This window comes from Paenibacillus sp. J31P13 (genome assembly GCF_056269295.1).
The window spans coordinates 173,015-288,357 of sequence record NZ_JBWDNR010000003.1 but is presented as its reverse complement, the minus strand read 5'-3'; the positions used below and the strand labels follow the sequence as shown (position 1 = coordinate 288,357).

Genomic DNA, 115,343 nt, shown 5'->3' with positions numbered 1-115,343 from the left:
GGCTTGCCTGCCACTGTAGAGACGACACCTTTATAAAGGTATCGAATCAAATGATTGCCGCTATCGGCAATATATAAGCCGCCTTTTTCATCAAAAATAATGCCCATCGGTTCGTTAAAAACAGCTTCTGCGGCACCGCCGTCCTTGTAGCCGCCCAAGTCACTTGTGATGCCCGCGACAGTGGACGTTACACCATCCGGTGTTATTTTACGAATGACATGATTAAGAGAGTCTGCGACATATATGTTGTCATCAGCATCTACCGCCAAGCCCGCTGGAGAGTTGAACTGCGCTTCTCCAAACTTGCCATCTTTAAAACCTGCCACTCCGTTACCCGCTGCTGTGTATACTTTATCATTCACAATTTTGCGGACGACATGATTTTCACTATCACTAACATAAATAATTCCCTTGCTGTTCACAGCTGTATAGGTAGGTTGATAAAAGGTAGACGTCGTCGTTGTCGCATCTAAATATCCATCATTCGTTTGAGTGGTTATGGGGGAGAGGATTCCATTTTTCCAGCTGCTGATCTGATTGTCACCTGAACTGACGACTACAATGCTGCCATTTGGTGCAGCAGCCAGTCCCCATGGCTGATTTATATTTTCAATGAAATAAGCGGCGTTAGAAGCAGCAGTATCAGCTGCAACTGCGATATTTTCGGTTGCAGCGAGCACACTCATATTCGATGCAGTAAGTGCCGTGATAAGCGCTGCTCCTACTGTAAATATTTTAAGATTATTGTTCATGATCGTTAACTCCTTTCGTTCTATGATAGATTAAACACGCGGGGGAAGAATTCTAATCGTAATATAAAGACTGTCAATTCCTTCGTCATTCTTCGTGATGGGAATACTAAGTGTATAATTGCCAGGCTTTATTCTAGCAGGATCAAGAAAAAAGGAATGGAGAAGCCTTAAGTTTCTATAATAATTTTCCTCGTTTACAGGCTCAGATAGTATATACACACCTTCACCGAGATAGGGAAGTTCAATATTCGTGCATTCTTGCTCTTCCTCATCATTACAGAAAAAAGTTATATACCCGATATCGTAGCCAGCTGTATATAATCCTAAATCAATCCCTGTTCCCTCAACCTCAACTGGCTGCTCACTTTGTGCAAACACAACTTCATAATCAGACGGAGGAATTAGACCGGCTTTAAATCTATAGATCAACTTCAGTTCGGCTGAAATCATTTCATTTGTTGACGTGTTTTTCAGTACATTTGATCTTACTGTGACAGATAGGGTTGAACCATAATCAATTGGATCTGTTAACGTAACAATTAGTCGATTTCCTTCAATTTCCGCACTCTCGATGTCAGGAATAACACAGTCATAGCAAGCTTCTGACCAATACTCAACATTAATGAATTCTTTCAACTCTAACTCAGATATTTCAGAAGAGACGACTAGAGAAGAATCAAATGACATAATAATGGTTTTATCATTTTGCATATATATCTCATCGACCGGATACTTTACCGATACATCAATGTTCATAACTACCGGAATCTCTTCACCACGATCATTCGTAAGTGTAAAAGACAATTGATATAGAGCTGGATCAATACTAGGATCACTAAAGAAATTTCCTAGCAGCGTTATCTTCAACTCATGTTTCGAATTGAAGGTGTACATGTAATAGAATAGATCATCCCATTCCACATCGTTTTCAGGATTACAGTTTTCAACATCTATATTTTGAGGACATATCTTTTTAATTTGTACATTCGGAACAATAATCCCATTATCATCTAGATGAGTATATTGATAGCCTAATGTTTTAAATGCAAATGCCATATCCCCCGACCTATCCCCTCCATAGGCATAACTCAAAGAATAGGATTGCTCAGGAAGTTTAAATATAAACCCTCCCTCGAATTCCATGTTGGCTGTGACTTGATCTTCATATTGAATATCGCCAGTATCCCCGTTTTTCAGTCCGCCGCCAAGTACTGTAATACGATTTTTCGACTGGTATTCTACGCCATCCGATAAAGTAATGTATAGCCGCTTCTCATTCGTTGGATCAATGGAAACACTTTTCACTTCTTTTTCTTCATATCCATCAGAACCCACAGCACTTTCAAACTTAATGATCAACTTTTCTGTATCTAAAGGAGCCAACTTAGTCGTAAAAGGCAAAATAAATGTTTTATCGCTGGTCATGTGCGTATAGAGGTCTCTAAAAAACTCATTTGTATTTAAAACAGGCGGTACTGGTATTGGCGCTTCCGTCGGCGCTATTGTTGGTGTCGGTGTCGGCGCTTCTGTCGGCGCTATTGTTGGCGTCGGCGTTGGCGCTTCCGTTGGTGCTATTGTCGGCGTCGGTGTCGGCGCTTCTGTCGGCGCTATTGTTGACGTCGGCGTTGGCGCTTCCGTTGGTGCTATTGTCGGCGTCGGTGTAGGCGCTTCTGTCGGCGCTATTGTTGATGTTGGTGTTGGTGTTGGCGCTTCCGTCGGCGTTATTGTCGGCGTCGGTGTAATCACCGGTCCCGTTCCATTTCCGCTCCCTGTATCTTCATAGACAATAGTAGGCGTTGCTTTTGGCTTATTATTGAGAATAGCCGCCGCTAATTCCTCTCGCTTCTTCTTTTCAATTAATTGTTTGATCTCATCCATTTTGGCTTGATCAGGCTTCGGTAATTTACTGATTAGGTCTAAATTATGCTCCAAGCCAATAAGAGGTAAATCAGATAGTTTAAGTTCATCTACTGCCGCTGATCCCAACTGATTAATTAAAAGCTGCTGTGATGGATAAACGACCACATCTCGTGAGGAAGGTTGTCCTTCTTGATGAGCATGGACAGCTCCTTCAAATACAGCTAAATAGGAGCTGGAATCATTAGGATTGTATTGCACTACAAATTGCGTACCCATAACACCCATAATCGCGGTTGGTGTTTCAATTTCAAACCGGGAATCGCCATCCAACTTCTTCTTTATTTTGACGACAACCTTGCCCTTCAAAAGACTTAAGCTTGTTTTGCCACCTAAAGCTTTAGCGCTCTTTACGAGTTCACTTATAACAAGCGTCGTATCCGAGCCAATCGTAACCTCTTTATCACTATCCAAATCCAGCGCTATTTTACCATCTGAGCCCGTAATAATCGTATCGCCTTGCGTAATCGCCATCCCTTTAAACGCATTGAATTTTTTGGAGCCTCCGCTTTTTTTCACTTCAGCCTTTCCAGAGACACTCGTTATCTTACCGGCCTTGACCGTGTCTTTCGCAAATACAGAAGTAGGCATTGTGATCGCTAAAACTAATAAACAAATAAATAATAGCTTTACGGTCTTCACTTTAATCCCTCCAATTCATATATCGTAATTCCTTGCTCCTTGCCTTTTACTTTGATTTCACCTAAGTCTTTGGCATGTATGCGGTCCTTCACGTATGTATAAACAGCATCGCTAATGATAATTTGTCCCGGCTTCGCATTGCTCTCCAGGCGAGCTGCTGTGTTAACGGTGTCGCCGATTGCGGTGTAGTCCATTCTGCTCTTGGAGCCGATATTGCCGAAAACCGCCGGACCCGTATGTATGCCTAGACCGAATTTAACGCCAAAGCCAAATCTTTCGATCAGCTTTCTTTCCAAATCCGCCGAGCCCTCCTTCATAGCCCAAGCTGCTTCCACAGCCCGCATAGGATGATCCTCTAGGAGCAGCGGTGCGTTAAAAATAGCCATAGCCGCATCCCCAATAAATTTGTCTAGTGTTCCGTCAAATTTAAAGATGCAATTAGCAGCTAAATCCAAATATTCATTTAATATTTCAACGATTTCCTCCGGCTCAGCCCGCTCAGACAGCGGTGTAAAGCCACGAATATCGACAAACAGCACCGTTAGCTCTCGGCGTGTTCCGCCAAGCTTCAAGCCTTCCTCGCCATTTTTCAAAATTTGATTAACCACCTCTGGCGCTACATACCTGCCGAATATATCCGTCACCCTGCGCCTCTCAAACAGCTCCTCTACATAATGAAAGCCAACGACAACAATACAACTAACTACTAGCAGAGGAACGACATAGCCAATCGACATAATCATGCCTTGAGCATATAAATAGCCGCTGCCAAAGACAAAAATCACGACCATTACAGCTACGGATAAGAACGAAATCACCATATTCCATTTTCGAAATAGGAAGTAAGAAATTGCAGCTGCGAGTAATAATATAAGTGCATCCCATTTCCAATCCAGCGTTTGCTTCATATCCTTATCTAATAAAGCTTGTATAATATTCGCGTGGATTTCCACACCATACATAACGCTTTTCACTTGCAGCGGAGTCAAATAATCATCTTTGAAGCCGGTTGCATAAGGACCTATCAACACAATTCGATCTTTAAAATAATCAGCCGGCACATCTCCGTTCAATACAGCGGCATACGGAATGGCCTCATATTGACCTGGTTTTTCTGTGTAGGAGATATGGAAGCGACCAAAGTCATCAAGTGGAAGCATAGCTGCATCTACACTCTCGCCTAACCGCTCCATGAACATTTTATAAACGACCCATGAGAAGCTCTCTACCTGCTGCCCCTCATCTGTAAAGCTATACAAGGCGTTGCGCACGACTCGATCTCGATCCGGTATCGTATTAATATGACCGACAGCTGCTGCTGCTTCCTTCAATGCCGGAAATGGCTCCGACATCTCGAGTGCCTCTATAGATCCCTTCTTCGCAGAAGAAGCGAATGTCCCGTAGACCGGCATAACCACATTGCCCGCGTTAGCTACTGCTTCGACAAGAGCTTGATCAGCCTCTGTGTCATCCGCCGAGGGAGCAGGAAAGGTAACGTCAAATGCGATAACAGCCGGGTTGCCGGCAGCTAGTGTATCGACTAATTGCGCATGCACATTGCGATTCCACGGCCAGCTTCCAAAATCATTCAAGCTCTCATCATCGATGGCGATAATGGCAATCCGGGTGTCAGCAGCGGACTCCTTCTGCATAAACCGATCCTGAAAAAAATAATCGATCTTATCCAACGTCCCTCTATACATAAGGAAAATAGATAGAGCAGTCAAAAGCATCATGATATGCCAAAGCTTTATTTTCAAAATAACTGCCTCCGCTTTCTTACTGCAGAACCTCGAAGTCTGCCGTTAGTCGTAATTAAACGCTGCCACAGCAGCAACAGGGCGCTTCTCCATCATGCCGAGCAGCTTCATAAGCTTCTTGTTGGAGTGCCCTTTAAACGTATCTATTTCTGTCAGATTCATCTCTAAATCTACCTTTTATTTCAATGGTTACATTTACCTATTTATGAATCTATTATATATGAAAATCGGAAAAAATAGTAAGCTGTCGGAAATTATCTATTCAGCTCATATTTTCTAATAACACATTAAAATCAGCATTCAACTCCACTGCATTTCATTTCTTATCCATCGTCATGTTACCCATTGCTAAATACCTAATTATCCACTAGTATTAAATAATACAAATCCAATAGTGAAAGTTGGTTTTATTGATGAAGGAAATTCCGATTCCATACGTCCGCAGCAATCAGGTCGGTATCGTGATCGTACTAATAACAGCTATCTCTCTGCAAATACCTTGGCTGATCGCAGCACTTTGGGCCGTTCAAGTCATTGGACTCTTATTTGGTCCAAAAGCCAATCTGTTTATTATAATCGCTCGCCCTTTTCTTACACGCTTTATCCCTTCCAAGCATACTGAAGCAGCGGAGCTGCAGCGCTTTAACAATTCACTCGGCATAGGCTTTCTAACCTTTTCTATTATCAGCCTTGCGCTCGGCTGGACAGTTGCTGGCTACATCTTCGCAGGCATGATGGGCTGTGCTGCACTAGCTGCTATACTCGGCTACTGCATCGGCTGCACTATGTACTTTCAGTTCAAGCAATTTCGTGCGAGAAGACTCAGCAAAGGATCATAAACCAGCGCATATAATCATCCAAAATAAAGAGACACCTGGGGGCATATAGCCCCAGGTGTCCACTCGAATTCTATCCATACATTACTGTATTCTGAAGCGCCTCCCTCTCCCTGCGACGGCTTATTTCCTCCGCTTCAATTCGTGCAGACAGCAACCTCAGATGCTCGAAATCCGGAAATACAACCAAATCCTGCAGATAAGCAGATATCGTGCTGCCTTCTTTTCTCATTCGGTTAAGCGCTGCAATAATATCCTCCCCGGATTCAATGCCGATACCATGTCCGAAATATAAATCCTTATCCAGCATGATAACATTCTCGCCTTGCCACTCCGGCGTATCCGGATCATGCTCAGGATTTTTGAAATAAAGAACATCACCGGGATAAGCTTCGTTTTTATTAAACGTAGTGATGAGACTCAGGTCTCGATCATATTGCCAGTCACGCAAGAAGAGATCTTGGAAATAGGTATTGAAAACAGCATCGCCGACTGTATCCAACACCGCCTTATAAAGCATGATAATAATAGCCCCCGCGCATTCAAAGGCGTATAAATGACCATTTTCGAAAATATCATTAATCCCAACAGAAGGAAGCACGCCGCTCCTCAGCTGGAAACCACCATTATCCGCGCGTATCCAATACTCCTCATTGCATCTGGATTTCGCAAAGGTGGCAAAGCTTACTCCGCTCGCATAAAGCGCTTTAGCTGCCTCTACAATGTGTAGTCGCGTTTTGAGTTCAAATTCAAGGGCTTCCACCGATGGGTAGCGATAGGTAACCGTACTTTTTTGCTTATCCTGCACGATTCGCCTCTCCAGTTCTGTCAACGTTAACGGATTCAACTCAAACGTATTGCTGCCTTCAACAAGGATCACCGTGATTCCCTCCACATGAACATATTCTTATGGGTTATTGTACGTGTGAAACTTTTTTTGGTGAGCAGTGATTGAACGGAAACCAGCATTCGCTAGCTAAACTTTATACATATTTCTCCTTCAGCCATAGGCGATAGACCATATAGGTCAAAGTTAGAAAAAATACGTAGATCCCAATAACAAGCAGTGTATTTCTCCAGTCAGTAAACAGAGAATTGCCCAAGAAGGAGAAAACAAGCATGGCTGGGATTTTTCCAATCGCTGACGCAACGGCATACGTAATTAACGGAACAGATAGAAAAGCAGGATAAATATTGATGACTGCCTGCGGAAAAATAGGAATCATGCGGACGAGAACAAGCGTCATAAATGGTTTTTTCTCCAGCATGATACTTAGCTTCTCGACTTGCGGGAACCGCGCCAGCATGGCTCGACCCTGTTTTTGAAAAGATTTTCGCACAAGCAGAAACAAGATGACAGAAGCCAGTGATGCTGCAAGCCAACTGATTAATGCGCCTAGTAAAGGACCGTATATGAAACCCATCATTCCGATTATCAGCTTGAAAGGCACAACAGGAAAACAAATGAAGCATACGGCCAACAGAAACATAATCCATACCGCTGGCCGCTCATTTAGCATCCAATCCGAAAGCTCATTCCGGTATATAAAAAAAACAATGCCAGCCAATACATAAAAGATAAGCAAATATTTAATTTTCAATCGTGATTCCTCCACACCATCGTTAACAATCATTAGGCATGTTTATCATAACTTAAATTAGGTTAGGCGACTAATAGGAGTGTTTTGAAGAAGAAGAATAGGGAGGAAAGCATAAAAAAAGAGCTCCAGAGAGCTCTTACGCTTGTGCTATGATGTTATGTAGCGGCCTTCACTATCTTTGAACTTGCCTACAATAATCATTATGAAATCAATTAATGTCCATATTCCAAAACAGCCTAATGTAATTAACATTAGAATACCTGTTCCGATTTTTCCAGCATAAAAGCGATGAACGCCAAGTGATCCCAAGAAAAATGAAAGCAAAATGGCTACTACATAAGATCTAGAACTCTTTTCCATTACGATTCCCCCACAGTCAATTGTATAATATGCACTTCATAGTATATTAGCAGATCAACTGGAGGTCAATTCATTTTAATCCATAATTCGACAATATTTTATAAATATTTTTCTCTCGTATTTATTAGATCCAAAAAAAGAAAGAATCGCTAAACCGTTGGTTTGCGATTCTTTCTTTTTTCGATGAAAGCTTATGGCATTTTATTTCTTGATGCCGCGGTGCTGCTCGAGCTGTAAGGATCGGAATATTCATCCGTCGTTTTCTCCCAAACATCCGCAAACTCCGGATTTCGCTTAAATTGCGCGAGCGCGTAGGAGCAGGAGGGAATAATCTTTCTCCCATTCTCTCTGGCCTCTTCAACAACAAAATCCAACAATTGACGAGCTAAGTTGCCTCCACGATAGGGAGGGGCTACAAAGGTATGATCGATAGCCCACGTATCTACATCAACCATTGAATAGGTGATTTCACCAATCGTACCTTGCGAGGTCGTGAGAATAAAGCCGTTTCCTTGCTTTTGCGCTAAAATCTCTTCCTCAACTTTTTCGTACTGATCATTTTCTGTACTCATAGCGCCTTACACCTCCTAGAAAGTAATCATTGGCTTCCTTCTATTGGTCAAGCTATCATATATTACCCCAAAGGAGGCATCATGAAGCGCTATAAGCATAAAAAGTCTAACTCCAGCTATTATGGTTACAGAAGCTCTGCTTTCACTAAGCCGTTCCGTATACCTTGCTCATCCACATGAGACGTTACATAATCAGCGAAAGGAATAAGCTCGGGATGAGAGTTGCCCATTGCAACCCCGAAACCAACTAACTCAAGCATCTCTTTATCATTTAAGCCATCGCCAAAAGCAACCGCGTCCGCAGTCGATAAGCCCAGCTTATCCAGCATAGCCCCAATGCCTTGAGCTTTTGAACCACCTGCGGGCAGCACATCAATCGCTTGCGGATGCCAACGAATAAGCTTCAAGTCCGTATGAAGCGCATCATATAAATGCTCATCATGGCTCTCACAGTGAAGAAACACCTGATAGATGCCATCTGTTTTCCAGAAGTCTGGATTGTAGCCCGGCAGATCAACCTTAAGAGAATTGACCGATTCAATGACGAACGGATGATTTTCTTTATCGGAGAAGAAGGCATGCTCCCCTTCAAAAACAAGACCATGATCATGCTCAGCAGCAACCTTTACGAGTGCTTCCAGCCTGCTCTTCTCGATCTCGCGCTTATACAGCACTTCTCCCTTATAGACAGCGTACGCACCGTTCAAGCAAACAAAGGATTCGATGCCTAGTGTTTCTGCAAGCGGCTTAATGAAATAAGGTGCTCGGCCGGTTGCTATAACAGGCTCAACACCACGTTCCTTCAGCTCGGCAATCGCTTTAATCGTATCCGCTGGTATTTCCTTATGCTCATTGATTAACGTTCCGTCTATGTCAAAAAAAACAATTTTGTAGCTCATGTTGTTCTCGCTCCTATTCATAGTCGCAGACGTATACCGTCTGTCCTTTTCTATTCAGTATAAAGAAACATGCTTCGAAAAGAAATGCTTAATAGTCCTCCTTATGCGCGCGAAAAAGCATCAGCAACAGCTGATGCTTTTTCTCCTGTTCTATTCTTCCCCTGCTTACCAACCAAATTCCAGTCCTTTTCCCGTTTCGATATAAGTCTTCAGGTTGCTAAGGATCATCCACCACTGACTATCAACCGTTTCAAGCGATGGGTGATTTTCTGTGAATTGGTCATTGATTAGCGTGAATTTCGTCGTCTCACCGATCTTTTCTAATTCCAATGTAATTCTTGATTCCAGTTCCGCATGGTTCTCTCGGTATGCTGGTCCAGGATGCTCCAAAAAGCTAATTTTTTTATTCGGTTCAAATGCTAACACCGTACCATAAATATGAACGGTCTCATCACCATCGGCACCAGGACCAACGTACGCGTAGGGTGCCCCCACCTCAAAGGTAGAGTTAATCACGCAGCCAAAAAAGGTTTGGCGTGTTCCCTCCGGCGATACAAATGCATCCCATACCTCCTCAAGAGAGGCACCGATATAAAACTCATATCTAAACATGAAGTCATTCACTCCTTCTCCGAATAAAGAACTTGTTTCAAACCATTTCATTTTGTAGTATAACGATAAATGAATGGTTAGTATTGTAAAAACACGACAAATTCAATAACGGGAGAGGTTTGTTATATGCAGTCCGCTAACCCAAAGCCTAGTATGGGCATTTTACAACTGAATGAGAGTATGAAAAAGTTTCAACTGACACGCTATGCACCCTCAGAGCCGTTGCGTCATTTCGTTAAACATTATTGGCATATCACCTGGAATTTAGAAGGACAAGACCCTTACTTGCAAGATGTCGTCCCGAACCCATGTGTCAATATGGTCATAGAAGCGCATCAAAGCGGCATATACGGAGTTGCCAGCCGCAAATATACGAAACAAATAGAGGGGAATGGGCAAGTATTTGGAGTCAAATTTCAACCCGGCGGTTTTTATCCCTTTATCGGAACACCGGTTTCAGAGCTGACAGATAAAGCGATGTCCATAGTGACTGTCTTTGGTGAAGAAGCACCAGCTTATGCACAACAAATAGCGCTTGAAGAAAACCCTGCTCAAATGATCACGTTGATGGAAGAACTCCTGCTAAAGCATCTCCCCAAAGAAGATTCATCCCTTGCACTTATCCAAGAAATGATTGCAAGGATCACCAATGATCCCGAGCTCACAAAGGTAGAGCAGCTAAGCGAATATTTCTCGATTAATAAAAGAACGCTGCAGCGCCTATTCAGCCAATACGTCGGCGTAGCGCCTAAATGGGTTATACAGCTCTATCGGCTGCAAAATGCGGCTGAGGCACTCGATAAAGGCGGCCATCACGATTTATTAAAGCTATCTGCAGAGCTCGGCTACTATGACCAGTCTCATTTCATCAAGGATTTCAAGTCCATTATTGGTAAAACGCCTGAACAATATGTCAAAGCTTGACTCCAGCCTCATGCATCCTGTATATTGGTAGAAATTAGTTAAATATGTACGGCTTACGATGGAAGCACCCGTAAGAGATGGCGCGAAAGCGCCTCCCTTGCTGGTGCTTTTTTTGCGTTGTTTGCCGAAAAAAAAGGAGGTTATTTACCGCATGCGTACCATTACTAAGCTAACCGTATCCCTATCCCTGTTTATCCTTCTACTCGTCATCATGAGCCCGCTCACCGTATCAGCCGCCTCATTTGAATTCACAGTCACTGCCAAGACAGCCTTTGACAAAATGAAAGCTGCTGCTGACAAAACGACGGCCGCAAAACTAACGACGCAGTATACGGAGCTGCAAACGGTACAGAAGCAAGACATTGAATGGGATACCAAAATTAATGCCTTGCATTATCGAAACGAAGAATCCCTTCTAAACACCCGCAAAAAGATAAAAGAAATCGATGCCGAGGTTCTGCTTAAGCTTGAAACGGCCGTTACAAAAACCAAGAAAGACTACCAGCCCTTGTTCGCCGTCTATGATTCCCTCAATCAACAGTTGAAGATTGCCAAATCAGGCAAAAATAAAATAATGATTAAAGCGGTTAGTACGCAGCTTGAAACGACAAAGGTCGCCGTCCAGCTTGCCAAGCTTGATATTAAGACTAGAGAGGCCGCACTTAAGACGGCTAAAACAGCCGCTGCCAGTAAAACAAAGAAGCTTCGCGCCATTTTGTCCGACATTGATGCACTCAAAGTAAAAACAAAAGCAGCCAAAAGCACCGTGAGCAGCACGAAGAAATCATTCACGACTGAAACAGCTATCTTAAACCAAGTCGTCAGGAAAGGAGAAACAACTGCAACGCAGAGCTCCCTAACAAGATTAAATGCCTTCATGAAGGCGATTATTGAACAGAAGCAGAGAATGTATGCCTTCGAGCAGGGAGTAACGGCAATAATAGTGAAAGCCGATGCACAGCTCGCTATGAAATAATAGGTCTGCACCAAAAAAAGACGATCACTTGCCAGCATGACGCTAGCAGTGATCGTCCTTCTAATTGTTCGAGATAGGGAGATAGATATCCACTGTCGTACCTGTCCCTACCTTGCTCTTTACCGTCATTCGCCCCCTATGCGATGAAATTATTTTATCGACAAGCATCATGCCAAGCCCATTTGCGTCTGGTCTTGTGGAGTGAAAAGGCTCCCCAATTCGCCGCAATACGTCATCTGTCATCCCTGAACCGTTATCGGTGACGCGAATGTGTTGAAAGCCATCTGCGACATCCGTATATATGCCAATCTCGCCGCCGTAGGGCAAAGCTTCCAATGCATTTTTCAAAATATTTAAAAATACTTGCTTAATATGATTGCGATCACAATAAAGAGTCGTATCCTCACCCAAGCTTGTCTGGACTGCGATTCCGTTCATTACCGATTGCACTTCAAAAATAGCCAATACCTCTTGCAGAATAATCTGAAACGATTCTTCTTTAAATTGCACAGCCTGAGGCCTTCCTAATATCAAATATTCGCTTACAATCGCATTCATTCGATCCAGCTCAGACATGATGAGATTATAGTATGACGGCTGTATCGATTTGCTTGAGAATTGAAGCAAGCCTTTGACTGTCGTCATCGGGTTTCGCACGTCCTGAGCAATACTGACAGCTAATTGACCCGTACAAAGAAGCTTTTCAGAGTTTCGTATAAGCTCCTCCGTTTTTTTCATATCCGTAATATCTCGCAAGCTGCCTACAACACGAATAAGCTGTTGCTCATTATCATAAATACGCACAACATCCAGCATATAAAAATGTTCAGAATCTCCTAACTGTATGGATACTTCCACACCGACGTTTGACTCTCCAGAAGCGATAGCCTTTTGAAAATAACTTCCAATCGCGTTTATTTCAAATACACTTTTCCCTAGACAGCTTAATCTATCTTGTTTATGCTCACATAAGATAGCTGTGCAGTTTTCATTAATATCCACAATCATGCCAACAGCATCCGTAATAATTACGCCATAGTAGTTCGTTTCAAGAAGCATTTGATTGAGTATTTGAAGCTGTGTATTATGCTTACGAAGCAACAGCTCTCTATTTATAGAGTCTACGATGGTACTCAATAGAGCAAGCAAATGCGGATGGGCAAACTCTACATTCGTCATTAATGAGAGGGTGCCTATTATTTCTTCGTTGTTGTTCTTATATATAGGAACCGTGTAACAGGCCATACTATGTAGAACCGTATGATAATGATCATCGCCGATCAGATGCATAGGTTTTTCTGAACGTAAGCAAAAGTCTATAGCATTGGGTCCCAAATCCTCCGTGAAGCGAATCCCTTCGACAATTCCAAGCTCTCCTACGGATTCAATAATACTAGGGTCGCCGTCAAACCCTAAAATATATCCATCATTATCCGAAATCACAATGAAATTCGGTACGCCAGATAAAGAAGACAGAAACTTATTCGTAAAGAAATGAATGACTTCTATAATCTCCTTATATTTGTTCTTTTGAACATCCAGCTCCTGAGGAGAATATTTTTCTGAAAATATAGGAAGTACATGAGGATCAAGTCCCCTATGCTGGCATTTTTCTTTCCATGCTGAAATGATCCTTTTATCCATCATATATATACCGATTAGCCTTTCTGAAGCTAGCTTCCATTTTGTTGAATAATCTCCTATATTCTACTTGATGACCCCAAATCCCTGCCTTATAATATTAGAATCCCTTTATTATCTAAGTTTTTTGTCAAAAAAAGTTCGATAAGTTGTTACATTTCGACAAAATTGGACAGAAGAAGCACCTTTGAAGGTGCTTCTTCTGTCGCTTAATGCGATTATTTAAAGCCTTGCTCTAAATCCTCTAGAAGATCCTCGCTATCTTCAATGCCTACCGAGATGCGAATCAGCCCCTCCGTAATCCCCAACTCTCTTCGCCGATCCTCGGGGATTGATGCATGTGTCATTCTCGCAGGTACAGATATGAGGCTCTCTACCGCCCCCAAACTTTCCGCCAGCGTAAAATATTTCAGCTTGCGTATCAGCTGGGCCGCTTTCTCACCGCTGCCTACGTCAAAAGATATAATACCGCCAAAGCCGCGCGCCTGTTCCTTCGCGAGCGCATGCTGAGGATGACTAAGCAGACCCGGATAATGAATGGTCCCGACAGCAGGATGATCAGATAAATAAGCTACAAGCTCCCGAGCGTTCTCCTCATGGGCTTCCATTCGCAGACCTAGTGTTTTTAAACCGCGCATAAGCAGCCATGAATCCTGTGGAGCAAGTACACCGCCGGTTGCATTTTGTACAAAATGCAGCTCTTCCCCCAGCTTATCGTTGTTTACAACCGCAAGACCGGCGACCACATCGCTATGCCCCCCAATATATTTCGTCGCAGAATGCAGCACAATGTCCGCTCCAAGCGCGATCGGCGTCTGCCAATAGGGGGTGCTGAATGTATTATCGACGATAAACAGCAAGCCCTCCGACTTCGCCAAAGCTGATACTCTCGCAATATCCGTCACCTTCAACAACGGGTTGGTTGGTGTTTCCACAAATATGGCTTTCGTATGTGGGGTGATTGCGTTATTAATCATATCTAGGTCAGTCGTATCTACAAAAGTAGCGGAAATGCCTTGATGATTGAGAACCTTAGTGACAATGCGATACGTTCCTCCGTACACATCATCTGTCAAAATAATATGATCCCCTGCATGGAGCAGCGCCAGAACAGCATGAATAGCAGCCATACCTGAGCTAAAAGCAAAACCTCTCGTCCCTTCCTCCAAGTCCGCAATATATTGCTCCAATGCGTGACGGGTTGGATTGCCGGTTCGCGAATACTCGTAGCCTCTATGAACACCAATGTCATCCTGTTTATAGGTGCTTACTTGATAGATCGGAACACTGACTGCTCCGGTATGCGGATCAAAAGGATTCCCGCCATGAATAAGCTTCGTTTTCCTCTTCATGTTAGAGCCCACCTTCATAAATCCGTTTACTTAAATAACGCTCGCTGCTATCAGGAAAAATGGTGACAATTTGGCTTCCTTTTGGCGCAATTTGCGCCTCTAACAATGCGGCATGCAGCGCTGCGCCCGATGAGCTTCCTGCGAGCATTCCCTCAAGCAGCGCCAACTCCTTCACTCGTTCGAAAGCATGTTCATCCTTAATCGTATGAATGACGTCAAAATAGGAGCTATCCATGAACGGGGCCAGCATCTCCATACCAATTCCTTCCGTTCGATGCGGACCTGCCGGTCCCCCGCTAAGAATAGACCCTTCCGGCTCTACAATGACTGTCTTCACTCGCGGGTTCTTTTCCTTCAAATACTGAGCCGTTCCCATAAACGTACCACCCGAGCCCGCTCCCGCTACAAATACGTCAACGTTTCCATTTAAATCCGACCAAATCTCAGGCCCTAGCGTATGATAATACGTTTCGGGATTTGCCCAATTGGAAAACTGACTTGGTGAATAAGCACCTGGAATCGCCTTAACTAGCTTCTCCGCCTTCTCGATGGCTCCAACTATTCCATCCTCTGTAGGCGTATGAACGATCTGTGCGCCCAGCGCCCGCATCAGCTGCTGCTTTTCTATACTGAATCGCTCTGGAACGACAAAGATTGTCGAGATATTCCGCCCGATTGCGGCTAATGCCAGTCCAATTCCGGTATTGCCCGCCGTAGCTTCAATAATCGTACCGCCTGGTTGCAGTTGTCCGCTCGCTAACGCATCATTTAATAGCTCCACGCCCAGCCGATCCTTGACGCTGCCTCCTGGATTAAGATATTCCAGCTTGGCATACAACCGAACCCCTTCCGGCAACGAGAATCTCGTAATCTCCACTAAAGGCGTATTCCCAATAAGCTCATGTATATTTCGGTATACAGCCATCCGCAGTCCTCCCGAAATTAATATATATCCCACAACCGCGATAAGCTTAATCAAATATATTGACAGCATATGACGATTGGAGGAAATAGTTCTGCGGCTACCTACAACATTTCATGATATTAGCGGGAATCGGATGGCGGACTTCCTGTGCTCCTTTTAAAAATGCGATAAAAGTAAGAAACATCGTTATAGCCTAGATAATCTGCAATTTCACTAATGGTCAGCTGAGACTCCGTCAACATATAAAGGGCTGTTTTCATTCGCAGGTTATGGACGTATTCGCTGATCGTCTGACTGGTGACTGCCTTAAATAAGGTAGCTGCATAATTAGGCGTCGTCTTGATGACATCGCCAAGTTCCTCCTTTGTCACTCTTCCGCGATAATGGGTTCCTATATACTGCTTCATGCTCTCTACCCTGCGATGCTTCTCAGAAGGAATGGCGCCGCGATCAAGCTCCTGATTCAAATAAATCAATGCCTCTGTCAGCAGCGCCTCTGCCATCATTTCAAAATAGCTGGGGCGATCCTTGTGTTGATTCCATATCGCTCTGCATCTTTCCTGAATCATTTCATAACAGCCCAGTTTCTGATGAAGCGGCTCTTGAAGCCGCAGAATCGGAAGGCTGCTTTCCTCGGTATATTTGCGAAAATTGATAACATACTTGGTATGCAATACAGTTGGAATACTCTTTCCATAATACGGAATATGGCCCGGAATAAGCAGTAGATCGCCTTTTTCCAAAATAACTTTCTCCTGATTGAGCCAATACACACATTTGCCATACGTCACCAGCACAAGGTGAAAACTCAGCTTATTGCCTAGCCCTTCCTCGTACCAATCCGCGCTGTTATCCTGATGAATATCCGAAATGGTTAGCAGAATATCGGCCCCTTCCTGCAGTACTATAATTCACCTATTGTACTATAGTTCTTAGTCTCTTTCGACCATACACGCTACAATGGAAAAAAAGAGGAGGCCTATCACATGTTGAAAACGAAAATCATTTGTACAATGGGACCCGCTTGTGAGTCTGTGGAAACAATCAAAGAAATGATTCAAGCAGGTATGACTGTTGGCAGACTGAATATGGCTCACGGCGAATTAGAAGATCATGTCATGAGAATGACTAATATACGGCAAGCAGCGCGAGAGCTGAATACTTTCGTGCCTATTTTGATGGATATTAAAGGACCTGAGGTTCGTATCGGTAAATTAAAGGAAGCTTCCTGCGAGCTAGTAATCGGTGAGGAGCTGATCCTGACAACGGATGATGTGCTTGGAGATGCAAAACGTCTTCCAGTTAATTATGCTGAGCTTCCATCCGTCATCAAGCCAAATGATCGCATCCTAATCGATGATGGTCTCGTAGATCTAACGGTACTTTCAGTAGAAGGCAATGACATTCGTTGCAAGATCATTAGCGGTGGAATATTGAAGCCAAGAAAAGGCGTTAATCTACCGGGTATCAAAACGACCCTCCCGGGCGTTACAGAACGTGATGTTCTGCACATTGCTTTCGGACTTAAGCATGGCGTTGAGATTATCGCAGCCTCATTCGTACGTAAAGCAGAAGACATTTTGGAAATCCGCAACATCTTGGAGGAATCTAATGCCTCCCATGTTCAAATCATTTCTAAAATTGAAAACGAAGAGGGCATGAGCAATCTTGATGCCATTATCGAAGCTTCTGACGGCATTATGGTTGCCCGTGGTGACCTTGGTGTTGAGGTGCCAATTGAGGACGTTCCAATGATGCAGCGCGAGATGATCAACAAATGTAACTTGGTCGGCAAGCCCGTTATTGTCGCTACTCATATGCTGGAATCCATGCAGGTCAATCCTCGCCCGACAAGAGCTGAGGTAAGCGATGTAGCGAATGCTGTTATTCAAGGCGCAGACGTTATTATGCTCTCTGGTGAAACAGCTGCCGGAAAATATCCGATCCAATCGGTGCAAACGATGGCTGCCATTGCCAACAAAGCAGAGGCTATGATCGATTACAGAGAACAGTTCGACAAAAAAAGAACGCTTCATAGCACAAATATTACTGAGGTTATTAGCCAAGGCGTCGTTAGCTCCTCCCTTGAGCTAAAAGCAAAAGCAATCATCACCTCTACAGAAAGTGGATTTACCGCTCGTATGGTGTCCAAATATCGCCCAGAGGCTCCGATTATTGCAGTAACACAGCATGATCATGTTTTGCCGAAAATCTGTTTGCTCTCCGGTGTATTCCCCGTTAAAGGCGACGCCGTAACGACGACAGATGAAATGTTCCAATCCGCTACTCGCAATGCTAAGCGTACTGGACTAATTGTGGAAGGCGACACAATCGTTCTCTCCGCTGGCGTACCAATTGGACAGGCTGGAGCAACGAACTTGATCAAGGTTACACAGGTTTAATCGACCAAAAAGTGAAAAGGAGCTTGTCGATCCCTTATGGGATGGATAAACTCCTTTTTTGTATATGGCAATATGTTGAACAAAGGTTCACAATTTATTTGCTTCTGCAAGGATTGAAAAACATAGTATAATAATGAAAATATGACTTCTGTCTCAGCTAGGAGGAACAGGAATGGCAAAAGAACATACCGTCTATTTCAAGGTTATTCGCGGCAAGGAAACAAAACTGCTAACTGGACTTATCTTTTTGGAAGAAAACACCGAGCCTACGCTGCAGGACTTTGAGGAATGCTTGAAGCAATGCGGGCATGATATGCACGTCATAGACAAAGAAAATTTTATTTTCCAATCCAATAATCCAAATGAAAACTACACCATAGATGTGTTAGAGCATTATAAACCAAATAATAAGGATTATATGGCCGATAATTTAGCTCAAAGCTTTATGAAAAAAAATCCGATCCTATAGACCTATTTATTCCCTTCGCATCCATCCGATCATACCGTATTTCCTTCGTTCGTAGCAGTCGGTTGGCTCGTTAGACTCAACCGACTCCGTTAGATCAGCAATGTCCTACTTAACAATAAGTCTTTGGAAATATTTTCAAATGAAGCGCGATATGTTAGGCTCTTCTTATGGATAAAAAGACACTAACAACTCAGCTAGGTGTCTTCCGAAGAAAGTTGGTGACTTATGCAATCTAACGATCTCATCCTCATCGCTGTCGTCATTCTAATTGCTTTGCCGCTCTGCCTTATTGGCTTCTTCGTCATCAGGCAATCTTTCCAACCTAACCGTGAAATCAAATATATTTTGAAAAATGGCGTTCCAGCCGAAGCTATCGTAAGCTCTATTAGACAAACGAATATGGAAGTTAACGGGCATCCCGAAGTTTTCATCGGCTTAACCATCCCAAGGGAACATGCCGAGCCTTATCGGACCATTATCAAAGCGGTTATCTACATGGTGAATATTCATCAATATCAGCCAGGACGCAGAGTAAATGTAAAAGTTCTCAATACGAATGGCCGTATCAAAGTAGCCATTGAAGGTATGCAAGTATTTTAATATTCAAAAAAAGAGCGCCGCGATGGGCGCTCTTTCTTATGCTGTAAGTGCTGCCTTCCGCTTCCTAAGCAATAGGGTAAGCGGTAAAGATACGATAATAATAGCTGTTCCCAGCATGAAAATATCTTGTATGCTTAGGGATAGCGCAACGGTTTCCGTTACATCCCCTTCTCCTAAATGAGCAATCGTCTGCGAGGACAATAGGGAACTGAACAAGCTTACGGATAAAGCCGCAGAGCCTTGTCTGATCCAGTTCATCACAGCTGATGCATGACCTGAGTTTTCGCTAGGAATAGCAGACATTGCAGCATTGGTGACGGGCATGTTGCAGAAGCCTATTCCAATGTAACGGATAGCAAGCCATACGGTTACGAAAGCAACGGTAGTCGTTAAATGGGCTTGGCTAAGCTCCCAGCTTGCGATCCCCATAATAAGAAGTCCTACAAAAATTAACCGTGAAGGACCAACCCTGCTATAGATCCTTCCGACAAGAAGGGCTATAAGCACCATTGCAAGCGTTCCGGGAAGCATGACCATGCCGGTCGTAAAGCTGGATACGCCTTTCACATCCTGCATATAGATCGGCACCAAAAGTGTACCTGCATACATGGAAATCGTAACGGCACAGTTTAAAATAAGCCCATACGTAAATCGAGGAACTTTCAGAACGCGCAAATTCAATAATGGATTACTGACTCGCAGTGTACGGATAACGAAAAATGCAAGTACAAGCAAGCCAAACGCTATAAGGCCAAGTGTCTTCCAGCCTCCCCAGCCCCAGCTATGCGCCTCACTAAAGGCAAGCAGCAGAGAACTCGTTCCGACAAGAACCGCTCCAAAGCCGATCCAGTCCAGTGTTATGCCGCGGCTTAGACGATAGTTCGGAATAAAGCGAGCAGCTGCGATGACTGCGATAATTCCAATCGGAATATTCATAAGAAACAGAGACTTCCAACCATACAGATCAGTCAGCCAGCCCCCAACTGTAGGACCAAGAGCTGGTGCCAGCATGGCAGAAACGCTCCAAAGACTGACTGCCACTGCCTGCTTTTCCTTGGCAATCGTTTGATAGATAATGGTCATCGTAGTGGGCATAATAATACCGCTGAATAAGCCCTGTAAAATACGGAAAGCGATCAGCGATTCAATGCTCCATGCAAATGTACATAATAGCGATGCAACTGTAAAACCTGCCAAAGCTATGACGTACAACCGTTTATTACTCCACTTATCACCCAAAAACCCAATAATAGGCGCAATCACACCGGTAGCCATCATAAAGCCGGATAACATCCATTGGACTGTACTTAGCTTTGCGTCAAAATCGTCCATAAATACAGGAAGAGCTACATTAATCGTTGTTGTACTGAGGGAAGCCATGAAATTACCAAAAAAAATGGCAATCATAATGGTCACAAATGATGTCGAAACTTTCTTAGAGGTATCCATTACGACGCTCCTATTCTTCTAATTGCTCTAGAGCGTTCAACACACGCTTCTCCAAAGCATTTAATTCTTCTCTAAACTGGTTCATTCGCTCGATTTTTGTATCAAGCAACAGTTGTTCTTTTTGTACGCCTTCTTTCATAAAAATAAGCTTCTCTCTTCGAGCTTCACGATCCTCTGAGGTCTTACCTTTGCTTCGCTGCTGCTCCAAAAAATCATGAAAGGCGATATGCTGCTGAAGCTCGGCTAGAGAGAATCCAAGCACTTCCTTCGCGAGCAGAATCTTATTTATCTTCTCTATATCTGCCTCCGAATATAACCGAATGCCGCCCTGCGTTCTTTCCGGCGGCGTTATTAGACCAAAATCCTCATAATAGCGAATGGCCCGCTTTGTTAGTCCCGTTCTTTTTGCGACTTCTTCGATTTTAATCCCATCCATTTTAATCCCCTCCATATGATTCCCGCACCTCCATAAGCTATGTAAGTAGCTTACACCTTTGTTGCAGTTAACGTCAACGTTAACTTTTGCAGAAAGTAAATGCATGGGAAAAGCAACTTGGCAATCATTGATAAAATGAATGATGCCGAAGTTGCTTATGGGATTTGGGATTTGGGATTGAATCTGTGGAATTGGATTGGGTTTTGATTGGGTTTTGAAGCATTGAATTGTTTGTGCACTAAAATGCATTCAAATTTGAAGTGCACTCGAATATGAAGTGCATTCAATAATGATTACTTAACGATTTCAAAAGAAGTTTTCAAAAATCCAAAGAAGAATTCAATAAAGACTTAAATAAAAACTCAATAAAGAATTTTATAAAGAATAAAGAATTTAATTAAGAATTTAATAAAAGGTTTTTAAAGATTTAAAAAAGCATCCAAAAAAAATTAAAATACGGATTCTAATATGATGTTGTCTTTTGAAGCTGAAAAAGCTTACGAAATTTAATATAGGATACAATTCGCCATGGCAGGATGTACGAAAACGCCACCAGCATAAATAGAGCCGCAAGCGTTTGAGGTTCAATGATGTTTAAATAATTTCGCAGCACAAATCGGATAGCGACCACAGCCAAAAATGCAGCAATAAAGCCTAAATTTTTCTTAGCATAGATCTGATTATCCTCACGAATTTCATAGCTTGTTGTCCAGATTAATGGAATGGATAGTACGAGTCCCAAACAAGCAGCCACAACCCATTCATATCCTGGAGCATGCACTTCAGGGTTCAGTATCAAAAACAAACCCGGCAGCATAAATAACATGGGCATTAATAATCTTCTGCCATCTCCACGGATCGGCTTATAAAAGCTTCTTGTACGCCGCCATAGCACTAGAGCCGCAACCAAAAGAATAATGGTGTAATACGAACCGTTCATTTCCGCACCGCTTTCTGTCTGAAATCATTCAAACTCAATAAATTTAATTCCCTTTTTTTAGTATACAATGAAGTTTATCCCTCGTGAATACTTATAATTGTGAATATTCCGCTGGCTTACCGTTTAACGGACCTTGCTTCCGCTATTCTCTTTAAAACATACTAATTTCGATATTTACGGACCTCAGTTCCGTTATTGGTGGGAAAAACGCTTAATTAGATCACTAAATGACAAATAGCGGAATGTATGTCCGTTTGGTGGATGAAATGCCTCCTACCATCAAAATAACGGAACCATTGTCCGCAAGAGTATGACCAGTCCTCATTCTAACTGAACAATCAACTGAACGATCAATTGATCAACAATTGAAATAACAATTAAGCTTACATTTGAAAAAAAACTGAACAATCAACTGATCAAACCTGAGTAATCTCAAATTCATAGTAATCTCAATTTCATAGTACTCTCAAATTCACACTCATTACAGCTGGGGTAACGTTTAACGGACACTGGTTCCGCTATTCTCTTTAAAACATACTAATTTCGATATTTACGGACATCAGTTCCGCTATTGGTGGGAAAAACGCTTAATTGGGGTCATTAGAAGCCAAATAGCGGAATGTATGTCCGTTTGGTGGATGAAATGCCTCCTGCCATCAAAATAACGGAACTATTGTCCGCAAGAGTATGACCAGTCCTCCTTCTAACTGAACAATCAACTGTACAATCAACTGATCAACTATTGAAATAACAATTAAGCTTACATTTGAAAAAAACTGAACAATCAACTGATCAAACCTGAGTAATCTCAATTTCATAGTACTCTCAAATTCACACTCATTACGGCTGGGGTAACGTTTAACGGACACTGGTTCCGCTATTCTCTTTAAAACATACTAATTTCGATATTTACGGACCTCAGTTCCGTTATTGGTGGGAAAAACGCTTAATTAGATCACTAAATGACAAATAGCGGAATGTATGTCCGTTTGGTGGATGAAATGCCTCCTACCATCAAAATAACGGAACCATTGTCCGCAAGAGTATGACCAGTCCTCATTCTAACTGAACAATCAACTGAACGATCAATTGATCAACAATTGAAATAACAATTAAGCTTACATTTAAAAAAAAACTGAACAATCAACTGATCAAACCTGAGTAATCTCAAATTCATAGTAATCTCAATTTCATAGTACTCTCAAATTCACACTCATTACGGCTGGGGTAACGTTTAACGGACATTGGTTCCGCTATTCTCTTTAAAACATACTAATTTCGATATTTACGGACCTCAGTTCCCCTATTGGTGGGAAAAACGCTTAATTAGATCACTAAATGACAAATAGCGGAATGTATGTCCGTTTGGTGGATGAAAAGCCTCCTATCATTAAAATAACGTAACCAATGTCCGTTAGATGGGGATATTCTAAGCCGCTGAACTTTAGAATAGCGAATCTAGGGCCCATTAGAAGATTCATTCATTCTTTAATCCAACTAAGCAGCACGCATTGGATCAGTAAGCGAGCGAATATGATTTGTATCCGTATTCGTATTCTTTTTTGTTGGTATTGAAACTAAAAAAAAAGAGCGCCGAATCTGCTCGGCGCTCTTATTGGGTAGAACGTTAACCAGCACTAGCATCCTGTGCTTCGGTTACTTTGTAGGTTATTCCATTTACCTCGATGATGCTGTTAATCGGTATGTTGACCTGCTTGCCTAGTTGAATAACAACTTGATTCACATAGAGCTCAGCCTCAGTTGGAGGCGAACTAGTGAGCTCCGAGTTTGGTGTACCGGTTGCTGTTGCTGACGCTGATGGGCTATCCGAATTAGTTGGTGTAGGGGTTGGAGTAATCACTTCTTTGTTAGCCGTCTCGTTCCCCGAACCTAAGCCTGATCCTGATCCTGATTCCGACCCCGTGTTGGGATCAGATGTAGTCACAGGCGGCGTACTGGACGCCTCCCCTTTATTGGCAGCATTATCGGTAGGAGTAGTCTGCACATTGTCAGTTGCTGCTCCCCCTGGACTCTCAGTAGAAGCCTTCTGACAATCGGATTCATAGCTCATTTCTGAATATTCTGTTGATACCTTATCCGGCGTCAAAATAGTCATGCTCCCCGGTATGAAAGCTCTGCAAGCGGCTGCGTCACGAAACAAAAAGACCAGTGAAGTCGTTGCTTTCTTGCCATCGGCAGCCGCCGTTTGCACGACATGAACCAGAGTTTCAGGATTTTGCGTGATGGCGTTGTTCGTAGGAGTCACTTCCGGCAATTCAGCTCCCGCCTTCGGCTCCTCTTTCGTTAATGTCAATATTAGTCCAACGCCCACGAGAATAACGCCCAGCGTTGTAATCGTAGTCAATAAGGTCGCTTTCCGATTCCGGCGAAAAAATTTAGCCATGGGCGATGACAGCTCCAGCTGAGCCGCCTTGTATACGGCCTGCAGATTGCTGCCTGCTCCATCGAAATACGTCTTCCAAGTTGCTCGTTTCTTAAAGGCATCTCGATCATACTTCTTGAAATAAGCTAAAATGGCAGCAGTATACGCAGGTACGAAGCCTCTCGACTTCATGAACTCCGGATGCGTCTCTGTCCATTGGAAAAACCGATATACGGTCTCTTTGTTCCCCACATTTTTGGACAAGAATTCGAGCAGCCCTGCATAGTCAATAATGGTTACATCCGAGCTATGCCGGAATGCCTGTACAAGACGCTCAAATTGAACCGGCTCCAATTGTGCTGCTAGCAGCCTTCTACCTGCTCCCTGCACGCGATCAATTTCTGCTGGAGATAGCTTTTCAAATACCGTCTCATTTGGCTTAGGCAGCGCAAACCAATCATAAAGCGAGCTAAGGACGAGCGCAGATGAACGCTGTCTTGGATCATGTAGCTCGTTATTCCAGCGTTTTAGCTGATCCTTCGCGCTCAGAAAAATAGCCCCCGCAAGCTGGTCTTTCGTCAACCCATCCACATCAAGCTCTGTGAGCAGTGAACGATAGACCGTAAGCGATAGCTCTTCATAAAAGTTGGCTGCTCCATAAGAAGCCCCTTTACTCAGATTCAGACCCGCTTCGCCTTCCAGCTTGCTTAGTCCTTCCAAAGCTTTGCTGACAGCAGACATTGAGCGATGCTCACGTTCTAGCTTGTCCTTTAACTGCTGGCTTGCCAGCTCTTGAAACTGCCGATTAGCAAATAAGGCAGGGTGATCATTGCACCATTTCTCGATTAATTGAAGGAAACTTTTTACGCCCGCCGCTTTCCCTAGCTTCTCCTGCATATAAGGCATAAATAAACGCTCTGCCCTCTTCGTATCCGTTAGCAGCAGTGCAAAAAAAGCAAAGCTTAAAGCCGGGTTGCTCTCAACCGTCGCATAGAAGGAATCCGCAGCATCTCCCTTGTTTTGAGATATTGCGTTATTAATCGCCAAGATAAAGAAATTAAGAATTTTACGTTCATTATGTTTGCCGTCGATACGATAATAATCTTTGAAGCAATCTGCTATATAAGCCTCCGGCACATTGCCTTGCAGCACATGGTCAAATTCTCGGTCAAACCGCGACAAGAACAAATCATTCAGACGAATCTTGGAATCCAAAGAGCCTGCCGGTCCCAGATAATCGAGCAAGCCTCGCAATACAGCACTTTTATGCGTATCATACAGCTCTTCATTATGATCCTCGATTTGAAACATGAAGCACAGCTCATGGTAGCTTGATGCCGCCATTTGACGTTCTGGCTCCATACCAGCCAGCATCTGTTCAGCAAATTGATAAAAACGCTCAATCTGATCCGTATTTTCCAAATGGGTCCAAGCAAAATCCAAATACGGATGCTCAGAGCCCTCTAGATCGACATTGGTTACCCGATTATTAGCAAAATCAAACGTAAAATCCTTCTCTATGTTTCGGTCACCGACGCGAAGGCTTCCTTTCTCTACAAAGGTAAGATGAACCGATTTTCGGCTTTGCGGCTCTTTTGCATAAGTAATAAAGCCAAGTGCTTTACGGAAAGCATAGGGCAGGCTGCCATAAAGCACCGACAATAGCTGCTTCGCTTTAATTGGCATCTCCGCAATCGGCACATTGAGCGCAACATATATTTTCTTTTTGCCGCCGCCAACTGCCGTCATTACCGCATATAAGAGCTGCTTAAATCGTTTTTCATCGATTTGAAGCTCAGCCAAAATGGAGTGAGGACCGCCATTGGAAGGAACAATAGCTGGAACAGGCAAAGTGGTCAGCTCCGGAAGCTCCATACCCTCTTCAATATTGTAGCTCTCTGCGAATGACGTTCGCAGCCATGCCTTATAATCATTTTCCGATTGATGAGGATCATCGCCTGGAATAATATAGTTATGTGTGAAAAACGCACTGCGAAGCCCAGTGAAATCTGCTCCTTGGTACACGCTGCGTCCTAGCAGCATATCACCATTTTCAAGACGGAGAAGGTGCATGGCCTCAGGATAGGCGTTATCATCCTTCACGCTGCGGGCTGCCAGCTCAGCTGGCGAATCATAAACACAAAACGGGTGAAGCTGTTTTTTGATAAAATTCGGGTCCAGCCCGTTCGATTTGGCAATCGTGTCATAGCCTTCCGTGGAGCGGAAAATACCGCGTCTCTCCCGTGCGTACATCTGCTGCTGAATCAATCTGCCCGGTTTAGAATCACGCACTATTCTCTTCTCCCCTCAATATACTTCAGCTTGTAAAGCAGCCATATAAAGGGTTCATCTACCCTGATCGGACTAACAACAGTCTGCAGCTTCTGATCGATCGGGTTGCTTCCAAGTGCCGATACCGCATAATAAGCCGTATCTTTAAAATAAACATCCATCGTCCCTTTGAACGGCCGATCGACCTTCTCGATGAAGCGTCTGACTTCACCGTCGATATTTTCAAACTCAGTCAGGTTAAAGAAATCACGATGCACCATATTATTAAATATATTGCTATTGGATTTAATGTACTCTCCGTCCTCATCCTTAAGAGAATGGAGCATGTCACTTTTGGTCAGCACGACAGCGGTCGGTATATCCGTTTTGCTATTGTCCTGATAAGCGATAAAGTCGCCGAACATCGTCAATACCACATCACGCGGCTCGTCATACTGGGATACCCACTCACCAGGCTTGTCCCCTAGCTGAATCCGTATTTTCTCGCGAATAGAGCGAATTTGCAGCGGATCAACCATCAGCAGAATGCCGGCTGAATTTTTAATATGCTGACCGTGCAAGCCAAGATAATCCTGCTCCACCATTCCTTCGCCCGCAACATCGAAGAAAACGAGCGTAAGCGGCGGCTTCGATTCATCTTTAAATACGAATTGGAAAATAAACGGCTCCTGCATTTTCTCCTTCTGAGTAGAAGCAAGCAGATCGCCTCGTTCAAATAAAGGCTCCTCGTAATAGGTGCGGAATTTGCGGCTGATCTCCGCGTTGAGCGGCATGCAAGCCGCGTTGAAATGATCAGCAGTCGTGTTCTGCAAAGTATGGATAAGCGCAGTCATATAAACGGATTTCCCGACCTGCGATGCACCGATAATAGAAATAATATTGCTTGGCACCTTGCCTGCTGTTACCGGAAGCTCATTATGGCATTTTGGACAAAGCCGTCTGCGCGTTAATTCACCGTAACGGTCATTCAAGCCGATCAATACATGATCGGAGTAAACACGGTGCTCTTCCGGCACATCATGCGGACGAAGCACAGCTTCCATATCATGTACGGAATCAAGGCCAAAGCGCTCACGATATTTGTTAAGCTCCTCGTCTTCTCCCAGCGCATAGTCCTCATCATCCTCGCGTGAATGCGTTACGCGAAACACAACTTCTTCCGGAGAAAACTTGCTGAAGCAGTAGGGACAAACGATATCGTAGAACAACGGCCTCGGCTCTGCCTCAGGCTTTTTTTTGAAAATATCGAAAATGCCCATGCGATCTTCCTCCTTTATACTGATATTAATTCGTACATTTGCCCGTGTAAGCGACCATCGGTAAAAAATATTCGAATGTAATCCTGCTTTCCAACTTCAATAGCAGGCAACGTATTTTTTCCTGAACTGAAGGGGGAGACAAACGGATATAACGTACCATCCTCTTTGTTGGCAGGATAGCCGCCTTGCTTCTTAACGTAGCAAAGCACGTCTTTCCCAATAGGGACCTCCGTTGTCACTGTAATTTGAATCGTTTTGTACTTTTGAAAGAGCCCCGTTTTGTATTTTATCGAACAATGAATTTTGGCTTTGCCGGCGCTAATCTCAATCGTATTGCCTCCGTTTGGCTGCAAGATGAGCTCAGGACCGCCTTCACCCTCCTGACAGGCGTATACAGTGAAAATATACCGTCCGATTCCGTCCATTCGGGTATGATAGCCGTTATTCGATTTATACTCTGCTTTTGTATAGAGCTTCAGGCCTTCATGATTAGGGACAACGGTATCGGATCCTTCAATCTGCTCCTGATCTGCTGCCGTCTTTCTAATATAGACCGCCTGCACGCTTGCCGGCCAGTGCCAGCGCAGCGTGCAAAGGTCCCCTTCCATTGTGCGGGTTAATTCGCTAATAAGCGGCGAATCTTGATCCGCATGAATAAATCGCATCTATATACGCCTCCGCATTCTTTAAAATCCATGGCTGCGGTTATTTTTAGGCCTGCCGCTGAGACCTGTGGATGCTCCACCGTTTACGTCTCTGTTCCGTCCGCCTCGATATGGTCTTGAACTGTTATTTTCCCTAATCGGCACAATAAGCGGGAACAGCCCAATAATCAATGCCAGCACAAGTGCAGCGGCAAGACGGCTTAAGCCATCACCAAATGAATTTCCGCTTAGTCCTGATTCTAAAATGAACCCAGCGAGCAATCCGCCAATAAAACCGCCTATACCGAAGCTTAGGGCTAAGTAACGGTTATCGAATACGATGCCTAGCGATACTCCGATGAGGACACCGAGAATAGCGAGCGACAGAATACGCAGCATTTTGTAGAACACATTGTCTGCGACCGCACCAGTCCGCTCCGTTAAGAGTGTACGATTGTCGATGGTATCATAAATGTTCTTAAATGCGAGCGCTAGTCCGTTCGACTTCGTTACATCTTGATAGCTTCCTCCCGTTGCACTCGCGATTTCCTTCAGCAGCTCCGAGCCTTTTGACATGACTAAGCTAAGTCCCACAGTATTTATTGCAATTTTCTTCTCTTTGTAAGTAGCAAGCAAGCTTTCAATACTGGATTCACTAAAGCCGTCAGACAATAAAATAACCATCGTGCCGCGTTCGCTATCTGCCGAACCCTGTATGGTCGTTAACGCTTCATCAAGCGCTATAGCAAAGTCCGTACCTCCGATTGCAGGTACGATCCCGTCGATTACCGTATGAACAGAATCCTTAACGCCTTGATCGCTTACGCTTACAAACGGCTGTGCCAGCTCTGCTGAATCGTTAAATACAACGATGGCAGCTCTTTTATCGCTGTCCATTTTGTTAATAAGCTGCTTCGCAGCGTCAAAACGATCATTATTCGGGTCCGTCTCCAGCATGCTCTCAGAGTTATCAATCACAAGCACAATATCCTTTACTTGCTTGAATCCGTTAAATTGCAGTCCATATACAAGCTGCAGCAGACTTCCTGCAGCGAAGAGCATAACAAGAGTTGCTGGAACCAGCAGCTTCCAAGACAAGCCTGTATATCGCTGACGCCAAGATGAGCCGCTCAGCTTTGGAGATATCATCTCGGCAATTAGGCAAGCCAGCCCGATGCATAGAGCAAGGATACCAAAGTACAGACCGATAACGACCATACGAGGCCATTCTGGAGAGAGCGTACTCAGCAGAGCTTCACCTATCGCGAAACCGATTGCTCCGCCTATTAAAGCAAATAAAAGGAGGAGCACATTTATTTTTCGTTGCATGACCGCAACATCCTTTCCAACCATCTAATGAGGAATAGCATTTGTAGATGCTTCCCAGCTACCTAAGGTTCGGCAACTCCGCAGAATCCAGCGCATGAAACTCATAACCGTTCTGCAGATAGGTTTCGTAATAAACCTTCCCATTCCGGTAGTACATCAAATCTTCTAAATGGAAGCCGCCCATCAAATTCAATTTCTCGACTCCACTGCTGCGCTTCTCGTGTACGCAGCCAAGCTTATAGATGCGTGATGTTTCATCGACGCCAAGCGCATAGCGAATAAATTCACTCTGACCGTCGCCGAACATGTATTTTTCCTCATAACGATGCTCATGCGTATAATCCAAAAGCCTAATATTTATCGAAGCATTATCCTCCAGCGTGCGATATAGCCGATTAAATAGCTCATCTCTCGATAAAGCTTTTCGATTGCTGTACGCAATGGAAACGTTGGCGCGATGAAGCAGCTCTTCCTCAAAGGTCTGTGCAAACGGCTCTGCGGTCAGCAGATGCTTGCAGCAAACCTCGATTAACCGCTCCGCAAGCTTGTCATTGCCATGGTCCAACAGCTCCGATACATTGCCTAAATAACGTTCTTCAAAGAAAATCTTAGCGCCGCGCTTATCTTCTAATTCCTTCATCAACTCATCCGTTACCCGCTCGTAATAATCAAAGATGTTCTGTCCGATATAATCATCAGCCATACGAATGCTCTCAAGCGCAGTTGACTTCAGTTCCGCTTCCAAAGCGTTCATACGCTGCACGCGAAGCCTATAAGGCTCATGCAGCTTATCCAGCTCATTCGCGAATCGCCGATAGAGCGTAAGCTCGGTCTCTAGCTGTAAAATATGCCAATGCATACGATAGACTGTATCGAAAAACGCGCGTAAAAAAGCTCTTAGGTTTTGCTTATCAAGCAATGGCAGCCGTTGAAATTTCAATTCCTCAACGCGCAAATCACGGCTGCGTTCCAGTTCATCCCGTGCAAGATCAATCTCCATAACCAAATCCCGCATACGGAGACGAACGGCTTCCTGAACGCTGCCGCTCTCATTCTTCTCGTCCGTCCACTCCGCCAGCCCATAAAAGCCGATTTCTGGACGGCCTTCACTATTTCGAGAGATGGCATGACGCAGTTCATCTGATGAGCGTATAAGACTAAGACGCTCTTCCGCTGGATGCATGAAATGGCTTCTGAAGAAGGTGGAACAGCCATCGCCGAACAACGCTGACTCTGCCTCTCGCAACGACATGCGTTTCAGCTGATCATAACGGATACCGCTTGTTAACAAGCCCATCATATCGCCGATTTTATCCTCACCAGGAACAATATCGGACACTCGCGCTTCCATGGAGGCGGAATCTAGCCCAAAGAAAGCAAGCTTTTCCTTTTCACTTAGCTCTGGCGTGTTCTTCAACCGCAGCACAATACCTCTGCAGAAATGATAGAGCACAGTCAAAGCAATGGAGTAATTGGGACGCTTTACTTTCGAGAGTCCGGCAGAAACATAGCCAAGTCTTCCGGATTCGGTCATCAGGCTGTTCTTGAAGGATGAGTTATTATAGCTTCCGTCATTGGACTGAACCCCTGTATCTTTACGTTTCCTATTCTTGAGCAGCAAAATGTGACAGATAATCTCATAGTTATCTTGCATGCCGTTAAGGGTCGTAATGCCCTTCTCATTGCGGTCAGAGAGCACATAGACGAGGTCGAAGAGCGGAGAAGACTTATGAACGACCGGAATCGACAATCCATCTCCTGTCACCTGCAGTCTAGCGGAATACGAATAATCAGGACGTTGCATGCCCTCTAGCTCCCGCAGGAAACTGATCCCTGCTGCGCCTGCATACCCGAATGTTTCCGATTGCTCCCGTTCATTGATTAGCACGTACAAATCCATTTGCACAGATTTGAACAGCTGCATGAAAATAGACTGTGCCAGCAGCGAAATATCTGGAACGAGAATGTTCATGACATCATCAACTCTTGTAATGACAGCAAGATGCAGACGATCGAAGGAAGCGTACAAGCGGCCGTAATCTGCGATTTTGTCACTGACACCGCGCAGTGCGCGGTTTAAGTCCGCCAAATGACCACCTTCGCCGTGGAAAGCCTGACCCAAATCCCTCCGTCCAGTACGGTTGTCACCCCGGGACTTTGTCAGATCGTCCAGCGCAATCCGCACGACCTGCGGAGAGACGACTCCATCATTGTTCGCACGGGATGCTACATGAACGTACATAACGCCTGCGTTATTATCCCATTTCAGCTCATTGGATCGAATCATAGGTTCAATCGCCTGTCCCGCCTCATCTCCAATAAAAAGAAATACAGTTGGATAGTGAATGCTGCTCTGATCGTCCTCAAGTCCGCTTAATTTTTGTTCAGCGGCCGAATAATCGACCGCGAATCTATTCAATAACTCTCTCATAGCTATTTCAACTTTCTGCGAATTTCATTGAGCTTGGAGGTCATTTCTTTATAGAATCGATACATTTCCTCTCCGCTTGCAAGCTCAACCTTCTCATATTCGAGACGCTCGCGCGCATCGAGATACAAACCGAACATATCATCCAATTTCGTGATGAGCAGAGATGTATCCTCAGTTGCCGTCAATTCCGTTACTCTGCGCGATGCTTTGCGCATAAGCAAGCTACGACTCTTGTCATCCAGTTGGCGGAAGCTCTCGAATACCTCAAACTCCACATAACTGCTGCTCTTCATTAGATTGGCAAAAGGAGGCCATGTTTCTTCTTCCGGATCACGGTCATAGACGTAGAGCGCACCTTTTTTCGTGATGGTATCGGTGTAAAGTGCTTCGATAAATTGATCCAGCCATTTATCTTCATCCTCATATTGACTCAGCAGCTGCTGAAGCTCAGACGCCTTAGCGCTGATGGACTCATACTTCGCCAATTCCTCGCGAACATTTGCCAGCAGCTCCGGAGAGCGGATAAGATTTTCCTGCGCAAGCTCTGCTGAGAAGCTGCCGAAGATATCCTTTGTCGCTTGAATCTCAAGTCCATTCGACAATATTCTATTCAGCTCATTCAAAGCTCGTTTGATTTCGCCTAGGTTAGGCTTGGCTGCGTGGAGCCCCATATTGTAACCCTTGAGCTCATTCATTACATCGAATGGCTTCGTAAATTGCACGGAATAACGGCTGCTTGTGTTGTTGTCGATCCCTTTCTCCACAATGATCCGATAGGATTCCGCTTTGGCGAACTCCCCGCGAACCCTTGCATTATAGCTCTGTACGCGTGGGTTGACGTAAGTATCCCCCCATGATTTCTCAGGAATCGGCGAAGGCAGATACGTCCAGTTCACGCGGTCCGTCTGAACCAAATGACGGCCAATGCCTTCTTTGTCAAGAATGGTTCGTTCATAGCTTTCTTCATATACCTTCAGCGGTGTATAAACAAACAACGGCACACCATTTCTCGTATTCAACCAGAAGATCCGGTTTTTCACTTCGCTCTCCTTAATTGTGAAGTGCGATTTGCCAATGGCATTATTCTGATAATTCCGGATTCCTTTCAAGATGCTAGGCGCATGAACAGGAACGGAAACAAAACCCCATGACGGCACATGCAGATTACCAGAGCTGTTGCTCAAGTGGAATACCGGTACTGCTTCTTCATCCAGCTTGCTGGCAATATTGCGCTCTACAAATTTCTCGATTGACTCCTCGTCTCCGTATTTCATCACGAGGAAATCTTCCATCGACTTCGTAATCAAATCACCGAATTTATCCGTTAGGAATTCAGAAATCGAGCTGACGATATCAATTTCTTGTTCCTTCACCCATTGATTGGAATGATCCAGCAGCTCCTGCGTAAAGTCGCGGATCAGATCGTCTCCATCCTTCTTATCCATCATGCGGCTAATGACATCCGAAATGTCCGGAACGCTAACAATATTCCAATAATAAGTTTTATTTCCTTTGTGGTCGGCATGCTCTTCACCATTCGTAAGAAGCTCACCATTTTTGGCAAAAATAGCGTTCAACACATTCAATATTTCAGTAAATACATTATAAATACGATTATTTTCGATATTGAGCAGCTGGTGCAGATCCTCATAGAACTCGATCATTTGCTCCATGCGCTCGACATCAGCATGCAGCCAGTACTCATTGATTTTTGCTTCGATATAATTGTTTTTCTTCTTATCCTTAGATACAAAAGCGCTTTTGGCATCGCCCATACGCTCATCAGCTTGATCCTTTGCTGCTTCTATTTCACGCGGCAGTCTTTGTAAACTCTCGCGGAGCGTTTCAATATACGAGAGAAGCATTTTCAGCAAGCAAAAGCCTTTCTCTGTATAAAGGAGACGGGATACGTAGAACGGCCCCTGCTCTGGATGCAGAAAAGTACGGCGAATTTGATCCGTAAATTGCGCAACAATCTCACCAGGAAGCTGCTTCTTCGCCTTAATGTATTCTTCACGCGCACGTGCCAGGAAGCTTTGCTCCAGCTCCGTATCCATGTTCACGACTTGCATTTTGATCACATTATTATAGTTAAGGCGTTCGCTATTCTCGTAACCTGGCAATGGCTCAGGAATGCGTGAATCGAAGGTTTTGCCCATTGTCTCCAGATCGATACCCAGCTTGCGCGCAAATTTCTCTACATCATCTTGGGTTGGCGCCTTCTCGAACATTTTGTCCATCTTATTAAACAAGCGATAGGCCAAGTAAGTCGTCATTTCCTCGATCGGCAAAACGGCCGAAGAAGCTCCGATAATGTTGTAGTCGTAGTTGGCTGGATAAAGCTTGTTCATCTGTGCGATGTTCGTGCGAATATTGCTTATATAGTCATGAATCGCGAATTCTTCACCCGACCCTTTATCCTCACTGGCCATAAAGTTCGTGATGTTCTCCGCGGTTACGTTCATACAATAATCATAAGCATTCTCAAGCAGCTTGCCCTCTGCGTTTGTCGCAGAGATGAGATGGCATAGGTTAAATGGCGGAAGCGGTGAATTAACGGACAAAATGCTGCCGTACTGCTGCTTGAATCGCTCGCCGCGGCTGTCCACATTCATCCAATAATCCAATTCTTTCAATGCTGCATAGCCATTTTTCTTGATATATTCCCGCGTGTGCTCACTAATGCTTTTGTTGGCTAGGTTAATATCCGGCGTAAACAAATAGCCAAGCGTATTCACCCGATCCACGCCTGCAGAGCCGTGATCACGCTCAATAATTCCTCTTACAATATAAGAGATATCAAGGAAACAGCCGCTGCCTGTACCGCCGGACAAGCCGGTTAGCAAAAATACCATCAGCTTCTTGTTCGTGCCAACTGAAAGCGTCTTGATCTTCTTATCAATGCTTTGCACAACTTGATTGATCTTCGTAAACAACAGCAAGCGTCCAGCTTGACGAACACCCGCCGCACCGTTCATTCCATCCGTAATGCTAAGCTCAGGTGAGAGCCAATCCGTAATATACGGCTCCAAAATACTGCGGTTTTGCAGCAAGCCCCCAACCTCGGCGTTGGAGAGCAGCACAAATTCATTGATGGGATCGAGACCGATCCCTTTATACTTTTTGTTGCGATCCTGTTCATTCGTTTCAAAGGCAAGAAACTCAACGTTATCGGGCTTCTCCCGCTTTCTCTTGGAGACTGGATCCTCAGGCAGCTTGAATCTGCGGTTAATTTGATATTTCAAGCGCAGCAGCGCATCAATACCTGTACCTCCAAGCCCAATAATCAACATAGGGTTGTCAATCGTATCAACCCTTATCTTCTCACTGACAATGCCTCCGCCTAGCGATACATCCAACTGCTGAATATGCTCTCTTACGATCGGTTTCATCCTTTTCTACCCCCTGAACTTTAATTAAACGAGATACTCAATCAAAATGGTTTTGTCTATTTGCTGCAATGAAACCGTGATGCGGTCTCCACTTTTCATTTCAAATTCACGATCCGCATTAATCGCGCGACCTGATTTTTCAATCGTGCATGCTGAACCGTTTTTCATTAAAATACGATCATTGCTTCCCGGTCTGAAAATAATAGCGTCCGCTTCCTTCAATTCCGGTGCCAGCTGGAGCAGCTGATGCAGATTGAATTTGCCCTTAAAGGTCGTCAGCTTCTTATACTGCGGAGATGTTTTGTCTCCCGTATTCTCATCTCTTATTTCAATGACCATTTGCCCGACAAAGCCGCGTTTCGCTTGCTTCAATAACCGCTGCACGTAATAGGCCGCCGCTAGTAAAGCGATAAGACCAACCACGCCGGCAATGACTGGAACGAGAGGGAACGGCTTCTTGTCTTTGGCTGGCTCGGGCGGAGTTGTCTGGCTTGTACCGCCTCCTGCCTTAGCGCTGATCGTGACGGCTTCCGTCTCGCGGAAGAAGCTTTTCTCCTCCGCTTTTACTTTAATTTCATAGTCATGCTTATCTGCAATCTTGTAGGTTCCTTCGAAATGATCACCCGCGTTGGTCATCGGCACTTCCTCGGTATTACCCGTATCTAAATCCTTAACGAGTATAACCGCGTTCATGTTGCTATACTGCGCACTATCTTTTAATTGTTGTCCGCCGCTCATCAAATGAGAGCTTATATTTACCTTATCTCCCTTGGCGAACGTAGTAGAAGAAAGGGGAGCCATCGCCAAGGTCAAATCATAGTTGAATATCAAGTTGATATCGATTTTATCCCGGTTAACACCCTTGACCTTCAACGTCCAATCGCCCTCGGTTGGCTTGAGCAGCTTAATTAGCGAATAACTCTTAGATTTAGATAAGAGTACGTCGTCAGACGGAATCGCTACTTCTTTCCCAGAAGGATCAACCAGCTTAGCCTCCACTGGATTGTTAGACATAATTGAAATATTCGCTTCAAGCACATTTGCGTTTGGAACGGATATTTTCACATTCTGATAGCTGCCATCTGCGGTAAATGAATCCACAGGTACGATATTCAGATCCAAATGACTCGCAAAAATCTCACTTAATATTTGAGGAAGATCATCCGCTGAATCCGTCGAGAACGACTTGCCGCCGGTCTGATCCGATAGCTTAGCGAGTGCTTCCTTGTTTAATTTGCCATTCGCGTTGAGTCCGATTGTATAAATTGGCAAGCCGCTGTCATTCGCTGCCTTTAGCGCCTTCTCCATATCCTTATCGGATTCAGCCTGCGTTCTGCCTGATTTCTTATCAAAATCGTTGTTTCCGTCAGCGAGCAGAATAATCATTGGTTCATGGGCCGGATCGGCGCCATCCTCCAAGATTTTCACAGCTTCCTTCACACCGACAGATACATCGGTATAGGCACCGCGGTCTAATTGCTCAATAAATTGCTTCAGGTCCTCTTTGTCACCAGCCGATTTGATTTCAAGCAGTGCTTTCTCCCGCTGTATTTTATCGGTATAGGCAACAATGCCAACCTGATCCCCCTGCGTTGAAAGCATATCGATGAACATCTTCATCGCTTCATTGCCTATTTTGCCAGGATCGCTTGTACTCATAGAATTACTCACATCCAGCACTAGCACGGCATCGATCCCCGAAGCGGTTTGTGCGGCATGCACCGTCGTTAATTGACTGAACGGCAGCAACAGAACGACTGCCGCCATTAGAAGATAGCTTGTGACACTTTTTATTCGAATCATGTTTATACTCCTTTACAAAAATACTGACGGATAATCCGTAATAGTCCAATAGTCCCTGTTAGTAACCGCTCCTGCTAAGGTGCTATACTATACAATAAGTATACTCGATAGACACCCATAAATCACTTTTACTGTAAGAGAGGAACCTAACATGGTTACATACGTCTCTATAGGACTATTGTTTCTTTTCGTCGCTATTACAGCAGTTAATTACTACTCAAGGCGCAAGCGAGCTCCCTCACAAGAGGTGCTGGATCGTCAAGTGAGGTCCATTCTGAAAAAAGGCGAGCGTGAACGCCTATGAATAAGAAACTGCCGATCAAGCTTAACCCCTTCATTAAAACACGCTATGCTTATGAGAAGCTTAAAATATGCGGAAACTGCAAGCACTTCACCGTTCTTGGCGATCTGCAATGTTCCGTTTGCGGTAAAAAATCACTCGTAAGCGTTCAGAAAAAGGCTTCATCCATGGTACAGCGCTCCATGTGGAAGACAAGAATCATCGCCCTGCTTATCCTGCTCGTTAGTCTTGTTGCGAGCGAGTCCTCTATGCAGTTTGGCATATGCGCTGCAGCCGGCATTCTGTTGATCGCCGGTCTATGGATGGTTCAAAGAAAAACAGAAGTCTTTGAGCAACGACTGCAGCTAGAGAAGCTGTTCAAGAGGGAGTCCAAGCATCTCGTTGCAGGCTTGACGGCTGACCATGATGAAGCCATCGCTGTGTTTCAGACTGGCAATAAGCCGCTAACTTATGAGATGCTGCGCGAGATAGGCGTGCTTCTTCAAACTGACCAGCTTCGGCTAGAGCAAATTTTGCTGCTGCAATCATTCATTTTGCGCAGGGATATGGATTTGATGCTGGAACCGCTTCTGATGGATCACTTCAATCCCGATCTTGCCGCCTATATTGGAGAAATCGCCAAAATTAGACGTGATCTAATCAAAGAGAATGCATTCCGCTATGTGCTGATGTATGAGTCTCAAATTCTAAACATGGAGCAGGGCGAGAACATTCTAGTCAGCGTAGCCGGAGCCGCTGTCAGAATGAAGCGGTATGTCTCTCTTTATCCTTATCTAGTCATGCGATATGCGCGTTATCTGCCCAAGGATCGTTTTCTTCGCCTCTACCGAATTGTTCTGCTGAATCCTCAGCCTAACTGGGGAGCACTAACGGAAGAGGTTCAAAATGTCTATAACGAAAAATACAAGTGGGATGAGGATTTCCAAAATCCGCAAAGGCAAAATAACTAACTAGTTAGCCCGCTAAGCCTCTGCAGACGAAACGTCCATCCTTTCCTTCTCTACAAAAAAACAGCTGTCTCAGAATGGATTCTGCGACAGCTGTTTTTCATATTCATGCGGATATAGATCGCGTCACACTACAAACTCCTTACGTTACTATAAACGAAAATGAGTCTCTTCAACATCGACTAAAGTCTAGTTTCATCCAAGCCTTAAAGCTGATTTAAATGTATGAAATAGGCTATTCCCACGGGAATTTAGTTAATAGGAAATCAGCAAACAGCTTGCTCTCTTCTCTTCGCTGCTTCCTCATTTGTGTTCGATAAGCAGCCGTTTCGAATAATTTCAGCTCTTCTTCTGTCTCCGGAATAATTTGCGGAGCAGGTATCTTCTGATTGTTTTCATCCATGCCTACGAACGTCAGAAATGAAGTTGCCGCTATCTTTCTTTCACCGCTCTTCAAGTCCTCCCGAATGACCTTCACAAAAACCTCCATCGAACTTCTGCCCGTCCAGGTTACAAAGGACTCCAAAGACACGGAATCGGTTGGCCTGATCGGATATAGAAAATCTACAGAATCCGTAGACGCGGTGACAGCTGTCACTCGACATAATTTCGAGGCAGAAATCGATGCAATATCATCAATATAGGACATTAGCCTGCCGCCAAACAACGTGTTGTGATTATTAACATCGGTTGGAAAAACTCGAGAAACCTTAAAGCACCGTGTTTCCTTCACGAATTTACTATCCATAATCGTATACATCTCCCTCTTCCTATGTACGCTCTTTGCGTACATATTTCCCCTTTCCTCTATTCCTTATGCTTCCACTGTCTCTCTCGCATTCAGTAAACCTTCAGTCAAGCTTCATATCCTTTTAACGTTGTAATAACAAAATAGATCCAACAAGCTTATTTCTCATTCCTGTCAGGAGTTGAATGCCATCGCAAAGCTCACTAAAAAGAAAAAATTGCTTCTCATCACTCTTTTATTACTTGCAGTAATTGGAACAGTCATCTACCTTCTTGCGGATCGCTATCTAATCGAGCATGTAGAGATTACTTTAACGGATCAAAAAACGGATAGTACCGCTTCATCGGAGCAAGAGGCAACAGCAGTGAAATATGACGACTGGAGCTATTCAAGCAGTAAGACAAACATATCGATCAAAAAGGTTGAAACCGGCTCCGGTGCTGATCAGATTACTTATTTTGTCGCAGATGTACAGCTTTCTGATGCTGCAAGCCTGCAATCTGCCTTTGCCGATGATTCCTTTGGACGAAACATTATAGCGTACACCTCGACAATCGCAGAAAAAAAAGATGCGATCTTCGCTATTAACGGCGACTATTATGGATTTCGAAATGATGGCGTCATTATTCGCAACGGCACTTTGTTTCGTGATGAACCTACGCGTGCTGCCATGGCGCTGTTTAGTGACGGGACGATGCAATCCTATGATGAAGAGGAGCTCTCCTCATCCGATTTGCTTGCAGAAGGTGTGCTGAATACGTACTCCTTCGGCCCTGTACTGGTGAAGGATGGTGAAGCGGTAGATGATTTCACCAAAATCAGTATTGATTCCAACTTTGGCAACCGTTCCATTCAAAATTCAAACCCCCGTACTGGCATTGGCATGATTGCGCCGAATCACTACCTGTTTATCGTAGTCGATGGGCGAAAAAGCAACTACAGCAAAGGGATGACACTCACGGAATTCGCGAAGTTATTTGCTGACTTAGGCGCAACGGAGGCCTATAACTTGGATGGAGGCGGCTCCTCCACCATGTATTTTATGGGCAGAGTCGTTAACAATCCGCTTGGTAAATCAAAAGAACGAGGCGTAAGCGATATCCTCTATATTGCAGAATAGAAATCGCAATTAGATTCAATAAAGGAGGCTGACTGACATGAATGTACTAATTCCCTCCTACGAACCCGATGAACGGCTGCTTCGACTTATTGAGCAACTGAGAGAACTGGGACGCTTTCCAATTGTCGTAGTGGATGATGGAAGCGGTGAAGCTTACAGCAAGCTCTTTCAAGCCGTTCAAGAGTTAGGCTGTACAGTCATTACTCATAGCAGAAATAAAGGGAAGGGCTATGCGCTGAAGACGGGTTTTCGATATTTTGAGCAAAAGGGTACAGAAGGCGGCATCGTTTGTGCCGACAGCGATGGTCAGCATCTGCCCATCGATATCATGCGAATGGCTCGCCAGATCGAGGAGCATCGGGGACATGTCATTCTGGGCAGTCGGAAGTTTACCGGACAGGTGCCACTGCGAAGCCGTTTTGGCAATGCGATGACCAGATTCGTATTTTCTTTTACAACGGGCAAGCGTATTTATGATACACAGACCGGACTGCGCGGCTACTCCGCCGATATGCTGAGCTGGCTGTGCAGTATTCCGGGTAATCGCTTTGAGTATGAAATGAATCTGCTGCTGGAAGCGCCTGATGCAGGCTTTCCTTTTATCGAGGTGCCCATTCATACGGTATATCTCAACCAAAATGAATCATCCCATTTCAGACCGATTGCCGATTCCACCCGAGTATACATGCCCTTTCTAAAATTCAGTGCGACTTCGGTCTTGTCTGCCATTATCGATTATCTACTTCTTCTGCTTATTCATTTATTCAGTTCAAGTCTTCTGCTTGCTGTAATAGGCTCCCGATTATCGAGCTCCATATTCAATTACACGATGAACAGAAATTATGTATTCTCAAATCGAAAAAAATCCACCATGCAAGCCTCGATGACCAAATATTTCTCACTTGTGTTAGTCATATTGGTGCTTAACTACGGACTTATGTATTTATGCTATGAGAAGCTCGGCATACCGCTGTTAGCAGCAAAGCTGCTTACCGAAGCCTCGTTATTCCTGTTCAGCTTCTGGTCGCAGCGTAAATTTGTTTATTGATTGAGTGAAAAGCAAAAAAAGGGACCGTCCAAAGGCCGCGTTAGCGGTCCAATGACAGTCCCTTTTCTTTCATACATCAATCCCTAGACGAAGCTCGGACTCTTTGCACTCGGCAGCTTATAGTCTAAGCCTTGTTCAATCGTCCTTTCAATGAGGGCTTTAAACGGCTCTAAGGAAATCCAGTCATGAATCCGAATGACCTCTGTGGTGTTAGCCGTAATAAACTCTCCGCCCATCGCTTCTTTATTAGCCAAATCAAAGGTGTCGCAGGTACATCCTACATGATGTGAGGCATCCAAGCCTTGTTCTGTATACGAACGACTTTCAAATGATGGCTGCGTGTAGCCTAACTGACTAAGCAGCATCTCGATTGCCGTACTATGATCCTTGCTCATCTCATCCTGCAAATAAGGGAGTCTAAACATTTTCAACGGCATAGAAACCCCCGCTTTGGTGTAGATCTCCTCTACCTGCTTATCCGCTCGCTCCAGCTGTACCCGTCCATCCTCCACGCTCATTTTAGAAAAATCAGCATGATTATAGCCTCGATGACCAATCATATGACCATGTTTAATGGCATAGACAGCTTCATCTGAAAATTGTTCTAGTCCCTCGCCCAAGCAAAACCAAATGGCCTGAATCCCTTTTTCGTTTAAATGATCGACTTTTTGTATAAAATCCCCGGCTGGACCGTCGTCAATGGTGAGATACGCCGTTTTTTCAACCGCTAACATAACAAGAAACCTCCGTTTATCTATAGATGCCATAGTTAATTAATCTTAAGTATACCTATAATTCGCTCTAAACCCAAAGTAAAATAGTGTTTCTTGACAGATAGGTTTACAATAGATGGACTATGGAAGCAATAGGAAGTGATACTCTACGATGTATTCATGGAAAAGAAATTTGTTTGTTTTGTGGGCAGGCGTCCTCTTTTGCAGTGCGGCGTATACCATATCGATTCCGTTCATTCCCCTCTTCTTAAATACAGAACTTGGAATCACTAACCATTTGGAGACTTGGTCAGGTATCAGCTTTGGCATTACATTTCTAGCAAGCGCATTGATCGCTCCGTTTTGGGGGTCCTTATCTGACAAATACGGCCGAAAGCCGATGCTCATACGATCAGGCTTCAGTCTTGCTGTCATGTATTTTTTAACTTATTTTATTCATGATCCCTATTTATTTCTGGTGCTGCGCATCTTTCAAGGGCTGCTGGCCGGTTATGTCCCAGCCGCAATCGCACTTGTTGCAACCAATACACCGGAGGATAAGTCCGGGTACGCGCTTGGCATTATGGCAACGGCCAGTGCAACCGGCGGCATTATCGGTCCCGTTATCGGCGGGGTTGTCAGTCATTTTATTGGAAATCGCGAGGCTTTCGTTTTCTCCGGCTGCGTGGTGCTGGTTGCTGCGCTCATTGCCACTTTATTCGTGAAAGAGAATAAGTTTAATCGAAGGGCCGTAAGGTCCTCCATTAAAGAGGATATTAAGCATGCACTAGCTAATCGAACCTTTACAACACTGCTTCTAATCGCAGCCTTAGCAACGTTCTCCGTTATGATTCTTGAACCGTTGTTGACTGTATATGTGCTGCAGCTTGGTGTAGATAAGAGTGAAGCTTCATTAAAATCAGGCATTGTCTTCTCAGCAGTTGGCATTGCCACCTTGATCGCTGCGCCGCAATGGGGCAAAATCGGTCAGCGTATCGGTTTCTCCAAAGTTCTCTTTATAGGTCTGCTTGGCGGGGGTATCGGCAATCTCCTACAGTTTTTTGTGAGCGGTTATGCACAATTCGGCATCCTGCGGTTTATGTACGGATTGTTCTTTGCTGGTGTCTACCCGTCCGTTAATGCTATTATCGTAAAGGTAACCGAGACAGAATTCCGTGGGCGCGCCTTCAGTCTCAACCAATCGGCCACACAATTTGCAACGATGCTTGCTCCTGTCATTGGCGGTGTGCTGGGCGGCATTATCCCTATTCGTTGGGTTTTCGTCTTAAATGGCGCCTTGTTAATCGCTGCAGCTATTTTACTTCGCAGAGAGCGTTTAGAGGATAAGCAACGTCAACCCAGCCCTTCATAAATAAAAAAAAGAGACCTTTCGAGGTCTCTCCATACATATGAATGAGTAAGTATTTGATTTAGGATTGCTTTTTAGCAGCATGGATTTCGTTTTCGTTTTGATGCATCTCTTTAATCATACTTTGATAAAAATGACTCTCCTGCGTATTCAGTCCTCGTCTGTTGTCTTTCATCACCATATTACTAATATTTCGCTTTAAAATAAGATTCCGACGGTCTAGCAACTCCACATACGTCAAGTCAAATCACCCTCCAGTAATCATTTAATCTATTAAGTATAGCGAATGTGTAATAAGATGGGAAACGGCCTACACTGGCTTATCCTTTAATAAATACCGTTAATATTGTATGACATTTATTCAGCACAATGTATTCGAATATATCCGTCCATATCCTCCGTATAACGGATAGATCGAGTTTTCATCATAAAATGCGACATGCAGAAAAGAGGACTGAAAATGAATGCTTTTATCAGGAAGTGGATACATCTAATTGGTATTGCAACGATTCCCTTGCAGGGATTCATCTATGTTTGGATCAGCAAAAATATCGGACCGAACATCCACCACAACTATTATTGGCTAGACACGCAAATTCCTTTTCTTCGCTGGTTTGTTCTGGCTTATGTTAGCTGGATGCCGGTGATGTATATTAGCTTTCTATATCTTGGGATTGTGAATCGCTCCGTTTATATACGTACCGTCATCATTTATAACCTTGCCCTTATCGTTTGCAATCTTTGTTTTTGGTATTTTGCTACCTATGTTCCGAGACCTGCCGTTGAGTATACGGATTTGGCCGGTGTTCTAGTCAATTTCATTTACCGAGCCGATAATCCATACAACTGCTTTCCCAGCGTACACTGTCTCACCAGCTACCTCTTATTCATTACTTTAAACCGTGACATTATCATCGCTCGTTATTTGCGTATCTTCTTCAATATTCTGCTATGGCTCATTATTGCATCCACGGTGTTCATTAAGCAGCATTCTATATTGGATGTGTTCGGCGGCATTTTACTAGCTGAGATCGCTTATTGGGTCGTTCATTATGCGAATTCACGCTTTATGAATCGAGAAAAGCAGTTCACGAGCAGCATGTAGTTTAATAAGTTTCGGAAAACACAAAGGAGCCGCTTCATCACGAAATGAAGTCCGGCTCCTCTGTTAATCCATGCTCTTCAATAAATTGTACAAGTAATCAACCGATCTCATCGCATACTCAAACCGTATAGGCACACCATTATCGAGCAATACCAAGCAGGGAACGCTGGAGATTTTCCAAGCATCCCTCAGCTTAGCCGAGTAATTGATATTTAATTTATAGATCGTTACGGGGACTTGCGCAGCTTCGACCACTTCAAGCATTCGCTCAGCTACTTTGCAGGTGCCGCAGAACGGTGATGAAAATAGCAGCGCATCCTTGCCATTTCCGATTCGATTCAACTGCAGCCAATCCTCTTCTAATATCTCATGAATAGCCATCGTATGATGCCTGCCTTTCTCTGCGTCGAAATTGATTAACGCATGATGATATAATCATTATATTCAATAATAGACTTTTATCGCTCGGGAGACTAATAATTAATGATACCAACCCATCATTTAACGGAAGCAGAATGGCAAGTGCTTGCCCAGAATATGAAAGACCCTGAAGCATTCATAGTGTCATTCCAGCAGTTGGCACATAGGATGTCCGTTTCGGAGTGGCATGAGCAATTTGAGCTTTTAACGGAGGCTATAGAAAGCCAAACTCGAAATATACACTATGTACAGTTAACATTGTCAGCTATTAATCATATTAAACCGTCGCTTTCACCTGAATTGAACAACTTGTATGAGGTGCATGCGCATCTCTTTATTTTGGAAAAGCTGGTCAACCCCTCCTCGCTTTCTGTCGGAGCCTTTATCGGTTACCATACGCATGCCGCCATTTCTGACGTACAGGAAGCCATTATGGTTCTTTTGGAAAAAGGAGCTCAAGGAGCAGCCAGCCCTGCGTTTTGGAATCGAATCGTTGAAACGCTGTCCTACCTGAGAGAGCTTATTTTAAGCAGTTCAGCTGATCACCCTTATTTTGCAAAGCCGTATTTATTACTCTGGAGACTTTGGATTCATCCTAATGTGAAAGATACTAGCTTCTATAAGGAAGAGCTGAGCCTCTTGCAAGAAAAGGAAGGAGCGGCCCTTCCCTCACGTTATGCTTTGCTGATCGCCCAAAGTAAGATGTTCTTCTATTTAGGACAAGACCAGCAAGCTCGAGATGGGTTGAAACAATTAAGCAGACGCAAAGACTTCAATTCAGAGAGTATCCTTTATGTTCTAAATGATCTATCTATAGAGGGAGAATGGCAACGGCTGCTAGGCTGGCTGGTTGAAATGGCACCTCTACTGGAGAGGCATCATTCTAATCATACAGAGAGCTATTTCCGCTACTGGGATACGTTAATTGAGCATTTGCCTCAAGCGGAGGATCAAATGTGGGAGCAGATCTATGCGATGCTGCCCTATGCAAGATCTATTTATGAGGAAAAGCTGCTTAAGCACGGAAAATGGAAGCAATGGATTGATTATCAACTAAGTACTGGAGGGGAGCCTCTGCAGTATCGTGCTACTATTTATGCCCCTATGGAAAAAGAGGCGCCCGAGGTGCTGCTTCCCTTCTACCATCAGTCTGTAGAGAAAAATGTGCTTTTAAAAAATAGAGACGGCTATAAAGCAGCGGTAAAGCTGTTGAAGCGATTAGCCAAGCTATATAAGAAAATGAAAATTGAGGCACAGTGGGAGGACTTCATTGCTGCCTTTGCCTCGCGCCATAGCCGGTTGCGCGCATTGCAGGAAGAATTGCGGAAGGGAAAACTAATACCATGAGCAAGCTTACAAAATCCATTACTGTTGAAGTTAACCTCACGGCATATGGCGATGCGCTTATATACGGATATAAGGGCAGCGGCGATTATTTATCAGGACTCAGTCTGAAACATAGCTTATTCGCATGGCACGAAGCTTCCATCTACGGAACCGAGCTCGACATTCAGCAGACACAGGATGTCGAGCTGGTTCTTCTTCCTGCTGAGCAGGTTCTCTCCTTTTTTGCAGAAAATAGACTTTTGGAGCATGTGGACTGGTCATGGGGAGAACAAGCAGAGCAGCTTCAGCGCATGGCTCCTTTGCTTGCCGCTGCTATAGAAGAAAAAAAATATATGCCGAGCTTCTCTGCTTTCAAGGCTGGAGCAGACAAGCTGCAATGGACCTGGGATGAGGCGGCGAATAGAGCTCAAATACAAGGCATACTTGGACATTCAGAAGAAGAAGCAAGCTTTATTGCTGGATTACGCGCAGCGTTCTCGGCTGCAGTATTTCAACGCTATTATGGTACGGAAGAGACATCTGCGGATTTAAGAAGAGAATACCCGCTATTATTCGCCAAGGACCATACGGTATTCACAGGCTCTAATGCACAGGATTGGCTGGTTGCGATTGGATGGAAAACAGATCAAGCCCCCTTCCGCCCCGCTCTCCAATTAATTGAACCCCCAGATGCCCAGCATCCATGGGAGCTCAAGCTTGTGCTGCAGGACAAGCTTGAGCCTGCCATTCTAATACCTGTGCGTCTATCGGACAATGGCGAGGCTTTCGGCGCTTGGCCTGCCACATGGACAAGAGCCGTACACGAGCGTTCTCTTAGCTGGCTTGACCGCTTGCGCTACTGTCTGCCTAAAGCTCAGCTAGCCGGAGAGCAGAACGATCTACTGAACACACCATTGTCAAACGATATCGCCCTGCAATTCTTAACGGTAGACAGTCCTCGTTTGTTAGAGGCTGGCTGGCTAGTCCTTCTCCCCGCTTGGTGGGAGACTGCCAGCAGGAAGAAGCCGCGCCTTCGAGCTAAAGTCAGCTCTGAAGCAGGCAGCAGCAAAGGTGAATCCCTCTTTGGCCTTGATTCGCTTATCGACTTTGATTGGCGCGTCGCTATCGGCGATACTGATCTCACTGAGGCTGAGTTTAATGAACTCGTTGATCGAAATGAGCGTCTGGTTCGCTTTCGAGGGAAATGGATTTTGCTAGATCCCGCTTTGTTAAAGCAAATCCGAAACGTCATGCAAGGCATGGACAAGTCACAAGGCTTATCCTTTCAAGACGTGCTTCAGCTGCATTTGCTTGGGAACAATGACGAGCCCGGCAGCGAGGCTTCGGAACAAGCGGAAGAGGATGAGGGACGCATTAAGCTTGAAGTAGAGTTGAACGAGCATCTCAAGGGTCTCATGAGTCAGCTCGGCCAGCAGAACCAGCTCCCATCATTACCCATACCTAAGGGGCTGAAGGCTGAACTGCGTGATTATCAACAAAAAGGTTATGCTTGGCTTGTTTTCTTGCGGCGGTTAGGACTAGGCGCTTGTCTGGCAGATGATATGGGTCTTGGAAAAACGGTGCAGCTAATTGCCTATCTCCTGCATCTTAGGGAATCCGCAGACAAAGAGGCGAATAGAACACCTGCCCTCATCATTTGCCCAACCTCTGTTCTCGGCAACTGGCAGAAGGAAGTGGGACGGTTTGCCCCGTCGCTTAAGGTTATGCTGCATTATGGCGGGAATCGGCTGCAAGAGAAAGCCTTCTGTACCGAAGTCGGGAAAGTCGATGTTGTGGTCACTTCTTTTGCTACCGCAACACTGGATCAGGAGCTGTTGAAGTCATTTACATGGGCATCTGTATGTCTGGATGAGGCGCAAAATATTAAAAATGCCGGCACCAAGCAATCGACAGCCGTTCGCAGCTTTCCTGCCAAACACCGAATTGCCCTTACCGGAACGCCTATTGAAAATAGACTTTCTGAGCTATGGTCCATTTATGATTTCATTAATCCTGGATTTCTCGGGAGCTCTCACGGCTTTCAGAAGCGATTTGCTCAGCCGATTGAAAGAGACCATGACGCGGAGCGCACAGCAGATTTACAAAAACTAGTTAAGCCATTTATGCTTCGTCGGAAGAAAAAGGACCCTGCCATACAACTTGATTTGCCTGAAAAAAACGAGATCAAAACCTATCTTCATCTCACGGCAGAGCAAGGTGCTCTGTATAACCAAACCGTTAATCAGCTCATGGATCGCATGGGGAAGCTGGAGGGCATCGAACGTAAGGGAGCTATTTTGTCCGCTATTATGCAGCTCAAACAGATTTGCGACCATCCGCTGCTGTTGACGAAGGAGCCTCTTCCTGAAATTTCTGACTCTGCTGACGGCGCTGGAGTTTCCGAAGCACTCATTGAACGTTCTTCAAAGCTCGAGCGTCTCCTTGCTATGGTAAGGGAGCTGCGGGACGAGAATGAACGTTGCCTTATATTTACACAGTATATTGGCATGGGACAAATGCTGCAGACGGTACTTAATCATGAGCTTCAAGAGCCCGTTCTCTATTTAAACGGAAGCACCTCCAAGCTCGCGCGTGATCGCATGATCGAGCAATTCCAATCTCGTGAGCTACCGCCTGCTGAACAGCCTAATGTCTTTATTTTATCAATCAAGGCTGGCGGTGTTGGTCTTAATTTAACAGCTGCCAACCACGTCTTTCACTTTGATCGCTGGTGGAATCCTGCCGTCGAGAATCAGGCAACGGATCGCGCTTACCGTATGGGTCAAACGCGTGATGTGCAGGTCCATAAATTTATTGCGCTTGGTACGTTGGAAGAACGCATCGATGAGATGCTGGATAGTAAGCATCAACTCAGTGAGAATGTCATATCAGGCTCCGAGGGCTGGATTACGGAGCTCTCAACAGAAGCGCTTAGAGAACTGTTTACATTAAGGCAGGAATGGAGCGGATCATAAGGATCCGCTCCATTTTCAATTATTATTTTGTTACAAATTGAGACAGTATGCCCTTCAATCCCACTGAAAGCTCGTTCAGCTTTCTCGCTGTTTGGACCAAGTCCGTGCTGACAACGAGCTGTTCATTCGTCGAGGACGCTACCTCTTCAGAGATCGCAGTCGACTCCTCTGCTGTAGCACTCACTTGCATTATCATATCTGACAACGTCACCTGTGAAGTCTGCAAATTAGTGATAGATGAAGACGTATGAACGATTTTCTCTACGAAAGCATTCATTCTGTCATCGACTTCCTTAAATATTTTGTCTACTTTCTTTGCTACATTGACCTGCTCCTGATGAATCGGATAGTTCTCATTCAGCGCTTTGACGGTCAAGTCTACCTCTTCTACGATAGAACCAATAATTTTGGTTACGATTCCGATTGAGCCGCGAGATTGATCCGCCAGCTTGCGCACCTCGCTCGCAACAACCGTGAAGCCTTTGCCATGCTCACCCGCTCGCGCTGCCTCGATAGCCGCATTAAGCGAAAGTAAGTTGGTCTGCTTAGCGACATCATCTAATAGTCTCAGTATTTTGCTGATTTCCTTCGTGCTCTCCATTAGCTTTTCGGACCGGATTAACGTTTCCTTCGTTAGGGCTTCACTTTCATTCGTTTTGTCTAGCAAAGCATCCATTTGGGCAATGCCTTCGAGGCTTTCCTTCTTAACGACGGCGGCATACTGCTCCATTTCCCTATTATTTTGAACGAATAAATTCATTTCCTCCTGCATGGCTAGTGAATGTGCGCTTCCATCCTCTGATTGCTGGGAGAGATCTGAAGCCCCCTTCGATATTTCTTCCGTCGCATAGGCAACCTCCTTCGCCGAAATCCCCATTCTCTCCGATACCTCTTGAAGCTGGTTTGCGGTAGCAAGAACGTAATTCAACGCATCGTTTGTCCCGTCTATTAATTTGCCAATATTATCAGCCATTTGGTTAAAGCTTTGGCCAAGCTGTCCAATTTCATCCTTGCGCTTCACATTCATGCGAACCGTTAGATTGCCCTTCTCTACTTCCTCCATTAAATTACGGATGCCATTAATCGGCTTTCCTACCGTGCGAACAATAATATAACCGAGTGATATAGAAAGGAGTGCCGCTGCTGCGATCAGCAAGAGCGTAATCCAGAAAATACGATCGATATCCTTTGTCAGTTCCTTGAGCGGAACCTCGCCGATGAGATTCCAGCCTGTCAGCTCAGATGTACTGTATACGATCAGCTCGTCCTTATCTACAAATGAACCATTCGTATCTCCCTCGGGTATATCGTATTCCTTTGATGCAAGCTCCTGCTTAGGATCGAAGGCAAATATGACCTTCCCATGCTTATCCTTAATGACCGGTTGATGACTGGTTCCAAGTGCTGCTTTCTCCAGCGCCTGCGCAACCACTTCTTCCTTAAGCTCAATAAATAATAAGTAGTTCCCGCTGTTCACCTTGAGCATTTTACCCATCGCGATATAGCTCGTCTTCACCTTATCCGCATCTTCCTTTTCAATCGAGCCGAGCCATAGTGCTCGGCCATTCGCTTGAATAACAGGATCAAAGTACGGCTTGTAGAACGAAATGAGTGAGGTTCCGTTGCCGGATGTATACAGAGCAGAATCAAAATCCCGACCGGTGTCGACCTTTTTGTATATTTTCTCATCAAATAATTGAATGAATACGTCATTCATGGATGCAGAAGCAGACATTTTCCCAGTGATTTTGCTTTCTGTGGAAATGCGATCCGTCGCATCATCCTCAGCTATTAAGTTAAGACGATATTCAAGATCGCTCATCAGCTCCTGATCCATTACGAACTGGAGAGAGATGTTCTCGTAAAAGTTAAAGAGATAATCCAACTTCTCCGAGGTCTGCTGCACGGTTTGCTCCGAAACCTCGGCAACCTTCCGCTCCATTGCACCTTTGGAAACGAGATAAGAGAAAGTACCAACCAAGGCGACTGCAAGAACAATGCTTGCAAAAAAATACAAAAACAACTTCGTGCTGATAGAATGCCATTTTAGGCTTTTCAATTGGAGTGCTAGCTGTTTAATATTTGATTTGAAAACGCTTACGTTTTTCTTCATAACGATGCCCCTTATTCAGTAGATTATCCATTTCCATATGTTAATATAAATATTATGTAATTATTAAATACATTACATTATTTTATCTAAACTATCAACAAAAAGTTAAAGGAGTCATTTCATTCCCAAACTGTTACTGTTTTTATCACTTTAAAGTCTTTCATATGACATTTTTCAATATAATTCTTCCTCATTCATTTGGTTTATATTAGTTATTAATACATAGACAATCTAATTCGCCTTTTGTATGGATAAGGGCAAGGATGAGATCAAATGATCAGCCCGTCTAGAAAAAAACAACCTTCGCTCTCCAGCTACAAACCGTTCCCTCTGCTTGATCCAAAATTAAACATTTAAAAAGCCACATTCCTTTGCGATGTGGTTTTTTGCGTTCATGATTGAAACAAAACAGCCTAGAAAGCGTCTTAATAAGTAACTCGCATTTATCGGATGTATCGTTCCGAACAACAACTAGGAGGTTCATAACAATGAAATCAAAAATAGCGATTGGCGCTCTTGGCTTACTTCTTGCCCTGCCCGTCACTCATGCCGCCGCACAGGAAAAGGGAGACATTTCCCTCTATGTAGACCGCAAACCTATCTCATTCACCTACGCTCCTTTTATAGATAAAGGGCGAACCATTGTTGAGGTACGCTCCCTATTCGAAGCGCTCGGCATCACCCTGAACTGGGATCAGCGCTCCCAGACCATTTCGGGCACAAAACCGGGAATGACTCTCCAAATGAAGGTTAATCAAAATTACGCTCTAGTTAACGGCAAGAAAATAGCTCTGGATGCAGCTCCACGTGTGCTTCGGGGTCGCACATTAATTCCTTTGCGCTTCGTGAGCTCTGTTTCCGGTGCAACAGTAGACTGGAACCAAGCGACTAAGACGATTAATGTCACGAACAGTTTGCTATTCCCGGATGAGCAGCTGGAAATGATGGTTAGAGAAGCAATTGGCAAGATTAATCGAAATACACCTATACTTAAAAGCGACATCGAGCGCATAACCCATCTGGAAAGTCCGCTGAACGATTTTGATCCCGCAAGAGCACGTTATGAGCCAAGTGACTTAAGCGGTATTGAGCAGCTGACATCATTAAAAACGCTCCTGATTAGCGGGGATATTCGGTCTTATGAACCATTAAGCAAATTGACAAAGCTTGAGAGTATTTCCCTTCGCGGTTACGCGAAAAGTCTTGCGCCCTTGGGGAAGCTAACGACGTTGAAGCAGCTGAATGTATCATTTATCGGGAGCGATCTTAGCCCATTGAAGACGTTGAAGCATTTAACCTCTCTGAGAGTTAGCACCAGCCAATTACTAGATTTAAGTCCTCTTAGCGGGTTAAGCCAGCTGGAGGAGCTTGCGATCACAGATAGCGGGACCATAAATGTGAAACCTATAAGCCAGTTAACCCAGCTGCGGAAGTTAGATCTAAGCCGAAATGCTATTGTGGATATTTCTCCACTGCGTTCATTAAAAAGTATCGAAGAGCTCAGCCTTGGCAAGAATCGCATCGTATCGCTAGATGGACTTCAAGAAATGACACAATTAAAAAGAGTAGACCTAGAAGGAAATCAATTAACCGGTGTTACTGGCCTGCCGAAGGACCAAAACCTGGACTATCTGAACCTCAGATCGAACAGGATTACCAGTCTCAACGGCATGCCCGATATGCCGAGCGCTTATATTATAGTTACTAATAATGCGCTTCAGTCCCTAGCAGGGTTAGAAAATCATCAGTATGGAGAGCTGGATCTGAGCTTTAACGAAATTTCTTCTCTAAATGGCTTACAAGGCATTCAAGTGAAAGACCTGCTTCTAGATGGCAACCATATTACTGATTTGAAGCCACTAGCGGATCGAACGCAGATTAGTCGTTCTCTCTCGTTGAACAATAATGGGATTCGCGATTTGTCTCCTATCAGTGGATTGAAAGATCTGCAGCGCTTGGATATCAACCGTAATCAGATTGTTTCGATAGAATCTTTGACAGGTCTTTCTAAGCTGAAATCACTAGACGCGACGGATAACGAAATTCCTTCGCTAGAGTCCTTGCTGCGTTTTCCAGCCATTGAAGAGGCTAAATTCTCTTCCAGTTTTTCTCCTGACATCAAATCGATCGAAGCACTGCTGGCTCATCCGACTTTGCTTAACTTATCCACTTCGAACGGCGGAGCCTTTAGTAAGGAATTAGAAGAGTTGAAGAGCAAGTATCTCGAAAAGGGAAAATGGTTGTCTTATTAAAAACGGCAAGATACCACAATTTATTCAAACTAATTCAGCAAGTATCGGAGTGAGCAGTGTACATGAATATTACATCTGGACGATTAACAGGCCGGATCGCAATTGTAACAGGGGCAAGTCGTAGCGCAGGAATCGGTGCAGCGGTGTGCAAAGAATTGGCCTATAAAGGTGCTGATATATTCTTTACACATTGGGGTAACTACGATCAAGTAATGCCCTGGGGTAATAACAGCGAGGAACTTGAGCAGCTTCGCGAGGAAATCCTCTCAATAGGCGTTCGTTGCGAACACTTGGGAATGGATCTTTCTGTACCTACAAACTATGTAGAGTTAATGAACGTTGTAGAGAGGGAGTTGGGGAACCCGTCCATTCTTGTGAATAATGCCTGCTATTCGGTCAACGATGACTTAACTACTATTACCTCAGATTCTTTAGATGCTCATTACGCCATTAATGTTCGAGCAGTAACTTTACTTAGCGTGGAATTTGCCAGGCGTTTTACTTTGCAAGCAAGCGGCCGAATTATTAATTTAACATCTGGACAATCACTTGGCCCAATGGCTGGTGAAATTTCCTATGCTACAACGAAAGGGGCGGTTGATGCTTTCACACGTACTTTTGCAGCAGAGGCGGGACCAAAAGGCATCACAGTAAATGCTGTGAATCCTGGACCAACGGACACTGGCTGGATGACTCCAGAAGTTCGACAGCAGCTCTCTTCACACTTTACAGCAGGTAGAGTGGGCTTGCCCAAAGATGCTGCTCGTCTGGTTGCATTCTTAGCCACAGACGAAGCAGAATGGATTACCGGCCAAGTATTACATTCAACAGGTGGATTCAACTGATGAAGAATGATTGTACAATTAATAAAGCGGCAGGCAATGAATATATTTAATCAACTTGGTCTGCCGCTTTGTCTTTATTCAAATGATCCAACAGGGTGAACGCTCGTATTTCAATCCTTCATCCCTTAACGTTTCGCATATTGCAAAATTGCGATAGCAGCTCGTTCCCGTCGGTCCGCATCCTCGCTTTTCAACGCTATTTTCAAAATATCCAATGCCTCCTCAATGGTCTTCTCGTCCACTAGTCCCAAATGAGAAGGCTCTTGTGCGTCTTCTGATGTATGCGACACCCAACGCTCCACCTCTTGAACCGTCACAGCCCGATTAAACTTTGTAATCATCTCTTGTTCGTCCAGAAACCTCTGCCATTCCGTATGGAGCTCCTCCCTAGGAAGGCTCTTTAACCATGTAACCCCCCTGCGATGACAGGTGCCATCCTCCGTAGTATCGAATTGATCAATATAATAATAGTCGCCAAGATCACCGAGATGGACCCATTCCTCATCAGCAATCAGTATATAATCGCCGTCCTGCATCTCATGTACAAAGGAGCTAACCTCCGTTAAACGCTCCGACCATTCCTGTCCCTCATAGTTATATAGCCATGCTTCTGCCAAACGCTGTTCAAGCTCGTCCTTACTTATGTTTTCCAAATTCCCTAAGCCCGGCCAACCCATGCTTACAAAGTTATCCTTCAGAAACTCCTTCATTCGACCAACGCCGTAAAATCCTAACTTCATTTGGAATAGATTCATTATTCATCCTCCTCTCAAGCGGACACTCTGGATGATATCCCGTTTTGAACAAAAGAATAGCCTAATCCACCTCTATTGTAAAGAAGGGATTAGGCTTTTCGTGGATTACTTAATGGTTGTATCCAATGCTATCGGTCGGGGCTGTTATTGCTGTTTTGTTACTAGCTCCAGCTCCACCGGGATTTCCATCGCCACACTTTTACCTGCAGCCACATTAACCGCAGCCTCAATCGCTTTCCGTCCCATTTCTTCAGGCTTTTGTGCCACCGTTGCGCTCAGCATACCTGCATTTATGGCGCTTAACGCATCAGCTGATGCGTCAAAACCGACAACGATGATGTCTTTCTTGCCAGAAGCAACAATCGCATCAATTGCACCAAGCGCCATTTCGTCGTTATGGGCGAAGACAGCTTTAATATTGCCGCTCGTTTGTAAAATCTTTTTCATAACAGTCATGCCTTGATCTCGATCAAAGTCCGCGGGCTGTGAAGCATTAATCTTTATACCTGCTTTACCATCTACAGCCTTGTGAAATCCTTCCCCGCGATCAACTGCCGTGGAAGTCCCCATAATTCCTTGCAGTTCAACGATATTTCCTTTATTCCCAATTGCCTTTAAAATGTAATCACCCGCTAATTGACCTCCCTTCACATTATCAGAGCCGATATGTGAGAGAACGACTCCTCCGTTAGAGGCACGATCAATTGTAATGACTGGAATACCCGCAGCGTTAGCTGCTTCCACTGCTTTTACGATAGCATTACTGTCTGTCGGATTAACTAGAAGAACATCAACCTTCTTCTGGGTTAAACCATCCATGTCATTGCTCTGCTTCTCTGTATCATTTTTGGCGTCTACAACAATTAACTCTGCATCAGCTTCCTTAGCCGCTTTCTCAGCACCTTCTCTAAGCGATACAAAGAAAGGATTGTCCTGGGTCGAAATCGACAAGCCAAATGTCGCTTTTCCATTTGTGATTTTATCTTTATCTGTGCCTGTGGATTTTCCTGTATCTGTTGTTGCGCATGCTGTTATCAAAACAAACGCAGCCGTTAAAAGTGGAAGTCCAAAAAACCGCTTCATTATTGTCGTCTCCCTTTAATTTAAATAATTTATGTATTTCAAGAAGAGCATTTTAGATATACGGGCTGTAAGTACCTGTAATTTCCAATCCCTTTTAAATCATTCCCCATTTCTCACTATCAAATGCAACAAAATTTGGCTAATGGTTAATCCTGTTCAACTCAAAAAAACAAAAAAACCACAACCTATACGGTTATGGTTTGGAAAGAAAAAGTTCAACGTTACAAAGATCCAGTCAGATCTAGACGTTAATATCCTGTGGATGGGGGTCGATTACAAGCTCCGCAGCTTTAGCATTTGCAACAACTTGCTCAGGGTCCTTACAGCCCGGTATGACCGCAGTTACGGCAGGATGCTTCAAGCACCAAGCCAGTGCCCAGCTAGCCATATCTACACCTTCTGGCACTTCCTCATTCTTAATCCGCTCTACTTCCCTCAGCTTAAGCAGCGTGTTCTCTGCATCATGACGATGACGCACATCAGTTTGATTGAAAGTAGCTCCTGGCTTATATTTACCGCTCAAGTAGCCGCTAGCCAAAGGCACGCGAGCAAGCACGCCGAGATCCTGCTGTTGACAGGATGGAAAAACCCGCTCCTCTGGTGCACGCTCGAGCCTATTATAAACGACTTGAATAACACGGGAATTGACGGCAGTAGATGCTTCCGTCTGATGCAAATTATCATTGCTCCCAATCGAAGTGCCTAAGAAACGAATTTTGCCCTCTTTTACCTGCTTATCTAACGTCGTCCACAGGTCTTCGACATCAAACGCTGCATTCGGTCCTGAATGGAATTGATACAAATCAATATATTCTACCTGAAGCGCTTTGAGTGAAGCGTCCAGTTGAGCAACTACTCCTTTGGCATCAAATACATCCGTACGCGTAAAGCGTTCGTGAAAATGATGGCCGAACTTCGTGGCAATAATCCAGTCCTCACGCTTACGCCGGCTTATGTAATCACCGATTAGAGATTCTGAGAGATGATCGCCATAACACTCTGCCGTATCAATCAGATTAATTCCTAGTTCATGTCCCTTGTCCAGTATCGCGTCAACTTCCTGCTGCGAATACTCTCTACCCCATTCCCCTCCAAATTGCCAGGTTCCAAGTCCAATAAGTGACACATTCAAATCCGTACTGCCAAGTCTTCTATATTTCATGACCATCACCTCTTCCAATTGATTATGCTCTACCCTCTCATTATAACCTCAATCACTGTTATAGAAAAACACATACTAAACCATCCTAAGGTGATAAAATGTCCATGCTGTGCTACAATACTGGAATTGCAACTCCAAATGCTTAGGGAGGTTTTTCGAACGCTATGCTCATTATTGGGATCGCCGGCGGCACCGGCTCCGGAAAAACTACGGTAGCTCGCTCCGTAATCGATCGTCTTGGATCGGATAAAGTGACTTTCATATCCCAAGATAACTATTATAAGGACCATTCAAATCTCAGCCTAGAAGATCGCGGAGGAATCAACTATGACCATCCTTTCGCCTTTGACAATGAGCTGTTAATTGAGAATCTCATTCTTCTAAAAGAGGGACAAACCGCGTACGCTCCTGTCTATGACTTCACGGTTCATGCTCGATCCCCCCACGAGAAGGTAGAGCTTAAGCCCAACAATATCATTATTATCGAAGGACTCCATGTGCTGTCTGATGAGAACCTTCGAGAGCTTCTAGATATCAAGGTGTTCGTCGATACGGATCCTGATGTTCGCATCCTTCGCCGGGTACTTCGAGATATTGAGGAGCGCGGCCGGAGCATCCAGTCCATCCACGATCAATATTTAAATACGGTAAAGCCCATGCACGAGGCATTCATCGAGCCATCCAAAAAATACGCCAACCTGATCATTCCTGAAGGCGGGCATAATGAGGTCGGCATCCAGCTACTGTCCGTGTTGACTGAAAAATATTTGACGGGCGAACGATTTACTGCGGGCACTTAAAGCCGGCAGTAGACAGACTGTCAGTCCTTTCATCATGGATAAAACAAAAAATAGCCGAACAGCAGCCCTCTGCCGTTCGGCTATTTCTCTTATTTCAAAAAGCCATTATCAACTTCCATATGGAGCGTCTTTAAAACAAGCTCACAGTACATCATGTTTGCCCAAGAAAACCATTCCCGAGTATACTGGTCGGGGTCGTCCTTATGAAAGCCCTCATGCATCATCCCGCAATCGGCATCTGTGCTCTCAAGCAGGTTCAGAATGCGTTGTCTTTCTTCATCGCTTTCGCTTGTCAAACCCTGCATAGCCAAAGCGATCGGCCAAATATAACCGTTCGGCGTATGCGGACTGCCAATCCCCGCTGCGGCTGATCCCTCATAGAAATAAGGATTATGATTGCTGAGCAGGAATCGACGGGTGTTGACGTATATAGGATCGTCCGCCTTGCAATAGCCTAAATACGGAATGGACAACAAGCTCGGCACATTGGCATCATCCATGAGATTATGATTGCCCTTGCCATCTGTCTCATAAGCATATATGAGTCCGAATTCCGGATGCTCTACCCGAGCATGCTGCTGAATACCGCTATCTATTTCAGCCATTAAAGCTGCTGCTGTCTTTGCCAATTCAACATCTGCAAGCACTTCCTCGGCAATTTCAACCGTATAGCGCAATACAACAACTGCAAACATATTGGACGGAATCAGGTATCCGTATGTGCACGCATCATCACTTGGACGAAAGCCAGACCATGTCATGCCGGTATAGACCGTTTCAGAGCCCCTTCCATCACGAACCAGCGTATCCGTCGGCGGACAATTCTTCCGCTCAAAACGATAAGATGACTCCGTCTCATGATGCTGCTCGGTTCTCCATAACTTCAAGATACTCTCGATACCTTGACGAAACGTATCATTGAACTGAGACGTCCTGCCTGTATTTTTCCATAGTAAATAACTGAGTTGAATCGGATAGCAGAGCGAATCTATCTCATATTTACGCTCCCATACCGAAGGGTTCATCTCTGTTAAATCATCTGTATGACCAGCGCCATTTGGTTTCTCATTAAAGGCGTTTGCGTAAGGATCCATCAAAATAAAACGGAATTGCCTTTCAATCAAGCCTTCAATAACATCAGCAACCTGTGCATCCTCTGATGCCAGAAGGAGATAAGGTCTAATTTGAGCTGCAGAATCCCGAAGCCACATCGCCGGAATGTCGCCCGTAATGACGAAGGTCGTACCATCCTCCAGCTTCTTCAAGGTCGTTTGCCATGTGTTCGCGAAGCATTTGCTGAATATAGCGGCACGCTTTGGCTGATCTGCCAGCCGCTCACTCATCGATTGATTCAGCTTTTCCACCGCTTCCGGCAGCTTATCAGAAGCCGTATCGGAACCCGTATTGGAAAGCGGAATGACCATATTCCATGTGTGCTCGAAATGCCATGCTCGTTCCCCTGTTCCGGTAGCAGCAAACAAATGCGTCGGTACACCGTTCTGAAAAAGTAAATTTGGTCTTTCCAAATTGCACATTTCTCTTTCCGTGCCGTCATCCCATTTTACGGTACGTGAATAAGCTTTCGGACTCTCATCAATCGTCCAGTTCACACAATCCTCGCTTGTCGCGTATACGCCGGCTCCCCATTCTCCCGTAAGACCTTTCGAATCATTCTTGAAATCATCCTTCATTAATAGATGGAATAGACCATCGGCATGCCATAAATAAGGATCTTCGACATGCAAGTCCGGATCGGTGAAATTTAAGATTGGATCATCCGTCAGCCGGCGGAAAGGCCCTTCTGGATGGTCAGCGACAGCCACTCCCAACTGAAGCGTTGAACCGGAATATTCTCTCGATTTGTAAATCATATAAGTGGTACCGTCTTCAAGAATCGTTACAGCGGGATTTGTCGTTATCGTGCAGTCCCATTTCCCCAAACGAGGCTCCAGCAAAGGAGTATCCTTCCTTTTCCAAGGTCCAAACACCGATTGCGATACCGCTAAGCCGATTCTTTTATTATTCCAAACCTCTGATCCTCGCTCCGAAGTAACGGAATCATTCGGTCCCGGGATCGGCCCCCCATATGTCGTTCCCATATAATAGAGGTAATAGGTGCCGTTCCAGTGCTTAATATGAGGATTATGCTGATTCATGCCGTCAAAATAGGTTCGTTCACGCCGTCCCAAAACCGTTTCGTCGTATGTGTACGGTCCTTCCGGCGTATCACTGGATGCTCTCACGATTTCACAGTTAAACAACCAGTTAACTCCGAAGCCCAGCTCTTTTGGCCATCTGGATGCAAAAAGATGATACCGCCCGTCCTCTCCCTGCACACAAGATCCGCACCAGATAAAGTAGTCTTCTTCACTATATCCGCCCCCTATAGGTGCAGGGAGCAAGCGATCGTATATCGGATTTCCCACTACATGTCTACCTCCATAGCCCTCAATTTTTATCCTTTAACGCTGCCCATTACAATACCCTTCATGAAGTACCTTTGCAGAAACGGATACACAAGAAGGATGGGGAGCGTACCGAGAAAGATTTGTGCTGCCTTGGATGTACGGTCAGATATGATGCCCAGCAAATAAACATCCGACTGTCTCATATTCTCAAAATCCAGCTTTATAATAACAGATTGTAAATAAGTGGCAAGCGGATAATGAGTAGGCTTATTCATCAGAATCATACCGTCAAACCAAGAGTTCCAATGATGAACAACGGTGAAAAGAAGAATCGTTGCAATGGCAGGCATGGATAGAGGCACCATGATTTTCCACAAAATGAGCCAGTGTCCAGCACCATCTATTACTGCTGCCTCTTCCAATTCCTTTGGCAATGAGCGATAGAAGTTCAATAATAAAATAATATTAAATACGGCAACTGCTGCTGGCAGAACGAGTGCCCATAATGTATCAATTAGGCCCGTCATCTTAATTGTCATATACCAAGGAATCAGCCCGCCGCTGAATAAAATCGTGAATACAAAAAACCAGGCAAAGTAAGACCGATGACGAAAGGCTGATACTTCTTTGGAGAGTGGATAAGCCGTTAAAATAGTCAAAAATAGACTCAGCGAGGTGCCGAGAAGCACTCTCTCAATAGTTATCCAAAATGAGCCCAAAAAGCGCGGATTATCCAAAATAAAAGAGTAAGACTTCATTGTAAAATCTACTGGCCAAAACACTACATCCCCTGCTGATACAGCTGTACTGGAACTAAATGAAATCGCTAGTATATGAACGAGCGGCAGTATACACAGAATAGAAACAGCAATCAAAAACGTATAATTGAAACATTGAAAGGAAATACGCCCCCATGAAGAAGACTGCATTAGCTCTCCCCTCCCCTACTAGAAAATTCTATAATTAGCGAAACGATACGCCATCCAATAAGATACTGAAATGAACACAAAGGAAACGAGTGATTTAATCAGCCCTATCGCAGTCGCGACACTATACTGAGCATCTTCAAGACCAATCCGGTACACCAGTGTATCGAGAACATCGCCGCTCTCATACACTTGCGGATTATAAAGGTTGAACACCTGATCAAAGCCCGCATTGAGCACATTGCCCAAGCTTAACGTCGCCATTAGAATAATAATCGGAACTATACCCGGTAATGTGACATGAATCGTCTGTTTCATTCGTCCAGCACCATCGATGACCGCTGCCTCGTACAATGCAGGATTAATTCCTGTTAATGCCGCCAAATATATAATCGTACCGAAGCCAAATTCCTTCCACGTATCCGTCAAAATAAGTACGTATGGAAACCAGCTGTTATTTCCAAGAAAAAATATCGGCTGCATGCCCAGCCAGCTTATAAATTGATTGACGATTCCTTCAGAAGGAGACAAAATGTCAACTAAAATCCCGCCGAGAATAACCCAAGATAAGAAATGAGGCAAGTAGATTAAGGTTTGCAATGATTTCTTCATAAACGTTTTACCAATTTCATTAAGCAATAACGCGAAGACGATAGGAACAAATAAATTAGCCGCCATTTTCATTAAAGAGATAAAGACCGTATTGCGAATAACCTTCCAAATATCAGGCAATTCAAAAACATATTGAAAATGAGCTAATCCAACCCACTCCGAGCCAAACCATCCCTTAGACGGTTTAAAATCCTGAAAAGCGATCACGCCTCCCGCAAGCGGGATATAGCTAAATATAATTACGAGTATCACAGCAGGGATTAACATGACATATAGCGGCCATTGTCGTTTCCACATGCGGTTCACGATTAGATTCATTCTCTCATCTCCCTACGTACCGAACGCAATAGGTAAAAGGATGGGCTGCAGCGCATGTCTGCAAGCCCCCTTAAACGAACATTTATTATCTAGAGGAAACGTCAGCGTTAACTTCTTTCGTAATCTGTTCTCCGCCAAGCGCATTCCACTTCTGTACGAATTCATCAAAGGCACTAATTTCAGCAAAGCCTAGAATGATTTTTGTGAATGTTTCTTTCTCCAGCTTATCAAGCGTACTCCACTTGGAGGACATGGTTTCTGTCTGACCGCCGAACTTCGTGGATACATAAGCATCTGAATCATAAGATTTAATTAGGATGGAAAATCCGGAATCCTCAGGACCGCCTTGACGAGTCGATGCCCAACCGGAAATATCATTGTTGTTTTTGAAATCAACCATTTTGCTGTACTCTGGAATATAGTCGGTAAGGATAGACTTATCCTCTTTCGTAACGGCTTCAGCCAAGTTTTTGAGATCTGAAATCGTTACATTATTCGCTTTATCCGACATAACGAGTGCGGATGTATACACATGCGTTTGATCACCATTCGCATCATTCGGGTTGTAAACAGCTTCATCCTTCGACTCACCGTAACGCTTCTCTTGATAGAAATTAAGCATTTTAATGATGGCTTCTGGATTTTTAAAGCCTTTACGAACAACAGTAAACTCTGTTGCAGGGAAACCAACGCTGCCAAGTGCTGTTGCATCATCAGCAGAAACGAGCGGGAATGCTTTCCAATCGGAATCTGGGTTCTTTTTCTTCATATCGATGAAGTTAAGCGGTACCCAGTTATGTCCGAACGTTAGACCAAACTTATTGCTTACGAAGTCGTCAACGACTTTATCCGTATCTTTTACGCCAAATTCCGGATCAATTAAGCCTTTTTTGTACATCTTTTGCAATTCTTCAAGCGCCGTTCTCATTTCCGGGACAGTGCTTCCGTAAACTACTTTACCGGAAGCATCCTCAACCCAAGTTTGAGGGTAAGCGTGATAACCGTTAAAGAAGCCGTTTAGAGAAGCTATGCCGCCGTATAGATCCTTCGTTAACGATAGGCCAAATGTATCTTTCTTACCATTGCCATCAGGATCATTATTTGCGAAGGCTTCTGCAATTGCCATTACATCTGCCATCGTTTTAGGTTCCGACAGCCCTAGCTTTGTCATCCAATCTGTTCTCAGCCATACCATTGGAAGGCCGTAAATCGTGGAGGATAGCTTAGGAAGACCAACCAGCTTGCCATCATAGCTAGCCGCTCCCAATCCTAGACCGCCGTCACCCTCGATCAATGTTTTCGTAAAAGGAGCTACATATTGCTCGTAGACCTCAGTCAAATCTGCAAGCTGATCAGCTTCAGCCAAACGTCTCAGCTGTGCGCCGTTGACTACAAATACATCTGGAAGATCCGAAGAAGCAATGGAGATATTCATCTTGTTAAAATAGTTTCCAGAAGCTGTTGTCCAGTCATAAATGACCTTAATTCCCAGCTCTTTCTCGTATCCTCTCGTCCATGCGTTGTTCTCAAAGCTGTCTCCCTCAGGGAATCTCCAGCTTTGCTCGGAAGGAGCTGCTGCATGGACTTCAATTATTCCTCCATCTTTGCCGGAATCACCCTTGTTTGTCTCTGAGGTGTTATTCTTCGTTCCGGAATTATTCGGTTCATTCCCGTTTCCGCAAGCGGACACCACCAACGATAGTGCCAATAAAACCAATAATAAATAACGATTTGCTTTCATATCTTTCCCCCTAGTAGATTGGATATTTAGCTTCATCTGTAATGTTAGCATCGCCTCTCTATGACGAAAACGCATACAATATTAACATCGTAGTCTTTTGTTAACTTATCATTCTGGCATTTGTCCAGCTATTTGACATGTCGTTCTCTATATTCCTGCGGCGTAAGCCCGGTATGCAGTTTAAAAAATTTAGTAAAGTATCGCGGTGAATCGAAGCCTACGCTCCTGCCAATTTCATTTATTTTCAACTGCTTGTCCAGCATCAATTGTTCGGCTTTCTTCAATCGCATTTCAGCGATATCATCCGATAAGTTTTTTCCGGATAGCTGCTTATATAATCTCGACAAATAAGCCGGATGATAGGATACATGTTCAGCAATCCTCGTTAATGACAGATCATTTTGAAGATTCTCAGCAATGAAGTCCTTGATCTGCAGAACAATATCCATTCCCTGACGTTCCCAATCTCGTGAGCGGCTTTCAAAAATAAACCTCATAACTTCCTTGTATTCATTAAGAAATTGATACCAAGGTACAGATTGAATCCCTTTTAACATACCTGATAAATCGAAGTGGGCTTCTATTTCATCCTTCATGCCTAGCTGCTGAATGGTTACCATGGCAAGAGAAACGAGTTCAAAATAAAGCTGAGCTTGATCCCAACTCGCATCATGCCCCCCATCTGACGCTACATCCGCGAGCTCCATCACCAAACGCAGGAATACATCTTTCTGATTATGCTCCAATGCATGCTTTAGACTGGCAATCTTCTTTATCGTCAACGTTTCTTCTTGAAGCATAGGTTCCCCTACTGATCGGCGATCCCGTAGAAATAATTGATTCTGCAAGCCGAAATTCCGAAACATCATATTTTTAAGCCGGTGAAATGGTACGTCAAGTTCCTCCAGCGGATAGAATTGTTCACTCATGACAATTGAAATGTTCATCCGCAATAGCGTTTTACTTTTTTCTTGAACCTGCCCCATTACTCCTTCAACATACGGAAGGGCTCGATCATGTGAAAAATGCTCCTCGTTAGGCTGAATAAACCAGATAATATGAGAGCGGTCACTTTCAATGGAGAAAACATTGGTCGATAGATGTAGTAAATCCTGAGCAATATTTTGAATGGCAAATAAATATAAGGAGCAATCCGTTGTCTTCATCTCAGATGGCCATTGATCGATTTTTCCCAGGACCATAAGAACCAGCTCGTCAGCTCGAAGCGGAATATCCAGCTCTTCGAACTGGGCAGCCAATGTCTCCCTATGATCGGATTGACCGTTAACCAAATCCAATAGCAAGGTTTTGCGAAGAGATGATTTCGCCTGATGCCAACGCTCTTTTGCTTCTGCTGCCCATTGCTCTCTTAGCAGCTCCTCATCCAGCTCCTTGGCTGCTTTTTGCAAAGCCTCAATGATAACCTCATCACCTTCAGTCTTTAGAATATACTCCGCCCCTCCTTGACGAAGAGCCTCCTGCACAAAAATAAACTCATTATGACCAGTCAAGTAAATAACCTTACACTTCGGCCATCTTACTTGAACCTCCTTATGGAGCTCAAGACCTGTCATCCCCGGCATTTGGATATCCATGAGCATAATATCAACCGGTGTTCTCTCCATCCGCTGTAGTGCTTCTTTGGCATGATAAGCTTTGTATATTTCCCATTCAGGATTACGCAAATCCCGTAAGCATTCAGCTAGTCCATCCGTAAATAGCGGTTCATCATCGACGATCATTAATTTGTATGTCATTTATCTTCATCCTCCATATGCATTGCTTCCTCTGAAAAGGGAAGCCTCATCGTAATATTCAGCCCACCCAGCTTGCTCCGTTCTGCGGTCAAACCATACTCCTTGCCGAATCTCAGCTGAAGCCGTTTATGAACATTGATGATGCCGGTCGTTTCATTGATCATATTGTCATTCATTCTCGCTAATCCATTGTGAAGCTCTACCAGAGTCGCATCCGTTAGATCATCACCGTTGTCCTCAATCACAATTTTAATGATTCCATCTGAAAGCAAGAATGATATCTTTAAATACCCATCCTCCAGCTTCGTTCCTAGACCATGTGTATACGCATTTTCGATTAAGGGTTGAAGAATGAGCTTTGGAACCTGCCTTTGTCCGATTCCCTCAGGAAGGGCGCTTACTTCCGTTTTGATACGATTTGAGAATCGAAGCATTTGTATACGAATATAGGCATCGGCATGACTAATTTCATCACTGAACGCTACGATATCCGATGCATTGCGTGTAATGTATTTGAAATAATCGCCTAAAAATCGAGTATACTCGGCTACCTTTTCGACATCATGGCTTTGAGCTAACCGATAGATGACGTAATAGCTGTTATACAGAAAATGAGGATTAATTTGCGACTGAAGCTGTTTTAATTCAGATGATTGCAGCCGGATCTTATGTTCAAATACCTCTTGGATGAGCACTTTCATATGACTTGCCATCGAATTGAATTGTCGATATACGGTGGAAAATTCATCACCCTTGCGGGTGTTGAGCACAACGTCGTAATCCCCTTTCTCCACCCGTCTTAATCCCGCTAGCAGCTGCTGGAAAGGCCGATGCACCAAACGATAAATAGCATAACTGAATACTAAAACCAGCAATAAAGAAGCAATAAGAATCACGTAATACATATAATTATAGCGCTGCAGCATGCCCGTTAATTCAGCCTCAGGCACCGTAACCATAAGATGTACGCCAAGACTTGCTGACACTTCATCGATGACCATATAGGACTTGTCATTGAAGGTCATATGAACGTATTCACCATTTTTATTTTGAGAATCAAGCGCTTTCAATTGTTCTGTCAAAATACCGCTATCCAGCCACTCTTTGTGATCAGACACAGCCCATCCAAGCTCTGGACTATACAGAATCGCTGATCCATTCTGATGAGAGTCAATATTCCCGATTTCTTGTAGCATCCGCTCTAAGATCGGCTGATTGAGAACAATCTCCATCGAAAAAGCGAAGTTGTCCTTCAGAAGCGGAACAGGATATAAGCCTCCCATAGCTAAGGTTGAACCATAACCATAGAGCATGGAGTTCGATAAATAGGAATTCGTAATTCGAGTAATATCCTCCTCAGGCATCTGATCTTCATAGCTGCTCGCGAACACCCCTCTTTTTAGAGATGGAAAGTACACCTTAACATCTTGAACAAAGGGACTTGAGGTTTTCAAAATATCAAGTTTATCTTTGACAGACAGAATCAGCTGATTTTTGGAGTACGGATCTAGAAAAGGGCCCTCATTAGCCAGCTTCAAAAAATCCTCATGCGCCAAATATTGATTTTTCAAGCTGTCAATTCGTTCAATTTCGGTCTCAAAGCTCTTTAGAAAATAGCGGGCATTCAGACTAACCGCATCTGTTGATCGTTGTAAAATACTTTTTTCCATTTGAAGATTCATATACACGTTCATGATATAAATAGGCACATTCAAAACAATAAACATCACAATTAGATTGGTGAGTATGGACTTTCGCATATTAAATATATTCCTCAAACCGACTGCCTCCCTGAAGTGATGATCTTATGTTTCATTCCTGTAAGACTCATCATATCGTATAAGATAAAATTCCGAACGGCAATTAAATAGTTAGAATGACGTAAAGAAAACAAAAAACCACAACCGAAAAATCGGTTGTGGTTTTTGTTTGTTTTGATTAAAGTCCTTATCCTTCTTCAAATAGAAAATGGATTCTATTCGTACCAATATCCTTTATGTCCCTTTTCAAGGCGCATTAATGCCTCTAAGTAGTAATAATCGCCCCATATAACGAAATCATCTGGAGATGAATTTCCTCTAACATGATAGGATCCATGCTTCAGGAACCCTTCAACATCACTGTCATTCATGGTGGAATAATGATTAACCAATCCGTTCATCGAATCTTGCAGTCGATTTTGCAGGTATTCTCTTGTGCTGTCGTTCTCGTCCAAGTGGCTAAGCAGTTCAATGATGCCACATGCAACAATGGCTGAAGCAGAGCTATCCCTCGGCGTATTGGCGTCCACAGGCGCATTGAAATCCCAATAAGCGACATGATCCGCAGGAAGCCTTTCCAGAAAATAACGAGCTAACCGCTTCGATGACTCTAGGTATGAGGCATTTTTGGTATACCGATAGGATAAGGCAAATCCATAAATCCCCCATGCTTGTCCCCGAGTCCAGGTGGAGCCGTCAAGATAGCCTTGATGTGTGCCGCCACGAATCGAGTCTCCCGTTTCTTGATCAAAATAGAATGTATGGTAAGAAGAGTCATCGCCTCGTATTAAGAAACGCTGGCTTTGATCAGCTTGTTTAATGGCAACTTGCAAGTAATCCTCTCTTCCTGTCTGATCATAAGCCCAATAAAGCAAAGGCAAATTCAGCATACAGTCAATAATAATCCGCCCGCCGTTGACCTCATCGCCTTCGGGGCCCCATGCCTGTATAATCCCGCTTTTCGGACGCCACCGTGTCATGAGATGATCAGCTGCTTGCAGGGTTAACTGACGCGCTCCCTCATCCTTCTCAATCATCCATTGTGCTTTCGAAGAGAGCGAATAGAGAAAGCCGATATCATGATGGTCCAAATACACTTTTTGCTCCAGTCTGGTCTTAAAGCTCTCTACGGTTCTGCGCGCAGCATCCCGAAAGGATGTATCTCCCGTATACTCATAGCAGAGCCACAATATGCCGGACCAAAAGCCATCCGTCCAGTCTGTATTCGGATTTATTTCATATTTGATTCCACCATCAACACTAACATGGGGAAACTGACCGTCATAGCGTTCTATATTTTTTGCTGTTTTGCTCACTGCATCCTCAATAGCTTGCTTCCATATCATCCGTAATCTCTCCTATTCATTAGGGTTAGACTCATCCTTATTGCACCTTTATTATTGTTGAAGAAGAAAGGAATCCTTTGTTTTTGAAAGCCAATTAACGAGCACGGCTTCAAGCTGTTCCGCTAGAGGATGCTCAGCTGCATTCCCAATACGAATAGGATTGGTCTGATAGGGGTCTGCGACATTATCATAAAGAAGACGCTCAACGGGTTCGTCCGGTGCATAGCCTTTATGAATAACATACGTGTAACGCAGCGTGCGAACGCCTCTCCAGCCGTACTGCTTATTATCAAGCCCCAAACGAGCAAACTGCTCAATGACTTCCCTTCGACCGGGAAATGCTGAAATAAATACAGATTCTACTTCTACTTCCCTTTGCTCTAGCAAAGCAGATGAATAGTCGGTGCCTTCAACTGTTGTTGGAACATCGAGATCCATTAGACCTAATAGAGTAGGCATAATATCAACACTGTTAAATAATAGATTCGTTCTTCCGCTAGCAAGACGGCCCGTCCAACGCATCATACAAGGAATGCCTATAGATTCCTCATGCCATGAATGCTTGGCCATAAGCCCGTGCGAGCCCAGCAATTCACCATGATCAGCAGACAATACGACAATCGTATTCTCTTCCAGTCCCTGTTCTTTCAATTCTCTCAAAATACGAGCGAATTGCTCGTCCATACCGGTTATTGCAGCCCAGTAATCCCTAGTATAACGTTGAAGATTATCCATGCCTCCTGCAATAGGTTCACCTGTATGAGCCATTAAATGCTCTGATTTCACATTCGGTCTAAGCGTCACTTCTCGGTCCTCATAGAGCTTCTTATACGCCTCAGGAACGAGCTCGAAAGGACTATGAGGCGGGTTCCAGGATAGGAACAAAGCAAATGGCTTTTCTCCGTCTTGGTTCTGCAAAAAGTCTAACGCCACATCCGTCTCGTGCTCAAGCGACCATTGATTCACGTTAATTGGCTCATGTGTATCCTTCCAATAGTGGGGCGTTAGATGGTTATCATCCGCTCCGTATGAATACCAGAAATCAAAGCCATGCCGTTTTGGTCCCGGAGGTGTATAGGCATCCCATTCCTTCGCACCGGACAATGGTTCAGAGGAGATATTTTGCTCTGGCAGATCTAAATGCCATTTTCCAATATATCCCGTATTATAGCCTGAATCCTTTAAAACATCACCTATACAATTCTCATCTTCGCCCAGCATGATATTCGCACCTGTTTTGCAATTGGTATAAACGCCATTAGACTGCGGATATCTACCTGTCAAAAGCGCAGCGCGATGCGGCGAGCAAAGCGGTGTACAGCTGATTGCATGATCAAATATGAGGTTTTCACGAGCAAACTCATCTATATTCGGCGTGATAACGGGGTCCTCATTTTGAAAGCCAACTGCCTGCTTCCTCCATTGATCGGCGAATATATATAGTAAATTCGGTCTTTTGCTGCTCATGGTTCCTCCCCCTTTGTGATGCATTTCTGTAAATGAACTAGCCCTTAACAGCGCCAGCTGCAATTCCTTCAATAAAGTGATCCTGTGCGATGAAATAAATAATAATGGTTGGAATAATGGCGGAAACGGCAGCTGCCATCAGCGGTCCGTAATCGGTGCTATGCTCAGACTGAAAGTGCTGCATGCCAAGCTGCAAGGTAAACAAATGATCTGAGTTCAAATAAATGAGCGGTGCCAGAAAATCATTCCATGAGTGCATGAATGTGAAAATAACGAGACTTGCAATGGCCGGCCGCATGAGCGGAAGAATGATTCGCAAATAGATGCCGAACTCATTCAGACCATCAATTCGCGCCGCCTCAGACAGCTCCTCCGGAATAGCCATGAAAAACTGTCGAAACAAGAAAACACCGAATGGACTAAATGCACCTAACAAAATGAGCGCCCAATGCGAATTCATCAAGCCAATCTCTTTGATCAGCATAAACTGCGGGATCATCATGACTTGATATGGAATCATCATTGTAGCAATGTATAAGAAAAACAATTTATCCCGTTCTGGAAACCGTATCTTTGCAAAGGCATATGCGGCTGTGGAGCAGGTTATAATTTGCAACACCGTCGTAATGACGGCGATTTTTATTGTATTTAAGTAATAAGTAGGAAACGGAATTTCACTCCATACCTTCCCATAATTCGACCAGAAAAAAGTGCTTGGAATCCATTTAATCGGAAAGCTGAATATTTCTGCTTCGGATTTCAATGACGCCGATACCATCCATAAGAGAGGAATAACCATCGATAAGCTTGCAACGATCAAGATCGTATAAAGTACTACTCTTGAGGCCACTTTCCACGTATGATTTTGTTTCTTAGGAAGGGACAATGGGGTTGCCTGTACGACTCTGCTCATAGTTTGCCACCTTTCTATTAAAAATTAATAATTCACCCATTTTTTCTGACCTCTAAATTGAATAACGGTGATAATCATAATAATAGCGAACAGTACATAAGCCATGGATGAAGCATAGCCGTACTCATAGTTTTTGAAAGCGGTATTGTAAATGTCATAGACAAGTACATGAGTAGAACGTCCAGGACCGCCTTGTGTTAACACATAGATCAGATCAAATACTTTAAATGAATTGATAATGGCAATAATCACGGTAAAAAAGATAATCGGTGAGAGCATAGGCAAGGTTACATTTATGAACTGAGACAGCTTGCCCGCGCCATCAATTTCAGCTGCTTCATACAAATCCTTCGGAATGCCCTGCAATCCTGCAAGAAATAGAACCATATAATAGCCAATACCATGCCATATGCTCACGATAATGACCGAAATGAGCGCCCATTCCGTTGATGCCAGCCAGCCGGGAGGATTTTCAAACCCTATGCTGCGCAGTACGCCGTTAATCGGGCCCATTGATGGATTGAACAGCAGCTGCCAAATAACGGCTACTGCGATTGTCGCAGTAATATGAGGTAGAAACATAGCTGTACGGAACAGCTTCAGACCCCTAACCCCTTTGTTCAAAATGGAAGCAAATATAATAGCAAGCAGTATTGTCACCGGAACGAAAACGACCGTCATAATTAAACTATTCACTAGAGAAATGCCAAACGTCTCATCCGACATCAGCCTTTTATAATTGTCCAAACCCGTAAATTTGATCGCGCCAAAACCATTCCATTCGGTAAAGCTCATATAAAAGGAAGCTAGAACTGGAAAACAAATAAAAATGAGAAAGCCTATTATATTAGGCAATAAAAAAGTATAACCGACTAGCCGATTTCGCCTCACGACCGCTTTGGCTGTTTTCATTCTTTCAGCTCCTTTATTAATAGAGGAACTTCACTTCATAAATAAAAGTGAAGTTCCTCCATTAAGCATTCCATAATTAAGACGTTAGTTACTACTTCGTTTGATACTCTTTTTCGTACTTATCTGCCCATTCTTTCTGTACACGCTCAGCAATTTTCGCAATCGCCTGTTCAGCAGTCTGCTCGCCTACTAACGCCAGTTCTCCCTCTTGCTTGTATGCTCCGTTTACAAGGATGTTCTTAACTCCTGGCAGGAATGGATACTCTGGATATTCCTTTTGCTCAACAAAATATTGAATATGCTCCGGTTTGCGGCTGCCATCGCCGATATACGTCTTTTTAATTTCATCATTTGTGTAGCCCGTTAAGAAGCCTTTTGAAGCAAACAAGTTAGCGCCTTTTGCACCTGTCATATATTCAATAAGTTTGAACGCTGCTTCTTTATTTTTTGTGTTTTTATTCATCATTAGAGATACCGGTGCAGCTACGCTAGTATTAGCGGGAACGCCCTCTGGATGCGGAATCGGAACAACATCCCAATCAAAATCAATTTTCTTCTCATCTTCCGCTTCTCTGAGCTGAGCCACATGCCAGTCACCGATAAGGTTCATCGCTACATTGCCTTTTTGGAATGCAGAGTTGTAGTGCGCCGAGGTTGTAATTTGCTCCATCCATGGCATGATTGAACCGTCTTTTTCCAAGTCCATTCTAAATTGAAGCCCTTTCACAAAAGGGGTCAAATCTTTGTCGATAATCGAAGAACCCGTTTGTACGGTTTGCAAATACCAGGTTTGCGCCCAAGGCTGCAAGAACGCGCCATACACTTTGTCTGCGCCTTCACCCTTTGTCATTTGCTTAGCCAGTTCACGGAATTCATCCCATGTCATATCTGCTTTTGGATAGTCTACTTTCATTTGATCAAATAGCGTCTTGTTGTAGTAAAGCATCCAATTGGATTTGCGGTAAGGCAAACCGAAGGATTCATTTTTCACTTGAAGTGATTCATAGAGCGGTCCAAAACCGGAAACATCTACTTTATTTTCTTTGATGTATCCATCAAGCGGTTCTAGAATACCCGTATCGAGAAGAACGTCCATGTTCCCTGCAAAAACGCCAATATCCTCGCCCGAGGAAAGCTGAAGGCGCAGTTTCTCATAATATTGTGCTTGTGGAATGGTATCTATTTTTACCGTGATTGTTGGATTCTCTTTATGGAAGTTTTCATAGGCTTCCTGAAAGGTGTCCAAATCAGCCGGCAGTACCGTCATTCTTAGCGTAACTTCCTTTGGTTCTGTCGTTCCTGCTGCTTCTCCGTTCTTGCCATTGCTGGTATTGTTCGAACCACAAGCGGACATTAGAGTGATAATGAGTGCACTAACCAATAGTAGCGAATATATTTTTCTCATTTTACAATCCCCCCGAACTCTAGTATTATGTGTGCATTACTAAGACACACTTTGATTATAGGGGGCATCCCTGCAACACATAAGGTGAATGTTTTATACCCCTACTGCTTTCTTTTTCTATTATTCCGTCAAACACTTCATTTCTGGAGATGTTCTAATGATCTATTTAACTCTTTTGTTGCTTGTTTTGGCGATATTCTTTTCTTACAAAAAATTGAACCACGTATCTGCTCGCTTTATGTATGGCATTATTCTGGCATGGGGACTCTCTTTCACTTCTTTTATTTTGTATTTAAGCAAATTTAATTATTATCACAATATCATTAGCTCCTTTTTCAGCTTCAGTCCGGGAACCTGGAACTATCTTGTATTAACGAATTTCAATCCGGATCTGCTTATCCGCTTGCTGAACGGCGGGGTGCTCCTATTCCATTTTTCTCTCTTATGTTTTGCTATATCCTTTACACGAACATCGAAAAAGCTGCGGAATGCACCTATTTATACGATAGTTACCGTAATTTCGCTCATTCAGCTCCTTTTCTATGATCCATGGATACAAATAGGGCTGCAGCTGGTGATTGCAGATTTGCCTGCTTCATTATCAGTCTTCTCCAAAGAAGCGGTTATATGGCTCAATCAACTTTTTAAATACATCAACTATGCTTACCAGATCATTGCTATTGTCCTCATGCTTAATTTTTATTTTAATTATCCGAAAATTAAATTTATAAAAAGCTATGCGCTCTACCATATTCTCATCCTAGCACCCGTTGCCATTATTCATTTCCTAATCTTTTCTTGGGCGCCAAAAAATCTTGTCATTGCAACGGTTCTATCTGGCTATTACAACTATCTGCTGCCTGATATCGGTTCCTATCCGTTCATCTTTGTCATTTTTCCTTATTTGGTTCCTGTCGGACTGGCCTTTATGATTTATATCATGTATAGATACAACTCTATAGAGGCTTACAACAAGAGTCATGATATACAAATTAACAATAGCATTGACACGGCATCACTAGGTGTAAAAGCTTTTACTCATTCGCTAAAGAACCATTTGCTAGCTATACAGTTCGAAGCGGAGTACCTTAAGGAAATTCACACCGACAAGGAGTCCTTGTACAGTCTGAATCTGATGCTGGCATCCTGCACCAAAGGAATGGAGAGTATTACCTACGCGGCAAATAAGCTGCAAGCGATCGAGCTCAATTTGCAACCGCAGCTGCTCAATGTTCCTGTGAATGAAGCGGTTGGCAGACTGAATCTTGATCCTAATCATATAAAAGTAAGTGTAAAGTCAGATGAGGAGCTGCCGTTATGTTATGTGGACAATCATTTTATGAGCGAGGTTATTTTTAATCTATTAGAAAATGCCGTAGAATCTCTCTCTCAACAAGAATCCGGGCATATCAACGTCAGCATTTCAGAGAGCAATAACTGGGCAGTTCTTTCTATTCATGATGACGGGCCTGGCATTGCGGAGGAGCATTTGGAATCGATTTTCAGTCCATTCTTTACGACCAAGGCTTCCGTTAATAATTGGGGGATCGGTCTGTCCTACTGCCATAAAATCGTGATTGGGCATGATGGGAAAATCATTGTTGAAAGCGATAAGGAGCAAGGAACTACTTTTAAAATTTTCCTGCCTGTCATTTAAAACAACCTAGAATGAGGTGACCCTTTTGGAGCAGAAGATACAACTATTAATCGTAGATGATATCGAATCACATCGACGCCGATTGGAGCGAATTATTTCCGGCTGCGAGGATATGGAAATCCTTGCAGCTGTTGATTCCGGTCAAGCAGCCGTAGAGGCTGCAGTAGAATATCAGCCTGATATTATTTTAATGGATATTGAAATGGAAGAACCGCTTGCTGGCATTCATGCAGCCAAACAAATTCACGAGCTATTTCCTCATATCAAAATCATTATTGTAACCGTTCACAAGGATGATAATATTATTTTCGCTGCTTTCCAGTCGGGTATCGTCGATTATCTTGTTAAATCTGCCGCCAAAGAGGAGGTCATTGAGGCTATACGCTCTGCCTCTCATGACAGCTCGCCCATTCGACCGATGATTGCAAAAAGCATTCGCAGTGAATTTGTTCGAATTAAACGAACCGAAAGCAGTATTCTCTTCGTCATACAAATTATATCTGAACTAACGCCAAGCGAGCTGCAAGTATTGAAGCTGCTATGCGAGAAAAAAACAAGAAAACAAATTGCAGAAGAACGCTGCGTGGAATACGAAACTGTAAAAAAACAAATGACAAGCATACTGAAAAAGTTCAATATGCCTAGCTCTGCTGACATTATTCGAACGGTAAATGATCTGAAAATATTTGAGTTATTGAAAAAAATATAAAGATTTTTCTTACTTATTACGAGCTTGCTTCGGCGGGAAGCCATAGTACTCGCTGAACGCGCGCGTGAAGGATGCAGCATCGGAATAGCCCAAGCTCAGACCTATTTCAATGACTGATCGAGAGCTTTCCTGCAGCATGAGCATCGCCTTCTCCATGCGCAGATTACGTAAAAAACGGGAAGGATTCATTCCCATTTCTTCCGTGAATAATTTGGAGAAATGAGTCCGATGAATACCGACATGATCAGCGACCTGCCGCACGCCGATTTGCTCCCTATAATGCGCTCTCATATATTCCAAACTGTCAGGAATCCATTCCTTTGGTCCATTTCTAATAGCTTCAGACTTCTCTTCCACTCCGCAAAGCTGACTGAATAATCGGTACAAAAGACTGCTTCGTCTAAGTTTGTTGTATCGATTATGCTGGCTTCCGGTTTGCAGTAATTGTTGTAAGGTGAGTACAATCTCCTTCGTAATCCGCTTATGAGCACAGGGGATGGAAGGGCTGATGGGAATCATATTTAGTAGCGCTGACGCTTGAGGACCATCAAAGGCGATCCAAATCATCTCCAAGGAAGGCTGCTCTTGTGTCATGCGATAACTATGCGTCTGCTCAGGAAACAAGCAGAATAAGTCACCCTCCGAGAGCCGTATCCGCTCATGACCATTGTCCAGTTCAACCGCGCCTTTCCTTACAAAATGCAAACTATAGTATGTAATACTTTTCGGACCCGCACGGTATCCCTTCTTCGCCTCATTCCGTCCCATTCTAACCGTCCATATGCCAGACATCATATCAAATTCATCCGGTACAAGGTAAAAGTTTTCCGCATGTTCAAATGGATGCTCCTCCATTGGTATTGGTACGCCTCCCCATTTTTCGTTATCTCACTTTATTTCACCCTAGCATAAATCCTACAAAATGCAAAGAATGTGCAACCGTCTATCATTGTTCTATACAAGATCCTCCACCTATAATGAATACAAGAATATTAGAAATCAGGACGAGGTGGATGAGACCTATGAGCATGCGTAAGCGACCAAATATATTGTTGATTACTAGCGATCAGCAGCACTGGAACACCATCGGAGCATTCAATCCGGAAATATCCACTCCAAATCTAGATAAGCTTACTCAGGAAGGGACGACTTTCGACAGAGCCTATTGCCCGAACCCAACCTGTACGCCCACAAGAGCCTCCATTATCACTGGCATGTACCCAAGTCAGCATGGTGCGTGGACGCTTGGGACAAAGCTTGCAGATGATCATATGACGATTGGCGAGCTGTTAAGCAACGAGGAATACCGAACAGCACTTATCGGCAAAGCGCATTTTCAACCGGTCGGCTCAACGGAAGCCTACCCTTCTATTGAAGGAAAGGATAAGCTGCATGATTATGAATTTTGGAAATCATTCAACGGTCCGTATTATGGTTTCGAGTGTGCGGAAATGGTTCGGTGCCATACGAATGAATGGCTTGTTGGGCAGCACTATGCCTTATGGCTAGAGGCTAAGGGATGTGCCAACTGGCGAGACTACTTCGCTGCGCCAACCGGCACAATGGACAAGAACCAAAAATTCGACTGGTCGATTCCGGAGGAGTTTCACTATAACACTTGGATCGCGGAGAGAAGCTCAGAGCTGCTTGAGGAATACAAAGAAAAGGATGAGCCCTTCTTTCTATGGGCAAGCTTCCCCGACCCGCACCCGCCTTATTTGGCACCGGAGCCATGGTCAAGCATGTATGACCCTAACGGGTTGACTATACCGACGGGAACACCAGGTGAGCATGAGGCTAATCCTCCGCATTTTGCCATGACACAACAAAAGAACCCAGACTTCTCATCCTATCAAGAAACAGGGTTTGCAACACATGGGTATCACTCTCATCAGCTGTATTCGGAAGATGAGCATAAGAAAGCCGTTGCCGTCTACTACGGCATGGTCAGCTTCATGGATAAATATATTGGCCGTATTCTAGATAAATTGGATGAGCTTGGTTTAGATAAGGATACAATCGTAGTGTTTACAACCGATCACGGTCATTTCTTCGGGCAGCATGGTCTGCAAGCGAAGGGTGGTTTTCATTACGAGGATTTGCTGCGCCTTCCCTTTATCGTGAAATATCCGGGGGTCGTACCAGCGGGTCAAAGATCCAGCTCTATGCAGTCCCTTGTCGATCTTGCACCTACTTTCCTAAGCTTTGCCGGACTGCCTGTACCAGGTGCAATGACGGGCGTGGATCAATCAGCTGTATGGGAGCAACCGGAGCTTTCTGCTCGCGATCATATTATTTGTGAATTCCGCCATGAGCCGACAACGATCCATCAGAAAACCTATGTCAATGATCGCTATAAGCTGACCGTTTATTTTAATCAGACCTATGGTGAGCTGTTTGATCTTCAGGAAGATCCCAATGAGCTGCGCAATTTATGGGAGGATGAGCGTTATAAGGAGCTCAAGACGAGGCTCTTGATGAAATATATATGGGCTGAATTAGGTAAAGAGGCGATGCCGATGCCTCGCATATCGCACGCTTAATTCTTTATTTGTACTTTCGCCCACTCCTTACACTAGGCAACCGCATATGATGGGTTCGAACCTACATTTAAGGAGTGGATATTTTGTACCAACCGAATCAGGTAAGCCCCGTTCAGACTAGTCCTATGCAAATTCAAACCGTATCAGCGATTGATCCATACGTAGTAGAAGCACTTACTCGTCTAATTGGACGGTGTGTGCTGCTGGAAACGACTCGTGGCGGTATTGAAGGCTCTATCATTGACGTTAAGCCTGATCACGTGCTTCTACAATTACACAGTCGTCAAGCCTGCGTAAGGATTGCTGAAATTGTATGGACGATGCCATTATAAATAGGTTGGAGAGGAACTGCAGCGAGCGGTTCCTCTTTTTTATCGCAGATTTTATGAAGACTGAATTGAAGTGATGAAACATAATCTAGGTTAAAAACCTAACCTAGGATGTGTGTGACATGACCGTTGACTCTGTTTCGCCAAGGAAGCTTGAGAGACCTAATTTTCTTGTTTTCCTTGTAGACGAAGAACGCTATCCTCCCCTTTATGAAAATTCAGAAATGAAGGAATGGCGTAAGGAAAACCTCATAACACAGGAGCTATTAAGGGCTCATGGACTAGAATTCCATAAGCATTATATCGGAAGCGTCGCATGCTGTCCGAGCCGAACTACCCTCTTTACCGGTCACTATCCATCACTGCATGGCGTCAGCCAAACCAATGGCATTGCTAAGAGCGCTTTCGACAATAATATGTTTTGGCTGGATCGAAATACCGTACCTACAATGGGCCATTATTTCCGTGAGGCCGGATATCAGACGTACTATAAAGGAAAATGGCATATATCTGAAGAGGATATTATTGTTCCCGGCACGCATAACAGCGTCCCTAGCTATCATCCGCTAACAGGCTTGCCTGACAGAAACAAAGAAAAGCTATATGCTCGTGCCAACCGCTTGGATAACTTCGGCTTCTCCGAATGGATTGGGCCTGAGCCTCATGGTCGAAACCCGCGAAATTCCGCTTCTTCCGCTGCTTTTGGTGTAAGTGGACGCGACGAGATTTATGGGGATGAAACGGTTGAATTGCTGGAGTCTCTCGAGCGCCAGAGGGCTAATGATGAGAATGCTGATCCTTGGTTAGTTGTAGCTTCATTTGTGAATCCGCATGACATTGCTTTATATGGAGATCTTACTGCGCAATTGCCTAACTTCCGATTCGAGGTCGATCCGATGCCGCTGGTTTCTCCGCCTCCAACCTTAAATGAATCTCTAGTCACGAAGCCGCGCTGCCAAGCAAGCTATCGGGATACCTATCCTAGAGCACTGCAACCGATCTCAGATGGAGCTTTTTATCGTCAGCTCTATTATCAGCTGCAGAAAAATGTCGATCAACAAATGCTTAAGGTATTCGATGCGCTTACCCAATCCTCTTTTTATGACAATACCATCGTTATATTTACATCCGATCACGGGGATTTGTTAGGAGCCCACGGGGATCTTCACCAAAAATTTTATACCGCCTACGAAGAGGCTCTGCATGTGCCCTTAATTATTCATAATAAGCACCTATTTCCGAAGCATAGAGATTCAGATGCACTTACAAGCCACGTTGATCTCCTTCCTACGATGCTTGGACTAGCAAATGCTAACCCAGGAGAGATTCAGACCCTCTTGCGGGGCAAATTCAGCGAGGCCCGCTCCTTTGTAGGACGCGATCTCACACCTGCTATATGGAAGCAGAAGCCTTTTTCTGATGAGCCTCTCTATTTCATGACCGATGACGATGCCACTCGAGGTCAACATCAAATCAATCCACTAGGAGAAGCCTATCCGTCTGTTATACAGCCTAACCACATTGAGACCGTCATCATGACGATCCATGAAAATAAGACCAAGAAATGCTGGAAGCTCTCCCGTTATTTCGATAACGTACAATTTTGGAGTGAGCCGGGGGTTCAAGATGTAACGGCACGTCCTGTTGCGGAAACAGCTAACGGTCAGCATGCCTATTGGGCCACCACGATAAAGACCCAGCCTGTTCCTGATGAATATGAGCTCTATAATCTAACTGATGATCCTATGGAGACACGTAATCTTGCTCATATTACGTTTGCTACAGAGTACTCCAGAAGTATTCAGCAGTGGATGATCCAGCTGCTGGAGGAGCAACGGGACCAGAAACGTCTAACACCTGCAAGGTCGATTATCCAATAAAGCGCAGGTAAAAAAATAAGTCCACAACGTTATACGGTTGTGGACTTATTTGGTGATATGGCCATTTTACCTGCGAGGTTGGCTTTTTGTTGAAAGAATGGAATCATGAGCAAGCAGAAAACCGTCACTCCGATGACAAGAGTGAATCCCGTCCCCCCCATACCCTTTAAAGGCATGGTCAATCCGAGCAGAATACATCTTGTCGCTACCATTAAGCATTCCCTCCAAACAAGGAAAGAGGCTTGGGTTCCTGGACTGGCATGCTGGATAAAGCGGAACTGCTGAGCATTCCAGACCGTCAGAAAATAAAACATCCCGATCGAAGTAAGCAAGTTCGAAACAACGAGAGCGACAGGGTGTTGAAGTAGCACGATAATGAACCCTACAGCCAGAAGCGTCATCCCGATCCATAGCCAGCGCATCTCGTTGATTTTTATTTTCCTATACATCCATAAACCAAGTAAGGAGCAGCCCGTATACACCATATTCAACAATGCGATCAAGAGCTTATCTTGGGTTACAGAGAAAGTGAAAAGGAGTGAAAATAAATTTTGAAATTGCAAAAAAATGCCTGCCGCGAGAAAAGAAAGCACAATCCACTTGGAGCCTGGTTGGCTGAAAGCCGTACGAAGACTAAACTTCCCAAGTGAAGAGCTCCCATCCTTCACATTTGCAGTAGACAATGTAATTTTGGGCATAAAAAATGAGAATATTAGCATGAGAGCAACAAAAACAAGCATTAAAATAAAGGAGCCCCCGTAGCCATATCCATCAATTACTTTCGCCGCTACAAAGGGAACGGCAACAGAAATAATTTGAGAGATGACCATTAGCGCAGCAAAATAAGGAGCATATTCACTCCCTTTGCCTCTCAACGCAATACTGAGATTTTGCGAAGCCATCGACAAGCCAAACATGGCTCCTACAGGTATGCCTAACAGGATAATCCACAGGTACCGATTATCAAACTGAACCAATACTAAATACGTGAAAGCAGCGGCTCCGCATAACGCGGAAACCGCCAAGGGCAAACGTATGGAAAATCGTTTCAACAGCTTTGCCGCTAGCGCGAAGGAAACTCCCCAGCTAATGAACATAGACATGTTGTAGAGAGAAACCTCCGCTATGGAATGGTTTTCCTCCCATATAAACAAATTGATGAATATCCCGATATAAATCGAAATAATCGAGCTGATCGAGTTCATAATCAGCAACTTGCGCATATCACTAGACATCTGTCGCACCCTTCCACCCGATGACTCCGTTTATTTAACCGCACCAGCTGTAATTCCGCTTGCGATTTGCCGTTGGAAGATGATATAGATAATGAGAACCGGAACAATCGTAATAAGAAGGGCAGCGAATAACGGTCCCCACTCTGTGCGATATTGCATCTCGGCTTGCATAATCCCAATCTCAACCGGCAGTGTATATTGGAGCGGATCATTAATAAGGATCGTGCCCACAATGTACTCGTTCCAGATATTTAGAATGTTCACTATGCCTATTGTGATCAAGCCTGGTTGGGAAAGCGGAAGCATAACCTTGAAGAACGTTCCATAATAAGAAGCACCATCAACAATTGCAGCTTCCTCCAGCTCCTTCGGCAGCGATTTGAAGAACCCTACAAGAACAAATATGCCGAATGCAAGCAAGCTAGACGTATAAACAAAAACTAATCCAAGCTTCGTATTAATTAACCCCAATGAATTCATCAAGAAAAATAATGGAATCAGCGCTAATACAAAAGGAACCATCATGGAAGAGATATAGAGAAGTAATAAGGCATTGCTTCCTCTGAACTTATATCTCGCCAGTACATAAGCCGTCGTTGCCGATAACAGCAAAGCCAGAAGAGTCGAGCCAAGCGTAATGACAAGCGAATTGACAAAATACGTACTGAAATGATATTTACTCCAAACATACGAGAAGTTCTCCCAAATCAAAGGAAATTCAGGCAGGGACCAAGGTGCATTAAAGAAAAACTGCTCATTGTCTTTTAAAGAATCCAGCAAAGTCCATAAAAGCGGATAGATAACCGATATGCCCCACAGGATCAAAAAAAGATACATGATTAGCTTAGCGACCGGATTTTTAATCTGTAGATTCATCTTGATAGCCCCCTTAGCTCATCTCAACGGTCTCATGACGCATTAACCGCTGAAGTACGATTGTCGTGATTAACGAAAGGACCAAGATGATAAACCCAATCGCAGCACCGAATCCGAAATGGAATTGTCTAAATGCCATCTGATACAAGTAGGAGCCCATAACCTGCGTACTGTTATCTGGTCCACCCTCGGTCATAATCCATACGATAACGAAAGAACCATTCAAGGTCGTCATCATAATGTTCAAAACGGATACTTTAATTTGCTCCCATACGAGAGGAAGGGTAATGCTCCAAAATTGTTTCCACTGTCCAGCGCCTTCAATGTTTGCTGCTTCATAATAGGAAGCAGGAATACTCTGAATTGCCGCAATGAGAAGAATCATATAAAACCCGATGCCCGCCCATATTGCCGGAGGCAAGAGCATCCATATCGTGTGGTCTTGAAAACCGAGCCATGTAATCGTGACTTTTTCCTTCGTAAACAACGATAGAAATGCATTCAAGAAGCCGATCTGCGGATTATATATGAAATTCCACAATACGCCGATAACAACGACGGAAATTACATTCGGAATGAAGAAAATCGATCGAAAAAAGCCAGCCAATTTAAAACCGAACCGAGTAAGAGCTACCGCGAAAAATGTCGCGAGAATCATAATGCCGATTATTTTGCCTGCAACAAGAAAGTAATCATTGCCGATCGCTCTCCACACAACGGGGTCGTGGAACATTTCCTTGAAATTATCGAAGCCGACAAACGTTTTTGTATCGGACATGCCTGACCAATCGAAGAAAGAATAATACAAACTTTGTACAACCGGATAAATCGTAAATACGCCAAAAAAGATAAGCGTAGGGATGATGAATGATGCAATAAATATATTTTTCTGCCACTTTGCTGTTCCTGAGTTCATACTTCCCATCCCTCCCAGTAAACTCGCAGAAAGTGATCGAGGCCTATGCCTCGATCACCCTCCACCTTAATTATGTTGAAGGCTTATTATTTGCTAACTTTTTTCACAACATCTGTAACGCGTTTAACCCATTCTTCAGGTGTAATTTTGCTGATCGTCAAAGCATCTGTCGCATCCATCATCGCTTTATCCACGTCTGCGTTATAAGTAATCGTTGGGATAACAACGGTGTTAGGATCCGTCAAATATTTTGCTGCATCTTTAACGAAGCTTGGAGCGTTGGAAGCACTGATGTCACCTTTAATGTTTGAAGGTGCGCCGCTCAGCTCAGCCCATTGTGATGCTTGGTCTTTCGAGAAGATGAATTGCAAAAATGCTTTAGCTGCTTCTTTGTTTTTACCTTTTTTCGCAATAGCTACTGTAGAAGTAGATGTATTGGCAACTACTTTACCGCCAGCTTCTTGTGTAACGGAAGGAATAAAACCAAAGTCAAAGCCAGATGGAACGTCTTTTGCCATTTCGTTAGGCAACCAAAGACCGTTCGGGATAAAAGCATCTTTGTTTTGCAGGAACAGCATTTGTGAATCGGTGTGGTTAATTTGGATGGAAGCTTTATCAATAAAGCCTTTATCACGTAGTGCTACGATTTTATTCAAAGCAGCAAGGACAGCAGGGCTTTCAAAAGCTTCTACTTTATTAGCTGCCATATCTTGAAGAATGCTGTAATCATTGTTGTTAGCCGATACGATTGCAGGGTATAGAACCGAACCGTTAATGTAGTACGGATATTTACCTGTGTGAATGAACGGCGTAATGCCATCCGCTTTGATCTTGTCGCTTACATCAAGGAAGGATTGGAAGTCAGTTGGCTCAGCCCAACCTTTTTCTTTGAAGAGCGCTTTATTCCAGAACATACCCCATGAGTTTAGAACTAGAGGAATGTTATACACTTTACCGTCAAATTGTTGAGCGGGTTGAGCTAGAATATCAGTGATCAGCTCGCCGTCAACGTTTTTAGCATCCTTCAGCCAATCCGTCAAATCCTCTAGCTGGCCGTCCTCTACCATTTGACGATCGTTTAGAACCGGTCCGTCGATGTATACGAAATCAGGGGGATTGCCGCCGATCCAACGAGGTCTGTTTTGATCATTGATTTTTGCTCCAGCAGATTCTTTAATGTTCAGCTCAGGGTTAGCAGCTTGGAAATCAGCGATAACTTTTTTCCACCATTTGTCGCCATATCCGCCAACAAAGTACTGGATTTCAAAGTCGCCTGTCAATTTTACTGTAGTGTCGTCGGTAGCAGGAGTGTTAGTGGATGTTTCAGCAGCAGGTTCCTTTGTAGGCGCATTAGTAGCTGTCCCGCTGTTACCATTATTCGAACCGCAACCGACTAGCGATACGGCGGCCATTACAACGGCGATACCGAGCGCTGCCATTTTTTTCTTCATAATCATTAAAGAAAACCCTCCCAAGAATGATGTTTTTACGCTTCTTTATGAGTTCGTGTTGAACTCTCTAGCGCTTTATTCATCATAAAATGGGAGGGTCTTATTCTCTATCGAATATCTTCCATGAATTCTTTGTTATCTTCTTTTTCGTATAATTATAGAAGATCATTACCCTGTTTCTTTATTGCTTTTCCTTTTTTTGCCCATTACTCTTTGTTTCTGCGAAGTGCTGGAGCTGGTCTAAAGCCTCTTGCGGCGTGACACCCTCGAACAGAACAGCGTCCCCCATTTTCCGAGTATAATCAAGGACAGCCTGCCAGGATGGATCCTGAACGGGATAGAACTTAGCCTTGCTTAAGGCTTCTAAATCATCTTTCATTGTTTTATCCTGCGCCGATAAGCGCGTGCCAACTGTCGTAGTTGCCGGAAGAAAACCTTCTCGTTTAATCATTTCTTCATAGGCTGGATCATCATATAGAAAGTCCAAAAACTTAGATAATGCTTCTTTATTGGTATGATCGGTCTTGAAGGAAACGAGCACGTCATGCACCCCGAAGGTCATTGGCGGTGTGCCGTCCTTTACAGGAATCGGTCCTTTCCCCCATTTCAGTGAAGGGAATTCCTTTGGGACAACGGATGTGAAATAATTACCGGATATCATCATCGCCAGCTGTCCCTCGCCCAAAATGCGCTGCTTCTCGTCGCGAGTCGTTACGGTCGGTTCCGAATCGGTCAGACCTTTATCAAACAGCTCTTTGAGGAAGGTTAATCCTTCCACATTAGACGGCGTGTTAATGCTCCACTTCCCATCTTTAATCCACGACCCGCCGGAGCCATAGAAGACATACGACAAGGATGCCTGTGTCTCATTATCGGTCAGATCAATGCCGAACCCTTCTGCTTCGCCCAGCGCTTTAATCTTGCGTGCAGCCTCCTCAAGCTCTGACCATGTCGTCGGAGGTGCTTGAATACCAGCCTTCTTGAGCAGCTCCCTGTTGTAATATAGATTCCGCATGGTAGCAACGTAAGGGATCGCATACTGCACACCATCCAATTGATCCATCTCAACCAAATTTGGATACAGCTTGCCTTTTAATTGAGGGGACATAATTTCCCCCATATCATTCAGCAAACCATCTTTAGCAAAGTGTGCATATACATTCGTATTCAGAAGATCCGGCGGCTGATTTTTGCTAATCATAGTCGTATAAATACCGTCAAGAATGTCCCAGTTGGCTACTTGAAGCTCTACATCAATTAGGGGGTTTTTAAGCCCAAACTCTTTCACCAGCTTCTCGAGCAGCGGCTTCGTTTCCGTACTATATTCCGAGGCGACAAAACGGATTAATGTTCGCTCCTCCTTCGGCTTCGTAAAGGGCTCCGGACTAGACTTGGTACAGGAGGAAAGAATAAGCGGAATAAGCAAAATGATAGCCACGACAATAAAAGGCTGCACTTGAAGGGATTTTCGTTGCATAGGTTATTTTATCCTTTCAAAGAGGGTCTACTTACTAGTAATGAACGGAAATAACAGCTTCTGATTCTCGGTCGTATACATATTTTTTTTCGTTATTACATTGGATTCGATATAGGTAATGGGCTCGGTTTTATCACCAGCAATGAGCTTGATTGCTGTTTTCACTCCAAGATAGCCCATGTTAAAGGGCTTTTGTACGATGGATGCTTTCATTACACCAGACTCCAACAGCTGAACCTCATCACTAGAGCTATCAAACCCTATCAAATTAATGTCATCTACCTTGTCATGCTCCTTTAAGACTCTGGCAACTCCCTGTGATGCAGACTCGTTCAATGTAATGAATGTATTAAAAGAAGCGCCGCTATTTAGCAGTTTATTAGCAATCTCGTAAGCCCGTTGCTCGGAATCATCCGCATAATAAGTGCCTAATACGCTGTCCTTATAGCCTCCAAGCGCAAGCTGCATACCTGTCAGTCTTTCTTCTGAAATATTCGAATTGGCATTATCGCTGATAATGGCAATGACAGGGTAGCCGTTTGTTTCTTCAATTACGGTCTGTCCAGCCAGATGCCCTGCTTCGATGTGATCACTTGAGACGACAACTGGAGCTGGCTTCATATCCGGTGTCATATTCATTATGACTAGCTTAATACCAGCTGTGCGTGCTTTGGCTAGAGTCGTCCATATTCGCTCATCCTTAATGGGAGCGATGACAATAACCTGCGGCTTCCGTTCAATCGCCGCCTCCAAAATACGAATCTGCATATCCGCATCCTCTTCCGAGAGAGGACCATCAACGTTAATATCCAGTCCCGTCTCCTTGGCAGCTGCTTCCGCCCCCTTGTTCACAGCCTGCCAAAATTCCTGACGAACATTTAAGGATTTTAAAATGACCGTAACACTTCTCTCTTCTTCATTTATACTGGAGAGCAGCTTTAAATTGAACACAGAATATATGGCTATAATAACTAATGCTAGAATGAAAAATAAGGTTAATCGTTGCCTTTTCATGAGTCAGCACCTCTTAATCGAGTTTGGGTATCGTTATCGTTATGCAGGTACCTTCTTCAATCTCACTGCTGATCCCTATACCATATTCATGCCCAAAATATAGCTTAATCCGCTCGTTGACGTTTCGGATTCCTATGCCTTGATTACGAGCTTCTCCTTCATTATTGATGAGAAGACGCCCTAGCTGTTCTTGGGTCATACCATGACCATTATCCTCGACTTGGAAAATAATCTGATCACCGGACTGTCTTCCACGTATCGTAATCAGTCCATCTCCCATGCCATACATGTTGCGAATCCCATGGTATATAGCGTTTTCAACAAAGGGCTGAAGCAATATTTTCAACGTTTTATAGAGGTGGATCGATTCATCGATATCAATGACATAATGGAGCTCCTCGTTGTAACGCATCTTCTGGATAAGCAAATAGTTCGTAATGTGCTCGATCTCCACACGAATGGGCACCAATTCTTGATCCTTCGTAATACTTGCACGGAACAGCTTCGCCAAAGCGGAGGTCATCAGCACGACCTCTTCATGCTGCTTTTGCTCGGCCATCCAAACGATAGAATCCAGTGTATTGTATAGAAAGTGAGGGTTGATTTGCGATTGAAGCAGCAGCAACTCACTCTTTCGCTTGTTCTCTTGGTTCTGAATGGTCTCCTCCATCAGAAATTTTGTACGACTTACCATGAGATTGAAAGATCGACCCAGCTGCCCAATTTCATCCATTTGCCGAATCTCAGTCTGTATATTAAAATTCCCTTTCTCCACCTGCTTCATATCCGACTGCAATACTCTAATCGGCTTCGACAAACGATGGGATACCCCTAAGGAAATGAGCAAAGAAAAGGCCAAGCCGCATAGGGAATAAAATATGATTGAATTACGTAAATCATCTTTGCTGGCGATCAGATCATCTGCATACGTTACGCCAGCAATTCTCCAACCAAAATTCGTATCCTGAACGGAATAGATCCGTTTGCCTCCCCCTTCATTAACGGTGAAGGACTCACCGCTTGAAGCTTGAAGAACCCCCGCAATTTGTTCCGTTCGCAGCTTGCTCTCAATAAGCTGCTGCTGAGGGTGATAGACGATATTCCCTTCATTATCGACAATGAAGAGATAACCTTTTTTGCCGAGGTCAATGTTGTAGCAAATATCGTTAATAACACTTAAGTTCAGATCGACAAGGAGAACGCCTTCTGCTGTTATGCCGTCTGTATTCTTAAGTTCACGGCTCAAAGAGACGACCCAGCGGTACTCATTGTCGATTAGGCTTTGCACATGAGGGGCGGAAACGACAGATTGACCGCCTGCAACCTTAGCCCTTTGATACCATTCTTGATCTTCTAGCCGAGTGTTCGGATTTAACGTTGTAATTCTTCGGTCAGATACGAACCTCCCGTTGTAGCCAAATACCATTATGGAGGAGATATCTTTGCGGGTATACAGAATCGCCTGAAATAGATCTGAGATTCGTTTCTCGTACGTACGGCGATTCTCTGAGCTAATGAAGCTGTTATCGGAGATATAATACTTCACGTCTTTATTGGTTAAGGCAAGCAATGAGATATTCTCCATATTATCGACATAGGATTGGATATTAAGATTAACCTGGTTGATGATTTCTCCAATGTACCCATTTGAATTTCTCTCAACAGCAGCAACCGACACTTGATAGCTGACGAGACTGGTGAGAACGATCGCCGTTAGTATTAATATGGAAAAGGCTAGAGAGATATTGGATTGAATACTTTTCAGCGGGAATAAGGGAAAGAATCGATCTTTGAGCATATTAGGCTCCGCTCCCCTTTATTTGCTTGTCTCGATAATCCTTTGGTGTTATTCCCGTATGCTTTTTGAACAAAATGCTAAAATAATTGGGGTCCTTGTATCCGACCTTCTCTGCAATTTCATATAGTTTCATCGTTGAGTTATGAAGAAGCTCCTTCGCCTTGGCGACCCTTACACCAGTCAAATACTCAATAAACGTTTCACCCGTATGCTGTTTAAAAACAAGACTGAAATAGCTTGTACTCATCAGAACATGACGGCATACGTCCTGCAGAGACATTTTCTCATTAGCATAATTCGTATCGATATACTCTACTGCGCCATGAATTTGCATGTTCGTCAGGTAGTTGCGATTATCTGTAATCGTGGAGATTACGGAGCTTACGACTTCCTTCAACCATGCCTCTACCTCATCTAGCGTCTTGAATTTAAATACATTCATTAGCTTTATTTGTTCTTCAAAGGTTTGGTCATGTTCTTGAATAGCAAGCTCTTGAATGGAGTTTAATAGAGAGAGCACGACCTTTTGCATTTGCAGCATACAAGCTTCTACTGGGACCATTGAGGCTTTCAGTTCTGCCACTCCCATTTCAATTAACTGGTAGGCTTCTTGAATCGCACCTGTTTTTACAGCTGTAGCAAGCTTGCGATCCCAGTCCAGCATAATCTGCATAGAGCTAGAAGACTTGCCTTCAATATCCGTAATACTGAGCACCCGATTTTTCCCTAATAGAAAACGATAATCGAGTACGGACATTGCGCTCTTATAGGAGAACGGCAGCTGCCCTGCACTAGCACAGGTTCTGCCTATTCCAATTGTAACCGTAAATTTTAAATACTTTTCTATTAAATAGCGTACTTCCTCTGCAAGTGAAAATACCTGCTCATATAAGAGACTCTCATTTTCTTGTCCGAAAACAATGGCAACCATCCGCTCCTCGCGCGTACGGAACGTAAGGACATGATCGCGCTCTAATGTCTCTTGGAAAATATCAAAAGCAGCAAAACGTAAAAACTCAGAATCATGCTCATAGGATGGAAGCTCGCGATCTCCAAAATCATCAATATCCACCACCATAACCAAATACAATGGCGATACCGGCGGCAGATTGAAATAGGCGAACCGCTCAACAATTTCTGCTTCTCTAAGCCCTACTGCAACCAGACGCTCAAGAAACCGTTCCTTAAGAAGCGGAAGGCTTTGTCTCAGTTGATTATTCAGTCTGCCAAGATCCTCGCGGCGCTGCTTCTCCTCATCCATCTCCCCTTTAATGCGGTCGAGCAGCTGTCTAATTTCTTGAGCTGTAATCGGCTTAAGAATAAAATCAGATACTTTCAGTCTAATCGCTTGCTGCGCATATTCAAATTCGTCGAATCCTGTTAATATAATCATCTTAATGTAAGGGAACTGCGCGGAAATCAAACCAGCCAGCTCTAATCCATCCATAAAAGGCATGCTAATATCGGAAATAACCAGCTCAGGTTTATCTAGCTCTACCGCGTCCCAAGCCTCACGGCCATTGGCGTAGTCACCAATCAACTCAAAGCCATGCTCATTCCAATTAATTGTGTTTTTTAAACCGATCCGGACTACCGCTTCGTCATCAACTATAATCACTTTGTACATTGAAGCATCTCCAGTCTGTTGGAATAAGTTTAAGCGCTATAACATTATAACCCAATTATGCATCATAAGCGGTACGCTTACAATTGCCGATTTCCTTCCTTTTTTATGCTATTATTCACTTTGCCATGACCGCCTCAAAGGGCGAAATAATATATTAATATACTACAATATAAGGTAACAATTTCCTATAAAAACAATTCGTACATAGTGCTCAAGCATGACATGTTCACGTATAAAATTATTCTAACTTACTGAATTCTTGGTGCCGATAATGTAAATATAATCAGCAAGTTATGAAGGAGAGAAACTTATGAACGTTATTGATGCTTTGGTTCTTGCGGCTCCGTATTTTAAACGTATTTACCCGCAGGATATTATGATTGGCATAACAGATAGAGAGGTATTTCATTACTATGAACGCAGCGCAAAGGTTGATTTCGGTATAGGCAAGGGCAGCCCTATCCCGCTAGAGGATCCGACACTTCGAAATGCGCTGAACGGACAGATCAGTACGAACCGTATTCCAGCGGATTTGTATGGATATATCGTTGTTTCTTCTGCTGTACCTATTTACGGAGACAATGAAGAGATCATAGGTATATTTGCAATCGCTTACACACTTGAAAATGAAGAAAAGCTAGAGCAGCTTACAAACGAAATTGATGCCATCAGCAATCAGTTGGTGAATATGGTTCAGAGTGTAGCCGCTCAATCTCAGCAGCTATCAGCTTCCTCCTCTCAAATATTAGATAATACGCGTAAAGCGGTAGCCGATTCCGAGCAGGTCAACGAGGTCACGTCATTTATACGCCAAATATCCGATCAAACCAATTTGCTCGGATTAAATGCCGCGATTGAAGCGGCTCGCGTGGGGGAACTCGGGGCTGGATTCGGCGTTGTCGCCACAGAGGTTCGCAAGCTATCTGTTAACACCAAAGAAGCGACAACGAATATTCAATCTGCACTGAATAACGTCCAGCAGTCGATCAAGCAGATGGAGAATGAGATTGAGTCCATTGCGTCCTCATCAAACGCTCAGGCTGAACTGGTTAATCATTTTAGCGAGGCTATCGAACGACTGAATGCAGCCAGCGGCGAAATGAATACTTTTATTCGGTCTATAATGAACGGAAATAGTATTAAATAATTTACTTTACCTTAACAGGATAGAGAAAAGGACACCTTACGAGTGTCCTTTTCTCTATTATTTTACCGATTATTTTTAGATTCTTTGTCTCCATACCATATAAACCTCAAATGATAAATAGTGAACATTATTCACATCGCTAACGTATTTCCTCAAAGATCGCTTTAATGCCAGAACAAATATCCGGCTCCTTTACGCTGGAGACGTTGAGTTTTAAAATATTTTCTTTCGGAAAAGAAGGGAGATAATTGCGGTTTGCGCTTTCGACACGAATGAACTTTTTTTGCAGGCGTTGAATGATCCCCTCCGATCTTATGCTATCATCAAGCTTTAAATAGGAATGTACGCCAAACTGGCTAGGTGGCTGATAAGTAAGTAGACGGCCCTGCTCGGCATCTATACATTTCATGACGGATTCATGCAGAAGCAAGGATCGTTTTCCATAACAGGAACGAAGCTTTTTCTTGTGCCTCTCGAACATTCCACTTTTTAAATACAGCTCCAATGCAGCCTGTGACAGCATAGAGCTATCAATATCCATAAGCTTTTTAAACCGATTAAAAGCCTCACAAAGTGCCGCAGGCAATACCGCGACGCCTATTCGAAGACCTGGGAAAATGATTTTGGAATAACTCTTTACATAGATAACATGTGAGGAATCATCATAGGCATAGATCGGATCCTCCTTCTTGTCCTGCTCCAAATCCGCCATGTAGTCATCCTCAACAATGTATACATCGTATTTTGCTGCAAGCCTAGCAATTGCCTTCTTCTGAGTTCTGGTATAGGAAACGCCCAGTGGATTATGAAACCGCGGCATGGTATAGAAAAATTTGAATTCACCATATTTAAATAACCGCTCTAACTCATCTAAGTCCACGCCTGTCGCGGACCGCTGAATGCCCTCTGCTTCAATGCCGAACGTTTGCAAATATTCTATAAAGAGATGGTAACCGGGTTGCTCAATTAGAACACGATGCCTGCCATTTGGGAAAGGAATACGTGTTAGAAGTCCAAGCGCCTGCTGCACACCAGAAGTGATAAAAACTTGACGAGGATCAGCAAATACTTGATAAGATGCTAACTGCCGCTGCATTTCGCGAATAAGCGATGGAAGGCCCTGCGGTGTTCCGTAGATAAATAGATCATTGCGGTACATATCGATTGCCTTATTAATACAATGCTGAAAATCTAAATACGGAAAAATATCCGGGTCGGGTGCCGATACCGTAAAATCAATCCAGTGCGAGCTCTCCTCTCTTCGCTTACCGCTTCGTTTCATCACAAAATATCCGCTCTTCGGTACGGAGTAAATGAGATGCTTGTCCTGAAGCTCCTCTAGTGCCCGTATAACCGTGCTTTTACTGCACCCATAGTGCAAAGCAAGATCCCGAATGGACGAGAGCTTATCACCTTCGCGATACGCATCACTGGCTAGTTTAAGCTCCAAATCATTGATGAGTTCACCGTATTTATACATGCTTTTCGCCCCTCCCAACCTCTAACTGTACCGGTACAGATCAATAATATATACATTGTAGCATAAGCAAAATCCCCTTAGAATAAAAAGCAGAACAGGACCGGTCCTTCTAAAAGCGTGTACACTTTGGAGGTCATACCGATGAACTTATCAACGACTCAAAAAGCAGTGACTGCAGCTATTATTAATGCCGTCATTGTCGGTTTGTCATTTATATTCGTTAAAATTGCGCTTACCGTATCTAATCCTCTAGATACGCTAGCCCATCGTTTTACTCTGTCATTCCTCGCAGCTTCCCTATTTGCTTTTCCGGGATGGGAGCGAATAAAATCAGGCCTGCCAAAAATGGCTTCACTCATTCCGCTGGCATTATTATATCCCTCATTATTCTTTGCCCTGCAGGCGTTTGGTCTTCTATACGCCTCATCCGCTATAGCGGGTATTGTGCAAGCGGCAATGCCTATATTCACACTAGTGCTGGCTGCTCTCTTTCTTAAGGAAAAAACGAGCATTTTCCAGCGTATCTCTACATTAGTTTCCGTCGCAGGCATCATGTTCATTTTTGCCGTGCCTGGCATAAGCATTTCATCCACTAGTTTTATCGGTATCTTACTCATCCTGCTATCTGCCTTATCTCTCGCTGGATATAATGTAGGTGCACGAAAATTAACAAAAACATGGAGTCCAAAGGATTTAACGTATATCATTACTTTATTCGGATTTATATTTTTTAACGGAATGGCGATCATACAGCATAGCTGGGCAGGAAACTTACACTTATACTTCACTCCTTTTCAGGAGCCAAAGTTCATTTTATCCATGCTCTATCTAGGCGTGCTGTCATCACTCTTAACCTCTTACCTTTCAAACTACGCATTATCTAAAATGGAAGCTTCTCGCGTTAGCGTCTTTGGCAGTCTTTCGACTGTCGTTACGATTGCCGGCGGCGTACTGCTGCTGAACGAAAAACTGGAATGGTATCACTGGGCTGGAACAATCATGATTATTGCAGGTGTGATCGGAGTAAATCTGAGGAAACAGGTAAAAGCACATAAGTCTGAGTGAAGGTATATTCTTTGGTAATCCATAAATAGCTATGCGAGATAAGGAGGAGGCTCCATGCTCACTATACTTAAACCGCTCGTTAATGGGCTTGATTCCCCGATAGGACTCGATGTGCTGTTCCCCCGTTTTTCCTGGCAGCTGGCTGCCACGGCAAACGGAGAGGAGTCAATCGCTTATTGTGTACGTGTATCTGCTGCTATGCATGGGCTTCAAGGCGGCGATTTACTGTGGGACAGCGGAAAACAATTCGGTAAAGAACTTCATATGACATACGAAGGACCATCGCTGGTCGGCAATACTCGCTACTGGTGGCAGGCTGGCGTATGGGACAGCCAAGGAAATTATAGTGAAATGGAGCCCCAGTGGTGGGATACCGGATTGTTTCCCGTTGACTGGGAGGCACAGTGGATATGGCGCACTGACAGCGTTCAGGTGAATGATTTTGCCTACTTCCGCAAACCTATCCAGCTTACAGCCCCGCCTGTTCGGGCCAAATTATTTGTATCTGCCCATCATATATTCCAGTTGTACGTAAATGGACAGCGCATTGGCGATTATGGATCACCCGCACCAACTGGTGTGCCAAACCGTAAATATTATCTTGCTTACGATATAACCCCCACTCTAGCAGAAGGGGTCAACTGCATTGCCGCCGTTGCACATTATGTCGGAGGCAGTGGACAAAATTATGTGGACGGACTGCCCGGCTTCTTGCTCCAGCTTCATATCGAATACGCCGACGGGACAACGTTGCTAATCAAATCCGATTCGTCCTGGCAGACCCTTTGCAACATCCCGTATCGTATTGGTACTCCCTATCAGCAAAACCGGCGTCTATCAGCTATTGAGGATTACGATGCTTCAAAGCTTGATCCAAGATGGATGTTGCCCCACTATGGCGATGCTAATTGCCAGCCTGCCGTATTAGCCGCAGTAAATAATGAACAGTGGCAGCTGAATTGGCAGCAAATTCCTGAGAGTCGGGAGATTGAGCTTATCATTCCTTCACCTATAATGGAGTCATTTAAGAACGATGCTGAAGGTTTGGTACAAGTATTTGATACCGGAAAAATCATCTCCGGCTGGCCGAGGATCAGCTTGCCTGGTCTAGCCGGCGTAACCATCCAGCTGCGATATTCGGAGTCACTTAATAATGAGGGGCGCGTTAGTCATGAGGTGTGCAATGAACAATCCTCTCATTATTATGATTGTTATACGATGCATGGCGGAAGCGGCATTGAGCAATGGAGTCCCCATTTCAGCTATAAGGCCTTCCGTTATATAGAAATTACCGGTTACCCGAAGCGGCTCCAATCCGAACAATTAACCATTTGTTCTATCAGCACCGGAGTTACAGAAGGCGGGCATTTCCGTAGCTCATTCGAACCTATTAACAAGCTGTTCAATGTAAGCCTGCAAACGCAGCGCAACAATATGTTGGGGCAAATTGTCGATTGTCCGCATCGCGAGCAAGCGCAATATTTAGCCGATACGGATTTACAGGCAGAGACGCTGCTGTATAACTTTGATGCCTATCATTTACTGGACAAAACACTGCAGGATTTTGCGGATGGCCAATTGAATGACGGTACCTTTCCTTTTGTCTTTCCTTCCAATTACGAGCATCCAGACTTTTTCCTGCAAATACCTGAATGGGATTTGCATTACGCAACCTTGCTCTGGAAGCTTTATCAATCAAGCGGCGACATTCAGCTGCTACAGCGTTACTACATACCGATGCGTGCGATGATTGATGCCTACATGTCCACTCTATCACCAGATACAGGCTTAATTCCTATTGGGCGTGGCTGGCATATTAGCGATTGGCCGTATCCGACCGTAGAGCATGAGGGCGAATATTTAACCGTTCAGCAAATAAAAGCATGGCAAGCCTTGCGTATCACATCAGATGCCGCCGAGGTTCTTGGCCACACTGCTGACAGCAAAGCATATGCTTCACAAGCAGACGATCTACAAGCTGCAATTCTCGCCCTTCTATACGATGCGGCAAATAATCTGCTTCATGACAGCTCAGGCTCGGATGCAGCTCACCAAGGAGTTGGTGCACTCGCACTTTATGCCGGGTTGCTGACTGAGGAAGAACATAAGGCTATGTTAACCACTGTCGCAGACAGTCCATGGGTATGCAAAACCGTCTTATCCTTACCGCTGCTTCGTGTTTTATTTGAAGGAGGACAGCAGGAAGTTGCCTATCATCTGCTCAGCAAACCGGATTATCCGGGCTGGAGTTATATGATTGGGCAAGGAGCAGCTACGATGTGGGAGGGCTGGGATGATATCGAGTCCCATTGCCATGCTTGGAACGGCTATCCGGCTCGCTTGCTTCAGGAATATATTGTCGGTATACAAAGCACTGCTCCCGGATTCGCCTCTGCTCTGATTCGTCCCTATTTCGCTAAGGATCTAACCTTTGCCGAAGCTGTAGTCCCTACAGTCAGAGGAACCGTATCCGTACGCTGGGAACGATTGACTAATGAGGCGATTTGTATCAAGCTCTCTTTGCCTTGCATGATGAGCGGACTTGTAAAACTCGACTCATCCGCTTCTCACCCCATAAAATGTCTAACTAAAAATGGGGAGACACTTTGGGGGAACGCATCAGCTAACACTGTTACAGATGCTGGCTGCCGATTATCCGGCGAAGTGCTCGAGCTAGAACTATTATCGGGACAATATGATATTATTCTTCGCTATTAGCATTTTGCCGAAATGTAGTAATAAAAAAAATCACATCCGAGAGAGGATGTGATTTTTTATTTAAAGGTGCTCCTAAAGGACACCGACAGCAATAAGTATCCAACCAATCATAAAACAAAGCCCGCCTAGCGGCGTAATAGGACCAAGAAATCGAGCTTTTTTCACGCTTAGCACGTATAGACTTCCCGAGAACAAAATTATACCGGCTACCAAAAACCAGCCTGCTGTCACGATAATCTGAAAATCTGGATAATGGTCGACAAGAAACCCGACTAGAATTAATCCTAATGCATGTGCGATATGATACTGTACACCTACTTCATATACCTTTAGTTTATCCGGTGTTAATTTACTTTTTAGCATATGTGCACCAAAAGCACCAATAGCGACGGCTAACACCATCAAAATACTCCCAAGCATAACGAATGTTTGCAACTAAATCCCTCATCTCTTTTTTTCTATTTGTACGTTTAGCATATCATGATTGAACGGCAGAGGAAATTATTCTCATGTCATTGTGCTATTAGGAAGAAAATTATTACATACTCTCCCCTTGTAACAAATTCTGATTGATTTACGTTTGCTAGAATAGTAAGGTTGTTTGGAATAGCATCAGGAGGCGCTCGCATGAAATTCTTTCAAAATACCGCCACAGAGTGGCAAGGTTGGTCCCGTAACATTCGTCTGTTCTTTCTAGCTAATATGTTATATCAAATTGGAACAGGCATGTTCTCGGTACTATATAATTTGTACATCCACGAGCTCGGTTATCCCGATGCCATGAGTGGCAAAATCGTTAGTATGCAATCACTCGCAACAGCCTTATGCTTCATCCCAATTGGCTTATTCGGTGATCGCGTCAGTCGCAAACGATTGCTCGTAATTGGCGCTCTTTGCAGCGGAATCGTATTGGCTGGCCGCTCTTTATTTGAGTCTGAGAGCAGTCTTTTAACGATGGCGGTTCTGACAGGCTTATTTGCTGCTATCTTTCAAGTTCTCGCCATACCTTTTCTTGCCCAAAATATTGCCAAAGCAGATCGACTAAAAATATTTAGTATCTATTCTGCGTTTGTACTCGCCTCCCAGGTTGCTGGCAGCCTTGGTGGAGGCGTCATAGTAGATGTTTTGCAAGCCGCAGGAATAAATGCGCTGCTTTCTTTTAAAATCGTTCTACTGGCAGGCAGTGTAGCAGCAATAGCGGCGTTTATCCCCTTGCAGTCTATCAGGGAATCCATCGTTACCGAGAAGCAAGGCGCAGAGGCTTTGATTAAAGACCCTTCTGTAAATCAACCGCCACAATCGCAGGGAGAATATTCATTCATTGCCAAGTTCGCCGCTATACAGCTCATGATAGGCATCGGATCTGGACTTGTCGTTCCCTATTTAAATTTATACTTTACGAATCGTTTCTCGATATCCCTTAGCGCAATGAGCCTGTTGCTTTCACTCGGTCAAGTGATGACGATTATCTCCATGCTCATTGGTCCGTCGCTGGCTAATCGAATTGGACAAGTGAAAGCGATCGTTATTTTCCAAACACTATCACTGCCATTTTTGCTGCTAACAGGTTTTACGAATCTATTAGTTGTTGCTTCTATTAGTTTCCTGTTTAGACAAGCACTTATGAATGCCGCTAATCCGCTGCAATCGGCTATCTTAATTGATCGGGTCTCTGCCAAAAAGCAAAGCCTCGCTAATTCCTGCATGCAGACAGCCTTTATGCTTGGATGGGCCACAATGGGACCTGTACATTCTCATCTCATTGCTACCTATGGATACTATTGGGGCTATGCCATTACGTTCAGCATAACAGGCGCCTTGTATGTCACTGCTTCTATGCTCTTCTTTCTGTTGTTTCGCGAGAAGCGCCGGACTGCTGCTGTCTTATCGTCTATGAACGAAGAGATGAGTGCTCGGTGAAAGTATACAATTAAATGAAGACACAACGAAAAGGCATGAGTCGGTAACAGTACCGTACTCATGCCCCAATAATGGTCTAAGAAAATAAATCCTTAGTTGAAAAAATGATCTCTCTTTATTTACTAGCCAAAAACTCATCCAACTGACGCTGTATCTCAGCTACGTACTCATCGATCCCAGCTGCTTTTAGCTTCTTAATGGCCTTCGGATATCCCGTCTCAAAATCTACAAAGCCTGAGCGTATAGCAGCTAAGTCCTTGCCTGCAACTTCCTTCAGAGCAGTTTCAACCAATTTTACTTTTTCATTATTAAATCGGAAGCCCAATGATGCGGATAGAATGGCCTTGTCATCCCAGCTTTTATAATTGTCTATGGACTCTTGTGCTACATCCGGTGCAAACATTTGATAATTCTGATTTCTAAACATCCATTCATAGAAAAACTCATTAGTCGCCAGCTTATTGATTCTTCCATCTACGATCTCGTAATCCTTGCCTTCGACACCATAAAGCGCAAATTGATAATTTTCTTTGGATTTATAAATCCAGTTCACAAATTTTATAGCACCTTCTGGATTGGGAGCAGTTACAGGCACGCCTAGAACCTCTCCGCCTGTTGCTGTAATATAACGAGGTTTTTCGTCTGCCAAAAGATAGGTTTTAACTCTAGCATCCGGTGCATTTGCCTTTATTGCATTAATGATTTCCATTTCCTTGCCTAGAGATCCTTCAACCCATAAGTATAGACCTGTCTGCATACGGGTGTCTCTTTCATTGTATTTAATGGTTAGATCCTCCGAATATAGTCCTGCATCATACATACTACGGTTAAATTTCGCTACTTTTTGGAAAGCATCTGATTCATAATAGCTTAATGCTTTTTTGCTGTCTTCTCCAAATACAACTAAATCTTCTACTGCAATAAAGTTGTACTGCTCATCGGAAAAATACCTGGTTAGAGGTTTAAAGACAATATCAGCAGGTCCTTTCATATCTGGAAACTTTTCTTTTGCCCTTGTTGCAAACTCTTTTAAATCATCAGCCGTTTTCACTTCGCTCATACCTACTGCCTCTAGTATATCCTGACGCACAGCTACCAATTGATACATCGCAGAGGACGGAGCATAAGCCGATGGAATGCCCTGGATTTTACCATTAATTACTGCACCTTGGAACTGTTCCATTGGCAAAACTTTAAGCATATCCTGACCATATTCTTTAATTAGATCATCTAATGGCAAACTTTGCTTCTTGTTAACGATAGCAGCAAGGTCAGGAAGGCCGTCCCAATATAGATCAATAGGTTCATTTGCAGCCAGCATAATATCTTTTTGTTCCCAATACTGAGACCATGGCACAAAAATAACTTTTACCTTTAATCCAAGATCTGTTGCCATCTTCTCTGAAAATTCATTTTGAAGAAATTCAGTCATACGATCACTTTCATCACCCGGGTACAAAATGGTAAGCGTTTCGAGCTTGCCCTTCTCATTTCCCTTCCCCTCAACCTCTTTTTTGTCGCTACAGGCTGCTAGCATAGATATGGACACTAGCATTAAAACCAAAAAGATAAGCATTTTCCTTGTTTTCATTGATAACCCTCCCTATTTGTTCTTGATTAATCTATATAAAGCCTAGATAGGCTGCAAACCATATATCGATTATTCCTTTACTGCGCCAGCCATAATACCATGAACGAAATACTTTTGAATGAACGGGAATAGGAAAATAATAGGTCCAATTGTGATAACCGTAATAGCCATCTTTACTGTTTCTGCGGGCAGCGTTATGCTGCCTGAAGCCCCAGATGGAATACGGCCGGAGCTGATCGCATTTACGTTAGATAAGATGTTGTAGAGATAGTACTGCAACGGAAATAAATCTTTATCGTTAATGAAAATGAGCGCATTCCACCAATCATTCCAATAATTAAGCGCATACATTAAACCCACCGTAAGCAATGCAGTCTTACTTAAAGGAAGGGCTACTTTAATATAAATCGTAAAATAATTAGCTCCATCCATCTCCGCCGCTTCATATAGAGAAGGCGAAATGCTCGAAAAATACGTACGCATCAAAAACATATTCCAAACGCTGAAAACAGAAGGAATAATTAAAGCTAAAATACTGTTTTTCAATCCATAATAATTCACGCTAACCATGTACCATGGAATCAAGCCTGCTGAAAAAATAATCGTAAAATTACTGATAAAGGCGATTATATTACGGTACCTCAGCTTTTTTATGGATATCGAGAATGCAATCATGCTCGTAATCAGCAATGCGCTTAGCGTGCCGACAACTGTTACAAAGATGGTTACGCCATAAGACTTCAGTATCTTCATACCACTATTAACAAATATATATTTATACGTGTCAAAACTTGGAGTCAGAGGGATAATTGAATATCCTTTTCTGACTATTTCCTGTTCGGATGAAAAGGAAACACTAAGTGTCAACACAAGAGGGTATAGACAAACGAGTGCAAATAAGCCAATAAAACAGTACGCCAAGCTCTTTACGAGTCTATCTCCATGCAATCTATTAGTTTCCATTATTAAAATAGACCCTCTCCATCATTTATTTTCTTAGCCGATTTATTTGCTGCAGTAATTAGAATTAATCCCATAAGCGACTGAAACAATCCGATTGCAGTCGAATAAGAAAAGCCCAAAGTACGCATAGACTGGTAAACATAGGTATCAATTACCGTCACCTCGTCAATCAATACCGGGTTATTACCGACAATCCCATAAATCATTCCAAAGTCACCATAAAAGATCCGTCCAACACTCAGTAAGGTTAAGACAATGATAGTCGGTTTTAACATAGGAATCGTTAAGAAAACAATACGCTGCAGTTTATTAGCGCCATCTACTTTTGCTGCTTCATATAGGCTTCCATCAAAGTTAGCCATAGCAGCCATATAAAGAATAGAACTATACCCGCTCCACTTCCAAACACTTGAGAGAATAATGATCCATTTCCAATACTTCGGCTCTGAGTACCATCTGATCGGATCTGCTCCAAAGAATTCTAAAATATTATTGGCAACACCTACATCGGTTGAGAATATCCCGTAAAGTATAGCCCCTACTACAACCCATGATATGAAATATGGAAAAAACATCATGCTTTGAGCTACTCGTCTGAATGATTTATTGCGTATCTCGTTTAAAAATACAGCAATACTGACTGGAACAAGGATGCCTAGTATCAGGCTGAAAAAGTTAATATATAAGGTGTTGTAGGTAACCTTCCACCCCATGCTGTTTTTAGAAAAAAAGTAGGTGAAATTATCCAAGCCGATAAATTTACTGCCAAATATTCCGTCAACGACATTAAAATCGGTAAATGCCATCCATATCCCTGCAAAAGGAATATAGCTGAACATTATTAGCACAATAAGAGCAGGCACGCACATGAGATACAATATTCTGTTTTTCTTTATCTCATATAGAAATCCTTTCACCTTTAAACTCATTACATCACTACCTTTGCATCGTTATCGAGCGACTTTCCTCTACTGTTTCTTGCAGCTCTTTCTTCAACTGGTCAATATCAATCATAGTACCGGTAACTCTTGCCTTTTCAGCCGCAAATGCCATAATGTGACTTTCTACGGACCTGTCTATGGAAGATCTGCTGTCGCTGTTTTGATTTTTCAAATTATCCAAGAAGTCGATCATCAGTCCTGTATCGCCGCCATTATGTCCGCCTGCCATAGCAGCCGGCCGGATGACTGTTTGTTCACATTGTTCAGCCATATTCGATGTAAAACGAGTTACTTCAATAATATTTAAGCTGTCATCACCTCTAATTTCTCCATGCTCGCACATAATTTTAATCGTACGATACATTTTATTTGTAAATCCGCTTAAATTAAATGTTACCGTAACACCATTTTTAAACTCAATAATGCTAGCCTGATTATCACAAACATCATTATCAGATCGATAAACACAGCGTCCGTATGGACTTGTTTCGAGAGCCTTCAATAATCCTTCTTCTGTCTGATCCACAGAGATGGTCGTAGCCGGCCATTGTCCTCTTATTGGGAGGTATGTTTTTCTTGCATCAAATCGGCAATCTGCAGCAACCTTACAGTCTAAGCATCGATCCGCACTGTTTGCTGGCGCATTCTCTTCTTTAAAATAAGTTAGGTCGCCATAAGAAGAAATTCGCTTGGCATCACTGTCTACTAACCATGATAGAATATCCATGTCATGGCAGGACTTCTGCATAATGATAGGGCTCGCCAGGTCGCTTCTTCTCCAATTTCCCCTCACAAAGGAATGAGCCATATGAAAATTTCCGACGTTCTCATTATGCTGAATGGTTATTACCTTACCCAGCTCTTTGCTATCAATGATTTTCTTTAATTCCGCAAAGAAATTGGTATATCGGAGCACATGGCAAACGATCACTTTGCGGCCTTTTTCATTTGCTTTTTGTTGTATTCTTAAACATTCCTCAGGGCTCGGTGAAATGGGCTTTTCCAAAAGAATGTCATAACCAAGGTCAAGCGCCTCCATAGTCTGCGCATAATGGTCTCTGTCCATAGAAGAAATAATAAGAGCATCGCAAATTTTTCCTAATCTATAAAATTCATCTACAGATCGAAATTGTTTCTCTAGAGGAATTTCAAACTGGTCTGATGCAGCCTTTCTTCTGTCATCATTCGGTTCAACTATCGCAACAATTTCTGCATTTTTATGCGCGTACTCTGAGTAAATCATGCCTCTTTGCCCTGCTCCGATTAATGCTAATTTCAAATCAAATACCTCCAGCGCGTATGTTTTTTGTCTAAGCCACTCTCTATTTCTATTCCGGCACTTTTGGGTCTTCCAGTGGATAATATCCTTCCGGATAGTACTTATCCCATATATTCAAAAGTGGATCTTCACTTGTTATTTCGATTTTCACAGTACCCGCCTCATAGTACCCATCCTGTTCCTTGCTCTGTATATTTAAATGAATATAGGATCGGTCTCTGTAAAACAGTGCGAGGCTTAGTGTGTAATTACCCGGCTGTATATCCGGCAATTGTACAATCTCATTATGAACAAGGTCTCCCGTTAACCATGATTCTGTTGGAGCATGCATGGGAAATTCATAAGATAAATCCCCTTGCTGCAATTTCACCCAAAGACTACATTCACGGTAAATCCTAGAGCTCCCTGTATTAACAAACCAGAAACGAAGCGGCAAGCTGCCATGACTTGAAACGGTCTCTGGATAAGTCAGCCTACGTAGGGAAAAGTCATATCCCAGCCCTATCTCCAAATTAGAAAGACTTACATGCCATCGGTATGCCTCGCGTCTAATATTAGGACCGCATACGTTATCGTCCACATGAAGGACAACCGGGTAACCCTTCCATACATGCTGCAGCTTTTGTTTGGCAAATGCTTCGCAGCAAGCAATCCAATTATCCTCACTGCCCTTAACCAGCAAGCCAAATCCACGGCCATGTTCTCTTAAATAATGAATGAGTCTATCATTGTGCAGATCAGCAAGAAGTGTCCGTGATTCAAATGAGTCCATATAGGCATTCCATTCTTCCTTGCCGTCAGCCAGTGTCGATATCACAACGCCCGCAAGGCGACTGTTTGAATCAATATAACTCCCAACTTTTCTTATAAAGGCTGCAAAACAATCATTAGCATGGTCCTTTACCCATAGAGGTACGTCTGGCTTGAGTAGAAGTATAGGATTTATTGCTGTGTGAAGTGCTTCCTGCACCTTTTCGAGTCTATACTCCCCTCTAGTTGGCTCCAGATCTCTCCATGAAAATGAAACATACTGAAACTGTCCATTTCCTGAATGATTTTCATCTCTCGGCAACGGGTTTGGCCGGACTTTTATTGCTTTATACTTCTCATAGTTTTCAAGCGAATATTTACCCATACAATTGCCTCCCCCTATAAATGGCTGTCAACTGTCTTAAGGAATTGATCAATATCCGCAGCTGTTATATATGGCATGCTTCCGATCTTTTCGATTTCTTCCTTCAGAACGATCATGCTTAATGTATTAAATCGGGCCCCAGTCTTCATGTACGCTGCAGCTGCTTTTTGCAAAGAGGTTGTTAATTGATCAGGGTTGCGGACAGGATCTGCCTCCCGATCTCCAAAGGCTTCATAGCGCAGCATGCCGTCCCCTTCAAATGTTGGATAATTATAAAACTGCCTTTGGACTAGAACGATATTGCTTTTTTCATTGTCCAATAGGAGTGATAATCTAGTATCATAAAGCCAGCTTGCGCTCCAGAAGCCTTTTACAGATAACTCCGGATAATATTTGGCATATAATTCGATTGCCATTGTCATTGAATTTTTCAGCCTGTCGGGTGTATAACCGGGTCCAGCTGGAATATGAAGTGCTAAAAGGGTATCCCCTTTCTGAAGAACGGGTTTCCATTCCTTCTTTTCAATTGAAGTTGGTTCTCTTTCAACGAAACCCATTGGATTAATGCGATTAGCCTTGATGGAATCCCCATTTTCTTCCCACACTGAAGTGAAATGTCCTCGAGAATCAAAAACATCATTAATTCCATTCCTTTGACCATCGCTGCGAAACGCTTCTCCCGCATGTTGGAATGCAATTACCTTTTGTGTTTTAACATGACGAAACATGGTGAAGTTATCTCCAAATTGATGGGGTATAAAGAGAAATCTATCTAGTCGAAATATAGAACATGTATAAAAGTTCAAATCCCATGGAAAGTCACGAACATTAGAATCGCCATGAACAGCAATTTTTTCTAATTGAGTTTTTAGAGGCTGATGAGGTATCCTCTCGTAATACTCGCTAGGAATTCCGCGTTTTTCCAACAATTCCATAGAAGGGACAACGCAGGAAAGCAGCAAAAGAAATGAATATAAATCACCATATTGCTTCATACATCCCGGAGTCATATTCGTATAAAAGGCTTCATCACAGCGATTGCGCGCGGTGCACATGTCTTCTACTAAAAATGTGGAGAAAAGAAATAATACTTCATCCTTTTCTATTTCTTCAATTCCGCGAACCAGCAATTGCTGTGTATGTTCAGGGATTTGATATTCTTCAAAAATATCAGATAAAAATTTGCGAGGAATGAATATCGTTTTGTTATCCGGTTCATAGCATTTATATTTTTCTTCTAAGCCTTCAGGTAAATAATCAAAATTGCAGTACGCAACAGACTCTTGAAAATTCAATCTCCTCTTCATTCCTTACTCATCCCTTCTCTATTAATAGTTTTCCCATTTTGTAATAGCCGTCCTTGTTTCCTTCAATCGCAAGCTTTATATTTCCGATCTCTTTCACACCGGTTTCTATGCCAATTTCTAAACGATACTCTCCTTCTGGAACATCGCTCGGTATAGAGAAACTTTCCTCCCAAGCAATATCTTCATCAGGCAGCCATTCTCTTATATCTTCTCTGCTATTAAGCGTATAAGTCCCCTCATTGCCTGTAAGCTTCAATACAAGCGGATAGTGATTATAAATAGGAGCGACTCCTACATTAGCCCACAAAGCAGCAATGTCCAGTTTCCCGCCCGCCTTCACTTCAGAATCATACGTGAACTTTCTTAATTCAAAGCGATACCCCATCTTTTTCAACCATTGCTCCACATTTTCTTTCCAAGGCTCCGGTACAGTCGTTCCTTTACTATTGAAGGAAGAAATATGCCACTTGAGCGTTTCCTGAATGATGTAGTCAATATTCCAGCCCTGAAGATACCAATCATTCATATGCCAGCATGCTTCAAATAAAATCGGAGCTTTCTCCCAAGCATTCTCCATTTTAAAGTTCTGTATATTCTGAGGATAGAAATCAGTCATATGCGACCATTCTTTTCCATGAAAACCGCCCATATCACCTAAGCAGTCTACACGAAAGCCCACCTTGGCCTTTCGATCCGTAATAATTTTCATAGACATCGGGTCATGCAAAAGTGCTTGGAGAGGCGTTATTTTGAATCCATCCAAATAGGCATCTGTAATACACTGAATGGCCTCAGGCTTTAAGAACTCCGTCCCTCCGCCTTCCCCCCATGCTCCTACAATCGTCAAATCGATAGAGCTTATTACGGGATGCCCGTCATACTTTATAGCAAAAGCCTTTATAAAATCAGACCAATAGTCAACATATCGTGTTGTCTGAGGATCTACTCTCCAAAAAGGAAATTCAGGCTCCTCCGGGTTTTCCGCCCGGAACCATCCCGGTATATCATCTTCCTCGCTTAGAGCGTATGGCGAGCAGCGTACCACTGCCGTACAGCCAATGGATTTCGCATAATCCAATTTTTCCTCCAGCACTTCCCACTTGTACTCACCTTTCACGATTTCTATATCCCTCCAGCGCACACTGCAGAAGTATACTTTGCTATCCGGATGATTGTACGTGCAGCTGTCTTCCGTAAACTTGTATTTTTCTTGCTTTTCTCCTCTATTGTCATACACATCGCCGATGTCACCCATTAATCCAGGTGCTGAAATAAAACCAATGCCAGGATTGCTTATTAAGCTATCGATTATTGCAGGGTACACGGTTACTGGTTTATTCATGTCTCATCTTCCCCCAATCAGGTATACACTAAAGTAAACAGCATTTGCATTCTTGTTACGTTATATGTTACGTTATATGTACGGTTTGTTTAGTAATCTTATGGTGCAATTATAACATTTTTAACCAAACCTGCAAGAGAAATTTATAAGAAAATAAAACTGAATTTAAGATGACATAGTCTATCATTCGTATGGTACTATATAGTTTAATAGGTATACATAAGGACAAGAATGCAACAACGTAATTTCTACGCAACAAAACATAAAAAAGCTAATGACGGTTCACAACGTAACATTGCGGTCATTAGCAATAAAGGAGACTATGCATTTTTATGAGTACGATTAGGGATGTTGCTAAATTAGCAAACGTGTCCACGGCCACCGTATCTAGAGTTTTAAACAATGATACGAAATATAAAATTACAGATGAAACTCGCGAAAGAGTCTGGCAGGCTGTTACACAGCTTAACTATAAAATCACCGAAAGCCCTAAGCATCAAGCAGCGACGAAGGATACGTCCGCAAACAAGGCACACATCAAAATAGGGTGTGTATTAAGTGTTACAAAAAATAAATATAATGATCCTTATTTCATGTCTATCTTATCTGGCGTAGAAGAGCGATTGCTTCATGCAGGCTATAATATTTCCTTTATTCGGACTGGACATGAATTAGATGATAAGAAAATATTGTTTAATACATTTAATGAACCCATTACAGGTCTTATCCTAATGGAATCCTTAAATAGTGAAACATACGAGTATGTTCGCAAGCAGGTTCCCCATATTGTTGGCATCGATACAGAACGCTGGGATATTGATAATGTAGGCTATGATCATCACAATGTTGCTACTCTGGCAGTAAGCCATCTTATTGAAAAAGGCCATACTAATATTGGCTATATAGGTGGAAGCGGATTAAGAAGCAACTTAAAAGAAAGCCGGCGCTATCAGGGCTACTATTCCACTATGCATGCTGCCGGAATGTCTGTAAATCCCGATTGGGTCATTGATTGTTTATGGGATGAAGTTGTTTGTACAGAAAAGGTTGATCACTTATGCAAAACCAATCAATTACCTACTGCATTTTTCGCTGCCAGTGATTTGATGGCTATGGCAACACTTAATAGCTTATATAACAATGGCATCTCTGTTCCAGATGAAGTGGCTGTTATGGGTCTATCCAATATTGAAGTATCCAAATACTCCAATCCTCCTCTATCTACAATTGATGTGCCCACTAAGGAAATTGGCATGGTCGCCGTCGACCTTTTATTAGAGCGAATCAATGGAAATACTCTGCTGCCGAAGAAGGTTATTTTACCTACACACCTGGTCATACGCAGTTCAACTTAAACAAAAATCACCTATTCATGCGCCATGAAAAACGAAAGGTTAGACTAATAACGCAAAAGCAGCCTATCCTCTGATGAGGAAGAGCTGCTTTTTGGTACCATGATATCTGAGGCTTCAGATATCATGCATTACAATAATATTTTACAATAGAAAGGAGATTGTCATTATGAAGTGGAGGGTTGTTAAAGATAACAACCGCTACCTAGTTTGCCGAAAAACGTGGCATTCCTCCGAGTGGATGGGAATTGAGAAAAAAGATATTCGTATGATTACAATACGTGATCGCCTTAACTCTGTAGAAGTATATGCAGATTGCTCGACGGTCGAGTTAGCCCGTAAATTACTTGCACTTCGTCTAAAGGTACAACTTAAATGAGCTATGCTCACTTATTTAATGTGCTGTACCTTTAAGGTTAATAACAACTACACCCGCAACAATCAGCACGATACCTAGTACAGTCGTCAGACTCGCTGTTTCTTTCCAAATAACGATACCGATTATAGCGGTAACCACCGTTCCAACACCTGACCATATTGCATAGGCTATCCCCAAAGGAATTTGCTGCAAGGACAGGGATAAGGAATAAAACGCCAAACCAAAACCTACTACTGTCGCGATGCTTGGATAAAGTTTAGTAAATCCTGCCGATGCCTTTAACATCGAGGTGCCAAAAATTTCGCTTGTAATGGCCATTAATAAAAACAAATAGGCTTTCAACTCTATTCCCTACTCTCCATCTTCATTTCTATAAATACCTATCAATAATAGGTCCACCATCTGCTCCAATGCCTTCTCTAACGTCAGTCCAACTCTGTCCGCCACTTGATCATCCATTAATTGATAGAGACCGCCAATATAAACTTGGATAAACAATTCCAAATTAAATGATCGGAGATCACCACTGGCTTCCCCTTCTTTAAGAAGCAATCGAAAGCTATCCCAAGCATGATTCACATAATCATCAACAAGCTTCCATTGTTCTGGATATCGTTGTTTAAGTTCTTGCAAAATCCTTACATCATGAATAACAAAGCTGCGTGGCAGCAAAACCAAAGTCTTTTGCAGTTTTTGCTTCACGGACAGAGAGGCATCATTCATCAATTCAGTCTCGGCTTCTTTCATGTCTTGGATACACTGCTCAATAATGAAGCTGATTAGTTGTTCCTTGGATTCAAAATACTGATAAAAGGTTTTCGTGCTTATTCCTAGCTCGCTAGTTACTTCTCTTATTGAAAACCTCATACCCCGCTTTGTCATCTCACGGATCGCTGCATTTGCAATTCTTTCTTTCATCATTCACACCCGTTCACCGTTTGTTAGCTGTCAGCCTTTTGTATAATAGAACTATTCTTTATTAAGCTTGGTAAGAAAAACAGAGGATAAATCATTAGAAATAAATTTGGTATCCACCAAAACAAATCAAAATCATATCGGAATCCCCAGAATGCAATAGCTTGTAGACCTGAACAAAAGGTCAAGCTTAATGAAATGATACACAGTGATGACCATGATCGGAGCTTTCTTTTGAAGATGTAAATACTCATTAGCCCTGTGAAAGAAATAAGAATATCTAACGGGATAAAAGATAAATTCCATGCCACTAATAATTCATTGCTGTAGTCCTCATAAAGGTACTCTTTAGGCAATACATTTAAACCAATAATGATCCAATAGAGAATGAATCCAATATCTGTAATCAACATTAGTGCTCTTAAACGTCTACTCATCCTATCGCCGCCTCTACAGGAAAACGTATAACACATTTTGTTTTCCTTGTTTTCTATCATACTAAAATCATTTCACTAAATCAATATGAGCTTCATTTAAGTGATTCGTTTTTCATCGTCAATCCATCTATAATTCCGCAGGGATACGATCATAGATAAAACAAAAAAAACGATATCGTCTCCGATTCGTTTTTTGTGTAAAACTCTTTTTATTGCTAGCTTCCACAAGGCAAAGACAAGGAAAAACTCGTTAACATCTAGTCGTATCCTTTTTTTGGTACCAAGGCAGACGCTCTAGCGGCGCTTCAACCTCGCGCTCACACGGCCCCATAACGACTGAGCCGTATTCATCAACCCATTCACCAGGAGGAAAGACGACGTTTCGGCGAACTGCTCCTTGTTGTAAAACAGGTGCTACTAGCATACGTTCTCCCAAAAGAAACTGGTCCGTAACGACTTCATACCCCATGTCTGGATACATATATGCCAGATGACGCATTATAGGTTCCCCCGTCATCCCCGCCTGAATAGCTAAATCCTCGATATACTGGCCCATTTGAACATGCAGCTGCGCCGCTTTCATACATAATGCGGCATGCTCCCGATCCAGGACTCGCCAAGGCGCCGTTGAAAACTGTATCATTGGGAACAGAGCGGCACATTGTGCATATCGCACAAAGAGCTCCTGATCTACTTTGAAGTCTGGTCTAACTAAATCCTCATACTGGCCACCGCCCACCATATCTGGGCAGTTAAACGCGAAGCCAAGAAGCCCTTGAGCCAGTCCATTTGGAATCAGACTCCCCAATCCATCCAAGCCCCAGCTATGGTTCTTATCGCTCAGCCGCTGCACCAGCGGTTGTCCGCCCATTTTCCAACAGGCACGATATTCATTGTACCGGTAATGCAATCCCAGACGTCCCCAGATTTCACTCTGTTCATTCGGTGTAGTGGGTTTGTAGGTTATGTCATCCAGCGCGTAATATTCTGGGTCTCCGGCATCGAGCTTAAAACCGTCTATATGATAGGAATGCATCAATTCGTCGAATTGTTTCCTTATCCATTCATCCGCCTCTGGATTGGTAAGATCGAGAACTGCACTAAATCCGTTCCACCATTCACGAATAGCGGGGCGACCTTTGGAGTCGCGAACCAAACATCCTCTCTTGTTAAGGTAACGATAAACAGGACTGTCTGGACTTATAAATGGGCATACCCAGAGCATGACCGTGAAGCCAAGCTTATGTAGATGCTCTACCATTTTTTTCGGATCTGGAAATCTCTCACGGTCAAAAGATAGCTTCCCGTAATACTCATGCCAATTATCATCAATCATTAATAAACCGGGAGGCAGACCATTTGCGAGAATGGCTTCTGCATAATCGATTACTTTCTGCTGTGAACAATCATACGACATTTCCATCCAAGTATTATACTGCGGAACAGTGAAAAATCTTTTGTCCGGTGAAGTCCCGCTTGGCGGAAAGAACGTAGAGGAAGCATGCAAAAAGGCTTCTCTCAAGTTTTCACCGCCGCGACCCGCTTGGATCAAATCTTTCATTCCGTTTACTCTAAGCTCACCGCTCGCAATCTCGAAACTTAAAGGCTCCTCAGACCATACATAACGACCTTTGTTGGATAGGAGAAGGGGGGCTCCCTGGTTGTATGCCAGATGACCTCCGAGATCCCTTTTCACTTCATGTTCAGCTGAGAATGGCATACGAACGCCATCATTTACAACGCCGCCCCACCAAACTTCATCCGGCAGTATATCCAATATTAGATCCTGTTTCATCATGCCACTTGCTCCTCTCTCTCTTTGATCCAGAAAGCGATGACGCTATTCTTTTACGGACCCTAGTGTTATGCCATTTACAAAATATTTTTGCAGCATTGGATATAAAATCAATAAAGGTATCATGCTGACTAATATTTTGGCCGAATTGACAGTCTGATTTGACAGTTTAGCTATTCTTTCAATCTCATCAACAGTCATATTTGCACTTGAATTATTGAATTGAACCACGATCTGATTTAAATAGGTTTGCAGCGGCTGATTCTCCGGATTGTTCATTAATATTAAGCCGTCGAAGAAGGAATTCCAATGTGCTACGATACTGAATAATGTGACTGTTGCCAGCGCTGGCAAGGATAGGGGGACATATAACTGTATCAACGTACGCCACGGTCCAGCCCCATCAATTTTTGCGGCATCATCCAGTTCTTTTGGAATACCTCGGAAAAAGTTAATCAATATAATGACGTTAAAAACAGGGACCGCACCCGGAAGCACAAGCGCCCAGATTGAATCAAGCAGACCGAGATCACGTATTGTCATATACCAAGGTATCAAACCGCCACCAAACAACATTGTAAATACGACAAACCACATATAATAGTTTCGCGAACGAAATACATTCACTTCACGCGAAAGCGGATAAGCCATTAGAATAGTTAGGATAAATTGAATTGAGCCTCCAAGCAATACTCTCTCCACAGATACCCAGAATGACGTAAAGAACATTTTGTCCTCAATAACCGCACGATAAGCCTCTAAATTTATGCCTTTTGGCCATAAAACGACTGCGCCTGCGGCAACAGCTGATTTATCGCTGAATGAAATGGCGAGGATGTGAATCAGCGGAAACAAACTAAGGGCAGCGATGCCGCATAGAATGACTAGAATGAATCCGTCAATAACCCGATTGAGCGGCCCTTTTCCATAAACCATAGTTGTAATCCTCCAATCCCGCTAAAAAATTCTGTAATTTGCATATTTCGAAGCCAATTTATAAGAAATTGAGATTAAAATTAGACTAACGATTGATTTCAACATACCAACAGCAGTTGCCAATTCGTATTGTGATTCGATTAATCCCATTCGGTAAACATAGGTGTCGATAATATCACCAGACTCATAGACGAGTGTGTTATAGAGATTAAACACTTGCTCGAATCCTGCATTTAATACATTCTGAAGGCTTAATGTCGCAATAAGAATGATTGTTGCTGAAATGCCGGGGAGAGTCACGAATTTAAGCTTTTGCCACCTGGTTGCTCCATCTATTTCTGCTGCTTCATAGAGCACTGGATTAATGCTAGTCAGTGCAGCCAAAAATACGATTGCAGAGAAACCAAATTCTTTCCAGACATCGGTCCCTACAATAATAAAGGGGAACCAGTTGTTGCTGCCGAGAAAAAATATAGAATCCACACCTAGTAATTTAAGACCCTGATTGATGACACCATCCATCGAGAACATTTGTCCGACTATACCGCCGATTAATACCCAAGAAATAAAATGGGGCAAATAAACGATAGTCTGTATAGAGCGCTTCAGAAGCTGAGCACGAAGCTCGTTTAGCAGCAATGCAAAGACCAGTGCTGCCGCCAAATTAGCGATAATTTTCATAACTGCAATATAAATGGTGTTAAAAAACACTTGTCTGCTGTCTGGTATTTCAAGCATGTATTTAAAGTTTTCCAGACCAACCCAATCCGATCCCCAGAATCCCTTAACGGGGCTAAAATCCTGGAATGCAATTACGATACCGAACATGGGGTATATACTGAATATTAGCAAAAGCAATATACCAGGAAAGAGCATCAAATGGT

Annotated in this window: 93 protein-coding genes (2 of these 93 running past the window's edge); 28 read left to right on the top strand and 65 right to left on the bottom strand. The window is 43.6% G+C overall.

Annotated features, from left to right (window positions below; translation table 11 throughout):
- The 3 genes in view from AC0YOD_RS12185 to AC0YOD_RS12175 are tightly spaced (at most 30 nt apart) and all read right to left on the bottom strand, a layout consistent with a single transcriptional unit that may run on beyond the window.
- Positions 1–752 carry the 5' portion of a stalk domain-containing protein gene (locus tag AC0YOD_RS12185; protein ID WP_475799570.1) on the bottom strand. 712 nt of this gene lie to the left of the window's left edge, so 752 of the gene's 1,464 nt are visible here — the first part of the coding sequence; it begins with the start codon at positions 750–752; its stop codon lies off the left edge, out of view.
- Between the two features lie 30 nt (positions 753–782).
- Entirely contained in the window at positions 783–3,311 is a 2,529-nt protein-coding gene (locus AC0YOD_RS12180) for a FecR family protein (protein WP_475799569.1), read from the bottom strand.
- On the bottom strand, positions 3,308–5,071 hold the full coding sequence (locus tag AC0YOD_RS12175; protein ID WP_475799568.1) for a CHASE2 domain-containing protein: 1,764 nt from the start codon (positions 5,069–5,071) through the stop codon (positions 3,308–3,310). The genes AC0YOD_RS12180 and AC0YOD_RS12175 overlap by 4 nt, the downstream gene beginning before the upstream one ends.
- A gap of 413 nt (positions 5,072–5,484) precedes the next feature.
- Here AC0YOD_RS12175 and AC0YOD_RS12170 point away from each other — a divergent pair, with 413 nt between their 5' ends.
- A complete protein-coding gene (locus AC0YOD_RS12170; RefSeq protein ID WP_475799567.1) occupies positions 5,485–5,910 on the top strand; it encodes a DUF4395 domain-containing protein in 426 nt (141 codons plus the stop codon).
- 70 nt (positions 5,911–5,980) lie between these two features.
- On the opposite strand, the gene AC0YOD_RS12165 is transcribed toward AC0YOD_RS12170, so the two are convergent.
- The 6 genes from AC0YOD_RS12165 to AC0YOD_RS12140 form a co-directional block, all read right to left on the bottom strand.
- Positions 5,981–6,787 (bottom strand): protein-glutamine gamma-glutamyltransferase, encoded by an 807-nt coding sequence (locus AC0YOD_RS12165; RefSeq protein WP_475799566.1) that lies wholly within the window; start codon positions 6,785–6,787, stop codon positions 5,981–5,983.
- A gap of 103 nt (positions 6,788–6,890) precedes the next feature.
- Complete coding sequence (locus tag AC0YOD_RS12160) at positions 6,891–7,508, bottom strand: TVP38/TMEM64 family protein (RefSeq protein ID WP_475799565.1); 618 nt, start codon at positions 7,506–7,508, stop codon at positions 6,891–6,893.
- A gap of 147 nt (positions 7,509–7,655) precedes the next feature.
- Positions 7,656–7,868: a TM2 domain-containing protein gene (locus AC0YOD_RS12155; RefSeq protein WP_475799564.1), complete on the bottom strand. Its 213-nt coding sequence runs from the start codon at positions 7,866–7,868 to the stop codon at positions 7,656–7,658.
- 191 nt (positions 7,869–8,059) lie between these two features.
- Positions 8,060–8,440: a GNAT family N-acetyltransferase gene (locus tag AC0YOD_RS12150; protein WP_475799563.1), complete on the bottom strand. Its 381-nt coding sequence runs from the start codon at positions 8,438–8,440 to the stop codon at positions 8,060–8,062.
- A gap of 125 nt (positions 8,441–8,565) precedes the next feature.
- The gene (locus tag AC0YOD_RS12145) at positions 8,566–9,339 is read right to left on the bottom strand and encodes a Cof-type HAD-IIB family hydrolase (RefSeq protein WP_475799562.1); all 774 of its coding nucleotides are present in this window, start codon (positions 9,337–9,339) and stop codon (positions 8,566–8,568) included.
- A gap of 165 nt (positions 9,340–9,504) precedes the next feature.
- Entirely contained in the window at positions 9,505–9,951 is a 447-nt protein-coding gene (locus tag AC0YOD_RS12140; RefSeq protein WP_475799561.1) for an SRPBCC family protein, read from the bottom strand.
- 126 nt (positions 9,952–10,077) lie between these two features.
- On the opposite strand from AC0YOD_RS12140, the gene AC0YOD_RS12135 reads away from it, so the two are divergent.
- Together AC0YOD_RS12135 and AC0YOD_RS12130 are read left to right on the top strand one after the other, a co-directional pair.
- A complete protein-coding gene (locus AC0YOD_RS12135) occupies positions 10,078–10,875 on the top strand; it encodes a DUF6597 domain-containing transcriptional factor (protein ID WP_475799560.1) in 798 nt (265 codons plus the stop codon).
- A 151-nt stretch (positions 10,876–11,026) separates the two neighbouring features.
- On the top strand, positions 11,027–11,851 hold the full coding sequence (locus AC0YOD_RS12130; protein ID WP_475799559.1) for a hypothetical protein: 825 nt from the start codon (positions 11,027–11,029) through the stop codon (positions 11,849–11,851).
- A gap of 60 nt (positions 11,852–11,911) precedes the next feature.
- Here AC0YOD_RS12130 and AC0YOD_RS12125 read toward each other — a convergent pair whose 3' ends face one another.
- The 4 genes from AC0YOD_RS12125 to AC0YOD_RS12110 all read right to left on the bottom strand — a co-directional run bounded on the left by AC0YOD_RS12125 (position 11,912) and on the right by AC0YOD_RS12110 (position 16,650).
- Entirely contained in the window at positions 11,912–13,498 is a 1,587-nt protein-coding gene (locus AC0YOD_RS12125; RefSeq protein WP_475799558.1) for an ATP-binding protein, read from the bottom strand.
- 212 nt (positions 13,499–13,710) lie between these two features.
- Positions 13,711–14,844 carry a bifunctional cystathionine gamma-lyase/homocysteine desulfhydrase gene (locus AC0YOD_RS12120; protein WP_475799557.1) on the bottom strand — a complete coding sequence of 378 codons (1,134 nt, stop codon included), beginning with the start codon at positions 14,842–14,844 and terminating at the stop codon, positions 13,711–13,713.
- A 1-nt stretch (position 14,845) separates the two neighbouring features.
- Positions 14,846–15,769, bottom strand: coding sequence for a PLP-dependent cysteine synthase family protein (locus tag AC0YOD_RS12115; RefSeq protein ID WP_475799556.1), 924 nt, complete (start codon positions 15,767–15,769; stop codon positions 14,846–14,848).
- A 119-nt stretch (positions 15,770–15,888) separates the two neighbouring features.
- Positions 15,889–16,650, bottom strand: a complete 762-nt coding sequence (locus AC0YOD_RS12110; RefSeq protein WP_475799978.1) for a helix-turn-helix domain-containing protein — start codon at positions 16,648–16,650, stop codon at positions 15,889–15,891.
- A 105-nt stretch (positions 16,651–16,755) separates the two neighbouring features.
- Between AC0YOD_RS12110 and pyk the strand changes: the two genes are divergently transcribed.
- The 3 genes from pyk to AC0YOD_RS12095 all read left to right on the top strand — a co-directional run bounded on the left by pyk (position 16,756) and on the right by AC0YOD_RS12095 (position 19,240).
- Positions 16,756–18,171 (top strand): pyruvate kinase, encoded by a 1,416-nt coding sequence (gene pyk / locus AC0YOD_RS12105; RefSeq protein ID WP_475799555.1) that lies wholly within the window; start codon positions 16,756–16,758, stop codon positions 18,169–18,171.
- 172 nt (positions 18,172–18,343) lie between these two features.
- Positions 18,344–18,640, top strand: a complete 297-nt coding sequence (locus AC0YOD_RS12100; protein WP_475799554.1) for a hypothetical protein — start codon at positions 18,344–18,346, stop codon at positions 18,638–18,640.
- Between the two features lie 225 nt (positions 18,641–18,865).
- Positions 18,866–19,240 (top strand): hypothetical protein, encoded by a 375-nt coding sequence (locus AC0YOD_RS12095; RefSeq protein ID WP_475799553.1) that lies wholly within the window; start codon positions 18,866–18,868, stop codon positions 19,238–19,240.
- A 36-nt stretch (positions 19,241–19,276) separates the two neighbouring features.
- Here the strand turns inward: AC0YOD_RS12095 and AC0YOD_RS12090 are convergent, their stop codons facing one another.
- The 10 genes from AC0YOD_RS12090 to AC0YOD_RS12045 all read right to left on the bottom strand — a co-directional run bounded on the left by AC0YOD_RS12090 (position 19,277) and on the right by AC0YOD_RS12045 (position 37,598).
- A complete protein-coding gene (locus AC0YOD_RS12090) occupies positions 19,277–20,689 on the bottom strand; it encodes an MDR family MFS transporter (protein ID WP_475799552.1) in 1,413 nt (470 codons plus the stop codon).
- A gap of 10 nt (positions 20,690–20,699) precedes the next feature.
- Positions 20,700–21,125 (bottom strand): MerR family transcriptional regulator, encoded by a 426-nt coding sequence (locus AC0YOD_RS12085; protein WP_475799551.1) that lies wholly within the window; start codon positions 21,123–21,125, stop codon positions 20,700–20,702.
- Positions 21,126–21,588: 463 nt separating this feature from the next.
- Positions 21,589–22,065 carry a CcdC family protein gene (locus tag AC0YOD_RS12080; protein WP_475799550.1) on the bottom strand — a complete coding sequence of 159 codons (477 nt, stop codon included), beginning with the start codon at positions 22,063–22,065 and terminating at the stop codon, positions 21,589–21,591.
- A 1,627-nt stretch (positions 22,066–23,692) separates the two neighbouring features.
- Positions 23,693–26,740, bottom strand: coding sequence for a GAP1-N2 domain-containing protein (locus AC0YOD_RS12075; protein WP_475799549.1), 3,048 nt, complete (start codon positions 26,738–26,740; stop codon positions 23,693–23,695).
- Entirely contained in the window at positions 26,740–27,999 is a 1,260-nt protein-coding gene (locus tag AC0YOD_RS12070) for a TRAFAC clade GTPase domain-containing protein (protein ID WP_475799548.1), read from the bottom strand. Before AC0YOD_RS12070 ends, AC0YOD_RS12075 begins: the two co-directional genes overlap by 1 nt.
- Positions 28,000–28,013: 14 nt before the next feature.
- Complete coding sequence (locus AC0YOD_RS12065; protein ID WP_475799547.1) at positions 28,014–28,664, bottom strand: beta-mannanase; 651 nt, start codon at positions 28,662–28,664, stop codon at positions 28,014–28,016.
- A gap of 21 nt (positions 28,665–28,685) precedes the next feature.
- Positions 28,686–29,972, bottom strand: a complete 1,287-nt coding sequence (locus tag AC0YOD_RS12060) for a vWA domain-containing protein (RefSeq protein ID WP_475799546.1) — start codon at positions 29,970–29,972, stop codon at positions 28,686–28,688.
- 58 nt (positions 29,973–30,030) lie between these two features.
- Positions 30,031–32,403 carry a transcription initiation factor TFIID gene (locus tag AC0YOD_RS12055; protein ID WP_475799545.1) on the bottom strand — a complete coding sequence of 791 codons (2,373 nt, stop codon included), beginning with the start codon at positions 32,401–32,403 and terminating at the stop codon, positions 30,031–30,033.
- A gap of 2 nt (positions 32,404–32,405) precedes the next feature.
- A complete protein-coding gene (locus AC0YOD_RS12050; protein WP_475799544.1) occupies positions 32,406–35,795 on the bottom strand; it encodes a tubulin-like doman-containing protein in 3,390 nt (1,129 codons plus the stop codon).
- Positions 35,796–35,819: 24 nt separating this feature from the next.
- Entirely contained in the window at positions 35,820–37,598 is a 1,779-nt protein-coding gene (locus AC0YOD_RS12045) for a vWA domain-containing protein (protein WP_475799543.1), read from the bottom strand.
- A gap of 151 nt (positions 37,599–37,749) precedes the next feature.
- Between AC0YOD_RS12045 and AC0YOD_RS12040 the strand changes: the two genes are divergently transcribed.
- Positions 37,750–37,902 carry a hypothetical protein gene (locus AC0YOD_RS12040; RefSeq protein ID WP_475799542.1) on the top strand — a complete coding sequence of 51 codons (153 nt, stop codon included), beginning with the start codon at positions 37,750–37,752 and terminating at the stop codon, positions 37,900–37,902.
- A complete protein-coding gene (locus AC0YOD_RS12035; RefSeq protein ID WP_475799541.1) occupies positions 37,899–38,849 on the top strand; it encodes a hypothetical protein in 951 nt (316 codons plus the stop codon). The genes AC0YOD_RS12040 and AC0YOD_RS12035 overlap by 4 nt, the downstream gene beginning before the upstream one ends.
- Before the next feature lie 232 nt (positions 38,850–39,081).
- Here AC0YOD_RS12035 and AC0YOD_RS12030 read toward each other — a convergent pair whose 3' ends face one another.
- Positions 39,082–39,594 (bottom strand): acyl-CoA thioesterase, encoded by a 513-nt coding sequence (locus AC0YOD_RS12030; protein WP_475799977.1) that lies wholly within the window; start codon positions 39,592–39,594, stop codon positions 39,082–39,084.
- 181 nt (positions 39,595–39,775) lie between these two features.
- On the opposite strand from AC0YOD_RS12030, the gene AC0YOD_RS12025 reads away from it, so the two are divergent.
- Positions 39,776–40,714, top strand: coding sequence for a phosphodiester glycosidase family protein (locus AC0YOD_RS12025; RefSeq protein WP_475799540.1), 939 nt, complete (start codon positions 39,776–39,778; stop codon positions 40,712–40,714).
- Positions 40,715–40,751: 37 nt separating this feature from the next.
- Positions 40,752–41,762, top strand: a complete 1,011-nt coding sequence (locus AC0YOD_RS12020) for a glycosyltransferase (protein ID WP_475799539.1) — start codon at positions 40,752–40,754, stop codon at positions 41,760–41,762.
- Positions 41,763–41,845: 83 nt separating this feature from the next.
- Here the strand turns inward: AC0YOD_RS12020 and AC0YOD_RS12015 are convergent, their stop codons facing one another.
- Positions 41,846–42,496 (bottom strand): polysaccharide deacetylase family protein, encoded by a 651-nt coding sequence (locus tag AC0YOD_RS12015; protein ID WP_475799538.1) that lies wholly within the window; start codon positions 42,494–42,496, stop codon positions 41,846–41,848.
- 151 nt (positions 42,497–42,647) lie between these two features.
- Between AC0YOD_RS12015 and AC0YOD_RS12010 the strand changes: the two genes are divergently transcribed.
- Both AC0YOD_RS12010 and AC0YOD_RS12005 read left to right on the top strand, forming a co-directional pair.
- On the top strand, positions 42,648–43,847 hold the full coding sequence (locus AC0YOD_RS12010) for an MFS transporter (protein WP_475799537.1): 1,200 nt from the start codon (positions 42,648–42,650) through the stop codon (positions 43,845–43,847).
- Between the two features lie 457 nt (positions 43,848–44,304).
- Positions 44,305–44,949, top strand: coding sequence for a phosphatase PAP2 family protein (locus tag AC0YOD_RS12005; RefSeq protein ID WP_475799536.1), 645 nt, complete (start codon positions 44,305–44,307; stop codon positions 44,947–44,949).
- Between the two features lie 63 nt (positions 44,950–45,012).
- On the opposite strand, the gene AC0YOD_RS12000 is transcribed toward AC0YOD_RS12005, so the two are convergent.
- Positions 45,013–45,330, bottom strand: coding sequence for a thioredoxin family protein (locus tag AC0YOD_RS12000; protein ID WP_475799535.1), 318 nt, complete (start codon positions 45,328–45,330; stop codon positions 45,013–45,015).
- Positions 45,331–45,432: 102 nt separating this feature from the next.
- Between AC0YOD_RS12000 and AC0YOD_RS11995 the strand changes: the two genes are divergently transcribed.
- Both AC0YOD_RS11995 and AC0YOD_RS11990 read left to right on the top strand, forming a co-directional pair.
- On the top strand, positions 45,433–46,716 hold the full coding sequence (locus tag AC0YOD_RS11995) for an SWIM zinc finger family protein (RefSeq protein ID WP_475799534.1): 1,284 nt from the start codon (positions 45,433–45,435) through the stop codon (positions 46,714–46,716).
- The gene (locus AC0YOD_RS11990) at positions 46,713–49,670 is read left to right on the top strand and encodes a DEAD/DEAH box helicase (protein WP_475799533.1); all 2,958 of its coding nucleotides are present in this window, start codon (positions 46,713–46,715) and stop codon (positions 49,668–49,670) included. The genes AC0YOD_RS11995 and AC0YOD_RS11990 overlap by 4 nt, the downstream gene beginning before the upstream one ends.
- 22 nt (positions 49,671–49,692) lie before the next feature.
- Here AC0YOD_RS11990 and AC0YOD_RS11985 read toward each other — a convergent pair whose 3' ends face one another.
- The gene (locus AC0YOD_RS11985) at positions 49,693–51,783 is read right to left on the bottom strand and encodes a methyl-accepting chemotaxis protein (protein ID WP_475799532.1); all 2,091 of its coding nucleotides are present in this window, start codon (positions 51,781–51,783) and stop codon (positions 49,693–49,695) included.
- Positions 51,784–52,271: 488 nt separating this feature from the next.
- On the opposite strand from AC0YOD_RS11985, the gene AC0YOD_RS11980 reads away from it, so the two are divergent.
- Both AC0YOD_RS11980 and AC0YOD_RS11975 read left to right on the top strand, forming a co-directional pair.
- The gene (locus AC0YOD_RS11980; RefSeq protein WP_475799531.1) at positions 52,272–54,035 is read left to right on the top strand and encodes a leucine-rich repeat domain-containing protein; all 1,764 of its coding nucleotides are present in this window, start codon (positions 52,272–52,274) and stop codon (positions 54,033–54,035) included.
- Positions 54,036–54,097: 62 nt separating this feature from the next.
- Positions 54,098–54,880: an SDR family oxidoreductase gene (locus AC0YOD_RS11975; protein ID WP_475799530.1), complete on the top strand. Its 783-nt coding sequence runs from the start codon at positions 54,098–54,100 to the stop codon at positions 54,878–54,880.
- A gap of 125 nt (positions 54,881–55,005) precedes the next feature.
- On the opposite strand, the gene AC0YOD_RS11970 is transcribed toward AC0YOD_RS11975, so the two are convergent.
- The 3 genes from AC0YOD_RS11970 to AC0YOD_RS11960 form a co-directional block, all read right to left on the bottom strand.
- A complete protein-coding gene (locus tag AC0YOD_RS11970) occupies positions 55,006–55,635 on the bottom strand; it encodes a hypothetical protein (RefSeq protein ID WP_475799529.1) in 630 nt (209 codons plus the stop codon).
- A 144-nt stretch (positions 55,636–55,779) separates the two neighbouring features.
- Positions 55,780–56,718, bottom strand: a complete 939-nt coding sequence (locus AC0YOD_RS11965) for a D-ribose ABC transporter substrate-binding protein (RefSeq protein ID WP_475799528.1) — start codon at positions 56,716–56,718, stop codon at positions 55,780–55,782.
- A 241-nt stretch (positions 56,719–56,959) separates the two neighbouring features.
- On the bottom strand, positions 56,960–57,880 hold the full coding sequence (locus AC0YOD_RS11960; RefSeq protein WP_475799527.1) for an aldo/keto reductase: 921 nt from the start codon (positions 57,878–57,880) through the stop codon (positions 56,960–56,962).
- A 164-nt stretch (positions 57,881–58,044) separates the two neighbouring features.
- Here AC0YOD_RS11960 and udk point away from each other — a divergent pair, with 164 nt between their 5' ends.
- Entirely contained in the window at positions 58,045–58,680 is a 636-nt protein-coding gene (udk, locus tag AC0YOD_RS11955) for a uridine kinase (RefSeq protein WP_475799526.1), read from the top strand.
- A gap of 89 nt (positions 58,681–58,769) precedes the next feature.
- Here udk and AC0YOD_RS11950 read toward each other — a convergent pair whose 3' ends face one another.
- From AC0YOD_RS11950 to AC0YOD_RS11900, 11 genes are all read right to left on the bottom strand, one after another.
- Positions 58,770–60,023: a glycoside hydrolase family 125 protein gene (locus AC0YOD_RS11950; RefSeq protein WP_475799976.1), complete on the bottom strand. Its 1,254-nt coding sequence runs from the start codon at positions 60,021–60,023 to the stop codon at positions 58,770–58,772.
- A gap of 1,112 nt (positions 60,024–61,135) precedes the next feature.
- Positions 61,136–62,017, bottom strand: coding sequence for a carbohydrate ABC transporter permease (locus tag AC0YOD_RS11945; RefSeq protein ID WP_475799525.1), 882 nt, complete (start codon positions 62,015–62,017; stop codon positions 61,136–61,138).
- A gap of 18 nt (positions 62,018–62,035) precedes the next feature.
- On the bottom strand, positions 62,036–62,944 hold the full coding sequence (locus AC0YOD_RS11940; protein WP_475799524.1) for an ABC transporter permease: 909 nt from the start codon (positions 62,942–62,944) through the stop codon (positions 62,036–62,038).
- An 85-nt stretch (positions 62,945–63,029) separates the two neighbouring features.
- The gene (locus tag AC0YOD_RS11935) at positions 63,030–64,685 is read right to left on the bottom strand and encodes an extracellular solute-binding protein (RefSeq protein ID WP_475799523.1); all 1,656 of its coding nucleotides are present in this window, start codon (positions 64,683–64,685) and stop codon (positions 63,030–63,032) included.
- A gap of 128 nt (positions 64,686–64,813) precedes the next feature.
- A complete protein-coding gene (locus AC0YOD_RS11930) occupies positions 64,814–66,442 on the bottom strand; it encodes a response regulator transcription factor (RefSeq protein WP_475799522.1) in 1,629 nt (542 codons plus the stop codon).
- On the bottom strand, positions 66,439–68,220 hold the full coding sequence (locus AC0YOD_RS11925) for a sensor histidine kinase (protein WP_475799521.1): 1,782 nt from the start codon (positions 68,218–68,220) through the stop codon (positions 66,439–66,441). Before AC0YOD_RS11925 ends, AC0YOD_RS11930 begins: the two co-directional genes overlap by 4 nt.
- A 197-nt stretch (positions 68,221–68,417) precedes the next feature.
- Entirely contained in the window at positions 68,418–69,548 is a 1,131-nt protein-coding gene (locus AC0YOD_RS11920; RefSeq protein ID WP_475799520.1) for a glycoside hydrolase family 88 protein, read from the bottom strand.
- A gap of 51 nt (positions 69,549–69,599) precedes the next feature.
- Positions 69,600–71,015 carry a sulfatase family protein gene (locus tag AC0YOD_RS11915; protein ID WP_475799519.1) on the bottom strand — a complete coding sequence of 472 codons (1,416 nt, stop codon included), beginning with the start codon at positions 71,013–71,015 and terminating at the stop codon, positions 69,600–69,602.
- A gap of 37 nt (positions 71,016–71,052) precedes the next feature.
- The gene (locus AC0YOD_RS11910; protein ID WP_475799518.1) at positions 71,053–71,928 is read right to left on the bottom strand and encodes a carbohydrate ABC transporter permease; all 876 of its coding nucleotides are present in this window, start codon (positions 71,926–71,928) and stop codon (positions 71,053–71,055) included.
- Positions 71,929–71,952: 24 nt separating this feature from the next.
- The gene (locus AC0YOD_RS11905) at positions 71,953–72,840 is read right to left on the bottom strand and encodes a carbohydrate ABC transporter permease (RefSeq protein ID WP_475799517.1); all 888 of its coding nucleotides are present in this window, start codon (positions 72,838–72,840) and stop codon (positions 71,953–71,955) included.
- A gap of 91 nt (positions 72,841–72,931) precedes the next feature.
- Positions 72,932–74,245 (bottom strand): ABC transporter substrate-binding protein, encoded by a 1,314-nt coding sequence (locus tag AC0YOD_RS11900; protein ID WP_475799516.1) that lies wholly within the window; start codon positions 74,243–74,245, stop codon positions 72,932–72,934.
- Positions 74,246–74,402: 157 nt separating this feature from the next.
- Here AC0YOD_RS11900 and AC0YOD_RS11895 point away from each other — a divergent pair, with 157 nt between their 5' ends.
- Complete coding sequence (locus tag AC0YOD_RS11895) at positions 74,403–75,902, top strand: sensor histidine kinase (RefSeq protein ID WP_475799515.1); 1,500 nt, start codon at positions 74,403–74,405, stop codon at positions 75,900–75,902.
- 16 nt (positions 75,903–75,918) lie between these two features.
- The gene (locus tag AC0YOD_RS11890) at positions 75,919–76,611 is read left to right on the top strand and encodes a response regulator transcription factor (protein WP_475799514.1); all 693 of its coding nucleotides are present in this window, start codon (positions 75,919–75,921) and stop codon (positions 76,609–76,611) included.
- A gap of 9 nt (positions 76,612–76,620) precedes the next feature.
- Here the strand turns inward: AC0YOD_RS11890 and AC0YOD_RS11885 are convergent, their stop codons facing one another.
- A complete protein-coding gene (locus AC0YOD_RS11885) occupies positions 76,621–77,466 on the bottom strand; it encodes an AraC family transcriptional regulator (protein ID WP_475799513.1) in 846 nt (281 codons plus the stop codon).
- Between the two features lie 173 nt (positions 77,467–77,639).
- On the opposite strand from AC0YOD_RS11885, the gene AC0YOD_RS11880 reads away from it, so the two are divergent.
- From AC0YOD_RS11880 to AC0YOD_RS11870, 3 genes are all read left to right on the top strand, one after another.
- Positions 77,640–79,154: a sulfatase family protein gene (locus AC0YOD_RS11880; RefSeq protein WP_475799975.1), complete on the top strand. Its 1,515-nt coding sequence runs from the start codon at positions 77,640–77,642 to the stop codon at positions 79,152–79,154.
- 83 nt (positions 79,155–79,237) lie between these two features.
- The gene (locus tag AC0YOD_RS11875; RefSeq protein WP_475799512.1) at positions 79,238–79,486 is read left to right on the top strand and encodes a DUF2642 domain-containing protein; all 249 of its coding nucleotides are present in this window, start codon (positions 79,238–79,240) and stop codon (positions 79,484–79,486) included.
- Positions 79,487–79,605: 119 nt separating this feature from the next.
- Entirely contained in the window at positions 79,606–81,363 is a 1,758-nt protein-coding gene (locus tag AC0YOD_RS11870) for a sulfatase family protein (RefSeq protein WP_475799511.1), read from the top strand.
- A 29-nt stretch (positions 81,364–81,392) separates the two neighbouring features.
- Here AC0YOD_RS11870 and AC0YOD_RS11865 read toward each other — a convergent pair whose 3' ends face one another.
- The 8 genes from AC0YOD_RS11865 to AC0YOD_RS11830 all read right to left on the bottom strand — a co-directional run bounded on the left by AC0YOD_RS11865 (position 81,393) and on the right by AC0YOD_RS11830 (position 91,757).
- Positions 81,393–82,598, bottom strand: coding sequence for an MFS transporter (locus AC0YOD_RS11865; protein WP_475799510.1), 1,206 nt, complete (start codon positions 82,596–82,598; stop codon positions 81,393–81,395).
- Positions 82,599–82,628: 30 nt separating this feature from the next.
- Positions 82,629–83,474, bottom strand: coding sequence for a carbohydrate ABC transporter permease (locus tag AC0YOD_RS11860; RefSeq protein ID WP_475799509.1), 846 nt, complete (start codon positions 83,472–83,474; stop codon positions 82,629–82,631).
- A gap of 13 nt (positions 83,475–83,487) precedes the next feature.
- Entirely contained in the window at positions 83,488–84,390 is a 903-nt protein-coding gene (locus AC0YOD_RS11855) for a carbohydrate ABC transporter permease (RefSeq protein ID WP_475799508.1), read from the bottom strand.
- An 86-nt stretch (positions 84,391–84,476) separates the two neighbouring features.
- A complete protein-coding gene (locus tag AC0YOD_RS11850; protein ID WP_475799507.1) occupies positions 84,477–85,847 on the bottom strand; it encodes an ABC transporter substrate-binding protein in 1,371 nt (456 codons plus the stop codon).
- Between the two features lie 175 nt (positions 85,848–86,022).
- Positions 86,023–87,318, bottom strand: coding sequence for an extracellular solute-binding protein (locus AC0YOD_RS11845; protein ID WP_475799506.1), 1,296 nt, complete (start codon positions 87,316–87,318; stop codon positions 86,023–86,025).
- A 27-nt stretch (positions 87,319–87,345) separates the two neighbouring features.
- The gene (locus AC0YOD_RS11840; protein WP_475799505.1) at positions 87,346–88,332 is read right to left on the bottom strand and encodes a substrate-binding domain-containing protein; all 987 of its coding nucleotides are present in this window, start codon (positions 88,330–88,332) and stop codon (positions 87,346–87,348) included.
- Between the two features lie 13 nt (positions 88,333–88,345).
- A complete protein-coding gene (locus AC0YOD_RS11835; protein WP_475799504.1) occupies positions 88,346–90,130 on the bottom strand; it encodes a cache domain-containing sensor histidine kinase in 1,785 nt (594 codons plus the stop codon).
- 1 nt (position 90,131) lies between these two features.
- Entirely contained in the window at positions 90,132–91,757 is a 1,626-nt protein-coding gene (locus AC0YOD_RS11830; RefSeq protein WP_475799503.1) for a response regulator transcription factor, read from the bottom strand.
- A 310-nt stretch (positions 91,758–92,067) separates the two neighbouring features.
- Here AC0YOD_RS11830 and AC0YOD_RS11825 point away from each other — a divergent pair, with 310 nt between their 5' ends.
- A complete protein-coding gene (locus AC0YOD_RS11825) occupies positions 92,068–92,904 on the top strand; it encodes a methyl-accepting chemotaxis protein (protein WP_475799502.1) in 837 nt (278 codons plus the stop codon).
- A 139-nt stretch (positions 92,905–93,043) separates the two neighbouring features.
- Here the strand turns inward: AC0YOD_RS11825 and AC0YOD_RS11820 are convergent, their stop codons facing one another.
- The gene (locus tag AC0YOD_RS11820) at positions 93,044–94,384 is read right to left on the bottom strand and encodes an aminotransferase-like domain-containing protein (protein WP_475799501.1); all 1,341 of its coding nucleotides are present in this window, start codon (positions 94,382–94,384) and stop codon (positions 93,044–93,046) included.
- A 141-nt stretch (positions 94,385–94,525) separates the two neighbouring features.
- Between AC0YOD_RS11820 and AC0YOD_RS11815 the strand changes: the two genes are divergently transcribed.
- The gene (locus AC0YOD_RS11815; protein ID WP_475799500.1) at positions 94,526–95,449 is read left to right on the top strand and encodes a DMT family transporter; all 924 of its coding nucleotides are present in this window, start codon (positions 94,526–94,528) and stop codon (positions 95,447–95,449) included.
- 54 nt (positions 95,450–95,503) lie between these two features.
- The gene (locus AC0YOD_RS11810) at positions 95,504–98,167 is read left to right on the top strand and encodes a family 78 glycoside hydrolase catalytic domain (protein ID WP_475799499.1); all 2,664 of its coding nucleotides are present in this window, start codon (positions 95,504–95,506) and stop codon (positions 98,165–98,167) included.
- Positions 98,168–98,239: 72 nt separating this feature from the next.
- Here the strand turns inward: AC0YOD_RS11810 and AC0YOD_RS11805 are convergent, their stop codons facing one another.
- Positions 98,240–98,602 (bottom strand): DUF423 domain-containing protein, encoded by a 363-nt coding sequence (locus AC0YOD_RS11805; RefSeq protein WP_475799498.1) that lies wholly within the window; start codon positions 98,600–98,602, stop codon positions 98,240–98,242.
- Between the two features lie 192 nt (positions 98,603–98,794).
- On the opposite strand from AC0YOD_RS11805, the gene AC0YOD_RS11800 reads away from it, so the two are divergent.
- Positions 98,795–100,087: an MFS transporter gene (locus AC0YOD_RS11800; RefSeq protein ID WP_475799497.1), complete on the top strand. Its 1,293-nt coding sequence runs from the start codon at positions 98,795–98,797 to the stop codon at positions 100,085–100,087.
- A gap of 115 nt (positions 100,088–100,202) precedes the next feature.
- Here AC0YOD_RS11800 and AC0YOD_RS11795 read toward each other — a convergent pair whose 3' ends face one another.
- From AC0YOD_RS11795 to AC0YOD_RS11765, 7 genes are all read right to left on the bottom strand, one after another.
- Positions 100,203–101,678: an ABC transporter substrate-binding protein gene (locus AC0YOD_RS11795; protein WP_475799496.1), complete on the bottom strand. Its 1,476-nt coding sequence runs from the start codon at positions 101,676–101,678 to the stop codon at positions 100,203–100,205.
- 69 nt (positions 101,679–101,747) lie between these two features.
- Entirely contained in the window at positions 101,748–102,431 is a 684-nt protein-coding gene (locus AC0YOD_RS11790; protein ID WP_475799495.1) for a carbohydrate ABC transporter permease, read from the bottom strand.
- A 212-nt stretch (positions 102,432–102,643) separates the two neighbouring features.
- The gene (locus AC0YOD_RS11785; RefSeq protein ID WP_475799494.1) at positions 102,644–103,570 is read right to left on the bottom strand and encodes an ABC transporter permease; all 927 of its coding nucleotides are present in this window, start codon (positions 103,568–103,570) and stop codon (positions 102,644–102,646) included.
- A 7-nt stretch (positions 103,571–103,577) separates the two neighbouring features.
- The gene (locus AC0YOD_RS11780; protein WP_475799493.1) at positions 103,578–104,861 is read right to left on the bottom strand and encodes a Gfo/Idh/MocA family protein; all 1,284 of its coding nucleotides are present in this window, start codon (positions 104,859–104,861) and stop codon (positions 103,578–103,580) included.
- Positions 104,862–104,910: 49 nt separating this feature from the next.
- Positions 104,911–105,996, bottom strand: coding sequence for a DUF4832 domain-containing protein (locus tag AC0YOD_RS11775; RefSeq protein ID WP_475799492.1), 1,086 nt, complete (start codon positions 105,994–105,996; stop codon positions 104,911–104,913).
- 14 nt (positions 105,997–106,010) lie between these two features.
- Positions 106,011–107,303: an acyltransferase domain-containing protein gene (locus tag AC0YOD_RS11770; protein ID WP_475799491.1), complete on the bottom strand. Its 1,293-nt coding sequence runs from the start codon at positions 107,301–107,303 to the stop codon at positions 106,011–106,013.
- A 7-nt stretch (positions 107,304–107,310) separates the two neighbouring features.
- A complete protein-coding gene (locus AC0YOD_RS11765) occupies positions 107,311–108,645 on the bottom strand; it encodes a DUF4832 domain-containing protein (RefSeq protein WP_475799490.1) in 1,335 nt (444 codons plus the stop codon).
- A 332-nt stretch (positions 108,646–108,977) separates the two neighbouring features.
- Between AC0YOD_RS11765 and AC0YOD_RS11760 the strand changes: the two genes are divergently transcribed.
- Together AC0YOD_RS11760 and AC0YOD_RS11755 are read left to right on the top strand one after the other, a co-directional pair.
- Complete coding sequence (locus AC0YOD_RS11760) at positions 108,978–110,000, top strand: LacI family DNA-binding transcriptional regulator (RefSeq protein ID WP_475799489.1); 1,023 nt, start codon at positions 108,978–108,980, stop codon at positions 109,998–110,000.
- Between the two features lie 166 nt (positions 110,001–110,166).
- On the top strand, positions 110,167–110,376 hold the full coding sequence (locus AC0YOD_RS11755) for a hypothetical protein (protein WP_475799488.1): 210 nt from the start codon (positions 110,167–110,169) through the stop codon (positions 110,374–110,376).
- Positions 110,377–110,391: 15 nt separating this feature from the next.
- On the opposite strand, the gene AC0YOD_RS11750 is transcribed toward AC0YOD_RS11755, so the two are convergent.
- The 6 genes from AC0YOD_RS11750 to AC0YOD_RS11725 all read right to left on the bottom strand — a co-directional run.
- Entirely contained in the window at positions 110,392–110,718 is a 327-nt protein-coding gene (locus AC0YOD_RS11750; RefSeq protein ID WP_475799487.1) for a DMT family transporter, read from the bottom strand.
- A gap of 9 nt (positions 110,719–110,727) precedes the next feature.
- Complete coding sequence (locus tag AC0YOD_RS11745) at positions 110,728–111,294, bottom strand: TetR/AcrR family transcriptional regulator (protein WP_475799486.1); 567 nt, start codon at positions 111,292–111,294, stop codon at positions 110,728–110,730.
- 23 nt (positions 111,295–111,317) lie between these two features.
- On the bottom strand, positions 111,318–111,728 hold the full coding sequence (locus AC0YOD_RS11740) for a YvaD family protein (protein WP_475799485.1): 411 nt from the start codon (positions 111,726–111,728) through the stop codon (positions 111,318–111,320).
- A 250-nt stretch (positions 111,729–111,978) separates the two neighbouring features.
- Positions 111,979–113,526: a glycoside hydrolase family 31 protein gene (locus AC0YOD_RS11735; RefSeq protein ID WP_475799484.1), complete on the bottom strand. Its 1,548-nt coding sequence runs from the start codon at positions 113,524–113,526 to the stop codon at positions 111,979–111,981.
- A gap of 42 nt (positions 113,527–113,568) precedes the next feature.
- The gene (locus AC0YOD_RS11730; protein WP_475799483.1) at positions 113,569–114,459 is read right to left on the bottom strand and encodes a carbohydrate ABC transporter permease; all 891 of its coding nucleotides are present in this window, start codon (positions 114,457–114,459) and stop codon (positions 113,569–113,571) included.
- Between the two features lie 21 nt (positions 114,460–114,480).
- Positions 114,481–115,343, bottom strand: the 3' portion of a protein-coding gene (locus AC0YOD_RS11725; protein WP_475799482.1) for an ABC transporter permease. 25 nt of this gene lie beyond the right edge of the window; only the last 863 of its 888 coding nucleotides appear in the window; the start codon falls outside the window, past its right edge; its stop codon occupies positions 114,481–114,483.

Excerpts from the sequence above, each read along its gene's own strand:
- AC0YOD_RS12170 (WP_475799567.1), top strand. The coding sequence starts at position 5,485 with ATGAAGGAAATTCCGATTCCATACGTCCGCAGCAATCAGGTCGGTATC.
- AC0YOD_RS12155 (WP_475799564.1), bottom strand. The coding sequence starts at position 7,868 with ATGGAAAAGAGTTCTAGATCTTATGTAGTAGCCATTTTGCTTTCATTT.
- AC0YOD_RS12150 (WP_475799563.1), bottom strand. The coding sequence starts at position 8,440 with ATGAGTACAGAAAATGATCAGTACGAAAAAGTTGAGGAAGAGATTTTA.
- AC0YOD_RS12145 (WP_475799562.1), bottom strand. The coding sequence starts at position 9,339 with ATGAGCTACAAAATTGTTTTTTTTGACATAGACGGAACGTTAATCAAT.
- AC0YOD_RS12140 (WP_475799561.1), bottom strand. The coding sequence starts at position 9,951 with ATGTTTAGATATGAGTTTTATATCGGTGCCTCTCTTGAGGAGGTATGG.
- AC0YOD_RS12135 (WP_475799560.1), top strand. The coding sequence starts at position 10,078 with ATGCAGTCCGCTAACCCAAAGCCTAGTATGGGCATTTTACAACTGAAT.
- AC0YOD_RS12130 (WP_475799559.1), top strand. The coding sequence starts at position 11,027 with ATGCGTACCATTACTAAGCTAACCGTATCCCTATCCCTGTTTATCCTT.
- AC0YOD_RS12125 (WP_475799558.1), bottom strand. The coding sequence starts at position 13,498 with ATGATGGATAAAAGGATCATTTCAGCATGGAAAGAAAAATGCCAGCAT.
- AC0YOD_RS12120 (WP_475799557.1), bottom strand. The coding sequence starts at position 14,844 with ATGAAGAGGAAAACGAAGCTTATTCATGGCGGGAATCCTTTTGATCCG.
- AC0YOD_RS12115 (WP_475799556.1), bottom strand. The coding sequence starts at position 15,769 with ATGGCTGTATACCGAAATATACATGAGCTTATTGGGAATACGCCTTTA.
- pyk (WP_475799555.1), top strand. The coding sequence starts at position 16,756 with ATGTTGAAAACGAAAATCATTTGTACAATGGGACCCGCTTGTGAGTCT.
- AC0YOD_RS12100 (WP_475799554.1), top strand. The coding sequence starts at position 18,344 with ATGGCAAAAGAACATACCGTCTATTTCAAGGTTATTCGCGGCAAGGAA.
- AC0YOD_RS12095 (WP_475799553.1), top strand. The coding sequence starts at position 18,866 with ATGCAATCTAACGATCTCATCCTCATCGCTGTCGTCATTCTAATTGCT.
- AC0YOD_RS12090 (WP_475799552.1), bottom strand. The coding sequence starts at position 20,689 with ATGGATACCTCTAAGAAAGTTTCGACATCATTTGTGACCATTATGATT.
- AC0YOD_RS12085 (WP_475799551.1), bottom strand. The coding sequence starts at position 21,125 with ATGGATGGGATTAAAATCGAAGAAGTCGCAAAAAGAACGGGACTAACA.
- AC0YOD_RS12080 (WP_475799550.1), bottom strand. The coding sequence starts at position 22,065 with ATGAACGGTTCGTATTACACCATTATTCTTTTGGTTGCGGCTCTAGTG.
- AC0YOD_RS12070 (WP_475799548.1), bottom strand. The coding sequence starts at position 27,999 with ATGGGCATTTTCGATATTTTCAAAAAAAAGCCTGAGGCAGAGCCGAGG.
- AC0YOD_RS12065 (WP_475799547.1), bottom strand. The coding sequence starts at position 28,664 with ATGCGATTTATTCATGCGGATCAAGATTCGCCGCTTATTAGCGAATTA.
- AC0YOD_RS12060 (WP_475799546.1), bottom strand. The coding sequence starts at position 29,972 with ATGCAACGAAAAATAAATGTGCTCCTCCTTTTATTTGCTTTAATAGGC.
- AC0YOD_RS12055 (WP_475799545.1), bottom strand. The coding sequence starts at position 32,403 with ATGAGAGAGTTATTGAATAGATTCGCGGTCGATTATTCGGCCGCTGAA.
- AC0YOD_RS12050 (WP_475799544.1), bottom strand. The coding sequence starts at position 35,795 with ATGAAACCGATCGTAAGAGAGCATATTCAGCAGTTGGATGTATCGCTA.
- AC0YOD_RS12045 (WP_475799543.1), bottom strand. The coding sequence starts at position 37,598 with ATGATTCGAATAAAAAGTGTCACAAGCTATCTTCTAATGGCGGCAGTC.
- AC0YOD_RS12040 (WP_475799542.1), top strand. The coding sequence starts at position 37,750 with ATGGTTACATACGTCTCTATAGGACTATTGTTTCTTTTCGTCGCTATT.
- AC0YOD_RS12035 (WP_475799541.1), top strand. The coding sequence starts at position 37,899 with ATGAATAAGAAACTGCCGATCAAGCTTAACCCCTTCATTAAAACACGC.
- AC0YOD_RS12030 (WP_475799977.1), bottom strand. The coding sequence starts at position 39,594 with ATGGATAGTAAATTCGTGAAGGAAACACGGTGCTTTAAGGTTTCTCGA.
- AC0YOD_RS12020 (WP_475799539.1), top strand. The coding sequence starts at position 40,752 with ATGAATGTACTAATTCCCTCCTACGAACCCGATGAACGGCTGCTTCGA.
- AC0YOD_RS12015 (WP_475799538.1), bottom strand. The coding sequence starts at position 42,496 with ATGTTAGCGGTTGAAAAAACGGCGTATCTCACCATTGACGACGGTCCA.
- AC0YOD_RS12010 (WP_475799537.1), top strand. The coding sequence starts at position 42,648 with ATGTATTCATGGAAAAGAAATTTGTTTGTTTTGTGGGCAGGCGTCCTC.
- AC0YOD_RS12005 (WP_475799536.1), top strand. The coding sequence starts at position 44,305 with ATGAATGCTTTTATCAGGAAGTGGATACATCTAATTGGTATTGCAACG.
- AC0YOD_RS12000 (WP_475799535.1), bottom strand. The coding sequence starts at position 45,330 with ATGGCTATTCATGAGATATTAGAAGAGGATTGGCTGCAGTTGAATCGA.
- AC0YOD_RS11995 (WP_475799534.1), top strand. The coding sequence starts at position 45,433 with ATGATACCAACCCATCATTTAACGGAAGCAGAATGGCAAGTGCTTGCC.
- AC0YOD_RS11990 (WP_475799533.1), top strand. The coding sequence starts at position 46,713 with ATGAGCAAGCTTACAAAATCCATTACTGTTGAAGTTAACCTCACGGCA.
- AC0YOD_RS11985 (WP_475799532.1), bottom strand. The coding sequence starts at position 51,783 with ATGAAGAAAAACGTAAGCGTTTTCAAATCAAATATTAAACAGCTAGCA.
- AC0YOD_RS11980 (WP_475799531.1), top strand. The coding sequence starts at position 52,272 with ATGAAATCAAAAATAGCGATTGGCGCTCTTGGCTTACTTCTTGCCCTG.
- AC0YOD_RS11975 (WP_475799530.1), top strand. The coding sequence starts at position 54,098 with ATGAATATTACATCTGGACGATTAACAGGCCGGATCGCAATTGTAACA.
- AC0YOD_RS11970 (WP_475799529.1), bottom strand. The coding sequence starts at position 55,635 with ATGAATCTATTCCAAATGAAGTTAGGATTTTACGGCGTTGGTCGAATG.
- AC0YOD_RS11965 (WP_475799528.1), bottom strand. The coding sequence starts at position 56,718 with ATGAAGCGGTTTTTTGGACTTCCACTTTTAACGGCTGCGTTTGTTTTG.
- AC0YOD_RS11960 (WP_475799527.1), bottom strand. The coding sequence starts at position 57,880 with ATGAAATATAGAAGACTTGGCAGTACGGATTTGAATGTGTCACTTATT.
- udk (WP_475799526.1), top strand. The coding sequence starts at position 58,045 with ATGCTCATTATTGGGATCGCCGGCGGCACCGGCTCCGGAAAAACTACG.
- AC0YOD_RS11950 (WP_475799976.1), bottom strand. The coding sequence starts at position 60,023 with ATGAGTGAGCGGCTGGCAGATCAGCCAAAGCGTGCCGCTATATTCAGC.
- AC0YOD_RS11945 (WP_475799525.1), bottom strand. The coding sequence starts at position 62,017 with ATGCAGTCTTCTTCATGGGGGCGTATTTCCTTTCAATGTTTCAATTAT.
- AC0YOD_RS11940 (WP_475799524.1), bottom strand. The coding sequence starts at position 62,944 with ATGAATCTAATCGTGAACCGCATGTGGAAACGACAATGGCCGCTATAT.
- AC0YOD_RS11935 (WP_475799523.1), bottom strand. The coding sequence starts at position 64,685 with ATGAAAGCAAATCGTTATTTATTATTGGTTTTATTGGCACTATCGTTG.
- AC0YOD_RS11930 (WP_475799522.1), bottom strand. The coding sequence starts at position 66,442 with ATGACATACAAATTAATGATCGTCGATGATGAACCGCTATTTACGGAT.
- AC0YOD_RS11920 (WP_475799520.1), bottom strand. The coding sequence starts at position 69,548 with ATGATATGGAAGCAAGCTATTGAGGATGCAGTGAGCAAAACAGCAAAA.
- AC0YOD_RS11915 (WP_475799519.1), bottom strand. The coding sequence starts at position 71,015 with ATGAGCAGCAAAAGACCGAATTTACTATATATATTCGCCGATCAATGG.
- AC0YOD_RS11910 (WP_475799518.1), bottom strand. The coding sequence starts at position 71,928 with ATGAGCAGAGTCGTACAGGCAACCCCATTGTCCCTTCCTAAGAAACAA.
- AC0YOD_RS11905 (WP_475799517.1), bottom strand. The coding sequence starts at position 72,840 with ATGAAAACAGCCAAAGCGGTCGTGAGGCGAAATCGGCTAGTCGGTTAT.
- AC0YOD_RS11900 (WP_475799516.1), bottom strand. The coding sequence starts at position 74,245 with ATGAGAAAAATATATTCGCTACTATTGGTTAGTGCACTCATTATCACT.
- AC0YOD_RS11895 (WP_475799515.1), top strand. The coding sequence starts at position 74,403 with ATGATCTATTTAACTCTTTTGTTGCTTGTTTTGGCGATATTCTTTTCT.
- AC0YOD_RS11885 (WP_475799513.1), bottom strand. The coding sequence starts at position 77,466 with ATGGAGGAGCATCCATTTGAACATGCGGAAAACTTTTACCTTGTACCG.
- AC0YOD_RS11880 (WP_475799975.1), top strand. The coding sequence starts at position 77,640 with ATGCGTAAGCGACCAAATATATTGTTGATTACTAGCGATCAGCAGCAC.
- AC0YOD_RS11870 (WP_475799511.1), top strand. The coding sequence starts at position 79,606 with ATGACCGTTGACTCTGTTTCGCCAAGGAAGCTTGAGAGACCTAATTTT.
- AC0YOD_RS11865 (WP_475799510.1), bottom strand. The coding sequence starts at position 82,598 with ATGTCTAGTGATATGCGCAAGTTGCTGATTATGAACTCGATCAGCTCG.
- AC0YOD_RS11860 (WP_475799509.1), bottom strand. The coding sequence starts at position 83,474 with ATGAATCTACAGATTAAAAATCCGGTCGCTAAGCTAATCATGTATCTT.
- AC0YOD_RS11855 (WP_475799508.1), bottom strand. The coding sequence starts at position 84,390 with ATGAACTCAGGAACAGCAAAGTGGCAGAAAAATATATTTATTGCATCA.
- AC0YOD_RS11850 (WP_475799507.1), bottom strand. The coding sequence starts at position 85,847 with ATGATTATGAAGAAAAAAATGGCAGCGCTCGGTATCGCCGTTGTAATG.
- AC0YOD_RS11845 (WP_475799506.1), bottom strand. The coding sequence starts at position 87,318 with ATGCAACGAAAATCCCTTCAAGTGCAGCCTTTTATTGTCGTGGCTATC.
- AC0YOD_RS11840 (WP_475799505.1), bottom strand. The coding sequence starts at position 88,332 with ATGAAAAGGCAACGATTAACCTTATTTTTCATTCTAGCATTAGTTATT.
- AC0YOD_RS11835 (WP_475799504.1), bottom strand. The coding sequence starts at position 90,130 with ATGCTCAAAGATCGATTCTTTCCCTTATTCCCGCTGAAAAGTATTCAA.
- AC0YOD_RS11830 (WP_475799503.1), bottom strand. The coding sequence starts at position 91,757 with ATGTACAAAGTGATTATAGTTGATGACGAAGCGGTAGTCCGGATCGGT.
- AC0YOD_RS11825 (WP_475799502.1), top strand. The coding sequence starts at position 92,068 with ATGAACGTTATTGATGCTTTGGTTCTTGCGGCTCCGTATTTTAAACGT.
- AC0YOD_RS11820 (WP_475799501.1), bottom strand. The coding sequence starts at position 94,384 with ATGTATAAATACGGTGAACTCATCAATGATTTGGAGCTTAAACTAGCC.
- AC0YOD_RS11815 (WP_475799500.1), top strand. The coding sequence starts at position 94,526 with ATGAACTTATCAACGACTCAAAAAGCAGTGACTGCAGCTATTATTAAT.
- AC0YOD_RS11810 (WP_475799499.1), top strand. The coding sequence starts at position 95,504 with ATGCTCACTATACTTAAACCGCTCGTTAATGGGCTTGATTCCCCGATA.
- AC0YOD_RS11800 (WP_475799497.1), top strand. The coding sequence starts at position 98,795 with ATGAAATTCTTTCAAAATACCGCCACAGAGTGGCAAGGTTGGTCCCGT.
- AC0YOD_RS11795 (WP_475799496.1), bottom strand. The coding sequence starts at position 101,678 with ATGAAAACAAGGAAAATGCTTATCTTTTTGGTTTTAATGCTAGTGTCC.
- AC0YOD_RS11790 (WP_475799495.1), bottom strand. The coding sequence starts at position 102,431 with ATGAAGATACTGAAGTCTTATGGCGTAACCATCTTTGTAACAGTTGTC.
- AC0YOD_RS11785 (WP_475799494.1), bottom strand. The coding sequence starts at position 103,570 with ATGAGTTTAAAGGTGAAAGGATTTCTATATGAGATAAAGAAAAACAGA.
- AC0YOD_RS11775 (WP_475799492.1), bottom strand. The coding sequence starts at position 105,996 with ATGGGTAAATATTCGCTTGAAAACTATGAGAAGTATAAAGCAATAAAA.
- AC0YOD_RS11770 (WP_475799491.1), bottom strand. The coding sequence starts at position 107,303 with ATGAAGAGGAGATTGAATTTTCAAGAGTCTGTTGCGTACTGCAATTTT.
- AC0YOD_RS11765 (WP_475799490.1), bottom strand. The coding sequence starts at position 108,645 with ATGAATAAACCAGTAACCGTGTACCCTGCAATAATCGATAGCTTAATA.
- AC0YOD_RS11760 (WP_475799489.1), top strand. The coding sequence starts at position 108,978 with ATGAGTACGATTAGGGATGTTGCTAAATTAGCAAACGTGTCCACGGCC.
- AC0YOD_RS11755 (WP_475799488.1), top strand. The coding sequence starts at position 110,167 with ATGAAGTGGAGGGTTGTTAAAGATAACAACCGCTACCTAGTTTGCCGA.
- AC0YOD_RS11745 (WP_475799486.1), bottom strand. The coding sequence starts at position 111,294 with ATGAAAGAAAGAATTGCAAATGCAGCGATCCGTGAGATGACAAAGCGG.
- AC0YOD_RS11740 (WP_475799485.1), bottom strand. The coding sequence starts at position 111,728 with ATGAGTAGACGTTTAAGAGCACTAATGTTGATTACAGATATTGGATTC.
- AC0YOD_RS11735 (WP_475799484.1), bottom strand. The coding sequence starts at position 113,526 with ATGATGAAACAGGATCTAATATTGGATATACTGCCGGATGAAGTTTGG.
- AC0YOD_RS11730 (WP_475799483.1), bottom strand. The coding sequence starts at position 114,459 with ATGGTTTATGGAAAAGGGCCGCTCAATCGGGTTATTGACGGATTCATT.